53 protein-coding genes, 1 tRNA gene and 1 pseudogene (2 of these 55 running past the window's edge) are annotated in these 115,343 nt (G+C 39.3%); 12 read left to right on the top strand and 43 right to left on the bottom strand.

Going from position 1 to position 115,343, the window contains the following annotated elements; translation table 11 throughout:
- The 12 genes from fdhD to BTN98_RS13110 form a co-directional block, all read right to left on the bottom strand.
- On the bottom strand, positions 1-509 hold the 5' portion of the coding sequence (gene fdhD, locus BTN98_RS13165) for a formate dehydrogenase accessory sulfurtransferase FdhD (RefSeq protein WP_060997180.1). It extends 325 nt beyond the left edge of the window; the window shows 509 of its 834 coding nt (coding positions 1-509); the start codon lies at positions 507-509; its stop codon lies beyond the left edge, outside the window.
- Positions 510-552: 43 nt separating this feature from the next.
- Entirely contained in the window at positions 553-2,622 is a 2,070-nt protein-coding gene (locus BTN98_RS13160) for a sigma 54-interacting transcriptional regulator (RefSeq protein WP_060997181.1), read from the bottom strand.
- 321 nt (positions 2,623-2,943) lie between these two features.
- Positions 2,944-5,088 (bottom strand): formate dehydrogenase subunit alpha, encoded by a 2,145-nt coding sequence (gene fdhF / locus BTN98_RS13155; protein ID WP_082732112.1) that lies wholly within the window; start codon positions 5,086-5,088, stop codon positions 2,944-2,946.
- A gap of 56 nt (positions 5,089-5,144) precedes the next feature.
- Complete coding sequence (locus BTN98_RS13150; RefSeq protein WP_060997184.1) at positions 5,145-5,693, bottom strand: 4Fe-4S dicluster domain-containing protein; 549 nt, start codon at positions 5,691-5,693, stop codon at positions 5,145-5,147.
- 269 nt (positions 5,694-5,962) lie between these two features.
- Positions 5,963-6,457, bottom strand: coding sequence for a hydrogenase maturation peptidase HycI (gene hycI, locus BTN98_RS13145; RefSeq protein WP_060997278.1), 495 nt, complete (start codon positions 6,455-6,457; stop codon positions 5,963-5,965).
- 32 nt (positions 6,458-6,489) lie between these two features.
- Positions 6,490-6,939 (bottom strand): formate hydrogenlyase maturation HycH family protein, encoded by a 450-nt coding sequence (locus BTN98_RS13140; RefSeq protein ID WP_060997185.1) that lies wholly within the window; start codon positions 6,937-6,939, stop codon positions 6,490-6,492.
- A complete protein-coding gene (locus BTN98_RS13135) occupies positions 6,936-7,769 on the bottom strand; it encodes an NADH-quinone oxidoreductase subunit B family protein (RefSeq protein ID WP_060997186.1) in 834 nt (277 codons plus the stop codon). Before BTN98_RS13135 ends, BTN98_RS13140 begins: the two co-directional genes overlap by 4 nt.
- The gene (locus tag BTN98_RS13130; protein ID WP_060997187.1) at positions 7,766-8,314 is read right to left on the bottom strand and encodes a formate hydrogenlyase complex iron-sulfur subunit; all 549 of its coding nucleotides are present in this window, start codon (positions 8,312-8,314) and stop codon (positions 7,766-7,768) included. The genes BTN98_RS13135 and BTN98_RS13130 overlap by 4 nt, the downstream gene beginning before the upstream one ends.
- Positions 8,315-8,322: 8 nt before the next feature.
- Entirely contained in the window at positions 8,323-10,077 is a 1,755-nt protein-coding gene (locus BTN98_RS13125; RefSeq protein WP_060997188.1) for a hydrogenase large subunit, read from the bottom strand.
- 9 nt (positions 10,078-10,086) lie between these two features.
- On the bottom strand, positions 10,087-11,040 hold the full coding sequence (locus BTN98_RS13120) for a respiratory chain complex I subunit 1 family protein (RefSeq protein ID WP_060997189.1): 954 nt from the start codon (positions 11,038-11,040) through the stop codon (positions 10,087-10,089).
- Entirely contained in the window at positions 11,040-12,971 is a 1,932-nt protein-coding gene (locus BTN98_RS13115) for a proton-conducting transporter transmembrane domain-containing protein (RefSeq protein ID WP_060997190.1), read from the bottom strand. The genes BTN98_RS13120 and BTN98_RS13115 overlap by 1 nt, the downstream gene beginning before the upstream one ends.
- Entirely contained in the window at positions 12,968-13,582 is a 615-nt protein-coding gene (locus BTN98_RS13110) for a 4Fe-4S dicluster domain-containing protein (RefSeq protein ID WP_060997191.1), read from the bottom strand. The genes BTN98_RS13115 and BTN98_RS13110 overlap by 4 nt, the downstream gene beginning before the upstream one ends.
- 501 nt (positions 13,583-14,083) lie before the next feature.
- Here BTN98_RS13110 and BTN98_RS13105 point away from each other — a divergent pair.
- The gene (locus BTN98_RS13105; protein WP_065190142.1) at positions 14,084-15,142 is read left to right on the top strand and encodes a hypothetical protein; all 1,059 of its coding nucleotides are present in this window, start codon (positions 14,084-14,086) and stop codon (positions 15,140-15,142) included.
- Positions 15,143-15,195: 53 nt separating this feature from the next.
- On the opposite strand, the gene selB is transcribed toward BTN98_RS13105, so the two are convergent.
- The 4 genes from selB to BTN98_RS13090 all read right to left on the bottom strand — a co-directional run bounded on the left by selB (position 15,196) and on the right by BTN98_RS13090 (position 19,375).
- A complete protein-coding gene (gene selB, locus BTN98_RS13100; protein WP_060997193.1) occupies positions 15,196-17,043 on the bottom strand; it encodes a selenocysteine-specific translation elongation factor in 1,848 nt (615 codons plus the stop codon).
- Positions 17,043-18,452, bottom strand: a complete 1,410-nt coding sequence (gene selA, locus BTN98_RS13095) for an L-seryl-tRNA(Sec) selenium transferase (protein WP_060997194.1) — start codon at positions 18,450-18,452, stop codon at positions 17,043-17,045. Before selA ends, selB begins: the two co-directional genes overlap by 1 nt.
- Before the next feature lie 100 nt (positions 18,453-18,552).
- Positions 18,553-18,644, bottom strand: a tRNA-Sec gene (locus BTN98_RS20350).
- A gap of 134 nt (positions 18,645-18,778) precedes the next feature.
- Positions 18,779-19,375, bottom strand: a complete 597-nt coding sequence (locus BTN98_RS13090) for a hypothetical protein (RefSeq protein WP_060997195.1) — start codon at positions 19,373-19,375, stop codon at positions 18,779-18,781.
- 62 nt (positions 19,376-19,437) lie between these two features.
- Here BTN98_RS13090 and BTN98_RS20650 point away from each other — a divergent pair, with 62 nt between their 5' ends.
- Positions 19,438-20,097, top strand: coding sequence for a tetratricopeptide repeat protein (locus BTN98_RS20650; protein ID WP_240616122.1), 660 nt, complete (start codon positions 19,438-19,440; stop codon positions 20,095-20,097).
- A gap of 119 nt (positions 20,098-20,216) precedes the next feature.
- Complete coding sequence (locus BTN98_RS20645; protein ID WP_240616121.1) at positions 20,217-20,549, top strand: tetratricopeptide repeat protein; 333 nt, start codon at positions 20,217-20,219, stop codon at positions 20,547-20,549.
- A gap of 136 nt (positions 20,550-20,685) precedes the next feature.
- Here BTN98_RS20645 and BTN98_RS13080 read toward each other — a convergent pair whose 3' ends face one another.
- From BTN98_RS13080 to BTN98_RS13025, 12 genes are all read right to left on the bottom strand, one after another.
- On the bottom strand, positions 20,686-23,454 hold the full coding sequence (locus BTN98_RS13080) for a COG1361 family protein (protein WP_060997197.1): 2,769 nt from the start codon (positions 23,452-23,454) through the stop codon (positions 20,686-20,688).
- A 16-nt stretch (positions 23,455-23,470) separates the two neighbouring features.
- Entirely contained in the window at positions 23,471-23,995 is a 525-nt protein-coding gene (locus BTN98_RS13075) for an OmpA family protein (RefSeq protein WP_231730632.1), read from the bottom strand.
- A gap of 28 nt (positions 23,996-24,023) precedes the next feature.
- On the bottom strand, positions 24,024-30,629 hold the full coding sequence (locus BTN98_RS13070) for a DUF11 domain-containing protein (protein ID WP_060997199.1): 6,606 nt from the start codon (positions 30,627-30,629) through the stop codon (positions 24,024-24,026).
- Between the two features lie 118 nt (positions 30,630-30,747).
- Positions 30,748-34,017 carry a DUF11 domain-containing protein gene (locus tag BTN98_RS13065; protein WP_065190140.1) on the bottom strand — a complete coding sequence of 1,090 codons (3,270 nt, stop codon included), beginning with the start codon at positions 34,015-34,017 and terminating at the stop codon, positions 30,748-30,750.
- Positions 34,018-34,106: 89 nt separating this feature from the next.
- Entirely contained in the window at positions 34,107-34,589 is a 483-nt protein-coding gene (locus BTN98_RS13060) for a DUF11 domain-containing protein (RefSeq protein WP_060997280.1), read from the bottom strand.
- Positions 34,590-35,154: 565 nt separating this feature from the next.
- The gene (locus tag BTN98_RS13055; RefSeq protein ID WP_060997200.1) at positions 35,155-43,296 is read right to left on the bottom strand and encodes a GEVED domain-containing protein; all 8,142 of its coding nucleotides are present in this window, start codon (positions 43,294-43,296) and stop codon (positions 35,155-35,157) included.
- 151 nt (positions 43,297-43,447) lie between these two features.
- Positions 43,448-43,813, bottom strand: a complete 366-nt coding sequence (locus tag BTN98_RS13050) for a hypothetical protein (RefSeq protein ID WP_146107019.1) — start codon at positions 43,811-43,813, stop codon at positions 43,448-43,450.
- A 147-nt stretch (positions 43,814-43,960) separates the two neighbouring features.
- On the bottom strand, positions 43,961-60,979 hold the full coding sequence (locus BTN98_RS13045) for a GEVED domain-containing protein (protein ID WP_105030022.1): 17,019 nt from the start codon (positions 60,977-60,979) through the stop codon (positions 43,961-43,963).
- A 349-nt stretch (positions 60,980-61,328) separates the two neighbouring features.
- The gene (locus BTN98_RS13040) at positions 61,329-78,233 is read right to left on the bottom strand and encodes a GEVED domain-containing protein (protein WP_065190139.1); all 16,905 of its coding nucleotides are present in this window, start codon (positions 78,231-78,233) and stop codon (positions 61,329-61,331) included.
- Positions 78,234-78,247: 14 nt separating this feature from the next.
- Positions 78,248-82,981 (bottom strand): GEVED domain-containing protein, encoded by a 4,734-nt coding sequence (locus tag BTN98_RS13035; protein WP_105030021.1) that lies wholly within the window; start codon positions 82,979-82,981, stop codon positions 78,248-78,250.
- Between the two features lie 245 nt (positions 82,982-83,226).
- Positions 83,227-83,883: a helix-turn-helix transcriptional regulator gene (locus tag BTN98_RS13030; RefSeq protein WP_060997204.1), complete on the bottom strand. Its 657-nt coding sequence runs from the start codon at positions 83,881-83,883 to the stop codon at positions 83,227-83,229.
- Between the two features lie 238 nt (positions 83,884-84,121).
- On the bottom strand, positions 84,122-84,322 hold the full coding sequence (locus tag BTN98_RS13025; protein ID WP_060997205.1) for a hypothetical protein: 201 nt from the start codon (positions 84,320-84,322) through the stop codon (positions 84,122-84,124).
- 624 nt (positions 84,323-84,946) lie between these two features.
- Between BTN98_RS13025 and pdxY the strand changes: the two genes are divergently transcribed.
- Positions 84,947-85,804 (top strand): pyridoxal kinase PdxY, encoded by an 858-nt coding sequence (pdxY, locus tag BTN98_RS13020; protein ID WP_060997206.1) that lies wholly within the window; start codon positions 84,947-84,949, stop codon positions 85,802-85,804.
- A 77-nt stretch (positions 85,805-85,881) separates the two neighbouring features.
- Here the strand turns inward: pdxY and BTN98_RS13015 are convergent, their stop codons facing one another.
- From BTN98_RS13015 to BTN98_RS12995, 5 genes are all read right to left on the bottom strand, one after another.
- Positions 85,882-86,661, bottom strand: a complete 780-nt coding sequence (locus BTN98_RS13015; RefSeq protein ID WP_060997207.1) for an ABC transporter permease — start codon at positions 86,659-86,661, stop codon at positions 85,882-85,884.
- Positions 86,662-86,665: 4 nt separating this feature from the next.
- On the bottom strand, positions 86,666-87,283 hold the full coding sequence (locus BTN98_RS13010) for an ABC transporter ATP-binding protein (RefSeq protein ID WP_105030020.1): 618 nt from the start codon (positions 87,281-87,283) through the stop codon (positions 86,666-86,668).
- Between the two features lie 239 nt (positions 87,284-87,522).
- Entirely contained in the window at positions 87,523-87,732 is a 210-nt protein-coding gene (gene cspE / locus BTN98_RS13005; protein ID WP_060997208.1) for a transcription antiterminator/RNA stability regulator CspE, read from the bottom strand.
- Positions 87,733-88,204: 472 nt separating this feature from the next.
- A complete protein-coding gene (locus BTN98_RS13000) occupies positions 88,205-90,193 on the bottom strand; it encodes a bifunctional metallophosphatase/5'-nucleotidase (protein WP_060997209.1) in 1,989 nt (662 codons plus the stop codon).
- A gap of 181 nt (positions 90,194-90,374) precedes the next feature.
- A complete protein-coding gene (locus tag BTN98_RS12995; protein ID WP_060997210.1) occupies positions 90,375-92,216 on the bottom strand; it encodes a hybrid-cluster NAD(P)-dependent oxidoreductase in 1,842 nt (613 codons plus the stop codon).
- Between the two features lie 186 nt (positions 92,217-92,402).
- Between BTN98_RS12995 and BTN98_RS12990 the strand changes: the two genes are divergently transcribed.
- Positions 92,403-92,975, top strand: coding sequence for a cytochrome b/b6 domain-containing protein (locus BTN98_RS12990; RefSeq protein ID WP_060997211.1), 573 nt, complete (start codon positions 92,403-92,405; stop codon positions 92,973-92,975).
- Between the two features lie 57 nt (positions 92,976-93,032).
- On the opposite strand, the gene BTN98_RS12985 is transcribed toward BTN98_RS12990, so the two are convergent.
- From BTN98_RS12985 to katG, 4 genes are all read right to left on the bottom strand, one after another.
- Positions 93,033-93,800: a TerC family protein gene (locus BTN98_RS12985; protein WP_060997212.1), complete on the bottom strand. Its 768-nt coding sequence runs from the start codon at positions 93,798-93,800 to the stop codon at positions 93,033-93,035.
- Positions 93,801-94,026: 226 nt separating this feature from the next.
- Positions 94,027-94,380 carry a hypothetical protein gene (locus BTN98_RS12980; protein ID WP_060997213.1) on the bottom strand — a complete coding sequence of 118 codons (354 nt, stop codon included), beginning with the start codon at positions 94,378-94,380 and terminating at the stop codon, positions 94,027-94,029.
- A 247-nt stretch (positions 94,381-94,627) separates the two neighbouring features.
- The gene (locus BTN98_RS12975; RefSeq protein WP_060997214.1) at positions 94,628-94,870 is read right to left on the bottom strand and encodes a hypothetical protein; all 243 of its coding nucleotides are present in this window, start codon (positions 94,868-94,870) and stop codon (positions 94,628-94,630) included.
- A gap of 287 nt (positions 94,871-95,157) precedes the next feature.
- A complete protein-coding gene (gene katG / locus BTN98_RS12970; RefSeq protein WP_060997215.1) occupies positions 95,158-97,341 on the bottom strand; it encodes a catalase/peroxidase HPI in 2,184 nt (727 codons plus the stop codon).
- 420 nt (positions 97,342-97,761) lie between these two features.
- Here katG and mltC point away from each other — a divergent pair, with 420 nt between their 5' ends.
- Positions 97,762-98,883, top strand: coding sequence for a membrane-bound lytic murein transglycosylase MltC (gene mltC / locus BTN98_RS12965; protein ID WP_060997216.1), 1,122 nt, complete (start codon positions 97,762-97,764; stop codon positions 98,881-98,883).
- A gap of 299 nt (positions 98,884-99,182) precedes the next feature.
- Here mltC and BTN98_RS20345 read toward each other — a convergent pair whose 3' ends face one another.
- Together BTN98_RS20345 and BTN98_RS12960 are read right to left on the bottom strand one after the other, a co-directional pair.
- On the bottom strand, positions 99,183-99,353 hold the full coding sequence (locus tag BTN98_RS20345; protein WP_156451828.1) for a hypothetical protein: 171 nt from the start codon (positions 99,351-99,353) through the stop codon (positions 99,183-99,185).
- Positions 99,354-99,407: 54 nt separating this feature from the next.
- Positions 99,408-100,035: pseudogene (locus tag BTN98_RS12960) on the bottom strand (N-acetylmuramic acid 6-phosphate etherase).
- Positions 100,036-100,176: 141 nt separating this feature from the next.
- Between BTN98_RS12960 and BTN98_RS12955 the strand changes: the two are divergent.
- The 5 genes from BTN98_RS12955 (at position 100,177) to BTN98_RS12935 (ending at position 109,797) form a co-directional block, all read left to right on the top strand.
- Complete coding sequence (locus tag BTN98_RS12955; RefSeq protein WP_167390205.1) at positions 100,177-100,956, top strand: SIS domain-containing protein; 780 nt, start codon at positions 100,177-100,179, stop codon at positions 100,954-100,956.
- Positions 100,957-101,233: 277 nt separating this feature from the next.
- Entirely contained in the window at positions 101,234-105,151 is a 3,918-nt protein-coding gene (locus tag BTN98_RS12950; protein ID WP_060997218.1) for an AsmA family protein, read from the top strand.
- A gap of 163 nt (positions 105,152-105,314) precedes the next feature.
- The gene (gene norR, locus BTN98_RS12945; RefSeq protein ID WP_060997219.1) at positions 105,315-106,838 is read left to right on the top strand and encodes a nitric oxide reductase transcriptional regulator NorR; all 1,524 of its coding nucleotides are present in this window, start codon (positions 105,315-105,317) and stop codon (positions 106,836-106,838) included.
- Between the two features lie 179 nt (positions 106,839-107,017).
- A complete protein-coding gene (gene hcp, locus BTN98_RS12940; RefSeq protein WP_060997220.1) occupies positions 107,018-108,679 on the top strand; it encodes a hydroxylamine reductase in 1,662 nt (553 codons plus the stop codon).
- 86 nt (positions 108,680-108,765) lie between these two features.
- Entirely contained in the window at positions 108,766-109,797 is a 1,032-nt protein-coding gene (locus BTN98_RS12935) for an FAD-binding oxidoreductase (RefSeq protein WP_060997221.1), read from the top strand.
- Between the two features lie 115 nt (positions 109,798-109,912).
- Here the strand turns inward: BTN98_RS12935 and BTN98_RS12930 are convergent, their stop codons facing one another.
- Positions 109,913-110,284, bottom strand: coding sequence for a hypothetical protein (locus BTN98_RS12930; RefSeq protein WP_060997282.1), 372 nt, complete (start codon positions 110,282-110,284; stop codon positions 109,913-109,915).
- A 508-nt stretch (positions 110,285-110,792) separates the two neighbouring features.
- Here BTN98_RS12930 and cspE (BTN98_RS12920) point away from each other — a divergent pair.
- Positions 110,793-111,005 carry a transcription antiterminator/RNA stability regulator CspE gene (gene cspE, locus BTN98_RS12920; RefSeq protein ID WP_005372751.1) on the top strand — a complete coding sequence of 71 codons (213 nt, stop codon included), beginning with the start codon at positions 110,793-110,795 and terminating at the stop codon, positions 111,003-111,005.
- 142 nt (positions 111,006-111,147) lie between these two features.
- Here cspE (BTN98_RS12920) and BTN98_RS12915 read toward each other — a convergent pair whose 3' ends face one another.
- The 3 genes from BTN98_RS12915 to BTN98_RS12905 form a co-directional block, all read right to left on the bottom strand.
- On the bottom strand, positions 111,148-113,523 hold the full coding sequence (locus tag BTN98_RS12915; RefSeq protein WP_060997223.1) for a Lon protease family protein: 2,376 nt from the start codon (positions 113,521-113,523) through the stop codon (positions 111,148-111,150).
- A 220-nt stretch (positions 113,524-113,743) separates the two neighbouring features.
- The gene (locus BTN98_RS12910) at positions 113,744-114,625 is read right to left on the bottom strand and encodes a 6-carboxytetrahydropterin synthase (RefSeq protein WP_060997224.1); all 882 of its coding nucleotides are present in this window, start codon (positions 114,623-114,625) and stop codon (positions 113,744-113,746) included.
- A gap of 170 nt (positions 114,626-114,795) precedes the next feature.
- Positions 114,796-115,343, bottom strand: the 3' portion of a protein-coding gene (locus BTN98_RS12905) for an outer membrane protein (protein ID WP_060997225.1). It continues 127 nt past the right edge of the window; the window shows 548 of its 675 coding nt (coding positions 128-675); its start codon lies off the right edge, out of view; the stop codon is at positions 114,796-114,798.

The following is a 115,343-nucleotide window of genomic DNA, read 5'->3' as shown; positions in this document are numbered from 1 at the left end:
GCAGATCCAGTTAATTGATTTAACTGCTGTTTACGCAATAATTGTTGCAAAACAGGATCAAGAAAACCTAAATCAAACTCCACTGATGATGGAACTGGATTAAGCGCTCGACATACCGTTTCTAATTTTTCTTCGCCACAAATGCCACAACCTGTCAGTCCTGCAAGTGAACGACGCTTTTGTTGTAAACGTGCCACACAACGATTAGCAATGGTGACATTAATATTGATACCGTCACAGGTTGGTATCATATCGATATCATGAATATCACGATGATGGTCAATGATCCCTTCAGATAACGAAAAACCAATTGCAAACTGTTCTAAATCATTGGGAGTACACATCATTACTGTGTAAGCAACACCATTAAAAGCTATGGCAACCGGTGTTTCTTCAATGATGTAATCAAGCTCATTACAATCAGTTTTGCCTTTACGGTAACGTACGATAGGACGTTCACTCGCATTACAAAACATTGATTCCGGTAACGCTTCGAAGGTGTTCAACATCTTTTTCCTTTATTCATCTATGATGATGTTTTATTTATGATATTCAGTTAATTAATCGAAAATCTTGGCTATTCAAACCCATTTTTTGCATGCGCGATAACAAGGTGGTTCGCTTTAACCCTAACTGATTAGCAGCACCATTAGGGCCAGCAATAACGCCACCACAGCGAATTAACGCATCCACTATCATTTGTTTATCTACCATCGGCGAAGGCGATTTAACTGTCGCGGGTAATAGCGTATCTTGTTCCACAACTTCAACAGATTTACTAGCCAATATAGATGACGACGAAACCAATTCATGTGTAGGTACATTAAGTACATGGCCTCGAGTTAAAATAACTGAACGCTCAATCACGTTACGCAATTCACGTACATTACCCGGCCATGAGAATTGCTGCATAATATGCATATCTTCTGCGGCAATTGAGGTAATGTTTTTACCCATTTTTTTCGCAAGTTCGCGGGTAAAATGTTTTACTAATAAAGGAATATCTTCTGCTCGTTCTCGCAACGGCGGTATTTCAATCGGGAAAACATTCAAACGGTAATATAAATCATTACGGAATTGCTTCTGCTGTACCATTTGCAGCAGGTTGACATTAGTCGCCACCACAATACGTACATCGACACTGATAAGCTGATTTTTACCTACTCGCTCAATTTCATTTTCTTGCAACGCACGTAATAATTTAGGCTGTAACTCCAATGGCATATCACCAATTTCATCAAGAAATAATGTACCTTTATGTGCCTGCTCAAACCGACCAACACGTTGAGTAACCGCTCCTGTAAATGCGCCACGTTCATGGCCAAACAATTCACTTTCAAACAACCCACTTGGAATTGCAGCACAGTTCATCTTTACCATATCGGTTTTACTGCGGTGACTCATTTTATGAATGGCGCGTGCAATCAACTCTTTACCTGTGCCTGATTCACCTAAAATCAATACCGTACTATCGCAACTGGCAACTAAAGCAACCTGCTCTAGCACTTTATTCATCACTTCACTTTGACTAATAATGTCATCAAAAATAGCGTGCTCATCATAGCTATCTTCGATACTAATAAACTTAGTTTGAGAGCGATGTGGAATCGCAGATTGATGCACTTTAATACTGTGCATTGCTAATGCAACTCGTGCTGATATTTGTTTAAATAATTCAATCTCACTTGGCTCAAATTGGCTTTCTACCGCTTTGACATAACAAATATAACCAATGGTTACACCGCGAAATATCATTGGTATAACACAAGCACTTTTTGCCCACGATGAAAAATAAGGACTATTATCATCCCCTCTTAAAGTATAAATATCAGCCGCAGTTAAAATAACCGCTTTATTATTTTCAACCGCATTTTTAATCATGCTGTCATCAGTAAAAAAATGACATTGATAATCAATTTCACCTTCAATATCACCACCAGAATATTGATTATAGTGGCCATCTTGAGATTGAATGATTGATAATTCATTCATTCCAAATCGTTGATATAAAAAGTGTAATAGCGAGCCAATCAGTTCTTTTTTTGAACTTTGATTAATAACAGCATTAGTAATATCAACTAAAAATTGATAATCCTTATGCTCATTACTTAATTGTTGAGTTAACGATGAAGCAATTTGATGCTCAAGAATATGTTCGATCATTGCAGCAACCATATTATTGAACAACTTAAATTGTTTTTCTACATCATCATAACTCGGTAAACGAAGATTAATATATTCAATTGCTCCTAACTGCTGATTTGCTATTAGTAGCGGTATTCTACAATAAGTTTGAATATTAGTGTATGCCGGATGGATAGATAATTGAGGAAATGTTCGATAAAGTTCTTCGCCATTAATATAATGACTATATTCACATGATACAACATGATGAATACTTATATTATCCTCTGAATAATCATAGCGTTGGAAATTTTTATTCGCGTCTTGATAATATAATATTGATTGAGCATTTATATCATCTTTTAAAATAATATTAACACGATCGGCATCGATGAATAACAAACTTTCATTATTTAGAAAATTTATTACACCTGATATATCATTAATAGACAATAATGCCTTAGAAAAGATCATTAAATCGCTTTCAAAATTTTCCATCTTGACATTAACTCTTGCTGATAATATGACTTAAATCGTGAATAATAACTCAATCATTTGTTATACAATTCTCAAGTATTTTAATAACTAAGCATTGATCCATATCAATCAATAATTACTAACAATAGCATCACTAAAATAAAAGTAATAATATTATTAACTTATTGAGCTAAAAATTAAATAAGTGCGATTATTTTTACAAAAAAAACAAATAAGGCACCAAGATAAAAAATAATCAATACTTTATCTTGGAAACCTTATTTTCATTTATGAGTTATAAACTACAAATAAAACGTAATCTGTCTTATTTAAATAATTTAATTACGCATTTGCAACATGGTTTTTCAAACGTGCTTTCAAATTACTGTACTCAGTTTGTACATAATTTTCAGCCCACGGCTGATCATCAATATTTTCTACTTTAACTGCACAATATTTAAATTCAGGCGTACTTGAAATAGGATCCACATGTTCAATGGTTAATTCGTTACAAGCACCAATCCACCACTGGTATGTCATGTAAACCACACCTTTATTCACACGATCATTATAATTAGCGCGTGAGATAATTTTACCACGGCGAGATGATACCCAAACTAATTGTTGATCATCGATCCCCAATGCTTTGGCATCATTTGGATGCATCTGCACATAACCCGGTTCATCAGCCAATGTTTGCAACGCAGCACAGTTACCTGTCATTGAACGACAAGAATAGTGACCTACCTCGCGCACCGTTGATAACACTAACGGATACTCAGCATCTGGCTGCTCTAGTGGCGGACGCCAATCAGCACCAATGAAGATCCCTTTACCTGAAGGTGTTGTAAACTTATTACCTTCAAATAGGTACGATGTACCTGGGTGATCTTCTGTTGGACAAGGCCATTGTACCGATTTTAGATCAGCCATTTTTTCATACGTCACACCTGCATAATCAGGACATAACGCACGCAACTCATCCCAAATTTCTTGAGTATTGTTATACGACATAGGGTAACCCATGTACGTTGCTAACAAACTAAAGATTTCCCAGTCAGGCTTCACATTACCGGTTGGAATCACTGCTTTATAGAAGCGTTGGAAACCACGATCGGCACTACTGTATACACCTTCATGTTCGCCCCAACTGGTTGCAGGGAAGATAACATCCGCAAATTCAGCAGTTTGAGTCATAAAGATATCTTGAACGATAACCAGATCCATCTTGCGCATAGTTGCACGCATTGCAGCTAGATCGGCTTCAGTTTGCGCTGGATCTTCACCAAAGATGTAAAACGCTTTACAAATACCTTCATCAGCTTTGTGGCCAACTTCAGTTAAGCGGTAACCCGGCTTACCTGAAAGCTCTACACCCCATGCTTTTTCAAACTTTTCGCGATTAGCATCAACATCGACATTCTGATAACCAGGGAACTGATGAGGCAACATACCCATATCACAGGTACCTTGAACGTTGTTTTGACCACGAACCGGACCACAACCAACACCAGGACGACCAAAGTTACCGGTTAACAATGCTAAGCCAGCTAAACCACGAACCACATCAACCGCTTGACCATACTGAGTAACACCCATACCCCATAGAATCATCGCTTCAGGTGCAGCCGCGTATGTACGAGCCGCCATGCGAATATCCGCAGCGCTAAGACCTGTGATTTCTTCTACAGACTCTGGAGTATAACGTAAAGCAATTTCACGGAACTCTGCAAAACCTTCAGTATTATTTTCAACAAAAGATTTGTCGTATAAATTTTCTTCGATAATCACATTCGCTAACGCATTAACGAGTGCCATGTTCGAACCGTTCTTTAACGCTAGCCATTGATCAGCAACACGCGCTGATTCGATCTTACGTGGGTCACATACAATAATCTTAGCGCCATTTGCACGGGCTTTAAGAATATGTCTTGCTACAACAGGGTGAGAATCAGCCGCATTGTAACCGAATATGAGTAAGCATTTAGTAAGTTGAATTTCGGGAATAGCGTTACTCATTGCGCCATTACCTACTGTTGTCTCCAGACCGGAGACTGATGGTGCGTGTCACACCCTAGCACAGTGGTCAACATTGTTGGTTCCGATCACCGCCCTTGCGAATTTTTGCATCACATAGTTGGCTTCGTTACCCGGACCGCGGGCTGAACCTGTTGTCATTATCGCATCTGGACCATATTGCTTTTTAATTGCCATTAGCTTATCGCCAGCAAATTGAATAGCTTCATCCCAAGACACGGCTTCTAATGCTGATTCACGAGTACGGCGAATCATTGGTTGCTTTAGGCGTGGTGTTAATAAGTTGGTATCGTTGAGGAAATCCCAACCATAGTAGCCTTTCAAACAAAGTTGGCCTTCATTAGTACGACCCATTGCTGGCTCTGCTGCCACCACTTTGTTATTTTCGACAACCAACTTTAGTTTGCACCCAGTACCACAGTAGGGACAAACAACAATTGATTTTTTCATACTAACCTTTTGGCTATAATTGTTATTAATGTGTATTTAAACGAGGGCTTAGCGCCTTAGCGCACAATCGCTACAGCAGCATTGAGCGCAGCTGCTTCACGTTTTTGTTTGCTTGTTTCTTGTAATGTTTCAGGTTCAATAATCTGAATAGCGCTAGTAGGACAAACTTCTACACACGCAGGACCTGCTTCACGATGAGAACACAAGTCACATTTCAATGCTTGAGATTTAGGCACCATGCGCTTAAATAGCGATGCACCTTTTGATTCTTCAACCATCTTTGTCACGACATTCATTGCACCATAAGGGCAAGCAATGACACAGGTTTTACACCCGATACAACGTGACTGAATCACTTTTACATAGCCATCTTCTAAAACGATAGCGTTATTAGGACAAACCTGCGCGCAGGGTGCATCATCACATTGACGGCACATTACGGGTGTTGTTACATGCGCATTTTTCACCAATGTCAAACGTGGTGAAAAATCCTTTGGTGCAACACCTGTTAATTTTCCATCCGCTTGATGTGAGACAACACATGCGATTTCACAAGTTCGACACCCAATACACAGATTTGGATCTGCAAAAACAAACCGGTTCATGGTCTATACCTTGTTGATATCGATACATCGCAACATAGTCTTATGCTACGATACCTTTTAAGCATTAATTATACCAAAAATAAAGATTTGATAAATTTATTTTTAAATTGCTGAAATTAAATCAAAAAAAAGGAAGTACATGCAGTGCTGTACTTCCTTTTTTAGTAATGTCGATAACCACATTAACCTCGCCACTTGATTCGACATTATTCGTCAGTGACTATCGACACCCTTCGACACTGTTTATTTATCGACAGTACCAACCGGCATTAACAATGCTCAAAACCACCCGACCCTTGCCACTCAGGCAAACGTTGATAAATAGTTTCAACGGCGGTTTGCACCATTTCAGTTAGTGGAAATGAAAATGCCACAATCGCTGGTTGAATGCCGACAAAAATCACCTCTGGTACAAAGGTTTTTAGATCATCAATTAAGAAATTTAATGGCAAACTGTGAGTAGAAACCACATACATATCAACAATGGTTTCTGGATCTATGATCCTAACTTCTCCAGCTTGTTCACCAATATCAGCCGCATCGACCACAATCACACGTTGCGGTTGTGATTTTCGAATCAGATGCAGACAATCTTCAGGCATTGAACCGCCTTCAAGCACGCTCCAATTCTCAATCGGGTTGGCTTTGATCATTTTCGCCAATAATGGACCTGCGCCATCATCACCCATCATGCTATTACCCACGGTAAGCACAATATTGCTAACGGACAGATCAACATCATCATTAGAGACACTTTTGCCCATCACGGTTGACAGATTCACTTCCTGCAGCATAGTTAGCGTATTCCTCGAATCATCATGTACATGGTTGGCTCACGATGAATATCACCTAGCGCTGCAATAAAATCGCGGGTTAATTGCTGTGAGCGCGCATTTTGGGTCGAGGTATCAATTCGATCAAAGGCTAACGCCAGCATATTAAGATGTTCTGGATAAATAGTAATTTCGCCAAACACAAAATAGCCCTTCATTTTATTGAACGCTTCACCGTCTTGTGGCAACGCGCTGATCCATGTCAGGTATTCATCACCTTCGCATTCAATCACAGCTTTTAAGCAATCAACTACACCTAAGTGATGGCCAATTGCCAAACTGTAATACATGATTTGTTTAGCTTCTTCAGGCACATCATAACTTTCATCAACAAACTTACGTCCTAAAGTATAAAAATAGACGCGGCCTTGAAAATGTCGAGATTGTGTTAATTCCGCTAAAACATCACTCATTGCTGGCAGCCTCCACATGATGGCGAACCTTGACCAGAACAAGCTTCTGAACCAGTTAATGCTGCCATGGTTTTTGATAGCAAGATATTAACGATTTCAGTTAAACGTGGATCATCTTTGGTCGCAAGATAGTCACTTATTTTTTGATCAACGTTATCAGCACTACAGGTTGCAAGTACATTCAATACATCATCTGCAATACGTTGTCCTTGTACATAACCCGCAAGTAAGCGTGCTTGACGTTCAATCATCACCTTAATATCCAATGGAATTTCGGTATGTTTTAAACTCGCCTTTTGCACTTCAGGTTGATGTACCTTGGCTTTCAATTTTTGATCAAGTAGTCCTAATGCCACTGCAAATCCAAAAATGGTTGCAGCAGGTGTTGGCGGACATCCCGGAATATAAACATCAACCGGAACAATTTTATCTGTACCCCCCCAAACACAGTAAAGATCGTGGAAAATACCACCATCACAACCACATGCACCGTATGAAATCACAATCTTAGGATCTGGTGCTGCTTCATAAGCCCGTAATGCTGGAGCACGCATTGCACGTGTTACCGAACCGGTATAAAGTAAAATATCGGCATGTCGTGGCGAAGCAACAACTTTGATACCAAAACGTTCGGTATCAAAAATAGGCGTCGTTGCGGCAAAAATCTCAATCTCACATGCGTTACAACCACCGCAGTCCACACGATATACATAGGCTGAACGACGAATTTCCTTGATTAGCGCGTCTTTTAGTTTTTGACTATTGGGTGGCAATTCAACCGGTACGGTCTGAGTATGAGCTGTGCCAACTAATTGTTTAATACCTTTCACTTTTGCTCCTCAAGGTAACGTAGGTGACTGACATTTTCGCTGTCTAGCATGTTGTTGCTACGACGACATTCAGGGCAAGTTTCAAGCTGTTTACGACGTTCTTGTAATTGTTCACCGCTAACGCCGCTTTGCGCTAAGGTATCAATCACATATTCAAGCAGTTTACCTGCAACAAAAGGACGCTCACATTGACGACAATTCGCCAAGGTAAAAACCGCTTCATCATACAGATCAGCTTTACTGGTCACTGCTAGCTCAAAATTCTGAGTCAGTTTAATTGCATGAGTTGGGCATACTTCTTCGCAACGGCCACAAAAAATACAGCGCGCGGTTGAAAGCTCCCAGCGACGAGTGCCTGACTTAGTATCAGTTTCCATGATCAATGCATTGGCAGGACAAGCACGAGTGCAAGCTCCGCAAGATAAACATTGATCTGCATCGAGTTCAGGTTTACCACGAAAATCCTCATTAACTTCCATCGGAGCAAAAGGATACTTAGTAGTAACATTACCAGTTTTAAGTACTGTTTTTAATAACTTAAACACATGTCCTCCTAAAGCTTAAATGGCGAGTTCTTGCGGTCAATGCTGTACTGCTCAATCGCTTTATAAGGAATAGTTTTACTGCGCTGTTTTTTAGTATCAACAATCGTTACGCGGTCAGTACATGAGTAACATGGATCTAAACTACCGATAATTAATGGTGCATCTGCTACTGTGTTGCCGCGTAACATGTAACGTAGTGTTGGCCAGTTGGCGTATGTTGCTGCACGACAACGCCAGCGGAACAGTTTCTGGTTATCGCCAGTCATACTCCAGTGAACGTTTTCACCACGTGGCGCTTCAGTAAAGCCCAGCGCAAATTTATTTGGCTTGTAATCGAAACCTTCAGTGAGAATTGCACCCGGTGGTAGGTGATCCAAACCGTATTCAATCACATTTAATGATTCAAATACTTCACGAATACGTACCATCACTCGTGAGAATACATCACCATTTTCCATTACTTGAATATCAATCGGCACACTACCGTATGACTCTAACGATTGACCATGCACAGTACGTACATCGCGATTAAAACCACTAGCACGAATCATTGGACCAACAGGACTGTAATCACGTGCAATCTGCTTTGATAACACACCTACGTTTTCTGTACGACTGCCAATGTTAGGTGTAGCAAGCAATACATCCACCAGCTCTGAGAATTTCTGACGAACTTCTTTCACCATCGCAATACCTTGTACGCGCTGCTGTTTTAGAAAATCGCGGCGCACGCCACCAATTAAGTTCATGCCGTACGTTTTACGTGCACCAGTAAGCAATTCAGCAAGTTCCATGGTTTTTTCACGAACGCGGAAAAATTGCATAAAACCAGAGTCAAAACCAACAAAGTGGCTTGATAGACCGATGTTAAGCATATGGCTATGTAAGCGTTCAACTTCAAGTAATACGGTACGGATCATCTTAGCGCGGAATGGCACATCCACTGATAGCGCATTTTCGATGGTATTGCTGTAACCAACACTATGAGTAAAACCACAAATACCACAGACACGGTCAGTTAGCTGTGCCACTTCATGATAACCCATGCGTGTTTCAGCTAATTTTTCCATACCGCGGTGAACATAGAACATACGGTAGTCGGCATCAACAATGTCTTCACCATCGACGAACAAACGGAAGTGACCCGGTTCATCAGAAGTAATATGCAAAGGACCTACAGGTACAATACGGTTGCTATCATCGCCCAGTTGATTATCAAACTGATAGGTTTCAGTTTCTGTTGTCGGTTGTGGACGCTGACGGTAATCCATCGCATCTTTACGTAATGGGTGTAGATTTTCAGGCCAATCATCAGGTAATACTAAACGACGTTCATCAGGCAAACCTACCGGACGTAAACCGTACATATCACGGATTTCACGCTCGCCCCATACCGCGGCAGGAATGGTTGGCGTAATAGAGATAAACTCTTGGCTATTAGCATCAACCAATACTTTTACCGTTACCCAGCTTTTCACTTCACCTTCCATAGAAAGCGCATGATAAACCGCAAAGTGACCATTAAGACTACGCTCATCATTACCAAAAGTAACCGTTAACCAGCCACCTTGATCGTAATAAAGCCACTTCATCACTTCAACCAATGAGGTCATTTTAACCGTGATAGTAACTTGGTTTTCTGTCTGCCATTCTTCATCAATAATCGCGGATGGAAAGAAATGATTCACACCATCGACATAGTTTTTACCAATACGACCCGCTTGTGGCTGCGAGTGAAATTGTTGAGATGTATTGTTTGTCATATCTATTACTTACCAACCAAAAATTAAAAATATCAGTGCCAATACAGCCACTAAAAACGCAGGGGAAATTACGCGATTAACCTGAGTAAAACGTACACGTGCCATGGTGTTTTCAACCAAGCCAGCAACTAAGAACACCACAAACAATTTAATCAACAGAATAATGGTAGCTGAAAATAAACCGCCAAAACTCAAGCTACTTGCTTTGCCCCAAGGGATGAAAATCGCTAGGAATAGCTGCGCAACAACAAGTTGTTTTAAACCTAAACCCAATTTCACCATTGCCAATGCAGAACCAGAATATTCTGTCACAGGGCCTTCTTGTAACTCTTGTTCTGCTTCTGCACTATCGAACGGTAGTTTGCCCATTTCGATAAACAACGCAAATGCACACACAATACCAGCAAGAATAATAGTTAGTGGATGCTGCCAATAATTATTGGCTAACGCATGACTGATATAGCCTAAATCGGTCGTACCAACACTCAGTGCAACCACAACAATAGCTAGGATTAATATTGGCTCAACTAAAATACCAAGTGTTAACTCACGGCTACTACCCATACCTGCAAACATACTGTTTGAATCAATACCTGATAACGAAAAGAAGAAACGGAAAATCGCTAACAGATAAATATCGGTAATAATGTCACCTGAAATAGGAAATGGTGACACTTGAGTAACCGTTGGTAATGCCATACCAATTAATAGCATTGTTACCACTAACACCCATGGCATGATCCAGAAAATAAAACCAGAGTTTGCTGGAGCAACCGATTGACGACGTAATAATTTGGCAATATCACGGTAGTCTTGTAATACACCCGGACCTTGGCGCGAATGAATTTTGGCACGAATAACGCGAGAGAAACCGGTCGCAAGCGGCGCTAACATCAACATTAATATGGCTTGAAAAATCGCTAATACGATCCAACCCGCTGTTGGCATTTCAAGTGGGGACATTAGAGACTAACTCCTGAAATGAGAGGAACGAATAACACCACAACCACTACGGCAATAATGCAGAATCGACACACTTTACGGCCATCTAGTGTCGGCGTTTCACCACCATTACTTAGATAAGGCAATACAAAGCGTTCAGTAAATGATTGCTGACGGTTGTTATAAATAAACCCAAACATATGGCGCATCGGACGGGTAATACCCGCCGCTGATACCGTCATTTTTTGCTCATATTGATAACCACACGCCCAAGGATCACCTTGATGACGACGCTCAAGACGACGTTGACGGAAAGCATAAAGCAACGCTGCTGGAACTAATGTTAATAGTGCCAATACAATCGCAATTACTGGTGTTGAAAGAATTGCTTGATCAGCAACCGCAGGATAAACCGTTAAACCATGTGCAACCGTTATTGGCGCCATGTTTAACATTGAAGATGCAATGGATGAGAAATAAGGTGCAATCCACGGCGCACATACACCAAGTACAACACACAATACAGCCAGTGATGTTGTCGCTGTAATCATCGCAGGACCCACTTCGCGAGTATTTGCAGCACGCTCTGTTTTAGGCGCACCAGTAAAACAAATACCGTACACTTTCACAAAACACATACAAGCTAAAGCACCGGTAAAGGCTAGCATTACCATACCAAACGGACCAAATAGCATGTTAGCAACCGAGCCTACTTTACCCATGCTAAATAATGACTGATAAATAAACCACTCAGACACAAAGCCATTTAATGGTGGTAAGGCACAAATTGCCAATGTACCAATTAAAAACGCAGCCGCTGTTTTTGGCATTGTTTTTGCTAGGCCACCCATGTCATCCATTTCTTTAGTATGCATGCGGAACACAATTGAACCAGAGCCTAAACATAATAGGCCTTTGAACACCGCGTGATTTAATAAGTGGTATAAGCCACCCAATAGACCAAGTAGAGCTAACACTGGATGATGTGACGCAATACCAATCATACTCACACCGACACCAATTAAAATAATGCCAATATTTTCAATCGTATGGTAAGCCAATAGTCGTTTGATATCGTGTTCTGCCAACGCATACATTACGCCAAGCACAGAAGATACCGCGCCAAAGATTAATACCAAGAAACCCCACCACAATTGAGTTGCGCCAAGGAATAAAATCGCAAATTTCAAAATACCGTAGATGCCAATCTTAACCATCACACAAGAAATTAAGGTTGAACAATATGACGGAGCAATTGGATACGCTTTCGGTAACCAGCCATGTAAACCAATACCAGCAGCTTTAATACCAAAACCCACTAAAGCCAATAAGAACACCAATGATGCTGTTGCCCCTGTAACAGGATTTTGCATAATAGCGCTGAATTGATAACTGTCGGCATGGGAAGCTACGATCATAAATGCCACCACAACCAATAAGCTCGCGGCATGATCAGCAATAAAATATTGCAAGCCAGCTTTTTTACTTTTAACGCTACCATCACTAATAACGATCAGCCAAGAAGCCAGTGAAATGATCTCCATAAAAATAATAAAGACCATTACATTGGCTGACACCACAAGGGCTGTCATCGCTGCAGCAAAAATATTGAAAAGCACATTAACTTTCCAACCGCCTTTGCCATAGTATTCTTCAAGATAATTAATTGAATAAACAGATGCTGCCATGGTGACCACAGAAATAACCACCACCATCAATGCTGATAACATATCCATGCTGAACCAATGGCTCATTGCAGCAGTAGCATCGGCAGTATCGTAACCTGATACGATGGTGCTAATACCTGCAATAATGCCAAACAGGCCACCAAAGGCACTGATCACACCAGCAAGGCGTAAACTTTCTTGCTCATGCTTACGCCCTTGATACGATAGAATCGCAGCCACGGCATAACTTATTAAAGCAAAACAAACTAAAACTAATGGACTCATCGTGTTACTGCTCCACCTTTGGCTGATGCTGAACTATCCGCCGCACATTCACGTTTAATATCGCGTGCTTTAGCAATATTTGCTTCGTCAATTAGCACGATCGCTTGTGTTGGACACACTTCAGCACAGGCTGGTCCTTGTTCACGGAAACCACACAAATCACATTTAACCGCAATGCTCTTTACTCCAGGCTCCCAAGCAAGAATATCTTGACCAAATGTGCTGGGGATTGAAGTTGAAGGGTTACTTGAACGAATGGTTGAAGGGATATAAGTATCGTAACTATTTGCCATCGCAATAGGTCGACTACCATCAAAAGCGATTGCACCAAAAGGACAAGCAACAGCACATAACGTACAACCGACGCATAATGTTTCATTAAGCATCACACGATCTTGTTGCTTAGTGATCGCTTGCACTGGACATACAGTTGCACAAGGTGCATCTTCACAATGACGACACATCACAGGCGCAGTGGCGTCATCAAGTTTAACCACGGTTAGGCGGGGATGGCTTTGCAGTCCTTGTTGTTTATGTACTGTCGAACAAGCTGCCATGCAGGTGCCACAACCAATACACTTCTCAGGATCTGCAATTACAAAGCTTTTCATTGTCTACCTAGTCAATCGCAAAAAAACCTATTAAAGCAATAATTATGCCAAATAGGGATAATTTAACTTACCCTAATTATTTCAGTAATTTAACAAAGGTTTCATGACGCTAATTTACTTTTGTTGTAGCTATATACTCAATTAAATGTCGTCACAGATTATGTCGACACTCGACATCGACACATATCGACACTAAAGGTATTTCACTGTCATCTTTATTTTGGCAGTCAAACAAACCACATGTATAAATTATTATAATTAATAATATAATAAAATTATATTGATATAGCAGTAAAATAGGAGCATTAATTAACTTTTATATATATTTTACATGATAAATATAATCAATATTAATAAGGTGGCGCTTTAAAAACAAAGGCATTATTATACTTCTAAATAATAACTTAAAATGTCACTATAATGATAAACAACTACTTCAAAAAATTATCTTTGCTTATTTGTGGTTTATTCATCTCATCTTTTAATTATGCGACTGAATCAATGTCAAGTAATTACTATCAAGATACTAATGGTAACTTCATTGGTTATACTCACGATCCAGAAGATTATATTCACGAATATAACTCTATTGCTTCTTTATTCAGAGGCGAGTGGAATGGTTTAATGGATGTTAATGGCAACTTGAAATATGCTAATTACCCAGAATATGCCTCTATTTTGACAAAAAACACTTATTATAAAAATACAGATTGTTCTGGTACTGGTTATTTTTCTTTTATTACAACGGACTCTGTTGCTATCGATCCATTTAACACTCAGGTAATAAAAAACAGTCACAACAAATATATCAAATATACTGTACAAACACTTGCTACTTATTCATCAGACTCTCATCCTGCTGATATGCAGTCTTATTCAATACTAAATGCAAATGGCGAATTAGTATGTACAAAAACACCACGCGCAACTATTAAGCAACAAATAGCAGAAATTGAGCATAGAATAAATAACCATGCTGAGTATGAAAACGATGCTGATGAGCTAGAGTTCTTACAGTCGCAATTACATCATACCGAGCCTAGAGCCGTTGCAGCAGTTCTAGATACAGGCACTGATATTACCAATAAATACAATTGGATGGGATTTAGGAACCACCTTAATGGCAGCGTGTCAGGGTTTGTAAAAGGGATTAATTATGAAGCTGGTATCAAATTTGTCGAGAATATATCACCACCAACACCGCCTGAGGAACTAAGATATGTACGTACATCACATGATATTAATATTCGCGTTCAGTCTAATGGCTCAATTGGCTCTGTTAGTATCACTCAAGGTCCTGATATTAAAATTAGCCAACTGTTTGCCGTGAAAAAGTCACTCGGTATTTATGAAGTTAATATACCTGAACCATTTTTACCAAAAAATAAAGCCGTTAAGCATTTACAATTGCAATGCTCAATGAATGTTGGTGCTTCAAGCGTGATACCGAATGCAAACATTGGTTGTTATAAAATATCTAATCAAAATAAAATTCGTGTTACTACAACGTTAAATGAAAAATATCACAGTTCTGATTTCAGTTTAAGTATTAAATATTAATTAACAATACTTAAAGCGGAGTGGATATATATCCACTCCGCTTTTTTATGCAGCTACTCTTTTTGCCATGATCTTAAAATGATACGTTCATCATTATCACGCTTAACCCAACCGTCTTTTTCCATTCGGTTAGCTAATGGAATAGAATACTTACGACTTAACCCTGTACGATCTTTTATATCTGTCATAGTAATACGATCATGAGGTTGATGTTCAGCGATAACAGCTTTCACTAAATCTAAATAGATCCCCATATCAAAATAGATATTTTCATCAAGTGCAGTAATATATTTCTGATGACTTAGTTGTCGTAACCATTTTTTGCCACCAACAACTTTTACCTTATTCAGCTCTAAACCTGCTTTTCCGAACTGACGAATTTGATGCAGAATATTCAGCGCATCTTGCGGTAAATCATCTTCATTATCACCTTGGCCAATACACCATTTACCATAGCTTAAATGAACCTTATCTTGTTGCTTCAAACGCTGCATGATCAATTCAATCACTGCATCATTGATTCGTAATCGGCTACAGAGCTCTGCTGAAGCCATCGCAATACCTGCACCTAATAATGTTTCAATTTGGTGTGACATATCCGCTAACCATTGGCTATCAAAACAAAATGGCGCGATGTATGTTTGTTGTTGACAAGCTTTAAAATCTGCATCTGCACATTCAAAATAACCTTGTAAAACAAGTAACATTTGTCGTTGGGATTGTGGTTGTAATTGCTGTGGTAAATTATTTAGCACATCGTATAGACGGCGTTTTTGATACCCAAAAATATAATCGGTCCACACCACTTCTGCGCCATGCTGTAAGCCACTGCCGCCTTTTTGGATCATGGCTAATCGTTGACCAAATAATAACGGAATTGGCTTTTCAAACACTAATCGCGCTAACTCAGTATTAGGAATATAGCTTAAACGTGCAGTTCCGTGCCACGTTCCCATCGCAACTTCGACTTGGCGTTGTTTTTTAACTTTTAACTTTGTTGCCGTTTTGGTTAGCCGTACAATACATTGATCGCGTAAGGTAATCTGCTGATTGATACCCGTGATCAATTGCCCTCTGCCGATATCTTTACGACCCACACCTTTAATGTTCACTGCGACACGGCATGTTGCTGAAACAGAAGTTAATTGCTGGTGATACGCCTGAATAGATCGCACCGTACCTATAAGATTTGATGGATGACACCGTACTTTATCGCCAATAGCCAATTGTCCTTGCGCTAACGTACCTGTAAGCACTGTACCAATTCCATTAACAACAAATACCCGATCAATATACATTAGAGGATCTGTCGCAGACTCAAGCACTGCAATATCATCACTGTTTGCTGGCACGATAACTTTATGACGTGCAATGTTTACCTGTACGGTATCAATTAAAAGTTGGCGCAGGGCTTCAATGTTATCTTTCTTTAATGCAGAAACAGTCACAATTTCAGGTAACAAACCACTACGTTCCATGACTTGTTCTAACACTTGATCTTCTATTTCAGCTAATTGCTCAGCACTGACTTTATCGCGCTTATTGATACAAACGACAATATCTTCAATTCCCATTGCATGCGCCACATCTAAATGTGAAGTCGTCATTGGCATCCAGCCTTCATCGGCAGCTACCACTAATAACAACACATTTAAGTGCCACACACCCGCAACCATATTTCGCAAATAACGTTCATGGCCTGGAACATCAACCACCCCAATGGTATTGCCATGATCATCTTGAAAATGGGCAAAACCTAAATCTTGGGTCATGCCTAATTGCTGCTCATGAGGACGAGCAGTGATCATGCCTGTTAATGCTTCAATTAATGCTGTTTTACCATGGTCGACATGCCCAGCAAGGCCAACCACTGCTTGATATTGTGTTGGAGTTACTGCCATTATTTAACCTCAGTATTTGTATAAGATTGAATATAATCGTCAAGTTGAGCAATAAAGACCGCATGATCGCTGTCTAATAAAGTCGCGACATTTAATAGCAACTGGTTACTATTAACATAACCAATAATTGGGATCGGTAACTCACGTAGCGCATCTAAATGTAGCTGTGCGTTACCGGGTAAGGTAAGTTTTAAACCATAACAAGGATAAGTTTCACTAGGAATAGCACCACCACCAACTTGCATCATTAGCGGTACAGCTTGTGCATAGGCCTTCCAACGTAGTGCCCATTGTTGTGCTAACGCTTGACTAACCTTGGCACGATCTAACGCCTGTTGTGCGACACCAACAGCCGCTGGATCACGATTTAGCTTCTGAACCAATAATTGCTCAAGCAGCGATAAAACAATCCGTCCAGGGCGGAAAGTTCGCATCATCGGGTTTTTAGCCAGTTGCTGACAAAGTTTTGGACACCCAGCAATAATACCCGCTTGTGGGCCACCGATAATTTTATCACCAGAGAAGCAGACTAGATCAACACCCATTTGCAAATAACGCGGTAATGACACTTCACTTTGCGCATATTGTTCAGAGGATAAACCAGAGCCTTGATCGATCACTAATGACACGTGTTCAGGTAAGCGTTCAGCCACATCCTGAATATCGGGAGATTCGGTGAATCCCTGCATAGAAAAGTTAGACTGATGTACCATTAATACCATCGCGGTATTGTCTGTAATGGCATTAATATAGTCATCACTGGTGGTGATATTGGTGGTGCCAACTTCAACTAACTTACACCCAGAAAGGGCTAGAATATCAGGGATACGAAAACCGCCACCAATTTGGATTTGCTCACCGCGAGATACGATTACTTCTTTACCCGCCGCTAAAGCGTGTAGCACTAAGTAAACTGATGCCGCATTATTGTTCACCACCACACAATCTTCAGCCCCAATCCAACTCTGAATCAAAGTAGGTAATAAACCATTACGATCACCACGTTTACCATCACTCAATTTCAATTCAAGATTGTTATAACCTGTATTAACCGCTTTAACGCTATCCCAAATCTGTTCATCAATTGGTGAACGACCAAGATTGGTGTGCACAGCAATCCCTGTAGCATTTATTACTCGCTGCTGACGACGGCGTTGCAATTGACGGCAACTATCAAGTACTAATGTCATCACATCAAGATCATTAACACCTTGAGTTTTAAAATTAGGATGTTGACGAATAGAGGTAAATAACTGACGCAAAATATTTGTTACAACAGGTCGACTTAATAAACGCACATAATCAGCTAAATCTGAATGTTGCAGTAATTGTTCAATTTGAGGTAAGCGATAATTAACAGTGGATATTGATGATGAGGAAAGACTATCTGAGGGTGCAATAGTATTCACGGTAAGTTCCTTGGCTGAATTGCAGACAACAGCACTCACACTATGAACTCAAGAAGAGATAGTTAATGAGTGTCAGGGAACCATTTAAACGCGCGAAAAATGGCGGAAGAGGCAGGAATTGAACCTACCAGAGCTTATACAGCTCACATCGGTTTTGAAGACCGAGAAGGCCACCAGACCTCATCTCATTCCGAAATTCCTGTGCATGATAGTGTAACAGCCATTATCATTATTTGATTTATATCAATTTGTATAACAAATAATGACATACCTAGAGGGAATTATTTTAAATGGGTAATATTTGACCATTAAAATGCACAATAGTGTTATCGTACCACCCCATTATCTTGTAGATTTTCAATCAAAATATCAGTTAACTCAGCAATAATGTCATTCATATTGGTTGGATCAACAGATTCTGATGATGTTGACCAAATCGGTTTATGGCTTTTGGTATCAAATAAGGTAAATTCTACGTTTACAAACTCATACGATACTGTGTAGCTATCATCATAAATATAGCTATAAGAATTATTATAATAGTTATGGAATGAAACGCTGTTGCCATAACCATAATTATTACCTGGATAACGAATATTTTTATCTTCAATATTGACTAACTGGGCGACAAATACAGTTTGGGTGTTATTAGCTTTTATATATCCTGCGATATCATTTTTAGATGGTAATTTATTTGGAAATAGCTGTGAACTTGAAATAGCATTAACACCGTTTTTTCTAAAGTCATTCACCATATCATCTTCAAATATACGTCGCACACGTAAATTATCTGACATGGCTACAACTAATGTACTTTTGATCGGAATTTGAGTGTAAGTTTTATCTACCCATGAGGATGTTAAATTACTTGAAGCACACGATGTGATTAATAAACAAAATAATGAAATAAATAGTAAACGCATAATACATCCCTTTAAGTTATGTTCTAAAATTAACAATAGTACAGGGATAGGAGAAATCAATAATGAAGAGGCTTATACTATCAAGTTTAATAATATTAACAAGTTGCTCAACAGAAAAAAATGAGCTACCAGTTGAAATAAAATCTAATAATAAAATATCATCTTTATCTTACGATAATAATAAACCCCCAACTCTTTCACCATTATCAAAATCTATATTAATAATTGAAAATGAATCGACATCAAATGAAGAACGTCAACAACAGATAGATAAAATTGCTGCACTTTCAAATAATTCAGATGCGTTGTTTTATTTAGCTGCATTATATGAAGAAGGAAAACTCGTCCCACTTTCAGAGGTAAAAGCACGTAAGTTGTATCAACAAGCCGCAACAATGGATCATCCTCTTGCACGTTACTATTATGCGTTAATGCTAATTGATGGCCGTGGTGGCAATGTAATGCATGATGAGGCTGAATCATATTTGCTAATGAACCATAATAAAGGTCATATACCATCCTCTTACTCTTTAGGATATTTATATTTTATTCAAAAAAAACATCAGGATGTTATAAAAACTCTTGAGAAAAACAGCGAACAACATAATGAATACTCAGCATATTTATTAGCTATTTCTTACCTTGAGTTAAATATAAAACTGCAGCAGCAATTGATTTATTACACATTTCGGCAGAAAAAGATCACCAATTTTCACATTTAATTCTAGGCGATATATATCGTAAAGGTCTTTATAAAGCTCCCATAAACACACAAAAAAGTTATGCTCACCTTCAAGCTGCAGCAAAACAAGACAATCCTAAGGCGTTATATGAACTAGCGATGTTGGGGATTGAGAATTTAGACCTTATTAACAATGATATTGATATAGTAATAACTCAACTTAAATCTGCGGATAAAAATGGCTATCCTGAAGCAAGTTTTGAACTAGCTAAAATATATGATCAAGGAAATCTAATAAAACAAGATTTCACACAAGCCATTTACTGGTATAAAAAATCAGCATCACATGGTAATAATCGTGCAATGTATAATCTTGCTAGTATTTATATCAATGGTGATGGGGTTGATAGTTCAATTGAAAAAGCAGAATATTGGTTAATAGAATCAGCAAAAAATGGTAATGATAGAGCTCAAGACATTCTAAAAAAATAACAAATTAAAAAACCACTTTATAATAAAGTGGTTTTTAATTTTTGATTATATTCATATAAACCCAACCATAATTTAAATAAAAAAAACTTGCTTAGAAGAAAACTAAGCAAGTGTTGTCGTTACAAGTCAACGATAATTAGTTATCTATTTTAATACCAAATTCCATTGTTTCACTTTCCCCTGGTGAAATATTATTAATCGTACCGACAATTGATCCTGTCGAACCATCAATATATGCATTTGCACCAATTGTTCCTTTTGATATAGTAGGAACTCTATTATTAAAGACATTAAACGTCGTATAAGCAGGTGTTGCATCATTTAATTTCACATTTTTTGCATCTTCAATACCAATATTTTCGGCTGTTAAGCGGTAGATTACACATTTCCCCGGTGGAACAGCAAATGTTGAGGTAACATACACTGCTGTATCTGACTCACCATTACAATTTAAATCCGGTGTTTGTTCTTTGGTTATTTTCATGTTGGTATTAGCAATGGTCGTTATATCTATAACTTGTGCAGTACCGCAACTCACTGTTGCTGCCAATGTAGTGATATTTTTACTTCCTTGACTAATATTGCCTGGCGTAAATACCTTCACAAACAGCACTTTGGTTTCATTCCCTGCTAGCGTTGCAATTTCAGTTATCGCGGTATCAGCAGCACTAAAGACATCATCACCATTATCTTCATACACGACAGCGGTGAAGTCAGGATTAGAATTTGAAACCACGAGGGCAATATTTGAATATGCATCATTACTATTATTTAAAATATTATGTTTATAGATAATGACTCCCCCTGAATGAGTTACACCTTCAGAATCGGCTTCAAACACAATACACATACTACTATTATCAACATTAACAGCATCATGTTTAGTATCAACAGCACCTGTTGCTGCAGATACCACCCTAAAGTAAAGAGATTGCAATGCGGTAGGAGCGGTTTCAGGTACCGTTACATCGGCATAAATCATTACAGCATTATCAGGCGCTAAGACTGGAATGTTAGTTATGACGTTTTCAGTACTATCTTTAAAGGTCACACTCCATCCTGCAGGTAGCGTATCCTCAGCAAAATCACTGTCACTGTATTTCAACAAATAACCATCTGCCGTACCTGATGTATTGGTGACATACAGTGTAAATCGAGTAATTGCCCCTGGTGCTGCAAGATTTGTCGTAACTGCTGATGACTCAGGTCCTACACCAAAACCACAATTATCATCGGCAGCATCACAGCTATCTTCTTGGGTTGTTGCTGTCTCAGCACGAAAATTATTGGTTAAGTCTACTGTGCTAGCAATGATTGCGCCTAACTTATCAATAACCATATTCGATTTAGCAGTGTTGTTTGATGATGTCGCTGTTTTTTCCACTTGATATGGACCGCCCGTACTTGATGCTGGCAATGTCGCAACAAGTACCACTTTATAGCCACAGGTACCGTTACTATCCGTAACATGATATGACTGACAGCTTTGACCTAATGCTGGAATAATACCGGTATCTGGCTTACCGTCATTATCTGTATCTAATAGAGGAGTTATGCCATCACTTTTATAGAAAAAGAAACTAGTACCAGAAGGAAACGTTGAGTTATCTAAGGTAATATTAAAAATATCTTCGGCATTACCTTGATTCCAAATATAGTTGGTAAAACTCACTCGCTCGCCTTGTGTTGCGGTCGCAACTTCAACGATTTCATGATTAGTATCATCACTACCGTCACAGTTGATATCATTACTACCAACATCACAGCCACCATTATTAGCGATAACTGCGTAGTTTGCTGTAATTAAAAATGGAACACGGTTAGTATTATTTTTATTTTTCTCACTCGTTTCGACTGTGCCGCTATTGTTTTCATCAAACCCAAACACACCAGAGTTGTATAACGTTTCAGTCGCCAGGCCAGCATCAATGTTAACTTCAAAACTTACCGTTGCCGACTCATCACTAGCTAATCCATCCATTGTGAATACAATTTCATCATTATTAGCACATGAAGAATCTGGTGCAATACAGGTTGTAAAAGAAAGATTGTGATCGCCTGAGACTTCAGAGCCTCCAGTCGTAACACCTGATGCAGTAATAATGGTACCCGACACACTCCATGCCACCTTACCATCAAAACGCATCCCCTCAGGCAGTTCATCAGTAAGAATCACACCGTTGGTTTGAAGTGGATCCATATTGGTTAAACCCACATTCGTATAAGTAAACGTTACCGTGTAAGGACCACTTGGCGACGCACCTTCACTGGCACTTATTGACTTAGTCATTTCGATAATCGGTAAATTTGTCACTGTCAGTGTATCAGTATTAGTTTCAGTGCCAACGGCATTGTTTGCAACCGTAATTCCATCAACTGTCACCGCCTGACTCGTTGCGGTTACTGTTAGGCTGTTTGATGCATTTATTGCTGCAGCGGCATCGATATCAGCTACGATAACAAAATCAAAGCTTTCACCTGCTGCTAATGGCCCAATAATGTCTCCAGATGCTATAGCCGTAGAACCAGCGTCAGCAACACCATCATTATTAGCATCTGGGTATACCTCTGCGCCAGTAATAACATTTGACGGCAGAACATAATCAAGTTTAAAGCTATCAGTACTATTACCAGTATTTGTTAATACATGATTAAAGGTTACTGTACGCCCTGGCGCACCTAATTTCGATTGATCATTAATTAACGTCAACGCCGCTACAGGTTGGACTAATGTTTCAACTAAATTCGAGGTTGTGCTTCGTAAAATATCAGCACTATCACGATACGTTGCCCCTGCTTGGTTTTTAATTACCGTTCCTGATTCAGTCAAAGCAAACGTAAAAAAACTTGCACTGGCTATAATCAGTAAACTTAGTTTAATAACTAACCTGTAGAAGACGTTCATATGAAGCTCCCTTGCACTATTGCGCACTTAAATGATCAATAGCAGCTTTATACTGCAAACCAACAGGATTAAAATCTGAGTCTAATAAAATAAGTTGCACTCGACGATTAACTAGATTTCTTTGTTTATTATTACTAACAACAAATTGCTCTCTCGCGCCACTGCTTAATGTCACAATACGTGATGCCGCTATTCCCTGCTGCTTGAAATAATCAGTAACATTTGTGGCTCGTTTACTGGCTAACGTATTGTTGTAAGCATTTTGCCCAGCAGAATCAGCAGATCCAATAACAGCGAGATTTAAACTTGGATTGTTTTGCAGTATTGATACTGCTGACATTAACTTTTGCTGCTGATCACTCGTTGCGTGTGATTTATCAAATTCAAAATTAATCACCGTTGGCCAAGGCTCTGTCGCATCAACCAATATTTCCATTGGTGGTGTATCAGCGCCACAATCTAGCTTTCCATACTCTGTATAAATAGCCCGATCACTGACGCAACCACTTAGCAATAAGCTATTAAGAAATAAGAGTGTCATTGCACATTTCATCATCTATTTCCTGCCTCTAATCGCTCAACCAATCAAACATGTCTTCATCAAGTTTGAACATTAGGTCGAAGTAAAAACCTTGTAAGTTATAACCTTGAGGATCTAAATCATCATCATCGAATCCAATAACGTTATAGCCAATACCTGCACGTAAATTTTTCATTATTAGATAATTAACACCGGCACCTGCAGAGTAACGACGGCTGTTAAACCAATCAGTGCCTAAGATTCCAGCATGTAAATCAACATCCCAGCGACGATTAATGTAATAAATCACGCGGCCATCGATAATCGTTGAAACAGTGTCATAGTCTTGTTGGTATTCAGTGAAGTCTTCCCACTTCATTCCTACACGTCCTGATACTGTCCACTTTGGTGAAAGTTGATAGTTTTGATGTGTCGACAAAATATGTGCATCTCGAGAGATTTCACTATGCTCAGTTTTCCACTCATATGCTGCTAACATGTGGTAGCGGTTATTTAAACGAGGGCGATAAGCAACACCTAAACTCATATGATTGCTCCATGTGTTTGCGCCTTGATCTTTATCCATATAACGATATTCATCACGGACTAAACCACTCCAATCTTGGCTTAAACGCGTTACCCATGCCCCTAATAAACCGTAGTAGTCTTCGTTATCACCATGACGGTATTCAACTCGACCAGTGGTTTTATAGTTAGGATTACGAATATCAGCTAATCCAAGAGAGACTGCTACACCTGAGGCGGAGTCCCCTTTTAGAACTTCTACATATTCAACTGAAGGGTCAATACTAATGCCAGGTACCACTTCAAAACGACCGCGATAACCATTTGCTAGCTCAAGACTTCTACCATCAGAAGCTCCCCGTTGGCGGAACTCACTATAAGTACTACCACCATTTAGCCAATCAACATCAATACCTGCGGTAAACATATTCGTCGAGCCGCTACCTAAATTACTGATTCCAGAAAGTGAATCAATATATTCATATTGAGTGTAAATACTGGCTTGCTTATGAATATTCCAATCAGCTTTAATATTGAAACGACGCTTACTGTTATGACCAAAACTTTGTTCATATTCAGTATCAAAACGTGCTGGGCGGCTAAATAAGCTGAAGCTACGACCAAGGCCGATAATTGCGGTTGTGTACTCTTCTGAATTATTATCAACTTTATTATGGATATAACGAGAACCAATACGTGTCATCCACTGGCTACCTAAGATTTTAGTATCTATTGTGGCGCTTATTGATTGCTGCATTTCATCATAAACTAAAGATTCAGAGTGATTAGCTTCAATATTTAAATTAGCAATACCAGTAAGTTTATGGCGATGGCGTAGACGTACCTCTTGACGGGCAGGTGTTACACCGCCAGTAGTATTAGTAAAGCCTTCTTGCGCATAGACATATTCAAGTTCAGTTGCAGCACGCGCAGTCCAATCTCGTTTGAGTAAAAACTTAACAGCAGAGCCTTTCTTAATTTTCTTACCTGTATTATTGGTGGTGTCAGTCACTGTTGTTGCACTAGCATTACCTTCATGATTCATTGTCGCAACTGAAGCCACTAACTTCGTTTTGCTATCAAAATCATAATTAACCCATAAACTACCAATGTTGTAGCCCTCAACATCGTGGCTGTTATGTTCATAGCTTGCGCCAGCGGCTAAATAAGGTGTAAACAAATATGATAGTCGTGTACCCGCTATCGTATATTTATCACCATTACCATCGACATCATAAGCAACACGCACTTTAATTGGATTCAACTCAGGATCATAAGATGGAATAACACGGTTAAAACGCATATCACCAGTAAAATAATCAATCGTATAATCAACATAACGGATCAATGGTTGTTGATTAATGATTAAGCCAGGGCTATTACGATCATAAGTTAATAACGTTACAATATCAGTGTGTCGAACAATACGGTCATCACCAATATTATAAAACATCGCGGTACCATTGCCGTCAAACTCTGTGACTTTATGCAAATCTTCAGGACGAGCACCGTATAATTGCGCCGTTAATCTACCATCGTTATACATACCACTTACGCCATTAAGTATCTGGCTAGTACGACCAATATCAGCATTATCAGAGCCATCTGCAGTGCTGTAATCACCCCACATAATATAATGACGGTCTTTTTCTAATTTGGCATAAATCTTACTGGTACTTCTTGCATCATAACCTTTAATACTTGCATCACCAGGTAATGGATAATAGCTATCAGGCGAGATTTCACGTAAGAACTCTTCGTCAGACTTATCACTGTCATAGCTTAAAGTAAGGTGCATTCCACCTTTGATATTACCTTTAATGAATATAGCCGCCCGCTCATCATCAGTGTAATGACCATCTCTGTAATTATCCGCTTGCTGCGAAGGCTCTTCTCCACTTACTGAACCATAACGGCCAGTATAATTTAAGATACCAGTTACAAATAATGGACGATCAGCGGCTACTTGATACAGCTTCATTTCATCAGAGAAATCTTCAACACTGGCTCTAACAGTAATTTCTCCCGTTGTTTCTGTACTACGTAAATAGACCGTCTTTTCACCATTAATAACACGAACCTGATGGCCTGACTCTTGCTCTTGAATATCAGGGTCTAACCAAATATCACCCTTATTTGTATCTAAAGTAACAAAGTAAGTACCACGTGAAAGCTTGTCATTTTCATCATAAAGACGAATTATAATTGGCATCACAGAACGGCCACCATCAGCGCGTAATACATCACCATCAGCCATTAGATTTATATGCTTAGCTGATTGTGGCTGTGAGAAGTTTTTACTTAATATTACACGTTCATTCCCAAATGGGTCTGCCGCTTTCACTTCAATGAGATTCTCGGCAAGAGGTAAACCAACACCATACCAACCCATTATTTGTGCGTTCTCTCTCTTATTTACAATCCGCTCACCAAGTTGTGTATTACTCACTTTATCGCCATTTACATATAATGCAGGCTCTACATCACCGCGAACAACAACAATGAAACGGCCATCATAACTATAATCATTCTTTGGCCAATACCATGTACCTTTTTCAGCTTCTGCTCGAGTGATATTTTTAGCTTCTTTTTCTGGTAACGGTATATCATCACCAATATTATTATCGATATTAAATTTAGCCTGGTGTGGAATATTGTTATAAGACGTTTCAACAATAGTTGTATCTATATTACTGCTAGCTAAAGCTTGTTTTAAGCTATTTAATTTAGATTGCTGATCACTAAAACCAAATCTAATTGAATAAGTATCATTAATAAGCGGATATAAATAAGCTTCGGTCTTAATATTTTCAGGGAAAATATTAATAACAGATTCTAGATCTTGCTTTCTACCTTGGCGTGACTCTAATGCATAACCTTTAAAGACAGTTAAGACCGAATTACTATCAGTTACATCGTTACCCATATTGCCATTAATAGATGGACCACTAACAATACCTGACTCTAGTTCACTCTGCTTCATAACTTTTGGCTGAGTATCATATTGTAAGCCTTTAAAGTTATCCGCAGTTTCAAGTAACCATTCACCATTGACATTATTATTACGATCTTGAAGCTCTTGATATACTTCCGTTTGATTTTGCGTTGGGCATGGAGCACTAAAGTCTGCTCGATGCATTTCGCCGCGCAACATATCAACAAAACGGGAGTAACCATCACCAGCATTACGCGTATCTATTGGTTGTAATTCAATCCCCACAGGTAATGTTTGCTTATCAACCCGCAACACATGATTACCGGGTTTTACACCAAACATTGAATATTGACCATTTTCATCAGTAATAACGTAATCACCTGTTTCAAGGTAAATTTTTACGCCACCGATAGGCCAATGTTGATTTTTACGTAATTGATTGCATTGCGCGTCCACATAAACTTTACCAAATAAAATACCACGCTCAGACATCACACCAGTTTGTGTTATCCGCACCTGATATTTATCGGTATTAGACACTAGTTGATTAGCACTGCTACCGCCAAATGTACGAGCTTGAGCATAAACAGAGTTAATACCGTCAGAATCCAGTGCACCAGCCGTTAACTGTAAGACATAAGTCAGTGTGTAAGTACCATTTTGCGGTGCTTGCGTTGAACCAGATAACGTACCTATATCAAAGCGGTAGGTATATTTGTCGATCCGCATTGGATCTGCAAAAGGTTGATCATTAAGACGTGTGCTTCCTGGCATATATTTAAATCCATAAGGCATGCTATCAAACACCTGCGCATTAAAGATTTCTGAATCCGGCAAATTATTTTTAACTATAACGGTGTATTTAATATAACTACCGATCTCTGCTGTTTCTTTATCTGCTGTTTTTTGTACTGATAAGCGGCGATCTAAATTATTAGGATCAATAGGTATATCAAATAGATTAATTGTTTTTTGTGGTGTTAGTTCAAATGTACCTGAGTCGACAACATCTTTATTACCAAATGGACCATAAGACTCAGGAGATACCTTAAACAAATTAAATGCATCTAAATCAGTATATTCCGACGGCCATTGGTGTGTTGTTGGCGGCGTCACCGTAATATAATATTTATCAAGATCATTGATCTCTAATTTAGGATAGAAAACACGTCCGTCAGCATCAGAGATCACTTGAGCTTCTGGTGTTAAACCATCGGTATTAGGTAGTCGCGTTTTAGCGTCTGGTGCAACACCTTCTACTGTTTTATAAAAGGTAACGGTTGCGTCAGCGACGCCTTTAAAATTGGTCGCATCAAATACGGTAAATTGAGGGCTAATATAAGCAATATCACTTAGTAATAAACGACCATTTACACTGTCATAAACATCGGCATATATTTCACCGCCGGACATAACTTCAAGTTCACACTCAGGATAAGTATCTTCACCATTAAGTCCATGTGCACTTAAATTAATAACGCCATCAATTAAAGATAATAGCGAGGTATTATCGACATGATTTGTTTCCCATGTTGTTACAAGGCCTTCTAAACAGTGTTCTAAATTATTACTTGATGAAGCCTCTTCTGGTGAAATAGGATGCACAGGTATAATACTTCTGAAGTGACCGGTATTCGTTCCTGTTTCAGCAAAAACCAAATGAAATTTATCTTGAGCATTTGAACTTAATAAAACAGGATAGTCAGAGGAACTTGGTCCGATAATATCAATCGCACCAGGATATTGATTAGCTTGAGGCAGAAAAACATCAATATATATACTGTCACTTTTAGAGCTAAAGTTATCAGTTTCGGTATGGTAGTAAAAATCAGTATTAACAAAATGTGATGTCTCATGATGTATTATATCTATATCATTATTTACCACATCTACTTGTAATTCTTGGAAATTCAGTAAGTCATTTGAATCCGTTTTAGTCTTATCATTAATACCAGATAGCGTATTACAAATTTCATCACTGTAAGAAATATTAATGTCTGTGGCTGATAAATTAACTTGGGCTTGAGAATATATTTCAAATGCTGGAGCACCCGCGATATCATTCACTTCAGCATAATATCTAAAATAGCCAGATGTATTTGGGCGTAAATAAGTTGGCTTTACTAGAAAGCCTATTTTCGCTACATTTCCAGAACCATCCCAAGTTGCATAATCAAACCAATCAATATCATGATTTGTCGCATTACTCTTAAAGCTATTATTAATACCAACTAATACAATACCACCATCAAACTTTGTTTCAGGAGAGGAAATAGTGATTGGCGCATAATCTCGAGCAGGTTCACCATTAATAATTTTATCTTGTTGTAGTGTAATATTTCCTGGTAACTCTGATGTAATTAATACACCAGTATAACTTACTTTTTTATAATCAGGTGATGTCATTGAGCCTGTATTAATTGTAAAACTATAAGGTTGCTCAGCTGCTTGAGGTTGGACTAAACCAATACTGGTATAATCAATACGATATTCAACATTATCAAATGACTCTAATTTTTGTTCACAAATAGCAGAAGAACTCGCCGTTAAATTAACCACAGGGCCTGTTGTAACAATAATACTCATTTCACTTGTTTTAACAACATCAGGATCAGTAACAGATGTGACAACCGTTTCAATATCATAAATTGTATTATTAAGATCATTAGATGGAATAGAAACGACGTAAACAAGATTAATCTTTTCACCCTGATTTAATTTAGGTGTTATATAGTTACCGTTATTATCTTTTTGTAATTCAATTTCACCTGCATCATAAATACCATTTCCATTAGTATCAATATATACATTAATATCATCTGAATTTGGTGAAGTAACATCACCATTATCGCCAGTTAAGTTATTAACATTAATAATATACGAATCAGTAGTATTACCTGTATTAGTAATTATATTAGACACATTGACTACAGCACCGGCAGCAGTATATTTTTCAACTTTACCACCGCTTGTATCTGGCGTGAGTTCAAAATCATGAACATTTTCCACTCTGATATATGAAATATTAGAGAGTATTTTTATGGTCTCACCGCTTTCAGAATCAAAGTAGGTCATAATGGCTTGATTCATTATTTTGGTGCCAGCATCAGTTATTGCTAATGTCGCTGAACTTAAACTAATTAAAATGAAAACGACCAAATACTTCATTTTATTTATGTAATTTAAGAGGGCCATAAGCGCTCTCCACAGGCTAGAAAATTCAAAGAAATGGATATAAAGGCTTATTGAGATCATTTATTAAATAAGCTCAATAAGCCTCCCTAAATTAATAGGGAGGCATGATTAGGAGCTATTAATCTACTTCTACAACAAAGTGGCCAACAACACGGTCACCAGGTTCTAAATCATTAATAGTGAAAGTTACTGTGTCACCAGAAAGATTAGAGGCAACATCAGCACCTGTAGTACTGTCTGGATTACAAAGTGGACCAAGATCATCAGTCTTCAACGCATAGTCAGCATCTGTCGCAAATTTCACAACGCCAGTATCTACTGAATTACGACATTGAACTAACTCACCACCATTTGAGAATTGCGTATATTCAGTACGCTTATCTGTAATAACAGTGTTTAGTGCTGTTGAACTACCTTCGTTAATTGCAACGAGTTTCCACACCACACAATCTCCTGGAGCTACGCGAGTTGTATGTTGTTTCTGGAAGTTCTTCGGTATATCAGACTGACCACTATCATCACAACCAACATCTATATCAGTAAACTTGTACAGACGTACTTGACCTTGAACGACTTCAGAATTATCTAAGCCAGTCGCATTCACTGATGAATCTGTTGTTGATACGGCATTAATAGTCGTGATATTTGTTGTACCAGAAGTTGCAGTACCTGGAGCAAATACAGTTATAAATAGCTCAACAGTTTCACCTGGTTCAATTGTTAAGCTAGGAACAGTATCACTACCATCTGTTGCGTCACATGTCACTTCAATCTCAGTTGTTAAGCCAGTACTAGCCTGCAGCACAGTAATAGGCGATGTAACTGGATCATCACAAAGATTACCTATCTCTGTATCAGGCCGACCATTACCAGTAGTATCAATCATAACAGTGTTGTTAAAGCCAGCACTATTATTGCTTGAAGAAAGATCAACCGTTTCCGTGGTATTACCATTATTACTTAAAGTGTGCTCATAACCGACGCTACCGCCAGGCTCAACTTGCTCACTTAAAGATGCAGGTGAAATATCAATACTTGCAGCGCTATCAATATCAAATGCTTCAACCTTACGGTCAGTTGCACCTGAACTTGCCGACTCTACAACCATCGAAATAATGTAATCTAAATCACTATCGCCATTAGCATCAATCACACTAGGCTGTTGGCTATCAGCCAACGCTAATGTAGGATCTAATGGAATAGTAATTTCAGCAGTCACCCATAATACACCACCACCAGGAATTAATGGTGTTGCGGTAATAACTGCACCAGTTGCTGGAATATCTACAGCTCCACTGTGGTCAGTATCAATACCGTTATTCTTAAATACTACAGTCCAACCTTGCGGTAGTGTCGGTAACCAACCTGCACCATCATAACTACCTTCAGCACGTAGTATAAATGAATCTGAACTACCACCTTCATTTGCAATATATAATGGAACCATTACAGTTGTGCCTAAAGGTTCATTAAAGGTTGTTGCAACATCAGCACTTGTAAATCCATCATTAACATCAAACGCATCAAGGTTATTACCTGGTGTTACGTCTGTAATTGGACTGTTAGCAATATCAACAGTAGGCCCTGTGATCGTTGCTAAACGCTCAATTTTGCTACCTGACTTAGACTTATCATTAAATGATGTTGCTGTAGTTGTCGCATCAAATGGAGCGGTATAATCAGCAGCATCTGCTGGTAATTTAGCAACTACGCGAATCAATACTTCGTTACAATTCACAGTAATACCATCTACCGTTGCTGGCGTAGAATTGTCACACGTTGCGGGTTGAACTGGACCTGTATCAGCACCATTATGACCATTAGTATCTAAAAGTTGACCTGTACCATCAGCATTCCAGTATTGGAAACCTGTTAATGGTGGGAAACTTGTATTTACTGTTGCTAAATCAAAACTATCAACTATATTACCGTTGTTGATAACTTTGTTATAGAAGAATACATCACTACCAGACGATGCACCGCCCACAGTTTGAATACCGTTGCCTGAACCATCAGTATCACCACCACCAGATGTACCAGTTTCAGGACCTGTATCAGTGATAGCTACACCTGTAGTTGAAGTGGTCGGCGTCGTTGTTGGGTTAGTTGTATCTGGACCCGCTTTCGTAGGATCAGGGTTTCCACACTCTCCATCATCTGTGAAATCACCGTCACCATTTAAATCAGCACAGCTATAAGCAATGTTACCAATATTAGTATCACCTGAAATAACATCTGGAGAATATGCTACATAAAAGGTCATCGTCATGTTGTTACCAACATCCATAAACTTATCAATCGCATAGACACCAGCTACAGTTGAATCAGATGTGTTGCCATTACTATTTAGGTCAAGACCTGGACCAATATCAGCCTCATTAGAGTCGGTTGCGCCATCTTGGTCTAAATCAACACCATGACTACCTTCATTAACTAAGTTAGCAACACTAGTAATTAAGGTATCATTACTTGATGTTTGTAAGGTGCTGGTTGGATCATATAGCGCACCCGAACTTGCTGTAACTAAAGTGGTTCCCTCTGGAATACCATCAAATATCACAACATCTTTAGCTGCTGTATTACCGTTGTTTTTAACCGTTACTGTATAACGAATTAAGCTGACGGGTAAGTCATTGCTAGTGTCACCATCGACATCAACACCAAGAGACTGCTCTGTTCCAAGATTTTCAAGATGATCAGCTGATTTGGTCATATTAAGCACAGCATCATTCGTCACTGTAATTAAGTCACCATTGGTATCATTAGTACCATCGTTATTACCAACAGGATCCGATACTGAACCATCAACTGCACCGCCAGTGCCTTCATGAGCTTCAGCCTCTATCTGAACACCAATTGTTTCACCAATCGCTGTTGTTGGAGCAATACTCGCTGCTACAATGAGCTGCATAGACTCACCACCATTAAGGGTGATCGTATCGCCAAGAGCAATCGGAGGCTTGCCAGGATCAGGCTCACCATCACCAATAGTATCGTAATATAATTTAACCGATGTAGCATCTTGTGTATCTGGTCCTCGAGTATCACCTGTTGGTAAATTTTGACCAAAGGTTAAGGTATAAGTATCGATACCATTACCTGTATTGGTTAATACGTGAGGAAGATAAACAGTTTGACCTGGCGCACCAGGTACATCGAGGTCCTTTTCAATTGTTGCACTGTATATTTGTTTAACGGTAACTATGGCTTCATTTGATGTTGCAATATAACTGTTCCCTGAAGTATCTTCATAGGTTACTGTTGCTAAGTTTTTTATATCAGTTCCGGCGGCAGTAGCTGCAAGGGCTTGGCTAGATATTGAACCTGCACCTACCGTTATGAGTCCCGCCGCAACCCACATACTAATAGGCTTTAAATGCGTCTTCATAAAGTGGTTACCTTTTAAGGTCATTAATGTAATTACTAAGATGTGTTGCAAACCCTTGCTAAAGCTCGGGGTGAATCATTTACTAATCGTTATTTAACTTCTATACGATAAGCAAAAACTTGTTTTTCCTTAGCATTAATTGGGACTAGTGGCATCCAACGAACAGCGGTATATTTTTCAGGTGGAATAATAATTTCTACTTTTTTTCCATCTTTCATAATTTCGCGTTTCACTGGCTCTGATTCGAATGTTTTTCCTCCATCAATACTAACGACAAAATTTGATTTAATTTTTGTATTACTTGTATCGGCAACATAAAAAGTGTTTTCAGGAATAGGTCCTGTAATAACTAGGCCATTTAAAGGCTTTTCAGAATTATTTGTATACGTTAATTTATATTCAATTTTGTCTTTCGGATAAACTTTCTCAGCTTTAACTAACTCCTCTTTACCTTTTTTATTTATTTCAACAACATAAGCATCCATTTTACTTGTAAGTAAATCTTTATCTTCCGCATAAACAGAAAAAGACATTATCAAACAGGTTATTACCATTAATAATAAGTTTTTCATATTACACCTCATCTATTGTGATCCGTGAAATATAACTAATGCTAGAAGTATGCCAATCGTATAATTTATTTAAAACATAAAAAATCATCAGGTTAAAAAAACAGCAGTTGCACAATGCAAAATAAAATAACTTCCTTTCTTTTTTGCAAATCTATAAAAAAATAGACTTTAGATATTTAAATAAATTACAAATAAGAACAACTTTTAAGAAAATTTTCAAATACAACACATATTCTTAAAGTTAACAATTTAATTATTTTGGGTTTGAACACAACAATTTAAAAATAGCTTAATTTATTATTTAAATGTCACAATGGTAAGAAAAAATATCTTATCTTCATTAGAAAACAAGCTATTTCATTATGTTACTTAATATACCGAATATTGAAGTTTAAAAAACAAGTACCAACTCAGATATTTATTGATAAGGTAATTTGCAAATATAATTCCATTTTGCAATTTATAATTCTATTTTGCATGTTCTATTTAAAGTTTATAAGATGAAATTTAATTAAAGTAAGCTGCAGCTTTACAAACTATAGTCTGACCTCTAATAAGCATCAATCTATTCAATTGTTACTTGATAATAGATTAAACCGTTTTCAGATGGTTGTAATTCGCCTGTAAACTCAACCTTTATTTGGCCTTTATAACCACTACCGTTATTGCCATGAAGTGTTACTATATTGCAGTTAAGACCTGCGGGATAAGTATAATTATTACAATCAAGGGGGTGCTCTAGTGCTGTATATGCTGGCGTATCATCATAAATATTGACATCAGAAATTGATCCGGTCCCTACATTTTCAAAATGGATATCATAACGCAAAACATCATTCGGTTTAGCCGTATTTTGAATCGTAGCACCACTACCTTGAGTGATATTATTCACTGTCTTCGTCAGCTTCAATTCACCCGCGCCAACAAATGTTACTTTTACAGTATCAATATCAGTAACAATGCGTGTAATACCATGTCCAATCCCTGACGCATCTTCAAATAACATGGTTGCTGTTACAGCGTAGTTTACAGAGGCATTTAAGCCTGCATCACTTGGAATGAAAACTTTACTCAATAAACATAGCTTTGTATTACCAATAACGTTTATTGGCGTAGTAACAGCATTATCACCAGTATCAATATCCCCATTACAGTTATGATCACGATACAGGGTTATCGACCAATTGTTATTGGCTGGTGTAATGATGATATTGTCAATATTCAGATTAATACTACCTGAGGTAAATGTTGTTAATTGGTGGCGTAACAATACCGATTTATTGGGTTCAACTTCAGTGAAATTATCTGCTTCTAATGTTGGCGGTTTTACTTTACCGAAATTAAGATATTCAACGTTATCTCCAGCATTCGCTGTTACTGTAATTTGATTGTCGGTAACGCTGCTACTGCTAGCTTGTGGTATTGAAGCGAGATCACTTTCACTGATATCTATCCAACTCGCTTGACCAACAACCTTAATGATTACAGGCTGTGTAGCAACTTCTACTGGCAGTAATATTTCATAGCTACCATCACCGCGGCTGCGTACTGTTGATAAAATATCACCAGGATTATAACCCGCTATCACCCCTCCTTGATAAAAAGCTTGTACAGTAAATTGGCCTAGTCCTGTTTCTAATCCTGATTTCACACCATCATGTGCAGTAGCACTTCCTGATGCATTATCTTCAAAAATAAAGCCTTTAATAACAATCTGATTGATCAATTCAAAAGGGTAATCTTCCACTTCACCATTAGGTGCTAACATACCTAGTTGTGCATCATCAGGTGCGTTACATTGATTTGCTTGTTCACATAATCGAAAACGTATGGTGGTATTACCGTTATAGCCCTGAGTATAAGCAGCAGGAAGGAGGAACTGCACTGAGTTAATACCATCAATAACATCGAGTTCATTAACAATTTGCTCGCCGGTATCTCGATAGCTACCATTACCGTTCATATCAACCCACACATTTAGTTTCAGTGAGCCTGAGCCTTGATTCGTCACGGTAACATCAACGTTAACGATACTATTTACCACAATACTGGCTGGCATATTGACACCATCTTCGTCATCAATATCATGAATATCATCACCACGAGCATCAGCACTATTGAACTGCGTTAACTCAGGATCAAACAACAACCCTAAACGATAGTCTGCCTCACCATCGCTATCATCATCATAGAATTGATGTGTAACATTACCGTCAATGTCTGCGGTTGAATCACCATAATCAGCACTCACAAAACAACCTGCACCATCTAAGGTTTCATTGTACGCACTGTCCATAGCTGCAATAGCAACAATATCACCAGTGACTGTATTTATTCGATACATAGCAGACCCTGTATGCTCTGCTATACCATTACGATCTATATCATGCGAACCATTTTTGGTAACCGCATAAGCAAAAATACTGTCATCCATTATCAAAGCACCAATAGCACCACCTGCGATAGGCGCACTGGCACCATGCCAATTGAGGGTAACGCTATTAATGGTTCCCAGTGTTGGATTCAATTGATATAACTGCCCATTTAAAAGATCAGCATTGTAGAGGTTGCCATCTCTATCAAAAGCCATGTCGCCCCCCATTGGGGTTAAGGCACTTTGCAGCGAAACAATTGTAAATGTTTGATCTTTTAAATGTACCTTTATAAAACTTTGCCATTGCTGATGATGTAAATAAAGGTAGTTACCCGTAGGGTCAATCGCACCACGGGTAGCACTCTGGATATTAACGCCATTAACAACATTAGCAAGTGGTTGATTCTTATTAAATACAATCGAACTTGATGGAATTAGTTCTAGTGTTTGATTAACGGCCGAAACAATACGTCCTAAATTAACCACTTCACTACCACTTTGGTCGGTGACAACTAAATGCGCATCACCATTCATCGAATTGCTATCGGTAACAACCCCATAAATTAAATAGCTTTCAGGATGCATACCAAGACCATTGAAGTGATCAAAATTGATCAAGCTTGTAATCGTAACCGGTTGCTGCAATGACGTGGTTAATAGTGGTGCAGTATCTGGTTGCAAGCTTTCAAGTCCATAATTACTATTCGCGCCACTTGATAAGGTAAAATTGTTACAACTGTTGGTAACTAAAGAGACTGCTGTTGTCCACACTTGATAATCTTCAACTTCACCATTACTCGCACTACTTCCCTGTACGACATCATTATACTGATCACATTGCCCCACAGCGGCACAATAACGCACCCGTAATATGGTTGAACCGTTATATGATCCCATTGCAGTCGCATCTAATGTCAACACTATCGAGTTATCTCCGGCCGTAACAGCATAATTCGTTAGCAATTGTTCACTGCTATCAAAACTGCCTCCGTGTTGATAATCTAACCAAATATTAACCACACCGGGCTGAGTCGCCGAGAGTGTTATAGTGTTTGTACCTGCCTGTAACTGAGCTGGAATAATTACCCCATCTTCGTCTGCTAATGTATATAAGTTGTCATCACGGGCATTCGTACTGGAATGAGCATCAAATTCACTATCCCATAAACTCCCTAAAGAATAATCATTAATGCCATTACTATTATTATCCGAAAATTGATGACTTACAGCGCCATAGCTAGTATCAGCATCGCCATAATCTTTTGCAGTTTCAATACAACCTGCGGCATCAGAATAAGCGACATTCGAACCTGATATAGGGCCTAAATGTAATGCTTTTTTAGACAATATATTGAGTTGATATAATGCAGAGCCCACACTATCAAGACTGCCATTTAAATCACTGTCATAATTGCCATCGATCATTAAATATATAAAGCTATCTTCCCCCATCACCATACCGTAACTTGTCGCTGCTGGTACCGTGGTATTAAAATCAATCGCCGTTGTTGCTATTGCACCACTGGTTGGATTAATAATATAAAGCGTTCTTGCGGCGAGTTCTGTCGCATAAATATTCCCAGTCTCAGCACTAAATACCCAATCAGAGTCAAAAGGTAACGAGAAGCCACCACCCGTTGTCATGCCAATATCTGGTAGTAATAAATTAACTGCATCAACAGTAAAGGTGTTTAAATTGACGATTAATATTTGAGCACTGTTAATATGCCCTAAATATAAATACTCTCCACTATGATTTATCGTACCTAATTGACCAACTAATGAAGGAGATGCAGTAATAGGAGAGCCTGCAAGAACTGCAGTCATCGCACCTGTAGATACATTTACTATATCGAACCTATTACTTGCAAGCGGAGCACCGACATCCACAATATTGCCTGATTTATCAAACATCGCGATATGGAGCGTATTGCTATTATCAATGAAACTACCATAGAACACCCCTCCGACACGATCCAAAGCAATACCATTGAGATTATCAAATCCTGTTTGATTACTGATAATATTCGATAAACTGTAAGGTTCACTGGTTATATTCAATCCAGCAAAATCAAAACTGGTTGCGCTGCTACCACTGGATTGATAGGTACCGTCACATGTTGTACTTGGGAAAACACCTTCAATCACTTTCGCTAAGTGATCTTCTACTTCACCATTACTTGCAGGCCCTGAAATAACATCACATTGCGCCGTTGCATCATCAGTACATAATCGCAATCGTAAATAAGTGTCTCCAGTAACAACGCCCGCAAGCCCATTCCAATTTAAAGTCACATTCGCTTGTGTTGTCGTTGCACTAACAGCAATACTGGCTCGCTCTGATAGCTCAAATCCATTAAGCTGATTAAAGTCAACCCAAGCATATAGAGTGGCAGCTTTTCCTGAATTATTAGTGATAGGAACCGTTAAACTACCGCTGCCATTATTTACAAACACACGGACTTGGTTATCAAAACCATCTTCATCATCAGGCGTAGTACCCACACTATCATCACCATAAGCATCTATTTGTGGCATACCATCCACATCATTATCAGGTTTATTATCACCAATCCATAAATTGTTATTGCGAGTAACATGATAAGGTCCACTTGAACTATTAAGGGTTTGATAAGTATCAGGTGCATCACCAAAATCAAGGCCTAATGGCGCATAACGACAACGAGCACCATCATTACTCGACATCGTAAATCCTAAGTTTGACACTATCGTTGCGGTATAATTTGCTGCGGCGCCATTGCCTATTGGAATTTGTAGTACTGGTGCTAAAATATTATCTTGAGTGTATTTACCGTTATTAACAGCATACATATTACCGGCTTGATCAAAATAAATAGCACCATAAGCTGAAGTAAAGTGGTTATCATTATAATTTCTCGTCACACCAGCAGAAATAACGTTATTGATATTTTTACTATTATCACGATTATTTGTTGCTGGATCAAAAATCGCAATCGTACCATTACTCCGTAGTCCGTATAACTTGCCGTCAAGTGGGTTGATCGCAAAATCAGCTGTCCCAAATGAAGAAATACTTGGTCGGCCAACTTCTTGTAAATAGGTTTCACTGGCAGGGTTCACATCCACTTTTAAAATATAGCCCGTGTTACCACTAGTCATATAAAGAATGCCGTCATCAGAAATAGTGACATTATTAAATGCAATATTAATATTGCTTCCGGTTAGAGTAATTGGTAGTAAATGAACATTATAATTGCCATCAATTAAACCAATTAACTTGGCATCTGTTTGCGTGATATCACCAATAATATGATTATATTGCATCATATAACCAACTTGCAGGGCGCCATTTTTATAAGTACTGGTAATATTTGCAGCAAGCTCTTCGGTATCACCAGTAAATAAATCAACCGCAAATAAATCCGCGGGGGTTCGTAGTGATAAATAACCATCAGCATCACACGATGCAAACCCTGGCGCACTTATATCTGCAAAATTATTCCCAGAATCGTCACTGGTTATCGTATCTAGATCAATAATATTACTTGAACTTGATGTGTAACCGTCAGGATCAGTAATAGTATTGTTTACCAATAAACCATCACTATTGACAGCACCAACTTCTGGTGGACAAATCAACGGTGCTGGTGTGGTCTCATTCGCCGTTTCATAGAGTTTATATTGATGATTGGTTAATGCGGCTAGCGCATAGTCACCATTTGTATCAGTGGTCGTTGATTGACAGGTATTGGTGGTGACATCATATAAAGTAACCACAACATTACTAATGCCTAACTCGCCAGCATCAAGATTCCCATTGTAGTAACTCATGCCATCGGTAACCGCATTGTTACTATCTGCAAACACCTTACCACTGACTTTAAAACCAACAATTACAGCATAATCTTCAACTTCACCATCAATAGCAAAGCCTCCTGAATCTGTAGCTGTCAATGTTTGAGTTGTTATACGTAAACGTGCAAAAGTGGTTGCAGGCACAGAAGCGGCAGTAAAACCAGAAAACGATAACGTCGCAGAACCGTTAGTTGTTGCATCAGTATCATTACATTGCGCTTGAGCAAACTCATTATTACTCGCGTCAAAACTGCCATTGTGATTAAAGTCGACCCACGCATAAACCGTCGCCCCTAAGTCTACATTACCATCATGATCATTACACACCACATCAACTTGATAATCCGTACTATCAATAAAGAAACCTGGCATGCCTGTCACAGCATCTTCATCATTACCTGCACTAATACCAGAAGTATCTACATTATCATCATCAGTAGCAGTATTTGGATCATCTTCGATACCATCAGAAAAACCATCACTATCGGCATCAGCAACAGTTGAGCCTAAGTAGAGGCTATAGCGATAACTACCCAACCCATGTTCAGCGCCATTATTAGCACTTAACGTATGATAACCATCCGGTGCATCACCAAAATCTGACGCTTGGCTAAAGGTAATTTTATGATCCTCAACTTCCCCGCCAACAACGATACCAGTTGAGGCTTCATCCCATGAGGTTGATCCAAGATCTTGTGGTAAAGACTGATTACTAATCCGTAAGCGTAAATAACTCGTGCCTTCTTGCACCTGCGTAACATCGATCCAACGTAAAATAGCGGCACCTGTTGAAGATTCATCAATATCAGTACATTCTCGATAAGCATATTCAGAACGCTCAAACTGCTGGTTACCATTAAAATCAATCCAACCATGAACCGTTGCAGCTAAATCATTACCAGCCACAAAATCATTACAAGGCACATTTAAAGTAAACGTCGATTTAGACGAATCAAGCACTAAATTATCAACAGCATCTTCATCACTCAGTAACAGCAACATCGAATTATCATTAATATCATCTAGATCTGCCTCAGCACTTTGGTATATTCCGGGATCAATATCAGGCTCAATATCGCCTAAGAAAATACCAGTCACTATTCCGATTTCATGAACTGGGCCATTACTCTCTAATAATGTATGAAAGGTATTATTTGTTCCATCATCAGGAGCATCACCATAATCAGTCGCGGTAACACAGCCAACGTTTATACCATCAATTAAATTACCTTGACCATCTGAAACCCATTGTACGGGCAACCAAGCAATGCGAGTGATATATTGATTTGCAGGTACGGTATACAATCCTACATATTGAATAAAACCAACATCCGTCGTGCTTTTTTCATCGGTTAATTGCAGTTGCTGTAAATTATCTGGTGCGCCTATTCGCATTTCAGCTTGCTGATTACCGCCGCCCCCCGCCACTTTTCTTGGCGACCAATAAAAATCCCATGCTAATGTTTGCCCTGGTGTCGTAACGATATCTTGATAGTACATTTGCGGAATATACGTATTAAGTTCAGCCATATGACCACCAGCCGGTGTTGTAGCATTACCTGGGCCATAGTTAGTACGCGATTGAACGAGGTTGCCCGTTAGGCTCCAGTCATAACTGGTAAATGCATCGGCCGCTTGTGGTCCAATAGACCATCCGGGCACATCTTCTTCACGAAAATATTCATTAGTAAGGCCATGGCTTGGAGTACCGACTGGAATATCAAAATCGCCATTTTGAACCACACCTACATTACACCCAGTAATAGAAAGTGAAGGAGCGGCAATATTAACTAAATAATCTTCAACCTCACCATCATTGGCAAGCCCTGTGGCTGTAGTTATTTCTGCTGCATCAGAGGCATAACGCACTCGCATGTAACTTTCACCGTGAACACTTGAACTCGGTATACTTAATGTTATGCTGTTATCACCTTGCACAACAGCCACTGATTGAACTAATTCACTGCTACCATTGACGATATCAGACCAGTCACCATCTTGATTAAGATCGAACCAAATACTGATAAAACCAGGTGCGGAAGCCGTAATAATCAATTCATTATCAACAGTAACGTCGGTACCATTAACATAATAATTTGTTTGAATAATTGCATGATTACTCGCACTAATTATCGCATCATTGATATTAAATTGAACACCATCATCAAACACATCACTATCAGCACCAATACTAGGCACTGCTTCTGTATTTTGAGCGATATGATTACTACAATCAGCCGGAATGGATGTCCCTAAACACACCCCCGTCACCACTGTATGTCTAGCACCATTGACTGCACCAAATACAGGATAAGAGGCAGCTGAGTAGCCATTGTTTAAATCTATACCTTCAGGTGCATCACCATAATCATAACTACCGTTAGCGTTTGCATTAGCAGCTAAAAGCAATCCATGAACTAATGTCAGCACACCACATAGGGAGAGATTTACGAAGATATTTTTTATTTTAGATAAAGAGTTTTTTAATTTAGACATTATCATTCCCCCTACAATATTTATACGCCCATTCATGCTTTTCGTATTATGGAAAGCAAAATAAGCCTTATTTAATAATTGATGAGTTAAATATGTTAACCAAATAATCCTAATTTTCTCAGTTATAATTCGTTATCAAACTTAAACGAATTTACACCTGACAAGCCGAGTTATTGCTGCTGACAGCAATAACATTGAAATGAGGGATTAAGGTATATTGATGGCAATTGAGAATATGACTGGATATTAAGAGATGATGTGTTGTCTGGAGTGCGCCATCATAGTCAAACTGAACATTTGAACTAATGGGAACGATATAGCTATCACTGATCATGTGCCAGTGATTATATTTAATCTCGTCTTTGATGCCATCAGCGTATGATACTGTTACATCGGAATTTAGAATAGTTACAAACTGATTAACATTTAGAAAGTCAGTTGCCGCTACACGAAAAGGCACAATCGTAACTAATAATGCTGTTATCGCCAATATCACTTTTTTTATACTAACACACATGAGCATATGTCCCTTTTTATTAACATAAAGGGACATATGCAGCATGTATGCCAAATATAATAGGCACTCAATCAACTATTTAGACAAATATTGGTTGATTGAGTGAAATGCGTTACGCAAACCTGCGTTGCAAAATAATAATATTTATTACTCGATAATTATTTGATATTTAACAGTACCACTTTCTCCTGGTTGTAATTCATTGGTCAGCGTCCACTTCACTTCACCTTGATAACCAAGACCATTGGTACCGTCAGGTGTTGATACCGCACAAGCTAATGATGCTGGTACACCGCTACAATCAACAGCAGTATTCAATGAACTAAAGGCTGGCGTAGTATCAAAGACTGTGATTTCTTTAATTGGTCCACTACCCACATTGCTATAAGTAATTACATACTCCAAGACATCACCCGGCTTACCGGTGTTACTAACACTTGCAGCAGAACCTTGAGTTATATTTTGTACTGTTTTCTCAAGTTTTAGCTCCCCTGCCCCTGTATATGTGGCGCGAACAGTGTCGCTATCAACCACTAAACGTGTGACGCCATGCCCTGTACCAGTTGAATCCTCAAACACCATATTCGCTTCAATTTCGTAATTATACTGGGCATTAAGAGAAGCATCAGCTGGCACAAATACCTTACTAATTAAGCAAATAGCGGTATTACCAGTGACAGATACTGGTGCAGTTATACTTGCATCAGCCCCATCAACGTTGCCATTACAGTTATCATCGAGATAAAGCACAGAGCTCCAACCATCATTTGCGGGTTCAACATTCACATTAATAATAGAGAAGTCGACAGTACCAGATGTCGCAGCTGTAAACTTATGCTCAAACATAACAGGCTTACCCGGTTCAGCTTCAGTGAAGTTATCAGGCTCCATACGTGGTTCTTTCACTTTACCAAAGTTCAGTTCAGTAATATTATCGCCAGCGTTAGCATTAACCGTCATTTCACTATCAATAACATTACTGCTTGTCACTTGTGGTACTGCTGATACATCAGACTCACTAATATTAATCCAATTAGCTTGTTTAATCACATTAAGCAATAAGTTCTTATTCGCAAAATCAACGCCGATTTCAAATTGATATGAACCATCGCCCGATGTAATTTCTGTTGCAATCACATCACCACTATTAACACCAGCAACTCCTGCATCATTGAATGTTACATTAACGGTAAAGTTACCAAGACCAATCTCATCGCCATCGATAACACCATCATGAGCTGCGGTTGCACCACCAACACCATTATCTTCAAAAACGAACCCACTAAGAAGAATACGGTTCAATAATTCAAACCAATGGTCTTCTACTTCACCATCAGTCGCAGCTCCATCAGGCGAATTACAACTACTTGCGGTTGAACATAAACGAATTCTCATTACTGTATTGCCGTTAAAGCCTGCAGCGCTGGTCGCATCAAGCGTAATAGGAATACTGTTATTACCAGTAGTTACGGCTTGATCATTAACCAGTTGCTCATTAGCATCATTGAAGTCCTCGTTATTATTGAGGTCAACCCAGATACTAATAAAGCCATTACCTACAACACTAATCGGAAGGTTCGTTGGTGTTTCGACTACGATTTGAGCTGGAATATTAAGATCTTCATCATCTTGGCCATGAACATCATCACCCGAAGCATCCACACTACTCCACTGGCTGAACTCAGGATCCCAACGGCTACCAAGCATTAAATCAGCACTACCATCAAGAGCGGCATCAAAGTATGCGTGGCTTGCAATACCGTAGTTTGCATCTGCATCACCATAGTCAACAGCATCATAACAACCTGCTGCATCATTACCTTGGAGTGATTCTGCATCTGTTGCTGTCACAAATTCAATTTCAGCTAATGGTAAGTTAATACGGTAAATAACCGAACGCTTATCAAGGTCAATCGCACCACTTTGGTTGGTATCATGATTACCGCCATTGGTGATAGCATAAAGACTTAATGCATTATCAATAATCAACCCACCAGCTTGAAGCTTATTGTTAACATCTAACGTTGGCTCGCTGCCGAAGTAAACTAAATCTTGCTGCACAATCGCACCAGAAGTTAAATCAACGCTATAGAGATTACCACCAACTAGATCAACCATGTAACCTAAGCCTGTTTGTGGACTAATCGCTAAATCAGCCCCGACTTCAATTGCACCGCCTGTTAACGAACCACCCATTGCCGCAATATCAATATTCACCACAGTAAAGGTTTGACTATTAAGGTCAATTTTCACTAATGAGTCCCATGTTGTACGCCATACAACTAGAGTGTTACCGTCTATTGTGACGTCACCCATTGTTGGTGAGCTTAATACGGTTGCAGTTGAGCTATAACCTGAATGACGCAAGCTATCTCCTTCAACAAAGTCAAAGCTTTCTCCATCAGTTAACCGACGTATCGTGGCATTACCTGCGGCAGTAATTGGTCCTAAATCAATAAAGCTAGTACCTGTTTTATCTGTCACAAATAAGTGATGGATGCGATCTGTTTGTGACATATCGGTAAAGGTACCGTAAATAAGGCCACTCGTTCGATTAAAGCCAATCGCGTTAATATTGTTAATATTTGGCTGATTAGTAATAACAATAGGACTCACAATATCAGTGAAAGAAATTGGATTACTGGTCACATCAATCGCATTAAAATTATAATCCGTCGCAGCAATAGGTTTCTGAGTTTGAACAATCAAGTCACAGGTACTATTGCCGACTAAGTCAGATATCAGAATACGATAATCCTCAACTTCACCATCTAGCGACATACCTGTTGGTGAAGCACAATCATTACCACTACATAAACGTACGCGTAAGTAGCTATAACCGACTGTTGCGTCACTTGGAATTGGAATGGTAAAGGTGTTACTACCAATCGCAGCACTTGGTTCAATGACAATTTTCTCATTAGCATCATCCCAATCACCATCAAGATTGAAATCTAACCATGCATGAAGTTGTTGACCCGTTGTTGTACGAGCAGCATCTTCAAGTACCATGATTTCAAGTTCAAAATCCTCACCTTTCGTGGCTGATAACAATGCATTAATACCGTCTTCATCATCGAAGTTATTGTTATCATCTGCTAGTGCACCAATGTCTTGTAAATCACCGAGATCGGCATCCCACTTAGCACCTAGACGAAGATCTATATCTCCATTGTCATCGGTATCCGCTTGAACATGCATCGCCCCATCATTTTCATAAATTGTGGTGTAGTTATTAGGGCTGGTGCCTACTGTGGTATCAGGCGCATCACCTAAATCTGAACCCAATACATTTGGCGCATGAGTGAAACAACCTTTTTGCAGGTTATAACCATCTCCTGTACTACCTGTAAATCCGAACCGAACCATTGTCGTTCCAATGTCAGCACGAATATCTCGCGTAAATTGGCCAATAACGATACCGTCCATATAGTAAATAAAGGTATTAGTACTAGGATCCCACTCAAACTGAGCAATATGATAACGACCATCTTCAAGCTCACCACCATTCACTGAAGTGGCAGAAATAAGAGTATTCGCAGCGCTTGGTGTATAAACATCACCGTTTAAATACACACCTGTATGATCGATATATTGCCCACCTACCGCATCATCCGTTGCACCGATATAGGTATTATCAAAAGTATCAAACTCAAACACAATGGACGGTGATACAGGCGTTGCACCAGAGAAATCACTGACACCCAAACCACCACCAAATGCACCAAATGCATTTAAATCACGTGAATCGGCAGAGAGAACAAATGTCATACCATCAGCCCCTGACTCAATACCATTTGGACAACCCGTATTACAAGTACGATCGCCAAGATAAACAGCAAGCTCCGCATAAAGTGGTTGGTTTAAATCAATGAAACCATAACTCCATAAATAACCTCGTTGGTTAACTTGGCTTTCAGTAACAATGTACTCACCATTTGCTGATTGATAAGCATCGCCACCTTCAAATACTACCGGTGCATCACACGTACCAGGCTGAATGATATTTGAAATAATAGGTGTTACTACATCAGTATCATCCTCATCATTACCAAAGCCGTTATTAGGGATTGAATCAATATCAATAATATCGGTAGTAATAATTTCAGCATCAATGCTTAACGCTGACATATCTTGTGGTGCAAGACGAATAATCGCGTAGTCATTAAACCCAAGTCCAATCGTGCCTAAATCAAGTTCACCTGTTAGCGGATCATAGGTGGTAATTTCGGTTACACCATCACCAGCATAGGCTTTAACAAAACTGTATCCTGCCGGTATTGGTAGGGTTACTTTAGTATTTGCAGCAACCGTTGTTCCCTTATTCTCAACACTTATAACAACGTTAAATGGAATACCAATGGTTACGTTAACACTTGGCTCTAGGGTGAGGGAGAGCTCAAGATCACCGACAGGCATTAAGCTAATAGCATGATCTTCGACCTCACCATCTTCAACACTGCCTGTTGGCGTATTACAGCTAAAGCTACTTGAACAAGTACGTAATCGAACAAAGCTATTTATCGGTTGCACATCAGCCGGTACAGTAAAGTCGAGTTGTACATCACCATCAGCAGTGAATACAGCTGTCGCGTATTCGTCGGCATCAAATGAACCATCACCATCAAAGTCAATCCAACCATGAAGATTATCATTACCCGATGTCACGACAGGAACCGTCAGTGATACCACGTCATCTTCGACAAGGAAGCCATTGATTTGTGGCTGGGTAAAACCGTCTTCATCATCAGGAACAAGGCCATTGGCATCATCACCATCAGCAGTCGCCGTTGGTTGACCATCATTTTCATTATCAGGTCCGATTGCGCCGATAAATGGCAATCCAGTGTCTGTTTGGTGACGAGGTCCCATATCAGCAAGCTCTGTCGCGTAACCTAATGTTGTTGGTGCATCACCATAATCAGTTGGTACTGGCGCATAACGACAACGCGCGCCATCATTGCCTGATGCGGCTACCCCATTTCCACTCTTAATTGCTTGAATTAAATCAACGGCAGGTGCACTTAAGTTAGATAAGTCAAAGCGCCATAAGCTGCCATCAGCATTCACTGAGGCATATGCAAAGCCTAAATTATCAAAATAGAAGGCACCCACAGCACCACTGGATGGAACTATATTCGTTTGACCGACATTTGTTGCTGATGCGGTATAGGTAGAATTTGATCTATCTGCTACAAAATCAATACGATAAAGCTTCTTATCAGAGTCAACACCCCAACCAATATTAGTGTTCAATGGATGAATGGCAAAATCACCAAGGGCAACATTCAGTGGTGCCGAGCGGCCTAAGTATTGTCCATATGTCGCCGAGTTAACATTAACATCAATAAAGTACATTCGACGACCCGTTGCAGCATCAGAGATAACGACCAAAATATCGTCGTCTGTCACATCACCCGAAGCAAACGAAATACCGTTCATTTCTGGTATATTAAATCGCATTACTTCTTGATTTAGAAGGTTAATCGCAACCACATCCGAATTGGTTGAGCCACTATTTTTATAAACACCCCAAATTAAGTTTTGCGCGATACTATAACCAATTGCGTTATAGGTTTTCGACGACGCAGTACCTAATTCCACTTCAATAGCTGTCACCAAATTAACTTGATACAACTCAGATGGCGTATTCTTCGCTAAATAAGCATTAGTATCACAGGTTGGGTATTCATCCGTGTATTGCTTATCTGCAAAGTCATGATTTACGCTAGCGGTCAGTATACCAACTTCATGAACATTAGGATTAACCGAAATATAGTTTGGCGGATCGCTAATATCACGACCAATTGATATACCGGTTGCAGGATCGATAGTACCTGAGCTCGGTGGCCCAGCACTACAATCAAGCGGTGGTGTAATACCATCAGTCTCATACAAGGCATAGTCTTTATTTAACTCACCAGTAAAGGTGTAATAACCAATATCATCATTATCAATATTACCATCACTATTAGCGTCGGTAGTGCCATCACTGGTTAGCACTGACGTACATATACCATCTGTTTTATTGTAAAGCGTGACATAAACGCCACCCATGCCAAGTTCATCACCGTCTTTTACGGTATTAATAGATGTGCCTGTTGAACCACCGTTATCGTTAAAGACATAACCTGTAATAGTTAATGCATCTAACATCACCAGCGCATAATCTTCAACTTCACCATCAGCAATATTGACACTCGTTGCACGGCTATCATTGCCTAGTGCATCATTAGTACCTGCTGCAGGCATTGACGTAAATACACGAATACGAGCAGCAGCCACACCCATGACCACACCAGCAGGTACCGTAAAGTTAAGATCAACGGTTGAGGTTGAAGTCGCTGTTGTTTGCTGCAATTCACTGGTTGCAAACACACCATCTTGGTTCCAATCAATCCAACCATAGACATGTGCCGTACCGCTATTTACTGTTACATCCACAGGTAGCGTATAACTATTATTGCCTAAACGCAGACCATGATGTAATACGTTCGCACCGTCTTCATCATCACTACCGGTAATATCATCACCGCTAGCAAATAGTGCCAAATTACTATTCACCGTAATAGCTGCATCCCCACCCATATCGGCATGGTTTTGACAGTAATAGTACAAGTTATCTGCCGTACTACCATCAACCACAACATCGATATAACCTGTATTTTCAGTCACTCCCGTTGTATAAGCACTGCCGCTATTCCAGGTGCCGTCAGCTATAGTTGAGAATTTCAATACATGTGAGGCAGGTACCGCACTGACATCAAAGCGATAAGTACCAGCAGCAAGAGATAAATCAGGGGCTTCAATACCATCAAAAAAGAAACGATTACCACTACCACTGCTTGCTGGCGCGGTGGTTACTTTAATGGTTGCTTGATGTGTTGCAGTATCAGCACCGCTACCAAAAGCACCATCATCGCCATCTGGTGCCAGTAGACCTAGATATACGGTTGAGCCTGTTGATGGAATCACATGAGTAGGGCCGTTAATCGTGCTGTAATTACCTTGACTATCAGAACTCGTATTTGCATCAGGTGCATCACCGTAATCAATACTAGATACGATACATTCTTCAATCAATGCACCAATAACACCGATAACTGACGCTGAGCTACGATCATTGTAATAAGCAACACGATGAATCGGTACGCCACTCGTATCTGCGGTAGTTAATATAATTGGCGGATTAATATTACTGTTATTGTGCGTATTTGCTTCGGTGATTTCTTTAATGCCAATTTGATTATTGTTAATATCAAAAGCCACTAACGTCAGCCGGGTTTGACCATCTCCAGCTTGATCAGGCACAATACCCACCGCATTCGCAGTACGCTTACTGCCATCGGTATTGACTAAATCAATTGAAAGTACCCGATCACCGACCCAGAAAATACCTGGTTGGCCACCATCAGTATTAATTAATGCATTTTCACGGAATGGATAGTTACTTGAGTTATGTGATTCATAAATTTCAACACCAAATGAACGATAGACCTCTTTCGCCGGACGACCAGCAGATTGAGATTCGGCAGGGCTAACGTAATCACTAAAGCCTGTCGATAAGGTAGTAACACAATCAGCAATCGTTACTTGATGATCTTCAACTTCACCATTAGATACCGTACCTGCACTACGTTCATCCCACGCAGTACCGTTATTATCTGCAGGTAGCGCATCAGTTGTTATACGTAGACGCATAAAGCGATCACCGGCTTGCAGGTTACTCAAGCCATTCCATGTTAGAACTGCATTACCATTATTAACAGCATCACTATCTGAACAAGCTGCTTCTGCATATTCCGTAGTCTCAAACATGAAGTTATTATTAAAATCAATCCAACCAAAGACTGTTGCCCCTTTATCTTGAGAGCCGGTATGATCATTACAAGGTACATCAAGAGTAAATGATGTATTTGTATCTAAAATTGTCGTACTACTATTAAAGGCATCTTCATCATCTACGGACGAGGAACCACCAGAACTATCATTAATATCATCAAGATCTGCATTTGCACTTTGATAAGATCCGACTTCCATGTCTGGTCTTATTGATCCTAGATAGATAAAATCATCACTTAAATCTTCATCTTCTTGCGACGTACTATCAGGAATACCGTTATAAATAATTTCTTCAACATTATTTAAATTAATAAAACGGTTATCTGGCCATGTAACCCGCCATGCATTAGTTCCTTGTGAAACCACTGTATAATAAGAAGCTGGTTTACCAAGAATCAGTCGGTCGTGCCCATCACCACCAGAATAACCTAAGCCATTTTGTGACATATTATTTTTAATCACTAATACATCATTTTGACTACCACCATTATGGTTAACATTCGCTGGATAATCCCAATACACCCAACGATTACCGTTTACAGATGGTGACAGCATGTCTAACAATTCATCATCTGTAAATGGTGGTGTTGCATCACCACTTGTATCTGCTGCTGATGTCGTCAATTTATGCCGCGCGCCCCCACTCGCTGCTAATGTATGGAATGTAGCATCAGAACCATCATCAAATGCATCACCAAAATCACTATCTGCTGTTGGTGAACTAATAATATTAATCTGATGATCCTCTACCTCACCCAAACCTCGACTTGATAATGAACGAGCATCAGCAACACCTAGCGAAGTCCCACTAGCTGTAAGTTCTTCTGCACTAATACGTATCCGCATATATAGAGTAGTATCCGCATTAAATCCTGAATGACTATCCCAGATAATATCGAACAGGTCGCCATTAGTATTATTTGCAACTAATATTGCGCCATTAGTATCACCATTTGTTAAATGCTCACTCTCTTCAAATAACCCATTTTGGTTCCAGTCAACCCATGCATAAAGATAAGCATCAGCACCCGTTGTATTGGTTACTTTGAGTGATTTCTGGAAGAAAGTTTCACCATAACCATGCGTCAGAGCACTTAAGCTATCTTCGTCATTATTTGTTCCATTAATATCATCGCCATCTGCTGTCGCTGTTGGCTGACCATCACTATCAACATCGGTAGCATTAGTTCCAATAAACAGATCTGTTGAGACAATATGAGCAGGACCATTGTTAGCCACAAGAGTATGATAATTTCCAGTACCATTATTACTTGAACCATCATCAGGCGCATCACCGAAATCAAGATCGCCAGCAACCACAATGAAGTTTGCAGAGAACTCTGATGTTTGACCCGGTACAGCACCAGTTCCTGCTGCATGATCAGAGAAGCTAATCGCACCAATCGTATCACCAACAGATAAGCCACTAACGTTAATTGTGCCGCTGAAAGTACCATTAGTTTGTTGCGTTAGACTACCAAGATAAGTAACACCCTCACCGTAGGTTAAGCCTGTTATTTCATTACCAATATTAAGCATGAAACTCCAACCACCAACTGGGCTTGCTGTTGTTGAAGAAGTACTGGTATCGGTTGCATCACCACTGACGATATAAAATTGGATTTCAAAGCTATTTTCGCTAACAAATGCACCATTACAATGCTGACCTTCAACGGTTAAGCTATTACCACTCAATTCTGCTTTTTCAATTAATGGTAACGCTGGCCCCGTAACTGTAGGTGAACCATGATAGGTTGATAAATAACAACGTCGGCTATCTCCCTGATGAGGGTTGGTATCTATACCATCCTCTTCACCAATATCGATAGCAATACCACCGTTATTACCAAATTGGTTTTTGCTTATTTTAATACCACGACCTAAACCTGGCGCATAATCGATACCATTAACACCCGCAGCGCCATTTATAACCTTATTATATTCGGCAACAATACTTGACCCATAACCTAAACTAATACCTGAGTGAGGGTACCATTCTGATACATGGGCATTATCATAAGCCGTATTTGATTTATCAAAGAACCCTTGGGTATTGGTAACCGTATTTTGTAAAATATCAAGATAAGACGCACCAGATGCATTATCGATACCTGCAAATTTAGCATTATCAATATAGTTACCTTTGATGGTGGTGGCGTTCGTACCGCGATCAAGCACGATACCAGAACCATCAACGTCAATAATATAATTATCAGAAATAACAAACTTATCACGAGGATCTAGTGGGCCAGTGATATACCAAATAATAATGGCAGTATCCCAAGTATTAGCAAAGTAGTTACTGTCTATTTCACCAGAGCCGTCGTAATCAATTTCACCACTCCAATTATTACCATTATTAATGATCACGCCACGGTATAATTGATTTGCAGGTTCTACACCAGTAGGTAGAACGCCAATAACATTATTATTAAAGTCAAAGTTTTGGATTGCATCTCGAGCGAAGAACGCTGGGCCAGATACAGTGCCATCACTATCATCTGAATATACGCCCATATTCTGTACCGTAATATTATGTGCATTTGAAGTAGTTTCTATTGCAGCACAGCCACTCCAACTAATAGATTCAGCGTTTACTTGAGCGTAAAAACTACGGCCACAGCTGTTATTACGAAGGTGGTTAATAGCAAGATCTGGTGTCTCAACTTGAGAAATTGTTCTCGTGTTCCAGTCTGCGCCCACAGATGTCACTGGACCTAATAACGATGGATCTTCATTCCTATCTGCGTTACCGTCCTTGTAATCATAGGCTTTACCGTCAATCGTGGTATTACTGTCTGTTAATGCAGTAAAAGATGTCGTATCCGTCGTTGATGTTTCCCACCACGTTGCGCGGTTAGGCGAAACAGCTGGCACAAAACGCATAACATTTGGACCACTGTAAGCATTCGCATTTTGTAAGAACTGTTCATAAGAACCGATGCCACTACTTTCTGTATTGACAACAACATTAAAGCTAAACCCAAAACTTAAATTCCCAAGTGCTTGTATTTGCGAATTAAGTAAGAAACCAGTAACGTGTTCTCGCGTTCCAGCATCAGTTTTATCATCTGCAGCCGTTGCTGATTTACCCCCGTAGCAGGCATCGTTAAAATGAGTAGTATCAGAAGATAATATACTACCGCCGCTACCATCAGCACAGTATGATTGTATTCCCCATGTTTGAGGTATCTGGAATTGAGATGCCATACCAAATGTCTGCTCTGCAACTAGTCCAGTACTACCATTGCTTGAGACAGTTGGTGCATCAGGGGCAACCCAATAAACACCCGTTCCGAGACCTGTAAATTCATAATCACCATTTGCGTCTGTTGTCACTGTACTGACCAACGTATCGCCACTATTTGGCAAGTTATCGCCATCATCAAAGTATATCGTTACTATCACATTTGATAGACCACGTTGATCACCCGTATTATCATTAAAGACCACATCACCATCATAAAAAATACCATCACCGGTTATGTCTTCAAAAATAGTACCATTAACTGAAATTGTACCAGTAGGAGGTGCACTTGAAGGGGCGTAATCTCGATAATCAAGATCAAGTTGAAGCGGCACTACTGCGCCATCAACTGCATCATTATCAGTATCACCAAAGATAGTTTTTAGATGGGTAACAGTATTAGCAGTAACTTCATCAGTAGGCGACCATTGACCAGGTGAAGAACCATTAATGGCTAAGTCATTATTAGCATCAAAGATATCTAATAAACCATCACCATCAGTGTCGGTTGTGCTGGTAATTGAATCGGGGTGATTTGGGCCATTTTCGGCGACATCTGAAGTGCCATCTGCATCTGAATCTAAATCAATATAATCCGGAATAGTATCGCTATCTGTTACTGCACTTTGGTCAGTGTTAACAGGAGTGAGGCCTAATCCTCCGGTACTATTTGTTGTAAGATAAGCCGTGTTTAAGCCATCATTAGCTATGTATTGTGCAAAGCTATTTACATTAGGAAGAATGTAATCATCAGACGTTTGTGCTTCGATATTATCTGGAATACCATCGTCATCTGCATCAATATCTCGATGATGCCCTTCTTGAGTAATATCTAAATCTTTGGTTAATAATTCAACACCACAGATGGCAAAATCATTACCTTGGCCACTGTTATTACTTCCACTGGCAACAAAATTATTACGTACCGCAATCGTTGTTAGAGTCTCATCCGATGATGGTGTGTAATCAAAAGTATAATAATGTTCACCGCCAACGATAGTCTCATTAGGGTTAATGATCTGGTTATTAATAACGCCTTGTGTTTTTGTCATTGTGCTTTGCGACATTAACACGCGTAAACGGTAGGTAACGCCTGCTAGCAGAGTTGTAGAAGGCATATATTCAGATTTAACACGATAAAATTCGTCATTAAAGGACATTGAATTCAAACCTTCCCCTGCACAACGCCCCACTGTATCAAACTCATTACACAAAGTTAAAAACGCATAATAACGGCCACTAGAACAACTACCACCATATCCTTGCCACGTATTATTCACTTGGTTACCGGTATTACTACCCATACCATTCTGACCTGCACAGGCTAGTGCGTTACCCGATGGGTTACTATCACTAACACCACCAACATGAGATGGCGCATAATAGAAACCATCGCCTGTATGTTTTACTAATGGACATTCATTCGGATCATTTAGGTTGGCTGCATCAAAATAATCACGGTAGAGGTAATTAGGATCAAAACCCAACTCATCAACATCTAGAATACCATCATTATCATCATCAATATCAATGGAATCAGGTACGCCATCACGGTCAAAATCTGATTCAGTTGAACCGCCTCCCGTTCCTCCACTTGCGACCACACGAATAGAGTAGTCTTCTATTTCACCTTGGGTTAATTGCACACCAAGTGCACGAGGATCTTCATCACTGCTACTAGCCCCCGATAATGTGAGTTTTTCTTCAGACAGACGCAGACGAATACCATAATGCTGATTTACTAATGGCCAACTCGTAATATTATCCCAAGTGACACTGTAATTTGTCGCTGAACCACCATTATCTGGAATAACTATCGCACCATCATCAGCAATACTGCCAACTGAAGTTAGCTCACCAACATCTAATTGGCCATTATGATCGGCATCTAGCCATGCATATAGATAAGCATCTGCGCCTGTATTATTTGATACAGGAATATCAAAGGTCACTAAATTATCTGTTTCATTCACTGTCACTTGCGGCGCTGGTAATGCATCTTCATCATCACGTATTGCTGTTGGTGTACCAGTGTTATCATCCTTATTCGCATATGACGATGTATAAGTGGTGTTATATGTTGATGTATTGTAAGGATCAGGATCAGTAGGGTTAGTACCAATAAATAAATCGGCACTTGGGAAATGAGCAGGTCCGTTATCACGTATATGTGTACGATGATCAACCGTTGACGTTGTTGATGATGTTCCATCCACTGTATCTCGCAAATCTCCCATATCAAAACGACCAAAATACACGCGATGATCTTCAACTGCACCTATTTGTTCTACAACACCTAATGAACGAGGATCTTCATCCGTACCCATTGCGCCTTGTAAATCAATTTGCGTTGCCGACAAGCGAATTCGCATAAAGTAATACCCGTTATCAAAATCACTTGGCACAGTGATACGGGTATCCATAATTTCATTCCAAGTGGCATAGAATAATGCCTCACCGACGGTTCCTGAATTCGAAGCAGCTAAACCTTCATCTACTTCAAAAATACCGTTTTTATTCCAATCAACCCATGCATAAAAAAATGCATCTTGACCAGTCTCATTTGTTAATGGGTTAAAACGTATCCAATGAGCACCGTTAGCATTACCAACATTAATCATCTTATTTGGATAATAACCAGACAACGCACCTTCATCATCTGTGTCTGTATTATCATCACCGTCAGCGAGTAAAGTAATTAAAGCATCTGATTCAATATCTGTTGGATTTGGACCCATATATAACTGTGTCGAAGGCAAATGACGCGGACCATTACTTACCGCTAATGTTTTATAACTTTCTTCGCCATCTAAGCCATCTGGCGCATCACCAAAGTCATAGACTGGTTGTTGACTTGGCTCATCACCATCTCTGAAATCTAAATCTTGAGATAAGGGCTCAAAACCATTTACATCACCATCAACATCACCAAACGAATTCACCCGTTGAGCAATAGACGCAGTTGTTAATTCATCATCGGGATGCCATGCACTTGCGCCACTGCTGTCTGTCGCATCAAATATATCCCATAAACCATCACCATCAGTATCGGTATTAGCACCACTGCCAGGGTGAATATTATCAGGGCCATTTTCGGCGATATCTAATACACCATCACCATCAGAATCGGTATCAATATAATCAGGGGTTGTATCAACACGAATAGCAATACTTGACGTAGCATCAGTATTAACTGGGATCAATCCTGGGCCACCATTATTAGTATTAATATAACTACTATTAACGCCATCATTGGTATTATACGTTGCTGCATCATCATTTGATGGAAATATATAACCTTCTGTGGTTTGCGCTTCAATATTATCTGGAATACCATCATCATCAGCATCTATATCTAAGCAATTAGTGATTGAAACTGCAGTTTGCGATTGAAATAACACATTATCAATTGAGAAGTCATTACCTGAACTTTCTATCGTACGATTATAGATACCCCAATCAATAGATGTTTTATTGCCACTATTCCATGTAAAAGTAAAAGTTTTATATTCCGCTGTTGTTATAGATGCTGAACGATCTGGAATATATTGCGCGACAGAGACACCATCGACATAAAAATGAATTTCAGGTTCAACATTCGGCACAGTATTAGATGGATGGCCCTGAAGGTTATTAGTATTAATTTTTACATCAACACTAAATACATAATTAGTATTGGGTTGTACCGGAAGTTTATTTACAGGCTTATAGATATAACCCGCTTGTTTAGGATCATTAGCTTCACACACATCAGTAGATGGCACACTACCACCTTGATAATCATGCGTACCAAAAATTAGATAGACATTACCATTACCATCATCCCAAAGAGTGGTTGTTTCAGAACAACCAGATCCTGCAAGGTAACTACCCACTTGTTGACCCTGTGAGTTTGTTGGTGTTGTACCGCCACCTAAAAATGGCACCACTAAAGCTGGCTCTAAAGTATATTGACCCGTAGATTCAAATCCTGTCGCTTCTACTGTCGTTGTATCAATAGCGGCTTGTAGGCTTGGAATTTCATTAAAGGCATCTGCAAAACGCTCAAAGTTCTCGTTATGGACAATACTACAACCTTCATCAATATCTAAAATACCATCGTTGTCATCATCTAAATCACGGCTGTCTGGTACACCATCTTTATCAAAATCACCACTTGCCACACCTGGTGGCGATATTGGTGCTATATATTTCTCAATCGTAACTTGATGATCTTCAATCTCACCATTACTTGCAGCTGCGGCAAAATTACTGCTACTGTACGAGCGACAACCAAACTCAGAAACACCGGCACTTGGCATACCTTGTGATACATCAAGCTCTTTAACACCACCTTCCATAGTGTATCGAATACAGCCATCACCTGCATCGTGTGCAGCATGAAACTGACGACCAGGATCATTTAAATTGGTATAAGTGGTTTGTGTTCCAGTTGCCCAGTTATAAGAAATGGCATTATCTAAACCAGCAAAATAGGTTACCATTTGACCTGAGCTATTAAGTGCTGCGACTTCTTGGAAGTAAACACCATTAGTATTAAAATTAATACCGTTCAATAACCCATTATTAATTTGTCCTGTGGTTATATCAACACAAATAACCGGATCGATAGAAGCATCACCACCACATACAGCAACAGGGTTTGATGATGAGTCATACGAGACGAAGAAATTATCTCTTTCTGCATCATCTTCTTGTATTAACAGTAGAATAGGTTGTTGGTTATTAAAATCACTACACATCTCATTATTTGTTGTATCCCAACACATAACAAAACGCTGACCAGCATTACGTGAATATGCAAAATAAACACGATCACCAATCACTTCAGTTCTAGTATCTGCACCTGTAACACCAAGCCCAACAACACCTGTAATATCAATAGGATAACCAGAACAATCGGCCATCATGGTTGTGACACACTCAATTTTTGTTGAGTCATCCATCACATACATTTTATTACCGACAAGCCCTGGCATTGAACGGCAAGTATGGTCTGTACTACCACAATTATTGGCATTATCGGTTTTGCCATTACCAAATGCACCCATGAATGAAACAAAACCACACGAATTATCGGTATCCATATTCCAGCACGACATCCCATACTCTGTCGGAATATAGATTTTATTATTTACAGCAATATGATTACCTTGATGAGGTGTTCTGGTATTTGAATAAGCCCCTGTATCTAAATGTTTGCCATTTGGATTACCAGCGCCATTATCATAACCGGGACACAGTGCACCCGTTATGATGTCATAACAAAAAACCGCTGGCTCATGTGCATTTCGATGATGTGCTATTGCATAAACACGAGTTTCATCGCTGTTAGTGAATAACCCATAACTATCATGACCAATATGACCAAGCCCTGTTAGTGAACTACCACTGACTAAGTCATCTGTTGTGAGGCGAAAACGAGCAAACGTTAGCCCATCTTGTATTTCAGATAAATCATTCCATACCAAAGTAACATTACTGCCATTTGTACCACTAGGTACGGTAACACTTGCAAATTCATTCGTTTCAAATTGTTGATTTTGGTTTAAATCAATCCAGCCATATAAGTTTGCAGTCACACCCGATAAATTAGTTACTTTAACGTCGGTAGAATACGTAGTGTCACCGTCTTCATACGATACAATATGTGATGTAAAAGACTCCTCGTCATCACCATTAGCATCATCTCCAGTTGCATCACTATTTGGCTGACCGTCACTTTCAATATCAGGCGCGACATCACCGATAAATAGATTACTACTTGCGACATGATTAGGGCCACCACTTGATATTATTGTTTTGTAATCATCAGGTGCATCACCAAAATCTTTCGTTGCTAATACCTCTGAACTAAATAAAGATACAATAGAAATAAATCCTAAAGAGATAAATGATTTAAATATTTTTCTACATGAGTGTATTTTTTTACCTACACAATAAAATAGATCTATCCCTATTTTCTTCAATACTGATAATAATCTTATTCCTTGTATAGAAATAAGATAAATAAGTCGGCCTGCCAAACTCATTTTTGATAATATGTCCAAACATTTTGAGTAAAGAGAACTCAACATAATGAGATTCCTTAATAAAGTAATTATCAGTACAAAGAGAAACAGTAAAATATAGACGCTATCGTTATAAAATTAACAAAAATAAAATTCACTATAAAACGCGTCGACTGAAATCATATTAATATCTGTATATTTTTATTTAGCAGGTTTCATGCCACAAATAATATACAATTTTGACTTGGTATTTTAACAACATAAAAAAATCACAATTAAGTTGTGATTAAATTGCATTGCAAAACAAATATAATATTTAGGATGTAGCGAATTACAAAATATTAAATAGATAAGCCACCATTTAATTAATCTTATTTATAATAATTAAATGGTGGCTTTATTATATTTGAGGATTTTACTCAATAATAACACGGTAAATTACTTCACCGGTTTGATTAGGTTGCAAATTCCCCGTCAATTGCCACTGAATATCACCAACATATCCCGTATTATTTATGATCGGTAATAATAGCTGACACATTAACCCAGCAGGCATTACTGCGTTAGTGCAATCAACAGCTTCAGCTAGTTGTGTATATGCTGCGGTGGCATCGTAAATATTAATGTCCGTTACCACTCCAGTGCCAACATTAATAAATTCAATCGTATACTCGAGGATATCACCAGGTTTAGCCTGATTAGATGCTGAAGCCGCTGTTGCTTGAGATATATTTGCCACCGTTTTATTCAGTTTTAATTCTCCAGCGCCACTGAAGCTTACTCGCACAGTGTCACTATCAACAACTTGGCGCGTAATACCATGGCCTGTACTTGCCATATCAGCAAACACCATATCAGCGTAAATATCATAGTTATAATTTGCATTAAGTGGGGCATCGACAGGTGTAAGGACTTTACTCAGTAAACAAATATCGGTATTACCTGACACAGCAATAGATACAGATATTTGGCTATCGCTACCATCAATATTACCATTACAATTTACATCTTGGTACAACACTGCCGCCCATGCTGTATTTGGTGGAGTACCCATTGGATTAGCAATCGTCAAGGTTACATCCCCAGAGGTAGCACTAGTAAATTTATGCTTAAATAACGCCAAGTTACCCGGTTCAAGCTCAGTATAATTATCCGGCTCCATCCGCGGTTCTTGCACTTTGCCGAAATTCAGTCCTGTAAGATAATCACCCGCAGAAGCATTAATCAACATCTGACTGTCAATAACGCTGCTATTAGTAACTTGTGACACCGTAGTAACATCAGCCTCACTAATATCAATCCAACGCGCTTGTTTGACAACATTTAGCACAAGATCTTCATTCGCTAACAAGACAGGGATAACAACCAGATAAGATCCATCACCAGAGGTTTGTGTCGTAGCAATAATATCGCCGACAGCATAACTATGAATACCAGCACCGTTGTAAATCGCATTAACGGTGACATTACCTATTCCCTGCTCTTGGCCATCGATAACACCATCATGTGCCGCCGTTGCTGCACCAATACCATTATCTTCAAACACTAGCCCTCTCAATATAATCTGATTGATAAGTTCAAATTGATAATCTTCTACTTCTCCATCAACAGCTTCACCGATAGCAGTATTACAACTTGAGGCCGTACTACATAATCGGAAACGTGCAACTGTATCACCGTTATATCCAGCCGTTAATCCTGCATCAAGATTGAGATCAATATTAAAGCTAGTAGCATTAACAATATGATCTTCAACAATAAGCTCTCCAGGATCATTAAAGTTACCATTACCATTTAAATCGATAAATATATTTAGGAAACCACTGGCTTGTGGTACTGAAATCGCAACAGGTGTCAAGGTCGCAACCGTGATACTCGTCGGCATGATGACTCCATCTTCATCATTTAAGCCTTGTAAATTATCCCCTGTGGCATCAAGAGAAAACACACTGACAAGCTCAGTATCCCATTGATTACCTAGCGTTAAGTCTTGATCGCCATCGTTACCCGTATCTGAGTAATTATGATAAGCAACACCATAACTGCTCTCTGCGTCACCATAATCTCGGCTGCTATAACAACCTGCAGCATCTTGACCTGATAGACTAGTTGCCGTCATAGCTGATATATACAACAAATCACCAGTAATAACATTGAGTTGATATATCGCCGCTTTATTGATCACGTCATGAGTATTGTCACCTGTGGTGTCATGATTACCACCATCAGTAAAGGCATAGAGCATTATGCCGTTATCCATTACGGTACCTCCTGCGACGGCGGCCCCCGTATTAGTCACTGGCATTAAGCCATTAAACTGTATGATTTTCTCTGTCACATCACCGGTTAATGGGTTGATTTTTAAATATTTATTATTTGAAAAATCAATACTGTAAATAAAGTTATCATGCTCACTAAATGAGAAGTCATCCCCTAGCGTCACTGCAGCAGAAAGAGATATTGTTGTAAATGTTTGAGTACTGAGTTCAATGCGTACCAATACGTTCCACTGTGGCTGCATCACATACAAATACTGACCATCAATCGATACATCACCAAGTGTAATAGCCTCTAGATTTACACCACCACCAGTGCGTGATAATGTCTGGTTATCACTAAACGACGCACTGCCATTTGCTGCATGCGTCACAGTTTGCGAATTATTAGCGCGTACTTCACCTAGTGGCACAAAATCAGTGCCATCACGATCGGTGACAAATAAGATAACATTTTCATCAGCAGTTGATGTGTCGTAGAACACACCATAAAACAAGCCATTTTGACGATTAAAGCCAATACCATTTATATTTTCAGCATCAGGATAACCAGCTACAGCTATTGGGGTAACTAATGTGCTTAATTGCGCAGGACTCGTCGATGGGTCTAGCTCTGTATAGTCAATGCCATTACTGGTATTTTCATGAGTATCAATGACAATATTACAACTGGTATCACCATTTAGATTTGAAACAAAAACCCGATGATCTTCAACTTCACCGTCAGCAGCAGGCCCTGTTGGATCTGGGTAACCATCATTATTGGAGTCTAAAGCGACATTGGTTGTTGAATTAAAGTCAGAACTGATACGAAGCCGATAGCCTGTCACACTATTGCTAATATTAGCGCCCGTCGTACCAACATTATTCCAAGTTAAGGTCACGGTTGAACTACCGCTCGGGGCTATTATCCAAGCACTTTCATCATTTTCAAAGGTGTCATTATTATCAAAGTCTACCCAACCAGAAACATAAGCGTCATTACCGGTGGTATTTGTAATCGGGATAACTTGAGTAACTGTTGTATTAGAAACATCTAAGGTCACTAAACTCGATAGAACATCCTCATCATCCATTGCCAAACCATTATCATCATCTCCAACAAAATCAATATTTGGTTGACCATCATTTTCATTATCAGGCGCAACAGCACCTAAATATAGCCCCACAGTATCGGTTAAATGACGCGGGCCATTTGTCATTAGGGTTGTCGTATAACCTGTTATTTCTGGCGCATCACCAAAATCTAATGGCATAGGTGCAAATCGACAACGCGCACCATCATTTTGGCCGGTCGATGCATTCATTTGAGTAAAATCGACCGCGGTATAATTACCCGCCGTTAATGAAGGATCTGAAAGATCAATACGAATAATACGGCCAGGATTAGGATTTTGAGCCGCATACATAAAGCCTTGGTCATCAAAGTAAATCGCCCCCCATCCTATTGCAGTTGTTCCAACAGTACCCACGTTACCGAGATTGGTTCGAGCCCCTGTTAGTGGATCAAACTTCACCAAACTCCCCGTCGGTGTTAACGTATAGAGCATGTTATCAATTGGATTGATTGACATATCTGCCATCGTTGGCGCAGATATTGATAATTCATCAATTTGACGCAGGTAATTAACACTATTTGGATTAACATCAATACGATACATTGATGTACCACTGTTATTCATCAGCAATAACACCCCATTATCGTCAATATCACCACTGTTATAGTTATTTAATGCCATGCTACTATCGGTTATTGGTAGAACAAATGCTGTACCACTACCATCAACCATTAATACGGTATCTTTATTCTTAATATTGTCGCCAATAAGCGTATTAGTAATAAAGTTATACCCTGTTCCTCCAAATACGCCTGTTGCTGTTGGTAACACATCATCATACAAGGGTGTTACTTGGCCTAACGCTAAATTAATACTGGTGATATCTGTTGGTGAATTACGTAATAAATAGCCATCACTACTACAGGTCGGATAAGCCATAATCGCAAAGTCAGCAAAGTTAACATCCGTCGTATCCGCGAATATGGTCAGCGCCTGCATATTAGAAGAGCTTGAATGCATGTTTGCTGGATCACCTATTGTGGCGCCAACATATTCACCGAGAATGGTGTCTAATACACCGGCCGTTGGTGGACACGTTGGCGTAACGAGATCCGTTTCAAGTGCAGCCTCATAAATATGATAATTACCCCCAGGTATAACCATATTGTATTCACCGGTAGTTGCATCTGCTGTTGCCACATAACACTGATTAGTTGCTAAATTATGCGCAATAACAGGAATAGCAACGCCTAATCCTGCTTCCGTGGGATCTTTAATTCCATTGAGTGTCGGTGCAGTACTGCTGTCGTCAAATACAAACCCAGATAAATTAAAGCTACATAAAGCAGGTGCGGTTGGTAATGACGCGGCCATAGTTACACCACCATCACCGCCTTCATCACCACACAATAGCTGGCCGCTACAACTTTCATTACCACCACTGATATCAACGGTTGCGCCACTGCTATTAAAAATAACCCCACCACCACCGCCGCCAGCTGATTGACCATGGCCACCAGAAGATCCAACCCCATTACCACCGATAGCATTGACAGTAAGCCCAGTTAACGCCGCCCCATCTTGGTTATAAATAACCACTGTACCACCGGCACCACCGCCCCCCGGAGAATCTCCGCCAGCTGCTGCAGATTGATTACCATTAGCATTAATCGTCCCGCTGCCCGTAATTGTTGTGGCATTGATATAAACAATACCGCCACCATCAGCACCGTCACGACCAGCTGAATTGTTTTGCTGTCCGGCACCACCACCGCCACCAAACAGTAATCGAGTATCATCAACTAGACCCAAACCCGTTCCTGGCTCCCCAGGATAATAAATTACTGAGTTTCCATAATGACCACCTCGACCACCTGGGCCAACATTTGCGCCGCCGCCACCACCAGAGTTGAAATTACCACCGCCACCAGCATTTGCTGCCGCACCAATACCATAATCGCCATTAGGATAACCATTACCTCCAAGTGCAACAGGTGTACCAGCTATACCTTCACCTTTACCGCCATCGATATTTGATGCCGACAATACATAATTAAGACCGGTTGCAATGCCATTACTGGTATTTAATTTACCACCTCTAAAGCCTTTACCATTCACATCAATCGGATTGCCATTGAGATCTAAACTGCCATTAACAAACAGTGAAACAATACCACCGCTACTACCATCCCAATCTTCTGCGGTAAGGGTGCCTGTAAGACGTACATCTTCGTACATTGGCACTCGCACAACCTGATAACTGCTTTGGCTATCAACCACAAAACTATTGGTAAGATTTTCACTGATCACTAATGTTGGCGCGTTATAGCTAACAACAGTTGCTAATTCATATTGGCCACTATTACCGTAATTGATCCAACCACTACCATAGCCACCCACTTGACCACTACCATAACTATCGGTATTTGACGTATCTAGAGTCGTATTCTGAATTTGAATGATCATAATACGATCACCCGGATTTAGCATTTTAGTGGTATCTCCCGTCGCGGCACCTAACTCAATAGTGTTTGTTCCTGTCAAGGCTGAAGCGGTAGCAGGGTAATAGGTATTGACCACACCTGTAATATCAATTGGTGTACCCGTTTCACCTTCTATATTGGCAGTATTGATACATTGGCTAGCAATAACAGCAGGGGAAATTGGCTGGATCGGTCCTTTAAGAATTGGAATTTGATGATCTTCAACCTCACCATTGATAGCAGTACCGTTATAATCTGCCATGGTGAGAGTTTCAGACGTAATACGTAAACGAAGATAAGTTTGAGTGGCTGTTGTGCTGGTATTAATCGCAGTAAAGACTAAAGTTGCGCTGCCCTCTGTTACTGCATCAGCATCCACACAAGGAGCTTGACTAAACTCACCACTATCAGCAAAATCACCATCGGCATTGAAATCTCCCCATGCATATACATTTGCCCCAATATCAACGCTACCAGTGTGATCATTACAACTGACAAGTTGAGTAAATGAGGTTGCGCCTTGGGATAAGAAGCCCACAGTGGCAATCGCATCCTCATCAGCATTATCGGTAACATCATCATCGGTGGCATCAAAGTTATCATCAATACCATCGCCAAAACCATCATCATCAGTATCTGCTAACATCGTACCTAAACGCAAAGTAGTGTTACCCATTCGGTGACGTGCGCCATTAGCTGTAAATAAAGTGTCATAACCTAGGGTTTGTGGAGCATCACCATAGTCATAACCAACATCCAATAGAATACGATGATCTTCAACCTCACCATCATTCGCTACTCCATGAGGAGTTGAACATTGAGTGGTGGTTGAACAAATACGGATTCGAGCATAACTACCGCCATCTAATACATCCGTCGGCGTTATGAAGCTCAATATAATATCGGTATCATCATCCGCCGCCGTTATTGCAACTGGCGTAGCGGCTTCAGTGCTTAAATCAAACTGACCATCACGATCAAAATCGACCCATGCATAAACGGTGGCATCAACATCAGTATTAACGTGAACAGTCAGTGTTTCATTACTACCTGGCATAGCCATTAAAGTAGTAGCACTAACGATACTGTCTTCATCATCAACACCCGCTACATCATCATCTTGTGCAAGGCCATTATCATCAACCCCATCAACAAAACCATTGGCTTCAACATCGGTGGCGTTAGTGCCAAGGAAAATCGACGCAGTTGGAATATGCATCGGTCCCACACCTTCGCCATCAGCGTCGGAGCGATCGGTACCATAAGTATCAGGTGCATCACCAAGATCAAATGTTCCCATTACCACTAAATGATCTTCAACTTCACCATCGCTTGCAATACCTCCTGTTGATGTCGCAGAAATAGCATCGGTGGTAATTCGAACTCGAGCATAGGTCACACCAGCTGTTAAGCCTGTTAATCCGGTCCAATTAAAGCTGTATTGCCCTTCACTTACACCATCAGCAACAGTGGTTACTTGAGCTTCATCAGAATCAAATTGACCACTTTTATCAAAATCAACCCATACAACTAAATTTGCAATTTCACCGGTGTTATTAGTTGCTTCAACCGTTAAGCTGTAGTCGCTCGCATTGATATTGATTGGCGAAATAACATTAATACCATCTTCATCATCTGGTGACGCTTGATTATCATCGCTATTAGCAAGCACAGAAGGCATACCATCAGATTCAAAATCACTGGCTTGATCACCAACAAATAGCACCCCAACATCAAAGTGGAATGGACCTCCACTACCCGCTAACGTGCTATAACTGTCAGGCGCATCACCGTAATCAACATTATCAGAAACAATCAGCGCATAATCTTCAACTTCACCATTATTCGCTTCTCCTATTGGCGCACTACAATCAGTGGTCGCATTACACACTCTAAAGCGCATATAAACCGTATCGCTATTCGTTAATGTAGCGGGCACTGACCATGTCAATTTCTTGATTTCATTCACATCACCGTCAGTAACAACAGCGCTTTGTCGTTCTGATTCTTCCAAATTCCCATCAAGGTTCCAATCAGCCCAACCATAAACGATACCGTCAGTACCTGTTGTATTGGTGGTACTAACCCGCACTAAATATTGAGTCGCGGTACTTGATAATGGCAATATTTCAATACCATCATCACTGTCACCATTAGCTGCAATCGTTGCGAAAGCATCGGTCTCTTCATCAGGTGGTGTGCCTAAATAAATAGGCTGACTAATATCATGGCGTGGGCCATCAAATTGATAAGCAGTAATATAATCTGCGACTCCAACACCTGCGCTACTATCGGGTAAATCGCCAAAATCAAGTTCTTGGCTCGAACAACTACCGTTCACATTAGCAGGATCTGCTAACCAGTCATTACGTGCCGCTAAGGCCGTTGTATCTTCATAATAATCATGAACAAAATTCATTAACTCTTGGTAAGCAGATACATTATGAGGGAGATAACTCGGAGTAAAATAGAATTGACGTTCACCAGAACCAATCCAAGGTCCAATATGCGATCGTGGATACGCATAGCCTCCGATTGATGTGGGTGCATAAGGAATGAGCCATGCCATTGCATCGACATTATTACAAGAGCCAGCCACATCAGGTAAGGTATAAATCACACTACGATGATCAATACCTGTAATGGTTGATAATGAACCTGTTGTTTGAACTGTTAATTGGTTAGATAGCCCACCTGGACCAATTGAAGAATGGAAACGAGGTAATAACGTTGGTCCAACATAACCGGCAAATGCAGTCGCACTGGTGCCTGGGTAACCCACTTGTTGCCCCATATAAGTATTAATTTTAGTCGATGTGGCATCAGCAAATGTATCACCTTCAACAATAGAGAGTAATACGCCGCCCTGATTGCGGTACGCTAATAATGCATCAATTTCTGCCATAGAATCAGTACTAATCCCACCTGCACGATCAGATTGATAAAGAACAAATTGATAATCAGGTAACGTGAAGTCAGTGACAATATTATCGTTTGGAATCAGAATATCGTAACTCACATAACCTACGCCGTAGTTATTCTCCATTAAGGCGACGGTATTATTGCCCGTCGTTGGCAATGTATATTGAACACTTCCAGAACCTTGCTGGATCAGCATATGGAATGTCACTTTATGGAAATAATCTTCAACTTCACCATCTGTTGCTGCGCCATATGAGCGCTCATCAATTAGGGTTGCACTATCATCCGTAAGCGTATCGGTTGTTAAGCGTAATCTGATATATGTATCACCAATATCACCACCATTGCCAGAAGATAGATTGTTCCAAATTAACGATACAGTTTGATTAGTGGTGCCGTTAGCAACAGCCACACTAGTATATTCATCAGGCTGGAATTCTTGATCACGATCATGATCAACCCACGCATGTAGGGTTGCTTCAGCCCCTGTGGTATTGGTCACAGGAGTATCAAATGTCCATGTGGTCATTGATGGTGAAAGTACTGGGAGATTCGGCAATGTTTCATCTGCCGTCTGATTATTATCATCGTTTAGTGCATCAGTGCTTGGTTGACCATTAACATCAGGATCGGACATGAGATTACCAATATATAGCGCCGATGACGGCACATGATTAGCACCATCATTAGCAGCAACAGTATGGTAAATATCAGGTGCATCGCCCCAGTCTTGACCAGTAAGTAGTGTAATTCTAAAGTCTTCAACTTCACCTGCAGATGCCATTCCACCAACACTGGCATTCGTGAAACCATCACTGGTTGGCATTAACCGTGCACGACCAAAATAATACCCTGCCGTTGGTGAAATACCATTCCATATCGGTGTTTGTACTTGATAACTACTACTTGCAGAAACGGTAACTGCTTGCGCTTCTGTACTTTCAAATTCTCCACTGCGATCCCAGTCAATCCAAACGATTAAATCAGCATCAGCACCCGTATTATTAAGTACATTGGCATCTAAGGTATAAGAAGTTGAAGCTGTTGTTATTGCGGATAACGTCAACCCATCTTCATCATTGTTTACTGTTAGATCATCTAAAGTAGCATCATCACTAGCTTGCGCATCTTCACCATCAGTCGCTGTTGTACCAATACGCAAAATGGTACTGGTTGGATGTAATGGGCCATCATCTGCAAAACGAACATCGTAACTGCTTGGTGCATCACCACCATCGTAATAAACGTCATTGCTCAACAGATAATGATCTTCTACTTCACCATTTGATACCCCACTATAAGAGCGTGGGTCTTCATTGGTGCTTATTACTGTATCAGCTAATAAATCAGAACTAATGCGCACCCGTAAATAACGATTAAGATTGGCAGCTAAACCAGGGGTTGATAACCAATTAAGAGCAACAGCTTGATTCGTTGTTCCTGTTGGCACAACCACAGCACCACCAGCGGCGGTTCCGTTTCCGACAAATTCATCACGATCAAAACGACCATTGCCATCAAAATCAATCCAAGCATAGATATAGCTATCACTGCCAGTATTATTGGTCACCATTGCGTTAGCACTATAACGTCCTTGGCGAGTGGTAAGTGGCGGTAATACCATTCCATCTTCGTCATAATTTAACGTGGTATCATCACCGCTTGCTTGCAAGGCAATGGTTGCAAGCGCGTCAGACTCGGCATCAGGTAAACTGCCTAAGAACAAATTACTGTCAATACCATGGAAAGGACCATTGTCTGATTGGGTAGTACGATAATTATTCACCCCCACATTTATCGCTTCATCGGGTGCATCGCCATAATCAAATTCACCGATATAAACCATGTAGTCTTCAACTTCACCATCCAGTGCTTGTCCAGCCCAATCAGCGGCTGTTAATTCTGTTTGGCTACTTAATCTAATCCGCAGTGCCATAGCACCATTGGTTAAACCGCTAAGTCCTGTCCAACGTAATTGTGCCGTTTTATTACCATTAAAATAAGGAATATTGTTCGGACTAAAACTAACGGGGGTAGTGACATCATAATCAATAGTTGAAACAACCTCTGCTGCACTAAATTCACCATCTTGATCACTGTCTAACCATGCAATAAGCGTGGCTGGTTGCCCTGCTAAGCGAGAATTTCTAAGGGTGACTGTTACCGTGTAATCTGATGCTGATGTCGCAATATTCGCTAACGGCTGTGGCAGACCATTTTCATCATCACTGCCATTTAAATCATCACTTGATGCACTACTACTTGGTATACCATCACTGTCAGCATCTATGGTGCCTGTGCCTAAATAGACTGTACTTTTATGGCCTAAACCATGGTAAGCACCATTGTTCGCGGTTGTTGTTTTGTAACCATCAGGCGCATCGCCATAATCTTGATCGCCAATATAAATACGGTGATCTTCAACTTCACCATCACTAGCACCAAACAGCGAACGTGTATCTTCAGCAGCGCCGGTATTTAAATTTTCAAGAGTATCAGTGGTTAATCTAAACCTAACCACAGCAAAGCCTGCGGCAATACCAGGGAAACTGTTCCAATCTAGATTTACATCACCATTAGTGCCATCAGAAACGGTAATTTGTGCAACTTCATCAGATCCAAATTGACCATCACGATCCCAATCAATCCAACCATATAAATACGCGTCTTTACCTGTATTATTAGTGACGTTAACTGTTGCGGTGTAACTGATTGGCACGGGTGAGTTATCAAGTCCGCGTAATGTCACGCCATCTTCGTCATCATTGACAGTGTTATCATCACCATCAGCATAAGTATTGTCACTACTTGGATTAGCATTGGTTTCACTATCAGGTACTGACATTCCCATATAAAGATCATTGTTGATCACATGGTATGGGCCATTGTCTTCACGCCGAGATCGGTAGTCTCCCGCCCCTGCAGCTGTATTGGCAGTACTATCTTCAGCATCACCAAAATCTAGCTCACCAATATAGATAACATGATCTTCTACTTCCCCATTTTCAGCAGGTCCACCCCAATCATTGGCGGTAAGCACTGAATTAGTTAAACGCAATCGCATATAAGTGCGACCAGTATTTAAGCCAGAGAAACCACTCCATGTTAATTCTGTGGTGGGTATTGCTTGAGTACTAGTATTAGTGCCAGACGAAATCGTACTTAATTCAGCAAATTCATTCGCACCATCAAAACGGCCATCTTGGTTTAAATCAATCCAGCCATACAAATTGGCATCTTGACCAGTCGCATTATTGATCGGCACACCTAATGTATAACTGCTACTCGCTGCAGAAAGAATTGGGAACGGTGTGAGATCATCGGCATTTTCATCATCTTTACCGTCGTTATCATCACCCGAAGCAGTCGATATTGATTGGCCGTCTTGATCATGAGTATCATCATGGGTTGCATCACGAATATAAAGGGAGGCGTGGTTTTGAACATGGTAAGGACCACCACTGCTATATAACGTATGATAAGTATTTGGTGCATCACCACCATCGTAGGTATCAACACGTACATAATGATCTTCAACTTCACCATCGCTAGCTCCACCCAAAGAGCGAGGATCTTCATTAACCGTATTAATTTGAGTATCTGCTAATATATCTGTGGTAAAACGTACTCGAATATAAACATCGGTATTGGTCGCAATGCCAGGAAAACTGGTCCAATTTAAATTGGTCACAATATTGGTGCTACCGCTATTAATATCTGTCGGTAGGCCAGTATTACCACCATAAAACTCATCACGATCAAAACGACCATTACGATCAAAATCTATCCACGCGTAAAGATAAGCCGTTTTTCCAGTGTTATTTGTTAATGTAACAGGTAAAGAATACTCGGTATTGGTGTTATTTAATGGCATCACAAAGACACCATCTTCATCTGCGCCTGTTATGTCATCACCGAGTGCAAATGCTGTTGTTGGATCGTTTGCATCAGCTTCTGTATCTACGGTTGTACCAAGGAAAATCATATTGGTTACACCGTGGTAAGCACCATTATCACTTAATGTGGTTCGGTAATTATTAGCCGCAACCCCAACCGCAGTATCTTTTGCATCACCAAAATCAAATTGGCCGACATACACAATATAATCTTCAACCTCACCACCTTGTGCAATGCCACCCCAATCATTTGCTGTTAACGAACTATTAGCAACACGAATTCGCAGTCCCATAGTACCTTGCTGTAAGCCACTAATATTATTCCATTTTAGGGTCACTTTATTGGTTAGATTATTATTGCCTGTTGGGAAATTATCTTGATTAAATATGGCATTAGTAAACGGTATTCCGGTCGTAGCGACATTTAATTCATCAACAACCTCATTAGCAGTAAAAAAACCATCTTGATTATGATCTAACCATGCAACTAATGTCGCCATAGACCCAGAGGCATTAGTAATAGCCACATCAACACTGTATTCTGTAATTGACGTTGCTACCGTCGCTAGCGGTTGTTCAATACCATTTTCATCATCATTGCCACTATTGTCATCCCCCATTGCCGCCGTATCAACGTAAGCTTGATCATCATCATCAATATTATTAACCCCCATATAAAGGTTGCTGACATAATAGTGTGCCGGACCGCCACTCGTCGGCAAGGTTAAATAGGTATCCGGAAGATCGCCTAAGTCGGTATTTTCCGCAGTAATAAAGAAATCTTCGACCTCACCATCTTTCGCGGCACCTAATGAGCGCTCATCAATAGTCGCTGATGCATCACCATCAATAAGCACTTCTGAAGTAACGCGCAAACGCACCCCATAAGTATATGCATCAACTAATGCGGTATCGGTGATAAAACTGACGTTATAGGTTTCTTTTCCTGAATTAGGTGCAATAGTAATCATGCCATTGGTCATAGCTTGCACCGCACCACTACTATTAACCGCAGCTTGTGCTATTTCATCATTCTCAAAACTACCGTCACGATCCCAATCAATCCACGCATATAAATACCCCACTTGATCAGTATTATTGGTCACTGAAATCAGCGTATTAAATTGATCGCCAGCATCAAGATCAGGTAATGGAATATCAGCTAATGCATTTTCATCATCAATAGTATCAGCATCATCTCCATCAGCTGTTGACGTTTGCGGAGTGGGTCCATCAACATCAGGCGCAACATCACCAAGATACAATTCACTCAGGGCCGCAACATTATGATAAGGGCCACCATAAGTCAGATTAGTTTGGTAATTATTAGCCGCAGTGCCTGTTGAAGTATCAGGTAAATCACCAAGATCTTGACCACCGATTTGAATCATAAAGTCTTCAACTTCACCATCAGAGGCACCACCACCAACATCTGTTTCTGTGATTGGATCAGTGGTTAAACGGAAGCGAATAAAACTGTTACCAACAGATAGGTTTTGCATCTGATTTGAATCAAATGCATAGGTATAAGCCCCATTTTGCCCTGTTGGAATAACATCAACTCGCCCTTCTATTTCATCAAAAACATCATTACGGTTACTGTCTATCCAACCGGCTAAATAGGCATCGTTTCCGGTTGTATTCCTTACGGTTAATTCTAATTGATGACTGGCGCCATTTACCGGAATTGATGTTAATGGTTGGGTAGTTGCATTTTCATCATTACTGCCATTATTATCGTCCCCTAAGGCATCACTCGATGAAAAGATACTGCTATCGCCATCAATAGTGGCATTACCTAAATGTAAGTTTGATGCATTAGTAATAATATGATGTGGGCCACCTAATAAAGGATCAACAAGATAGCTAGCAGGTGCATCGCCTTGATCTTGTAGGCCAAAGAAAATGCTGTGATCTTCAATCTCACCTCCAGCCTCACCACCTAATGATGATATATCACTAATTTGAGTCACAAGACGGTTGGTTAAGCGCAAGCGAATAAACGATGTGGTGTTATTTGAAATTGAGGGCACTGATGTCCATTCCAATTCAACCGGTGTATTGGTTGCACCCGTTGAAACCACAACTAACTGGCCTTCACTATCTTCAAATCTACCGTTGCGGTTAAAATCGATCCAAGCGGCCAATGTTGCATCACTACCAGTAGTATTGGTTACTGGCACAGTGGCTTTATAGGTTGTCATCGTATTAAATAACGGCGGCAAAATAATCGGACCTTCGTCATCAATAGCATCATCGTCATCAGCTATGGCTGTTGCATTTTGTAAAGTGCCGTCATCAGTATCAGGGGCAGTATTACCAATATATAATCCAGCAATAGTAAGATGATAAGGACCAAAGAATTCATAACGAGTCTGGTAGTTATTTGCAGCCATTGCTGATGATGTATCTGGCGCATCACCAAAATCAGGATCACCCACATAGATAAAGTGATCTTCTACTTCACCATTTTCCGCAAAGCCTCCCCATTGAGCCGCGGTCAGTTTTTCTGAGGTTAAACGTAAACGCAACCCCATACTGCCTATTTTCTGCCCACTAATATTATTCCAAGTTAAGGTTGTTGTCGGTGAAGTTTGCCCTGAAGTGTTAGTACCATTAACAATATCTTCTGATGCCACAAACTCATTAGCGTCATCAAAATCACCATCTTGATTGAGATCTAACCATCCATAAAGATGGGCATTAACGCCTGTACCATTATATAAAGGTACTGCTAATGTGTAGCTTGTATCTGTTAAGGTCAAAATTGGGAACGGTGTTAACTCATCACCATTTTCATCATCACTACCATCATTATCATCACCATTAGCTGCTGCGGTTGGCTGACCATTTTGATCATGAACATCATCATGAGTTGCACTACGAATATAAAGTTGAATATTCGTATGATAGTGTGCCGGACCACCGTTGTTATAACTGGTATGGAATGATTCAGGTAAATCACCACCATCATAAGTATCTATTCGTAAATAATGATCTTCTACTTCACCGTCACTCACACCACCATAAGAACGAGGATCCTCAGCCGTTCCCGTTACAGCATCACTTAATAAATCGGTTGTTAGACGCACTCGAACATAAACATCAGTGTTCGTCGCCATCCCCGGAAATTGAGTCCAATTAATATTTTCAACCCAATTAGTAACACCACTACTGACGGTAATTGGCACACCAGCAGCGCCACCTGCAAACTCATCACGATCAAAATGACCATTGCGGTCAAAATCAATCCATGCATATAAATAAGCGTCATTACCAGTATTATTTGTCACAGTGGAACGAATGCTGTAACTCGTCTGCGATGTGTGTAGAGGCATAATATAAACGCCATCTTCATCATCACCATTAGCATCGTTATCGTCACCTAATGCTTTAATTGCAGGTACGTTGGCATCATTTTCAGTATCAGGTCCGGCGGCACCGAGGTAGAGTTGACTCGATAATCCATGGTAAGCACCGTTATCATTAAAATTAGTACGGTAATTATTAGCACTGACGCCATTAGCTGTATCTGGTGCATCACCAAAATCAAAGTCACCAATAAATATTTGATGATCTTCTACTTCACCATTGAGAGCCATTCCCCCCCAATCATCTTTGGTTAAAATATCATTGGTAATACGCAATCGAACATAAGTGCTGCCTTGCGCTTGTCCTGAAAAATTATCCCATGTCAGAGTAGTAGTGGGTGTTGCTTGATTTGAAGTATTAGTACTATTGGCAATGGATTCAAGTGCAGCAAACTCACCGTCATCATCAAAGCGACCATTTTTATTAAAATCAATCCAACCGTACAAATTGGCATTCACACCCGTGCCATTATAAAGCGGAACACCTAATGTATATGTGGTGTCAGTGAGGCCTAGTAATGGAATTCGAGTTAAATCATCACTGTTCTCATCGTCACTACCATCAATATCATCACCATCAGCAGCATTGTTAGGCTGACCATCTAAATCATGAATATCGTCATGAGTCGCGTTGCGAATATAAAGGTTTGTATTGGTATGATAATGCGAAGGACCATTACTGGTATATAACGTATGGTAGGTATCAGGTGCATCACCACCATCATAGGTATCAACCCGCAAATAATAATCTTCAACTTCACCATCAGTAGCGCTGCCATATGAACGCGGATCTTCTTGTGTGCCTGTAGCTGTATCTGGCAAATTATCGGTTGTTAAGCGCAACCGAATATAAACATCAGTATTAATCGCAATGCCAGGCAAACTATTCCAATTAATCGACACTGCACCATTGACTGTTCCAGCAGCCACAGTAATCGGAACCCCCGTTGCACCACCTGCAAACTCATCGCGATCAAAGCCTGTAGTACGATCAAAATCGATCCATGCATAAATATAAGCATCACTACTGGTGGAGTTTGTTACTGTAATGGGAAGAGTATAGCTAGTCGCACTATTATGCATCGGAATTAATAATGCGCCATCTTCATCATCACCGTTAGCATCAATATCATCGCCATCAGCGCGATTTATTGGATTATTAGCATCTTGCTCAGCATCTACACCTGCGCCAAAAAACAGCTGATTATCTATTCCATGACGGGGGCCATCATCACGCAACAATGTACGCTGATTATTGGCTCCGACACCATTAACAGTATCTGGCGCATCACCAAAATCATAACTTCCGACCACAATATAATGATCTTCTACTTCGCCATCTGGCCCCCCCCCCCCAACCCAATATTCGATAAACCGGCAGTGGTATAGCGCAAACGCAGTGCAGCACGTCCTTCTGTTTGTCCGCTTATATTTGAAAAAGTTAACGTTATCGGCGACGATATTGTAGTGCCATGAGGCACCGTTACAACCGTATATTCTTCAGCTTCAAATTGATTATTTTGATTCCAATCTAACCAACCATAAAGATAAGCATCAGTACTGGTATTATTACGCACAGGCACATAAACAGAATAGGTTGCTGCCGTGAGAGGTAAAATAGGGGTTGGGGAACTAAAGGCATTTTCATCAGAGCTATCGGTGACATCATCAGCATCGGCATCAGTACTTGGCTGACCGTCGCCTTCAGTATCAATTGTGGCACTACCAATATAAATATTGGTTTTATTACTTAAGCCATGATAAGGACCACCACTTAAGCCCAATGTTGCGAAGGTGTCATTCAGATCACCAAAATCTTGATCAGCCACTTGCAACGCATAATCTTCCACCTCACCGCCATTAGCGTAACCATACGAGCGAGGATCCTCAACTGCGCCGCTGACACTGTCAGTCAATGGGCTTGATGTTAGGCGAGTTCGTAAATACACAGTTGAATTATTCGTTGGCAAACTGATGCTTGCCCATACTAATGCGGTCGCAACTGCGGTACTGCCATCAGCAATAATTAACGCACCACCAGGGCCACTACCGTTTGAAATGAACTCATCTCGATCAAATTCACCATCTCGGTTAGTATCTAACCAAGCATATAAATAGCTCGAACTTCCGGTATTATTCGTCACCACTGCTTGCGCATTATACGCACTGGCACCGCTGGTTAATGGCAATAACAATAAGCTATCTTCATCATCACTGACATCAATATTATCACCTGTTGCCGTAATATTTTGTAAGCCATCGATTTCAGTATCAGACGCTGTTGTTCCTAAAAATAAGTTACTATCAATTGAGTGACGCGGACCATCATCTGCTAAGGTGGTTCGATAATTACCAGCACCAATGCCTACACCGGTATCTGGCGCATCACCAAAATCAGCACTGATAATAATTTCACCATAATCCTCTACTTCACCATCAATACTTGGTCCCGTTGGCTGATTACAATCACCAGTGGAACAAATTCTAAAGCGGGCATAGGTTTTACCTAAGATTGCAGCAGCGGGCGTACTAATGGTATAGGTTTGACTGCCAACAGTCGCACTGGTATCAGTAATTATTTGTTCGTTACTGTCTAGCCAATCCCCATCTTGGTTCCAATCAATCCAGCCATAAACATGAAAGGTTGACCCAGAATAACTGCTGTGTTTGCCGACCGTCACCACGATGTCGCGATCACGATTTAACACATAAAACCCTGCGGCCGTTACTCCATCTTCATCAGCAACATCAACTAAATTATCACCATCTGCAGCAATATTTGGTTGACCGTCAATATCAGTATCAACAAACGCGCCCAAGAAGAAATCTGCATGGGTACCATTGCCACTGGTGGTGACGATATGACTAGCACCGCCTACCGTTCGACGGGTTGTATAGTCTCCTTTTGCTGTCAGTGAAGTGATGTCTGGTGCATCACCCCAGTCTTTATTATCAATATCCACCACCATATTAGCGCTAAATTCTGATGTATCTTGTAAATAAGTACCAGAGGATAACGTGGTGCGTTGGGCAATAACTGTAATTTGATCACCAACTGAAATGCCATTTACCGTTAATGTCTTATCAAATCCTGCCCCCGACATTGCAGTGAGGCTTCCTAAATAAACCGCCCCTTCACCAGCAGATACACCATCACCACCAATATCTCCACTTCCTGCGTTGGCTTTATAGACTTCTAATGTGTATTCCCCGGTAGCACAAACATCACCAATCACGCGTAAATCATTATTATCAATAAAGGCATAATAGAGAACAGGACGAGCGAGGTTATTATTTGCCCCCGTTCCGGTATCATTAATACAATTATCATTATTAAGTGAGACACCACTGCCTGTGGTTGAATTGTGTAAATCAATACTGTTATCAACATTATTGTTAAAACTATTTTTGGTAATTAAAAAACCTTCAACATTCGTATTACCATCAATGGCAATGCCTGAATCACCATTATTATTTAAAATATTACATTCAATTATTGATAACTTACCGCTATGAATATCAATGCCATCTTCAGCATTATTAATAATCGTATTACTAGTAAAGTTTTGAAGTAAATCTAGATTTGATGTATTAGCTTGATATATACCGTCGCCCGTCGCATTTTCTATTTGATTACCATTAATAGTTAAATAAGCTGGCGCTCCATATCGAATATTAATAACATGATAAGGGGTCGAAGTTGTCGATGTCGTACCTAACAATAAATTGTGTTGTAATTGCCAATTAATAGCTGCTGTTTGGCTATTTAATGAATTTAAACTTATATTATTGTGCGCCGTTTTAATAGCATTATTACGTATAATCCCGCTATTTCCATGCAGGGCACTATTTCCTGAATTGGCTATCGTGATACCTGCACATCCTGATGATGTCCCACAGGTTTCTTGACCTATTACCGCATCATTACCCGCGGGATCGATACCGATTAAATTATATTCAATAAGCGTGTCGGTAATACCAGCGCTATAAACATTGATCCCTTGCGAACCACCGGTTAATGACAAATTTCTTATTGTAGTATTATCGGCATTAATAATAATAATTTCAGCACTGTATGCACTCGCATTAGTCGGTAAGTCTATTTGTAATTCAGGCTTAGCCAACGCAGCAATATTTTCGACATTACAAAGATGACTACTACCGACGGTTTGCGATGCGGCATAATCACCACTATTGGTATTAAGTACCGTTACGCCATCAGTATAGCTGTAAACCTGACCATCTAATGTGGTGTTAGCGCCATTAGTGCCAGTGATGGTGGTTAATGAAGATGTAGGAGAGATAACCCACCAATCAGCACTAGCATTTGTATCATTTGCAGCAACAGCTGGAACAAATCGCATATTATTTGCCCCGGCAATTGCGTTCGCATTAATAATAAATTGCTCTAGCGCGCCTTGCCCTGTTATTTCTGTGTTCGTAACAACATTATAAGAAAAACCGAAATCAAGCTGGGTAACTGAATTGGAATTAGCAGAAAATACAATCCGTGAAATATGTTCGCGCACAGATAGATCTGCACTACTACTGGTATTGGCACGATCGCCATCCCAACCTCCATAACACGCACCAGTTACAGCAATCGGAGTTGTATCAGCAACGCCATCCGCATTTGCATCACAATACCCAGTAACAAAAGTACCATTAACATTATCAGTTAACGCTGTAGTATAGGTTTGCTCTGCTAATGCGGAACTAGAGATGGGAGGATTAGGAGAAACAAAGTAGGTCACCCCTGGAATTTCAACAAAGGCATAATAGCCATCGGCATCTGTGGTCGAGGTTAAGGTTGGAGCGCCATCAGCAGCATTGGGGATCATATCGCCATCATCAGTGTACAAGTATACACTAACACCGCTAACGCCCACTTTATCCGCTAAATCACTGTCTCCATTTACATCATCATAGATATAACCTGTGATATCAACACAGCCTACACAAAACTTATAATCTTCAACCTCACCAGCAGCAGATGATGCACCAAATGAACGTGTATCTTCAGCGCTGCCTGTTGCTGTAGTGGTTAATTGTGTTTCACTAATACGTACACGAGAATAATAGTAGCCATTAGCTGTTAGTTCAGCGAGAGAATTCCAAGTCAGTATTTGAGGTGTATCTTGTGAACCATCAACAATAATAAATTCATTACCGCTTCCAGTGCCACTAGTAAATAGTTCATCGACATCAAACGTACCGCTATTGTCAAAATCAATCCATGCATATAAATACGCATCAGCACCCGAAGAATTAGTTACGTTCGCTGTAATTGAATAATTTGTATCGGTATATTTTAAATTTGGAAATGTGACTCCGTTTTCGTCATCAGCGGCAATACCGTAATAACTACTACCGGCATTAAGATCATCGGCTGTGGCGTCAACATTCTGCAGCCCTGTGCCATCATCATCAGGTAAAGTTGCACCAAGATAAACCTCATAAGAGGATCTTAATGCTCGATGGGAAGGGCCATTATCAGCTTGGCGAGTCCGGTAGTTACCCGGCCCGGTGCCATTTGATGTATCAGGCGCGTCACCATAGTCTTGAAAATAAGGGATGTAATATACATCCATGGTGCCCCATGCTTCCCCCATTCCACTTACAAGAATATTGGCATTTACCGTAAACTGCTGTGGTAGTGGACCGATATCGGTGTTAGGACGATTAAAAGAGGTGCGACCAAGTTCACAAGGACGACCACCCGTGCCTCCTTCGACCTGAAAATGACGGCCATTAAACCAAAAATCAGCACGATCATCGGCAGCCATTTCTCTGACTATTGCGTGACTAACTTGCACATCACCAAGATTATATGTTGATGATGCACTCGCTACATGACAAGTACCACCAATATAGTTATTACCTCGCCGCCCAGCAAACACACGAAAGCACGCATACTGGCCACTACTAGCACATGATTCAAACTGACCTTGAGAAAAGCCACTATTACTCACAACATATGGTTGTTCTGCTGCTGTAGAAAAACTTAAGCAGAAAACAAAAATAATAGAGAATGCTTTAATAATTTTATAATAAAGACGCATAAATATTAGCAACCTTACATGGCTTTATTTAATAAACAATCTCAACGCAATAGAGACTATTTACCATTAATGCCCATATAGATGCATTTATCACGCCAAGAAATAAAACATTAACCTAACAATATGAATTATTTAAAGTAAGAATTGAAATCTATGCTTAATACTTTTAATGACAATGATATTTATCTAATATTAAGATGCATATTGCATATCCAATCATGGTAAAAAACATAGATTATTTATAGTTACCGCACATCATGAGTGCGAATTTCTCGTAAATAACGGTAAATAGTATGAATAGAAATATCTAACCCTTTCGCTGCAATCTGAGCACTGTCTTTAAGATCAAAAACCCCTAAATCATGTAAGCGCGTTACAATTTCTCGACTTTTCTTTGATGGTGGAATTGCACTATCAGTAATGACTTGCTCACGCACAGTTTCAATTGAACTATGCATCATTTCATCATTATTTCGAGCAAATGTTTCCGCAGTAACACCGTGATCACAATAACTGTCAATATTTGGCATCAAGCTATGAATCATGGATTGAAAAGGTGCATCTAAATTAAAATTAACACAAAGTAATCCAATTGCTTGCTGCTGTTTATTACGGATCACTGTTGTTAATGAACGTAACATCTTACCATTAGGCGACTTGGTTATATAAGCTTTAGATACATCCTGACCTTCATTTAATTTTACTAATGCAATATTGGTAATGGGGGCACCGACTTCACGTCCCGTAATATGCCCATTAGCAATTTTCATAATTGACGGATTGCGTGAATCCAAACAATGTAGCAATACTTCAGTATGCTCTCCCCACATCGCCGCAATACCATCAACAATATTTTCCATGGCGTGAAGAATGTCATAATCACTCTCTGTCAACTCATGCATTTTTTCTACCTTCTTTAAACTCAAGACTACTTAATGAGTTTTATTATATTAGCAATATTTAAGCAGACATAATATCAATCATTACAGTATCAGTATGTTTCATTCCTATATATTAGTTTTACTGTCTATAAGTACTATGCAGAATAATATAGATAAAAAAATCCCAGCCTAAGCCGGGATTTTTATTTAATCATGGATAAATAACAGCACTCGCCACTATTTAACTCATCAATTAAATTTAGATAAAGCGAATTTTAACTGCTTTAAGCTTATTGCTTGAATCATCTAACGTAAATTCAACCATACTACCTGATGATGGCTGTGAACGACTGCAAACTTGAGATGCGTCAAAACGAATATCGCCACCAAGGTCGCTAGTAATTAAACCAATTTTTTCAATTGGGTTGAAGCTACGAATAATACCTGTTTGTGAAGTCATAGTTTATATTTCCTTTACGCCCAAATATTGCTTTTGTAGTCAGCATATATATTTGAGGCTATCAATTTGAGTTTAAATAGTTTTATACCAATCGATTAATTCACCTTGATATAGAGCTTTACTCATTGACCTACTACTTCTTAACTATAAGATCACCCTTCTTATAGCTTTGCACTGCTACAACGTTTGCAACATAAACGAATAACAATGATTAGAAATGACATTGTGGTTTTATTTAAAACACATTAGGTCTGAGCAACAGACGGAGCGAACATTAACGCCAAATTTTGATACTGTAAATATTTTTTTTATAAAAATTGATGAAAAATTGTGGATAACCACTGAACAAACTCACAACAACATGTTTTAAAACAAAAAAAATTAAAATCAAAAAATCAAAACAAACACGTTAACCGTTCAAAAAACACACAAAAAAGCCAATAAAACATATTACAATTACATTAGTTATGGTATTTATTTCGCAGTGATAAGAAATTGTACTTGTGGTCGAACAATAAATAGTCTGCATTTTTGCAAGGAATAATTACGATATAAAATGATTAGGTTTCTGATCTCAGCGCATGTAAAGTATACCTATATATACGATAGTTATAAGGAACCTCGATGAAAGGTATTCTATCAATACAGTCACATGTTGTTTACGGTCACGCTGGTAATAGTTCTGCAGTATTCCCTCTTCAGCGTATGGGATTTGAAGTATGGCCACTACACACCGTACAATTTTCCAACCACACTCAATATAAGCAAGGATGGACAGGTAAAGCCTTTCCAGCAACAGACTTAATTGATCTTGTCAAAGGCATCAACAACATTGATCAGCTTAAAAACTGTGAAGCAGTCCTTACCGGATACCAAGGTAGTGCTGATCAATGTTTAGCTATTATTGATACGGTTAAAACAGTTAAACAACAAAATCCAAATGCGATCTATATTTGTGATCCTGTAATGGGTGATCCTGAAAAAGGTTGTATCGTCGCTGATGGTATTTCTGAATACCTTATCAACGATGTCATGCCACTGGCGGATGTTATTGTTCCAAACCAATTTGAACTTAGTCAATTTGTTGGTATGACAATTAATACATTAGATGATGCGGTTAAAGCCTGTCAGCATGCATTAACATTAGGCCCCAAAATGGTACTAGTGAAACATCTCCATAGTTTGTCAGCTGATAAATTCTCAATGATGCTAGCAACCAAAGATGGCTGTTACTTAGCTCAACGTCCACATTTAGCATTTGATAATCAACCTGTTGGTGTAGGTGATCTTATTTCATCACTCTTTACTGGTGGTTTACTGAAAGGTTGGACAGCAGAACAAGCGTTTGAACATGCTCATAATGCTTGTTATGCGGTATTGAAAGAAACCCACCGTCGCGGTGAGTGGGAACTGCAAACCATTGCAGCCCAAGATGAAATTATTACACCGACTGAAATCTTTCCGATCACGGAAATTAAATAATACTGCCCTTCTAATCGCCAATAAAAAGCAGCCTCGCGCTGCTTTTTTGTTTTATTTTACTCATTTTCTCAAAAAAATCACAACACATTACCATAGACATCAAATGAACGCCGATTAACAATCGTTAATGTGGTTGCCACCGACAGCACACCTGATACAAAAATTGCTACCATAATCACTAACTGATATTTAACCGCCACCAGTGGCATTGCTCCACCTAAAATCTGACCTGTCATCATACCGGGTAAACTAACAATACCTAATGTCGCCATTGATGCTAACTGTGGCGCAAGTGCTGCTTTAAACGCCGTACGAATAAAAGGTTGAGCAGGATGTGGTGCTCCTAGCGTTAAATAATATTGATACTCATGATGACTTTCCTTGAGCAGACTGCTCCAACGCGACAGCGCCAATACATTTGCCGTTAAGCTATTGCCCAACAACATCCCTGCAACAGGGATCATATATTGTGCTTGCCACCACGGTGAAACTTGAATAACACCAGCTAAAACTGCAGGTAATGCCACTGATAACGCGACAAATTGTCCACAAATAACCGCTGGCAATACACGTTTTAAGTTAACTTCAGATCGTTTACAAATGGTATAACTGGCAAACAGAGCCATCACCGTTAACCAAACCACATTAAGGCTAATACTCTGCCAACCAAATAAGGTATGTAAATAAATACCGACCACAGAAAGTTGTAATGTCATTCGCAGTACAGATGTGATCATTGTACGACTCAAGCCGAGCTGCCAACGCTGAAATAACACTAATGGAATCAATAATAATAAGTAAAACCCAGCCATTGCTGACCAATGTAAATCGATAGAATGAGTGATCGTTGTGGTCATGGGTCTATTCCTGCTCTATATCCATGTTATAAACTTTATCTGCTGTCGCAAGCCACAGAGGATCATGGGATACCGAAATGCAGATGACGTTTAATGAAGCTATTAACTCAATGATGGTATTACGTGCAGCAGGATCTAACGCTGAAGTTGGTTCATCCATTAACCACACAGGCCGTTGCATCAGCACTGCGCGGGCAATTGCTAAGCGCTGCTTTTCACCTCCAGACAAGATTGCGACCTGCTTATCAAGAGCTGTCTTTAATCCTGCTTGTAATAATGCTTGCTCACACTCTTGGTTCGATGGTTTCGTTATTACAGATGACATCGCTTTAAGATCCCAAGCTAATACTAATACCTCTAACACAGTTTCAGCTCCCATCACTGCTTGCTGAGGTAAATAACATATTTGTTGACGCCAAAAAGACAGCTGTACAGCATCAATAACTTGCTGTTGATAACTAAAATGCCCATGCTGAGGTGGTTTAAGGCCAGCTATCACTTGTAATAAGCTACTCTTGCCACATCCAGATGCTCCTGATAAGGCTAAGTGTTGTCCTGATGATAAAGAAATAGTGAGTGGATTTAACTGAGAATGCTCAAAGCCTGAGCGTAATTCAAACATACATAAGCATATTAATTTTGAGATAGTGTTGGACGGTAAACTCATCATGAGATAACACAATAGTCATTAAAAAGAGTGCTATAAGTGTATAAAAAACCGTGAATTACACAAACAGTTTGATTTGATAATCTTTATTAGTATGATCAATAAAGCGGCTGGAAAATAGTAACAACCTAAAATTTAAATAAAAAAATACCGACATTATGTCGGTATTTTACAAACTTTAACGACAAAGCAAATTAGATAGCTTCAACGTTTGCAGCTTGAGGACCTTTCTGGCCTTGTTCTACTTCAAAAGACACTTTTTGGCCTTCAGCAAGAGTTTTGAAACCTTCGCCAGTGATAGCACGGAAGTGAACGAATACGTCAGCGCCGCCGTTGTCTTGAGTGATGAAACCGAAACCTTTCTCTTCGTTAAACCACTTAACGATACCAGTTGATTTAGACATGACTGTCTCCAATATTGTATTAAATAATTCGCAAAATTGCGTAATATAGCCAGAAAAAGAATTATTTATGTTATAGCTTATGAGTGGAAAGCTTCATGACACTGGTAAAGCGTTACAGAGAAGGTTTTCTAAAACATAATGTTACATATAAATAGGTCTGAATTACAGGCCGATGTCTATACTAATGAAATTGGTTCGATTGTATAGCCTTTTTTTTAATATTTAACGGTCTAAAAATAATAATTTTTTTTATTACTTATCATTCAAGACATTACACTTGAAAAAATGGCATCTATAACTATTTTAATTTAGAGCAACACACTGAAATTGTTCATTTTTTATCAACTTATACCGTATATCAATCCCATATATTACGTTCAATAAAATATGAATAGATCTTCATTTTTTAGACGATAAATAGCAATGAGCAACATAATTAATATGTTACTCATTATATTTGATTCGAACGTTATTATTTATTGGTAATACGATCGAATGTTACAACAGAATAGGTCAATGGCACTAATTGCGGACGATCCTGCTCGATATAATCAATAAATGCTTGAGCATCGGTATTACAAACCGTATTAGCCGCTTTACAATTTGGCGCTGCACCTTGGTAGTTCACTTGGTATTTATCGCCTACTTTCTCAATATTGTTAACTTTAAACCCAGTAAGCTTACCATCAATATAAGCAAGATCTACCCGCCCAGAATGCTTCTTCTGTGCTTGATATAATGGCGTCCAGCCATCATTTCCCGTTGCGTTATAATTATTAATTGCAACATTGTAAATTTTATTATCTTGAAGTGGTGTCCACACAGGGTGCTGCTCAGTACCAGTCATTACCTCTACATTGCTAAGCTTACCTGCTTTATGCGCCACTGTTTCTGTAAACTTATAACGAATATGGCCACCATACGGGAATTTACCTGCATGAGAACCTTCAGGAAGCGTCGCTGTAACCGTTTGTTCTAATAGTTGCTTAATCACTGAACCTTTAACTGGAACAACTGACATAAAATTAGAAAACGGTAATAGCTCTAAAGATACGTTACCTTCACGGTATTGCCCAGCTTCAATATTAGTACGAATACCACCAGCACCGATCAAAGAGAAATCCACTTTCATGCCAGTGACTTTTTGTACTTGAGGCTCATTTGCCCAATAATATTGTCCTTCAGCAATTAATGGCGCAACATCTGAACCATGGTTATCACTACCGCGATCGCCAGGACGACGTTCATGTTTAATTTCTTGAGGTACTTGAGCAATGGTCTTTCCATATGCTTTATCAACAGCAGGTTTATATTTACTATCAATACGCTGACGTAATAAAACATCTTCATCAGCTATGGTGATTTTCTCATGATTATCTATAAATTTTTCTACACGTGTCGTTTCTACCGGACTAAATTTATCTTTTTTACTTCGATCTGCATGATGATAAAATTCATCATTACTTAGCAATGTATTATGACCTACGCATTGGGTCACATCGCCTTTAGCATCAAAGCTTACATTTACTCGACCAATCGCTTGTGCATACTCTCCAGCTTGAACAACACAAGTTTCAGATTTACCGTCAGGGTTCTTAACCATCTGAGCATATATGCCATTATTGTTTAACCCTAAATCAGTAAAGTCACCTAATAATGTATGTGAATGTCCACCAACAATTAAATCAATGCCATTCACTTTCGATGCAACATCTAAATCAACTGCGTTACCGATATGGGTTAATGCAATAATATTATCAATCCCTTTGCTTTGTAGCATATCGACTGTCGCTTGCGCTGTTTTCACCATATCATTAAATTTAACATCACCCGTATTAGGCGCAATATTTTGCATGTTACCAAGTGCTAAACCAAATACCGCAACAATGTTTTTATCTTTTGGTAAGTGATTAATATCTTTGATAATAGTTTTGTTATTACCATCAAAAGCAAATACTTGGTAAGGACGTAAATTAGTTTGATTTTTCAGATCGGCATCTTGGCTAGTGTCAATATTAGCTGCTAACACAGGGAAATTAATACTACTAATAAAAGCATTAAGTTTTTTATTATTTAAATCAAATTCATGATTACCCAATGCCATTGCATCTAAGCCCATTTTACTGAGTATATCCGCATTCATTGCACCATGGTTTAACTTAAAATATGCACTGCCTTGCCATGCATCGCCACCATGTAGAAACAGTAAACTTTGATTTTCTTGCTTAGCTTCGTCTTTATATTCCTTTGCCATCGTTTGTAGGCGAGGATAGCCACCAAATTCATTATAAACACGTGTACCATCAGCTTTAAAGCTTGATTTCACTGGGTCAAAATTAGAGTGGGTATCATTAATATGAGCAACCGTCAGTGAGAATGGTTGGTGCTGAACCGCAGGTGGTGTTGCACACCCTGAAAGCGCTAAAGCGATAGATAATGCGATGAGTGGCTTATTAAACATACGTGATCCTTACTTTATTGTAATCGTTTGCGCCGCAAGCATACTCCACATCAAATACCTTTTCAGTAGCATGTATCAAAATATTGTTCTTTTAAATGACTTATTTGTTTCGAATTAATGCAAAAACGGCTTCTTTAATAAGAAGCCGTTTAAATCAACATTTTTATTATTGATAAAAAACTTACTGGGTGATTTTTAGATCGGTTTTAGGTATACAACAACATGCCAACACTTTACCTTGCAGCCTTTCTTGCGGTAATAATGCGGGAACATCAGGCTGCTCAACTTGCCCAGAGGCTAATGTCACTTTACATACGCCACAAAAACCAGCTCGACAACTGTAATTAAGGCTAATACCCGCCGTCTCGGCCTGCTCTAATAATGTTTTCTGGTTATTACCACTAAAAATATGCCCATTAATATTAAGCTTTAGGGTTTGTTTTGGGGATAATGTTCCATGTAAAGGACCAAAGGCTTCTTGATGGTAACGTGCAGGGGAGACTCCCATCTTTAGTAATAGTTTTTTAGCCGCCACCATAAAAGCGTCTGGGCCACAAACAAACACTTGCCGCTTATCTAAATCACTGATCATTGCTAAATGACTGATACTTAAACGGCCAGATTCACCTTGCCAATCTCGTCGTGGTTGGCTAAGTACAATCCGCAAATCAAGCGATGGATGCATATTTTCAAGTTGATGTAATTCTTGTAACGAAGGAATATCCGCTTCGGTGCTACATTGATGATAAAACACAACATCACGAACATTATCGTTATCAGATAAATATCTCAGCATAGAGAGCATCGGGGTAATACCACTCCCGGCTGACAGTAATAATAATTTATCCGTATGAATACCGAGGTGAAAATCGCCATTAGGTTTGTCAGCGACCAATACACCCCCAACTTGAAAATATTGGTGTAACCAGTTAGAGACGCGGCCATCATCAATACGTTTAACTGAAATAGCATAGCGCCCAGGCCGAGAAGGACTAGATGAGAGCGTATACCTGCGTGATATAAACTCACCATTAATTTCAAGTTGTAACGGCAAATGTTGACCGGGTAAATAAGTCGGCAATGAAGATTGCTGGTGTGATTCCAACCAAAACGTCGTGAAATCAGCGGCAATCTCTTCTCGTTCAATGCAAGTAAGTTGCAATTTCGTGGCTATATTATCGGCATACACTGGCTTCGGTTGTGTTTCAAGTATTTCGATTTCATCGCCAGTACGAATAATACCCTCATTAATCGCCACTAAATTTTGGCCAAAAAACACTTCACCCTGTGCATCTGCACGAAACGTTGCCATGGTTTTTAATGGCTCTTTAAGTAAACTAAATTCGCCCGTTAGAGGGTCAACCGTCGTTAAAATACAACGTGAGCACGGTTTGACAGCTTCAAATTCTACCTCACCAATACGGATCCGCTTCCAGCCATCTTCTGCAAAAGCCTCAGTATTAGACACCACTAAATTAGTTCGAAATTGTGCCATTGTGTGCTGCTCACTGCTACGTTCATTTAACGCTGCTAATGATGCTTCACTGATAATCAATAGCGGATAACCGTCAGCAAAACTAACGTTATGTCCAATTTTAGGTCGTACCCGCTGAGATTGTTGACCACAAAAAAGTAACTGTACTGAATGACCAATAATGTCACTGAACCATTGGTTGGCTATTACCGTGGTTGTATAAGCATTAAAATTGTCATTCCAGACCGTGGCTACTGCATCTTTCATATCAAAATCAGCATACTGTAAAACAAGATCGGCTTTATTTGGATATTGCAGCACTAACCCTGTCATGGTCAATGTTGCACTGATCTTAACCATTTGAGGATATTTACGTGCAGTGATCATCGCACCATCATCACTGGCCACCATAAAACGCCGATCAAACGCCAGCCCTTGTTTTTCAACCCAGGCTTGAGATTGAGTTAACGCCGCAATCGATTTCACGGGATAAACATGTATATGTGATAATGTTGGTATTGTTGAGGATTGGCTCACGGTGATCTCCATACACAGAAACATTCCTAATAAATTCGAACCAATTATTTAACATTTATTGTCAAATAAACAGCCAATAGTTTATTTATGAATAATTATTTTGCTTAGTAGTGGCAAATAATTACATATAGAAAACGATTAGTTATGCTAGATTTATAACATTTATTATTCATACCCTAATTCTCTTTTGGAGACGATATGCCCCTTTTACGATCCTTTTGGCGCTACATTGTTCATTACTTTCCTAATGTAGGGTTACGCCACCTACACACAACCCTTGCAGGATTAATTATTCTGCAAATATTAAACAGTAATCTAGTTCACATGACTCATACTGGTGCAGTAAAAGCTGGCATATTTAATACACTATTTTTATGGGTGCATATTGTTTTAGGATCGTTAACAGTACTTGCTACGATTGGCATGATAATTTTCATGTTAACCAAACAATCTTTTAAACAATTCTTTCCCTATCTTTTTGGTGAAAATGCTATTTTAAAAGACGATCTAAAGCAGATTTTAAAAGGCAAGTTACCAGAACCTCGTGAACAAGGTCTCGGTAATGTTATTCAAGGATTAGGTATTGGTGCATTAATCTTAATTGAAGCTGCTGCATTAATCTGGCTTGTGCTGTGGCTCAATCACTCCCCTTATGCCAACGATGCACGTGAAATTCATAAATCACTAACAGGGCTTATTGAGGCTTATTTGATTGGTCATGGTGGCATGGCATTATTGCATTTCTTTATTGAACGTAAGCGCTTTCAATAGTCACTATAAAAAGAACAAAAAAAGCAGAGCTCAAGGCTCTGCTTTTTTATTTGAGGCTTACTTTGCTTTAACTGCCCAACCGCCACATCGTTGCGGATAGACTCGTCTAATAACCTTCTTATTCTGTTTTTTAAGTAGAATATGACAAGTTTCAATAATTAAACCAAAGGCCATTGCAAAATACACATATCCTTTGTTCAAGTGAATCGCAAAACCTTCTGCCATCAACATACCGCCTAACATCACTAAGAACAGTAGTGCTAATGTTTTCAAACCAGGATAACGCATCACATAATCGTTAATTTTCTCAGCACATAGAACCATAATGACCGCTGACGCTAGAATAGCCGCAACCATCAAAGGCACTTCGTTGGTTAAACCAACCGCAGTGATCACTGAGTCCATTGAGAATACCGCATCGACTGCGACAATCTGCAATAATACTAATGCAATACCGGCTCTTACTGTACTTGCTTGTTGCTGATGAGCATGGCTAAAACACATCCATAATTCTTTTAAGCTTTTAGCTAATAAGAATGCACCACCACCGATCATGATTAAATCACGTCCAGAAAAATCATAACTCAACACATTAATTAATGGTTGTGTTAACGACATTACCCAACTAATAGAGAACACTAATCCGATACGCGCAGCGACAGCGAGTGCAATACCAAGATTACGGGCCATTTTACGTTGGTGTACTGGTAAACGTTCACAAAGTACAGAAATGAATACAATATTATCGACGCCTAATACCACTTCAAGTGCAAATAGGGTCGCAAATATCATTAATGCTTCAGGCTGAAGAAATAACTCTAGCATTGAACAAACTCCACAGAAATGGAGTTAGGAATTAAAGAACAACTCGAGGGGTCGTCCATATGTGTTTTGATACCTCAATAAAGAATGAGGGTGTATTTGAGCAGTAAACACAGAAAATGAAAACACAACAAATGTAACCAAATGTAATGGATTTTGATTGATTCATACTAAGAATATATATCAACCGATATCTTACCAAAGAGCTAGTACACACACCCTTTGAACTCTATAACCAACTTTTCTGATAACTGTATAGATGAGTACGATTTAACCATACACCCCCGATAAACAAATTGACTCCATTTACCTTGCTGCTTATCAAAATAATAAATTGAAGCGGAGAGCTCACAGCAATACCACCAACGATACCACCTTTGAAATATATCTGATTTTGATACATTTTCCGCTCATAGCCAAACCCACACGCACAAATACGACCTGAGTGCTCAATGACAACAGCACAACGAAACTCAGAGTTAATAGCAACATGACATCCAACATTAAATACTGACGACAAAAATAACTCTAGATCATCTTTGTACTTATTAATTGCATCTATAACTATGACTGATAATTTCAAGGCTACCTCCATTCACATCACGCCGCATAACACGTTTATTACTATGCAGATTTGTCTTAAATAGCTCCACCAAAAAACAAATTATTCCACCTTAAACAAACTCTTCTACTACAAAAATTGCAGCTTATTATTTATATTCTCCGTTAAAACAATACTATTGATATATTTCACAATCGACAGCACCCACAATCCTGACGGTTATTGCGGTATTTTCATCTAATACAGCGCATAAACCAGCAAATACTGCCTAGTCGTTGCTGCCATTCAGTAACTGCAACCAGCGTGATATTACTGCATAAGCACACACATCAATGCAAAATACAGATGCTAATTGTTTGATTTTATTTACTATCCAACCTCGACGATGATGATGGTTTTTGCCGTTATACGGATCGTCGCCACACAAATATGCACGCCGTACGCAGCGGTTAATCACATGATAAAAAGGCGTGATTTGAGGCTCGATCAATTTTCGTCTTGAGATTGTCATTAATTTCACCATAAGCAACTTGAAGCTTAATTGTAGAGCTCATGGTTGATGTGCAAGGATATGGCTGTCCTCTGTTTTTCCTTCCTGTTTTTGTTTCTGTTTTTTACGGGTAAGTTGGGTATTCACTGTCGAGAATGACAGAATAAATTGAATATTCACAATAGAAAATAGTGGGAGTATTTACCTTCAATATTGAAAATAACAAAATAACGCCCAAAAAAAGAGGCGCTGATAATCAGCACCTCTCATTTAATATTATCAAGTAGTGATACTACCGAGTTATAACCTTATTTTTTAAGGTCAAAACGGTCAACGTTCATTACTTTAACCCACGCATTGATAAAGTCATTGATGAACTTATCTTCAGCATCGGCACATGCATATACTTCAGCAATTGCACGTAGTTGAGAGTTAGAACCAAATACTAGGTCAACACGTGTTGCCATCCACTTCTGCTCGCCTGTCTTACGATCAGTACCAGCAAAGATATCTTGGTCAACAGAGGTTGGTTTCCATACTGTTGCCATATCAAGTAGGTTTACAAAGAAATCATTAGTTAATGTTTCTTTACGGTCAGTAAATACACCAAACTCGCTCGCTTGATAGTTAGTATCAAGAACACGCATACCACCGATTAGCACTGTCATTTCAGGTGCTGTTAGCGTTAGTAACTGTGCACGGTCAAGCAATAGCTCTTCCATTGCAACGGTGTATTTAGCTTTTTCAAAGTTACGGAAACCATCAGCGATAGGTTCTAGGACTGAGAATGAAGCAACGTCAGTTTGTGCTTGAGTTGCATCAGCACGACCAGCTGCAAACGGTACAGATACATCACGGCCAGCTTTTCTCGCTGCCATTTCAATACCAACACCACCAGCAAGTACGATTAAGTCAGCAAGAGAAATCTCTTTGGCAAAGTTTGCCTTAATAGTTTCAAGTACTGTTAATACTTTATCAAGTTGAGCAGGCTCGTTCACTTCCCAATCTTTTTGAGGCGCTAGACGAACACGTCCACCGTTAGCACCACCACGCATATCAGAACCACGGAATGTTGATGCTGATGCCCACGCTGTTGATACAAGCTCACGTACTGATAAACCAGAATCTTCGATTGCTGTTTTTAGTGTTGCGATATCGGCATCGTTAACAACATCATATTCAACTGCAGGGATCAGATCTTGCCAGATAAATTCTTGAGTTGGAATTTCAGAACCTAAGTAACGTGCACGAGGTCCCATATCACGGTGAGTCAGTTTAAACCAAGCGCGTGCAAATACTGCTGCAAACTCTTCTGGGTTTTCATAGAAACGACGTGAAATTTCAGCATAAACAGGATCAACACGTAATGAGATATCCGTTGTTAGCATTGTACCGCGGTGCATACCTTCACCAAACGCATCTGGGTATTCATCACGACCGTCTTTAGCGATCCATTGGTGCGCACCTGCAGGGCTCTTTTCTAGTTCCCACTCATGGCTAAATAAGCTGTGGAAGAAACCATTACCCCATTGTGTCGGTGTTGTAGTCCAAGTTACTTCTAAGCCACTTGAAATAGTATCAGCAGCATTACCACAACCGTAGCTTGATGCCCAGCCGAAGCCTTGTTGTTCGATACCCGCAGCTTCTGGTTCTGCACCAACTTGAGCTGCATCGCCAGCACCGTGGGTTTTACCAAATGTATGGCCACCAGCAATAAGTGCTACAGTTTCTTCGTCATCCATTGCCATACGTGCAAATGTTTCACGAATATCATGTGCAGCTAATAGTGGATCAGGGTTACCATCTGGACCTTCTGGGTTTACATAAATTAGACCCATTTGAACAGCTGCTAATGGATTTTCTAGATCACGTTGTGCGTCATCTTTCTCGTAACGAGTATCATCAGCTAACCATGTTTTTTCTTTACCCCAGTAAACATCTAGCTCAGGTTCCCAGATATCAACACGACCACCAGCAAAACCAATTGTTTCAAAGCCCATTGATTCTAGAGCAACGTTACCTGTAAGGATAATTAAGTCAGCCCAAGAGATTTTGTTACCGTACTTTTGCTTGATAGGCCAAATTAAACGACGTGCTTTATCAAGGTTAACGTTATCAGGCCAGCTGTTTAATGGCGCAAAACGTTGGTTACCAGTACTTGCACCACCGCGACCATCAGAAGTACGGTAAGTACCTGCACTGTGCCAAGCCATACGAACAAAGAAAGGACCGTAATGACCAAAGTCTGCTGGCCACCAATCTTGTGAATCCGTCATTAAGTTGCGAAGATCTTGCTTAACGGCTTCTAAGTTTAATGTTTTAAATGCCGCTGCGTAGTCAAAATCAGCACCCATTGGGTTTGATTCACTACTGTGTTGATGCAATAAACCTAATTTAAGTTGATTTGGCCACCAATCATTAGGAGAAGTACCATTACCTGGATTAATCGATGGATTAACAGTTTGTGTATGATTAAAAGGGCACTTTGACATTATTATTATCCTAATTGTTCGTATGATTATTGATAATCACTAAATAGCATATTGTTTATAAACATAGTCTAATCAAAAAATATCGTAACGTTCTTTTGATGGATAAATTTAAAATCTAATGACTTAAATTTATACACCGTTACTACTTAGGCTCATTTATTCGTTGGATATAATTTATAGCACTAAAATAAATAAAGACAATATTAGTTCTCTATTACTTCAATAGGTAATACTTATCAAATAGGAAATATTAACAGATAAAAAAAACTCATCGTAACCATTAAAAAAATGCACTCACAAAATCAAAGCGCTTCTGTAAACTAACCCTTTATTTAATCAATAATATTTTCGGGATAAATATACCAAAATGTCATTGATATTTTCACTGCTCATCATGGATCATAATACTTAGGGATAATAATGAAAAAAGCTTGGCTTGCAGTCACTAGTTGTTTATTAACCGTATCATGTTCATCGCCATCGACGCCTGATTGTATTTATAATTGTACGCCATCAACGAGTGTTGGAAATAACAATCTAAATGGTAATAATAATCATGCCACCTTTACTGAAGCACAACGTCTCGCATTATTTAAATACCTTGAGAATCAAGTCAAAAAACAGTGGGGAGATGATGATTATTTACAAGCCGGAAAGCATCGCTATGTGAAATATTTTGATGGTTACCGAACTCGTGCTCATATTGATTTTGATAATGGTAAGATCTATGTGTCTACCGTTGCTAATTATGCGCCACAAGCAACACTAAAAAAAGCGATTGAAGAAACCCTATTAATGCCAGCAGATCCATCTCAAGTTGACCTATTTAGTGATAAGTCAATTCCGCTAAAAGGTAAGCCTTTTTTATTAGGCCAAGTTAAAGATCATCAAAATCAAAATATTCAATGGCCTTGGCGTGCAGGTAAATATGCTGATTATTTAATTGCAAATAAGCTTAAAACAAAAAAACTTCAACATGGTACTGCGTATTATGTTGAAATTAATATGGTCAATGATCATCTTGAACAACGTGAATATCAATATGCCGATCTGATTCGAAAAGCAGCTAAACGTTATGATATTAATGAAGATTTAATTTACGCTATCGTAAAAACAGAAAGTAGTTTTAATCCATATGCAGTCAGTCATGCTGGTGCTTACGGCTTAATGCAAGTTATTCCTAAAACTGCAGGTGCTGATGTTTTTAATTTAGTCAAAAATAAACCCGGTATTCCAACTAAAGAATATTTATTTGATCCCGCAAATAATATTGATACTGGTACTGCTTATTTCTATATTTTAAAAAACCGCTATCTCAAAGAAGTTAAGCACCCAACGACCAAGCACTACACCATGATTTCAGCCTATAATGGCGGGACTGGCGGTGTATTGGCAACATTTGATACTGATAGAAAACAAGCAATGAACGATCTCAATCAATTGCAACCAAATCAGGTATATTGGGCATTAACCAATAAACATCCCAAAGCGGAAGCTCGTCGTTATTTAGAAAAAGTACTTAATTTTCAAAAAGAATTTTAAGCTATGTAATATATAAGTTAATTAAGCTGCTTAACCGAATAACTCTACATTATAGGAGTTATTCTTTATATAGCAGCTTTAAATATTTCTATATGTAATATTAGCCTATTACTCAAATATAAATTTAATCAAAATAAATAAAGACTCATTAAACATAGGTTAAGTTTATATTAAAAATAAAATATTAGTGATATAGAATATATTTATATTATTTAAAAACATTGACCTTAATCTTATTTTAATATGACATTGCTATAACAATAAACCTATCGTCTCTGCATACTGTGTTGTACAACTCTTTATGGACAATCTTTTGGAGCATGTATGCTTTTTCTATTAGTATTATTTATTTCATCTGCGCTTGCATTAATAATTTCACTGCGTTTGTGTCGATTTAATGCTAGTCCTAACCAACCATCACTAATATGCAACTCCCATAAAAAATATAATAATAATATTTTGTAACTCATAAAACACACACCATTTGGTGTGTGTATTTTTAATAATATTAACAATAATATGAGTTAACCATTTTTAGCAATTGCCGAGCGAATATAACCATTATTTTGCTGCAAAAGTGCTGTAGCTGTGACGACATCAACCCCGGTTAATATCATTACAATCGCTGTTTTACAATGACCATTTGAGGCTGTTAATGCAATTTTTGCTTGTTCACGTTCACAATCTGTTGCCTGCATCACAATCTGTTTTTGACGTTCAACCACTGGCGGCAATACCTACGAGAACATCACGCTCTGAAAAATTAATCGCTTTTAAATCTTCAACACCCATTTCTGCATTATCTTCGGCATTTTCAACCGCTTTTAAAATGGCCTGATGACCACCAGCAATTAAACCGACTACCTGCTCAGGCGCACTACCATAGGTAGGCGGACACTCACTTGCATCAAGAATGCCTAACCGTCCAGACGTACCCGCGCCCATATAAATTAACCGACCGCCATTTTGAAAAGCCGCAGCAATAGCATCAACCGTTTGTGTGATTGCTGGCAAGGTGTGCTCTACTGCTAGTGCTACTTTTTTATCTTCATCATTAATAACTTTCAGTATCTCAATAGTGGATAATGTATCTATTTCTTGGCTAGCATAATTGCGACTTTCGGTAACTAATTGTGTTAAATCTATTTTCATGATGAGTCTCTAAAATAAAACCATGAGTGGTAGCATGATGCTTTGTTATTTTTGTTATGATAGCGGCATCCCTCTCTCTCTAGATAAAGCCTATGACGATTATTGCTAAGATTGATAACATCAAATCGCAACTATCACCTAGTGCGCAAAAAAATTGCCGCTTTAATATTACAACAACCAACGATAGTTGTGTCATTGTCGTCTCTTCAACTGGCACAGCAAGCGAACGTTGGTCAATCAAGTATTGTTAAATTTACCCAAAAATTAGGGTTTTCTGGCTTTCCTGCTTTTAAAAATGCCATAAAAGAAGAATTAACCCGCCAACAAGCAATAGGTAATGATCCTCAACAATTACAAAACCAAATTAACGCGAGTGATACCTTAGTAACTATTGCTCAAAAATTGGCCCATCAAAAAACAGATGCCATCATTGAAACCACCAATGCCATTGATGAGCAAAATCTTAAAAATATCGTCGCATTATTTATCAATGCTGACCGTATTCAACTGGTCGGTTTTGGTCACTCTGCTGTAGTGGCGAAAGATTTCAGTGCTAAGCTACTCACACTTGGCATGATGGCGATTTCAGAACAAGACTGCTATAGCCAAATTGAGATTGCCAACACACTGGGAACTGCCGATATTCAATGTCATCTTTGTTATGACGGCAATCATCAGCATGCATTGCTCGCCGCAAATAATGCAAAAAATAAAGGAGCGACGATAATTGCGTTAACTTCAGCTCATGCCAGTCCATTACGACAACTGGCACAGTTTAAGCTTGATACACTTGCAATAGAAACATCAAACCAGGCCCAATCTCCACCACACAATTATTCACAGGCTTCACATGCAGCACAACAAACTCTAACTGATCTATTATTTATGGCATTGACACAACACCCTCAGCATCAGGCGTAATAATAATACCAAGAGCGCTTGTCTATCATTAGCAACATCAGCCGCTAATGCCTAAAGTATGACGGAATATTTCACTAAAAAACGCTAACAATGCATTTTTAGCAATCAAAATACGAAAAATGAATGGAACCACAGACATTGCGGAATGTCACACTGTATAATAGTTTGCTTAAAATACTGTTCCAGCGCTAACAATAAATACAGTAAAACGTCATTGTTTTACTCATAATCACTGCTGGATTAATTTTTCATGACACGGATAGAAACTGAATAAGTAATGACACAAGATACCTCCCAATCCACACCGACTGTCCACAAAAAAAAGCTCCTTAAGAAAGTAGCGCTATGGACACTCGTTGCACTGTTAACACCAATCGTCACTCTCTCGGGTGTGCTTGCCTATGGCGTTAGACTTGATCTAAGTACTCATCGAAATGAAATTAACCAATGGCTAACTAAAGCTCTTGATCGTAAAACGGATATTAAAGGTAATATGGCATTAACGCTGTCTTTTAGCCCTGAAATAGAGCTAAGTGATGTCACAATTGCTAACCTTAAATCAATGCCGTGGCAACCAATGCTAACTTCAGGCGAGATTGCGGCCAAAATTTCGGTATTACCTTTATTACAAAATACCCTCAAAATTGATTATCTTAATCTTAAAGATATTTCTTTAAACCTACTTCGTGATCAACAAGGGCATGAAAATTGGGAGTTTAATAAACAACCCACATCAGAAAAATCGACGTCATCAACGGACTTTAAACTGGTATTGAGTAATAACATCAATGCCGACAAAGTTAGCGTCAACTATGAAGATCAAACCAAAAATACCTATTACAACGGTTACCTCGATCACCTTTCACTGACTAAGCCTGATAAATGGTTATTAGTCGCTAAAGGTGATGCTATGGGAAGTGAATATAACCTTTCGCTAACAGGTGATCTGCAAAAATTAATAAATCATCAGCATGGTCAATTATTTGCTAAAGGCAGTTTTGCTGGAGCACAATTAGATGTTGATGCTAACATCTCACCGTTTAATAGCGGTGATGATTCAACTGCAAATATCAGTTTAAATTGGAAAGATACCAGCCAAATTGCCAGCTTGTTAGATCTTGATCTCTACCATGTTGCCCCCTTATCGATCACGACAGCCGTTAGCGCATCAAACACTGGTTTTGCCTTTAAAGATATTCAAGTTCGCAGCCCTATTACCTCAGCCAATGGCAATATCAACGTTAGTTTTTCGCAAAACGCGCAGCAACTAAATATCATTGATGGAAAGTTAAATATTCCCGAGATCGACCTGCGTCCATGGTTACAACCGCAGCCACAAATGCTGGGTGCTACTATGTATGCCGCTGAACCACAACAATCGCCACTACAAAAAGCCTTAGAACAATGGTTAGTAAAAACTCGTACTCATTTCGCATTGACGATTGGCGAGATTAAAGGGCTAGGCACTCCCGTTAACACTATCTCACTTAATATTGATGGTGAAAAAGGCAAATTATCAGCCCCCATGGCTGCAAATATTGCTAATGTTGCCTTTAAAGGTAACGCCAGTATTGATGCTACCGAATGGACATCAAACGTTGACGTCACTTTAGGTGCTAAAGATTCACAATTAGGTGAAATGGCAGGCTGGATTTCAGGCCTACCTAACGCAACTGGCCATCTTAAAAGCGCGCAATTACAATTGACGACCGAAGGCACAAAATTACAACAATGGTTAGATAACAGCCAACTAGGGCTTACCATTGATGATGCTAATGTCGACTGGGGTGCTAAAGCTTCATTTGCAATTAATAAAGCTAAATTGCAGGCCGGCATGGAGCAACCTTTCAGCTCTAATGTTAGCGGTAAGATAATGAACATTCCTGTTACTGTCACTGCTAAGGCGGGTACATTATCAGACATTATTAATCATCGCGATTGGACCCCATCACTGCACTTCTCAAGTCCTGTGATTGATATAAAAGCCCAAGGTAAGTTAGTGCATACCGACTGGCAACAAGGAAGTTGGTTTGATATCAACGTCCACAGTAACGACGCAGGAAAACTGAGTCCATGGTTAGGTACTCGCGCCTCAATGCACGGCAAAATTAATTTCAAGGGCAAACTGACCAATACTGGCGAATGGCTTGATCTTGATATTCCTAATGTTACTTTACTTAACAGTCAGGGAAAACTTAATTTACAGTGGCGACCACAACAAGGCCATCAGTTTTTAAAACTTAATAGCCAATTTAACACCCTTGATTTTACTCAGTTAAGTCAATTTGTTGATAAAGCCGCTTTGCCTAAAGTTGAGCAAACCGTCCCTACCCAAGGTGTTAACCTCGATGTACCAATTTTAAGTAATAAAGTCGTTATTGCCGATGCTGATGTTAATTTGCACATCAATAAAATGCTGTGGGCACAACAACAAATTGATGATATGGCATTGAAAGGCAAAGTGCGTAACGGCAAACTAAGCACATCACCATTTAGTGCGAGTTATGCGGGGAGTGTTTATCATGGTGATATTGCATTTAACATTAATAATCTGCTGATTAAATCACAATTACATTTAGCCGTTGATAAACCTAATATTGGCCGCATTTTGCAGCAATTTGATATTGTTAATAATCTCGGCATGAGTTTAGATAGTGCTAAACTTGCAGTATCATTATCAGGTCGCACCCTATTAGAGTTAATGGAACAGGCAAAAATTGATGCTCAGCTTAATGGAGGTAAATTAAAACTTGCTGATAGCTACACCGGAAAAGCCTTTAATATTACGCTTAATCAAGGTCATTTCGTTACTGGCCCAAATACAGCAACTCATCTTACCCTTGATGGACGAGCAGCCAATAAACCGGTGGCGATTAACCTTGACTCAGTATCATTAAAACAAGCCAATGATGGTCGTAAATCGATTCCCATCAAACTTCAAGCAACTGTCGGTGAGATTGCCGTTAATGCTCAGTCACAAGTTGTATTACCGCTTGATCCCAAAAGACTTAACCTTACCTTTGAAGCGACGACACCAAACTTAAATCGCTTTGATGACTTTACCGGAATCAAATTACCACCTTATGGACCTGTTAAGGTTGCAGCATCATTATCAATGGATCGCATCGGTTACCATCTGCGTAACATGATAATCAATGTCGGTAGTAGTACCCTTAAAGGTCATGGCGATTTTTTACCGCCATTAAAAGGTGATGGTCGCAATCGTCCTGATGTAAAACTAGTTTTAAATGCACCGTTTATTCAGATCAATGATTTCAAACTTAAAAACTGGCAAGCATGGCTACCAGCAGACAAAAAATCAAAACCTGTTATTGTCTCCAAGCAGCAACCTGTCGATGTAATTAGCCCACAAGGGTTAAATTTACTCAATGCCGATTTTAAACTTAATGTCGGCAATGTCCGTTCAGGTAAAGATTGGTTAGGAGCGGGTAAATTAGATTGGACCTTGCGTAATGGCCTGCTAACACTGAAACCATTGCATATTCAGTTACCTGGTGGGGATATCAATATTGATGGTTCTGTTGCCGCTAAAGGGGATAAGTTTGCGATTAAACTTAATGGCTTAGTTAAAAACTTTGACTATGGCATTATTGCGCGTCGTATCGATCCTAAAACCGATATGCACGGTAAGATTAGCGCTAAATTTGATTTAAGCAGTGTTGCTAATAGACCAGAGAGCTTAATGAACAACGCTAATGGTTTTATTGGCTTTGCAGCATGGCCTAAAGCTTATCAAGCCAATCTTATTGATCTGTGGGCGGTAAGTTTAGCTGATGCGGTATTACCCTCATTTACCACCAAAGATCATTCAGTGCTCAATTGTATCGCTGGTGGGTTTAATATTCATAATGGCAACATGAAACAACGTGATTTATTACTAGATACTTCCCGTATTCAAGTTCATGGCGCATTTGATGCTAGCTATAAGAAACGTGATTTCAATTTGTATTTATCACCGCAATCTAAAAAAGCCCAAATTTTCAGCTTGCAAACTCCAGTTGAAGTTCACGGTACGTTTGAGAAATTTAATCTTGAAATACCGCTATCAGCCATTTTGAAAACCTCGGTTCGGTTTACCACCAGCCCAGTTGTTGCACCACTGCAATGGTTATTTGAAAAACCGATCGCTGCCAATGGCAGTGCTGAGTGTCAACGAATATGGCAAGCACAATAACTGCTTCATTGATTAGGCAGTTACCCTTCTAATAAAAAGATGGATCTCAGATCCATCTTTTTTATCATTTATTGTTTTTAAATAAAGAATCACCCTTCAAGCTATGATGTGATAAAGACATCAATATTGCTGACATAGAATAACTCATACTTGCTAGGTTGTTATGAATTCAAAACTCAATAATGTATTACTAAATATCGCCCTTAATCTTAGTGCTAACCTTGCCAGTGATCAGCACTACCAACATTTAATTGATGGTATAGACCAAGTCTTTCCCTGCGATGCCAGTGCTTTATTTGTATTAGATAAACAAGGGCTATTAATTCCCGTCGCGGTTAAAGGCTTATCAACGGCGGTGCTCGGACGTCGTTTTTTCCCTCAAGCTCACCCTCGTTTAGAAGCGATTATGGCAACCAAAGAGCCGTTACGATTTAATGCTGATTGTCCATTACCCGATCCTTTTAACGGTATGTTATTAAATGAAGCTCAAGTCATTGATATTCATGATTGCCTAGGTTGTAGCTTATACGTCGAGGGGCAACTTGTTGGCGTCCTGACACTTGACTCACTGACTGTTGGCGCATTTGATAATATAGAAACCGTGGCCATTGAAACCTTTGCCGCGCTTGCCGCAGCAACATTACGCAATATCGCCCAATTTAATGCCCTAAAAGATCAACATAAAAAACAAAAATCACTGACTGATACCCTGATCCAACAAGCACGCTCACAGCAAGGTGAAATGATTGGTATTAGTCAAGTAATGCAACGATTGCGCACTAATATTGCCACTGTTGCAACATCTGACTATGCGGTATTAATCAGCGGTGAAACAGGTACTGGTAAAGAATTAGTTGCCCATGCGCTGCATGCTCAATCTTCGCGGGCTGACACACCAATGATTTATGTTAATTGCGCAGCATTACCTGAAGGATTAGCCGAAAGTGAGCTGTTTGGTCATGTAAAAGGCGCATTCACTGGCGCAAACAGCCATCGAGCAGGTAAATTTGAGTTAGCCGATGGAGGAACACTCTTTTTAGATGAAATTGGCGAATTACCGCTACTTTTACAAGCAAAATTATTACGCGTGATCCAGCAAGGTGAATTGCAACGTGTCGGCAGTGATCAACATTTACATGTTAATGTTCGCATTATCGCAGCAACCAACCGTCAATTAGAGGCCGAAGTCGAACTTGGTCATTTTCGTGCTGATTTATATCACCGCCTTAATGTCTTCCCTATCTTTGTACCGTCATTACGTGAACGCCATGACGATATTCCTGTGCTTGCGGGTTATTTACTAGAAAAAGTCCGCCATCAATTTAATATTCCTAATTTACATATTCATCCCAAAGTATTAAACATGCTTGAATCCAAATCGTGGCCGGGAAATATTCGTGAATTAGAACATACACTTACACGTGCAGCATTACGGGCAATTCAAGAGGAACAAACAACAATAACAGCCCAATATTTTGATCTCCCTCTCGACAGCGATGTTAAAAACACAACACAATTTTTCCCTGAACAATCACAGCCAATGCGCCAATTAGTCGAAGAGTACCAAAAACAGCTAATTGAACACATTCTTGAAAAAACAAACAAAAATTGGTCAAAATCGGCTGAGTTCCTGCAAATGGATCGTGGGAATCTTTATCGTATGGGAAAAAAATTGGGGATCAAATAGTATCAACACCGAACCAATGATGTTATTTAGACATCAATGACGATGTATTTATAACAACACACCTAAATACAAAACAAAATAAACATAGTAAAAACAATAACATAAAAACTGGCATAGTTAATGCTAAGTAGTGATTAGATCATATTTATAATTAAATAATCAAACGCTGGAGCTTTTTCATGTTTTGTATTCAATGTGAACAGACAATAGAAACACCGATCAAAAAGGGCTGTTCTTACGCCGCAGGTATGTGTGGTAAAACGGCTGAAATTTCAGATCTACAAGATGTGTTAGTTTATACCTTACAGGGAGTATCATACTGGGCAGATCTTGCACAAACGTTTGATATTGTTGATGACGAAATTAACCATTGGGCGCCGCGTGCATTCTTTTCAACGTTAACCAATGTTAATTTTGATCGTGATCGCATTCTAGCACTAACAAATATTGCGGCGAGTTATAAGGCACGTTTAACACAAGCCGTAACAGCAGCAATGACTCTTGCACAACAGCCATTACCTACCCTACCAGCAGTGGCTGAATTTGAATTACCAGATAATATTGACGCTATCTTAGCATTAGCACCACAGGTTGCTGTTAACCGCGGTTATGAAACGATCAGTGAAGATGTGATTGGCTTACGCTTATTATGCTTATATGGTTTAAAAGGCGCTGCAGCTTATATGGAGCATGCGCGAGTATTAGAGCAAACAGATAATGCTATTTATACACAATACCATCACATCATGGGTTGGTTAGGCACAGATCCAACTGATCTTAATGCATTACTTGAATGTTCAATGGAAATTGGCCTAATGAACTACAAAGTAATGGAAATGCTTGATTTAGGCGAAACCAATACCTTTGGTCATCCCGTACCGAGCCAAGTTAACGTTAAGCCAATTCAGGGCAAATGTATTTTAGTATCAGGACATGACTTGCATGATCTTGAAAAAATTCTACAACAAACTGAAGGTAAGGGTATTAATGTTTACACCAATGGTGAAATGTTACCAGCTCACAGCTACCCAGAACTAAAAAAATATCCTCACTTAGTGGGTAACTATGGTAGTGCTTGGCAGAATCAACAACTTGAATTTGCGAATTTCCCTGGCGCAATCGTAATGACATCAAACTGTCTAATTAACCCAAATGTAGGTCAATATGCAGATCGTATATTTACACGTAGCATTGTAGCATGGCCTGGTGTCACGCACATTGACGGTGATGATTTTGCTCAAGTTATTGATTGTGCATTAGCATTAGATGGCTTTAAGCACACAGAAATCGAACATATGATCACTATCGGTTTTGGTCGTAATGCATTAATGGCAGCCGCACCTGCCGTTATCGATCAAGTTAAACAAGGTAATATCGGCCACTTCTTCCTTGTTGGTGGTTGTGATGGTGATAAAGCAGAACGCAGTTACTATACTGATTTTGCAGCACAAGTCCCTCAAGACTCAGTAATTTTAACGCTTGCTTGTGGTAAATATCGCTTTAATAAAAATAACTTTGGCGATATTAATGGCATTCCTCGTTTACTCGATGTAGGCCAATGTAATGATGCTTATTCTGCTATTCAATTAGCACTCGCGTTAGCGAAAGAGTTTGATTGTGGTATCAATGAGTTACCACTAACATTAGTATTATCTTGGTTTGAACAAAAAGCGATTGTGATCTTATTGACCTTATTTGCATTGGGTGTCAAAGGTATCTACACAGGTCCAACAGCGCCTGCATTTTTAACTGATAATCTATTGGCAATTATTGCTGAAAAATTCGATATGCGTCCAATCTCAACCCCTGAGGAAGATCTTAAAACTATCTTAGGCGCGTAATCTCAAGCACATAATATTATTGCCTCTGCTATTTACTTAAATAGCAGAGGCTTTATTTATTCATCTCGTTTTTTATAGGTATGATAATGTTAGAAAAATGGCACAATCACCAACCCGAAACATTTATTTGTATCAATAAGTGGCAACAAACACCAGACACTGTAACCATCGAATTACAGCCACAGGTTAATACTGAATCTATTGATTTCAAACCAGGGCAATTTGTTAGTTTAGGTATTCGTATCGATAACAAATTACTCTTTCGTGCCTATTCCATTAGTTCAATACCACACCGTTCTACACTGCAATTAACCATTAAGCGGGTCGATGGTGGCAAGGTTTCAACCTACCTAGTAAACACACTAACGATTGGCGATAACGTACAATTATTAAAACCAACGGGTGAGTTTAATTGTATTGATCACCCACCTGAAAACCAAAGTGTACTGTTGATCAGTGCTGGTTGTGGTATCACACCTGTCTATTCGATGGCTAAATATTGGCTTGAGCATAACGCAAACATTGATATTTGCTTTATTCATGTCGCGAAAAGCCCTTCACAAACACTATTTTTTGAGCAATTAGTACAATTAGATCGTGAGCACAGTAATTTTAACTTACAGTTATTATTAAAAGATAACGCTGATACTGAATTCCATCAAGGACGTTTAAATCAGCAGTGGCTTGAACAATTAACACCAAATCTCCATCAGCGAACTGTTTATTTATGCGGTCCGGAAGGTTTTATGGAAGATGTAAGCCATTATTTACAAAAACTTAATTTTAATATGGCACAATTCTTTCAGGAAAGTTTTACGCCAACGATAGCGCCTATAGCAGAAGAAGTAACGAAGACAGTGAATGTTGATATTCCAGCTTTTAGCCAAACATTAACGGTTAATCATGGGGACAATTTAGCAACAACACTTGAGAATGCTAATTTGCCAATTCTTGTTGCTTGTCGTAGTGGTGTTTGTGGTTCATGTCGCTGTAAAGTAACACCCAACAGCGTTAGCTCAACCAGTGATATGACATTAACAGCTGAGGATATCGAACAAGGTTATGTTCTTGCTTGTTCATCAACGATTATGAACAATACGGAAGTAAGCTTTCAGTAAACTGCTAAGTTCTAAATAAAAACCCGCATCTAAACAGACTATTTATTAATCATGCTCGTGATTAATTATCATAGAACGTAAATACAGGTTTTTTATTGTCTCTAATATAATGCGATTAGATCTCTTTCATTGCTGAAACAACAGATGGATCATTAATCAAGTTAAATAATAAACTCTTAGCAGCTGTTCTCTGCGCATCAGACAATACTTTCTTAGGGTTTTCTCTTGATTGAATCAGGATATTTGTGATGAATTTACTGTTTGTACCTGATAATTCATAGACAAATCGAAGCGTATCAAGCAACTCATTTTGCGGCAAACTGTAAACAGCCATCTCGCAACTAAGACCATCCATTGCAAGAAAATTATTTACGACAGCTTTACGCTCTGCCTTAAATATTTCTTTCGCTTTAAACCCGTCAATAAGTGCCTGTACTCTATCAGCGATAGCAACAGGTACTTCCATTGTTTTAGTTTCATGAGTCATTATTGCTTCCCCTGTATTCATTCATATCTGATATTAATATTTATTTATATAATTCATAAGCATGAACGATAATTTTATCACCAATTTAGCTTAATACTCTAACCACAAAAGCTAAACTACTTTACTACTCTAGCATATTAATGTCGTTAAATATGCAAGATAATAGCAACAATAGCCACATAACAACATTTAATAAAAATAAAAATAAACCATTAATTATCAAAGCATTAATAAAACAAAAAATACAAAAAGCTAAGTTTAAACCACTATTTTTCAAAAAAAACACAAAAATAGGTGTACATCAGCACCACAGCTGTTATTATCCATCTCGCTCTGTTGTTTAAGAGTTATTAAATGCAACACCAAGTAACAGTTAAACTAAAGCTACATTGACGGTTTCGTTTTGTATCTCTGTGTTTCCCTTGTATTGGCAGTAACATTAATAATTTAACCACGTAGCACATCGCATTTTAGCGGTTAATTAATCTCAACTAATAAGGGACATCTCATGTCTAACAAAACAACTGGTCTAGTAAAATGGTTTAACGAAGAGAAAGGTTTTGGTTTCATTACTCAAGACAACGGCGGTGCTGACGTATTCGTTCACTTCCGTGCTATCGCTTCTGAAGGTTTCAAAACTCTTGCTGAAGGCCAAAAAGTGTCTTTTGAAGTAGAGCAAGGCCAAAAAGGTCTTCAAGCTGCAAACGTTGTAGCTCTATAATTTATCTTCATTGATAAATAAAAATGCTGGCTAAGGCCGGCATTTTTTATATCCGTCATTTGGTAAAAAGAAAGAAAAGCCAACTATTTTTTATATCGTCGGCTTTAGTATTCAGCATTCAAATAGCATTATGGGTGTATAACTATCGGCGCAAGGCATTGAGCTTACTTTGCACGACACCAAACACCGTATTCGATGGATAAAACCCCTGCTCAGCTTCCACACCTACCGCATTACCAGTAAATATTTCAATTGCTTGTGAAACATGGTTTATCGCCCAAATGGTAAATTCACCTTTTTCAACAGCTTCAACAATATCTTTACGTAACATTAAATTATGCACATTAGATTCAGGAATAATGACCCCTTGTCCTGATGTACGTCCTTTAATACCACAGACATCAAAAAAACCTTCAATTTTCTGATTTACACCACCAATTGGCTGCGCTTCACCAAACTGATTCATTGAACCGGTGATCGCAATATCTTGTCGTAATGGTAAACCAGAAAATGCGGAAATAATCGCACATACTTCCGCCATCGATGCGCTATCACCATCAACGCCACCGTATGATTGCTCAAAAGTAAGGTGGGTTGTTAACGGAATTTTTGCTGTTTTTCCAAACACAGAGGCTAAATATGCTGAGAGGATCATCACCCCTTTTGAGTGAATATTACCGCCTAACTCAGCACTGCGTTCAATATCAAATACTTCACCACTACCATAAGCCGTTGTTGCGGTGATTCGACTTGGCGCGCCAAACTGGTAATCAGAGGTTGCGATCACCGACAATGCATTTACTTGTCCAACAGCCTGTGAATCAACATCAAGCAGTGTGGTGCCTGTGACGAAACTTTGCATAACATGATCTTTTAAACGACTTACTCGAAGTTCTTGATTTAACATTGCTTGTTCAACATGACTACTGCGGATCATGGTCGCATTAGAAGCACGCGCTACATAGTTAGTTTCACGTAATAAATTAGCAATATCTGCCGAATGTAGCGATAACTTATTTTGATCATCAGCTTGGCGAGAGCTGTATTCAATGATACGAGCAATAGCTTTACGATCACAATGCAGCATATCGTTATCATGCACAATACTGGCAATAAAGCGTGCATAATGCTCTTCTGAGGTATCATTACGCGGCATATCATCTTCAAAATCAGCTGTTACACGAAACAGTTCTTTAAACTCTGGATCGTAGTGTTGTAATAACTGATAGGTTTGATAATCACCAAACAGAATGATTTTTACATTGAGAGGAATGGCTTCTGGCTCTAATGAAATTGTGCCAGAAAGTGTCACCTCTCGCTCAAGAGAGCTTAAATTGAGCTTTTGTGCTCGCAATGCACGTTTGAGACCATCCCAAACATACGGACGCTCAAGCACTTTTACTGCATCCATCATCAACACACCACCGTTAGCACGATGGAGACTACCAGCACGAATTAAAGAAAAGTCAGTAAACACGGTACCTTTGTAGGTCGCGTTTTCTATATAACCAAAAATCGAATGGTAACTTGGACTTTCTTCAACTTCGATCGGAAATTTACATTCATCACTTTGATGTACTAACACATTAACTTGATAACGACGCGGCATCTTTTTATCTAATGATGCATAAGCGAGTGCTACTTGCTCTTCATTTTCTTCAAGAAAAATATCAATATGATCTAAAATATCAGCATACATATCAGCTAAATATGCTTTTACATCCGCCACCTTTTTATATTTTACTTGCAGATCTTTAATACAATGGCCAACAACTTCTTGAGCAATATTTTCATCAAGTTTTTGTTGCTTCTCTGAATATTGTTCTTCCCATTCTGTAAGCTTACGTACAATACCACGCAACTCAGCTTCCAGTGCATTAATGGTATTTTCAAAAGCGAGCTGTTCATCTGCTGACAAGGCTGCAAAACTAGCTTCTGTGTGTGGCTCTTTTCCATTCATTGCTACTAACTGATAATCACCTTGATTGGTGATTGAAACGCTAATACCCCGTCCTTCGGCACTTTGTGTAAGAGACTTTAATGTTGCTTCTTGCTTTGACGCTAATTCCGCTTTTAATTTTTCAGCACGCGAGTAATAAAGCTCATTATCAAACGCTAATGGAAACGCTTTTACTAACCGTTTCATTAAGTTTTCAATGTCTTTTTTAAAGCTACAGCCTTCGCCTGCGGGTAGCTTTAATACTTTAGGGCTGCGTGTATCACCAAAATTAGACACGTAGCACCAATCATACAAGGTATGACTATTGCCATTAGGCTCATGTCGATTTAAATAACGCATCACCATGGTGCGTTTACCTAAGCCATTACGACCAATGGCATAAATATTGTAGCCTTTTTCTTTTATCGACATCGCAAACTCAACTGCATGTTGAGCGCGTTCCTGTCCTACAATTTCATCTAATGGTGTAAGGTACTTGGTTGACTTACACGCATCACTCAATCCGTTTAGGGCTGCAATACGATACAGCTTGTCACTGGTTAGAGGCGCTAAAGGCATAATCGATCCCTCTTGTTTATGACACTTATTCTAAGTTTACGCACAAATAACTGACTATTAGGTGAGAGAAACTATATTTAGTGCGAAAGATCTCACTATTACACTGATTTTGCTTTAATTTTAACCAAAAAAAAGCCCAATCCAATATTTGTATTACTACAAATACCACATTGAGCTTATTTTTTATGCTTTATATCAATTACATGGTCAAAATAGACCTTTAGCCTATACTTGCCATCGCACCTTTACCTACACCCTCGTAGGCAAAAACATCAAGTCGATCTATGGCAACTAATTGCGGTTTAAGCTGTTCTGCAATATAGCAAGCTAACAACTCAACCGTGGTATCAGTGGCTAATATTTCAGTCACTGACTTTGCGATTGCTAATTCAAATTCACCTTGTGGCGCGGTATAGCGAAAGCCATAATGTGTTTCATCATTGATGTTTGCCGCAGCCGCACTTAAATTTAACTCACTAACACTGATAACATCTTCTTGTGAGCCTAAGTAAATATCTTGCCAACGTTGTGCCCATTGTTGTTCCAATTCAGCATTACGTTGACCATTAACTACTAACTCAACTGGTGAACGGTGTCCATGCGCAATGCGCTGACAATTACCATCATGCTTTTTCAAGCCATGGCTGTAATGATAAAACGCACCGTCAATATTTTCGTGACGTAAGGTAATTTCTAGTCCTTGTACATTACTTGGTAAATTGCCAAGTAACACTTGCTGTACATGCTCTGTTACGGTCTCAATAGTGATCGCTTCAGCATCAACAAAACAAAATGCCTGTTCTGGACTATGTAAGTAAATCGCATGCTGCTCGCTGACTAAATCAACCGTCATGTAATCCGCTTTAGTGGTTGCTGTTTGAATGGCAGTTGATGCAGTAGGAATCAATAAGCGGTGATCAACATATTGATCAACGAGTTGTTTAATTTGCTTTTTTACACGGCTGAAATCAAGCACCATACTCATTTCATTCAACTCACCCGACATCACCACATCAAGAATCCAACTCTCACCCACCATTCCCCGTTGTGGGCACAAGTAAGATGCGTCAATTACAGTGAGATCTCTAACAAATAGCTTCAAGGTGAAGTCCTTTATTGATAATGGTTGTCGTTTACTAGGGGGATGCATTATACGCGGCTAAACGGGTGAGTAAACCTTCTGTTTACTCACCATTTAATAAAATGGCCTCAATCATTATTAAATCAAATTTAATATTCATCAAAACCACACCTACAAATAAAAAAAGCGCATTAAAAACGGTAATTTAATGATGCATACCCTGTTGAAACACTTTTAATTTGCGAGATGATTTTATTTGATGACCAGGGTTTAATATCTTCGCCTTGTGTTGCAGTATGACGCACACCAACTTCAGCAGATATGTTATTTGAGATCCGCCATGCAACACCGGCCTGAATACCAAGCACTTCACCTGACTGACTATGTGAGCCATACTGTTGGCCTTTACTATCAGCGATCATATAACCTAAATGGGCACCAATGAATGGATTAATACTTTTATCTGCGCGGAAAATATAATCAGCATTTAATAAATGCAATGTCATATCTGTTTCAATAGCTTTAATATCATTAAAATTAGATTCAGCTGTCATTTTTTGCCAGCTGTAATAAAGCCGTCCTGCACCACCAGCCGTATAATAACCAATATTTGCACCGACAAAACCTGCACTATCAGGCGAAGATAAACTATCGTTGCTGCTATTATTGATATTTGCAGTCATACTAATATTAGTTTTCCCTCCCGTAACACCTATAAAATAATGACCACTATCATCAA

Origin of the sequence: Photobacterium aquimaris (genome assembly GCF_002954455.1) — a bacterium.
Classification (GTDB): domain Bacteria; phylum Pseudomonadota; class Gammaproteobacteria; order Enterobacterales; family Vibrionaceae; genus Photobacterium; species Photobacterium aquimaris.
This window is presented reverse-complemented; position numbering and strand designations above follow the sequence as displayed.

What these genes read in the sequence shown, in the direction of transcription:
- BTN98_RS13160 (WP_060997181.1), bottom strand. Translation starts at nt 2,622, where the DNA reads ATGGAAAATTTTGAAAGCGATTTAATGATCTTTTCTAAGGCATTATTG.
- BTN98_RS13150 (WP_060997184.1), bottom strand. Translation starts at nt 5,693, where the DNA reads ATGAACCGGTTTGTTTTTGCAGATCCAAATCTGTGTATTGGGTGTCGA.
- hycI (WP_060997278.1), bottom strand. Translation starts at nt 6,457, where the DNA reads ATGGGCAAAAGTGTCTCTAATGATGATGTTGATCTGTCCGTTAGCAAT.
- BTN98_RS13140 (WP_060997185.1), bottom strand. Translation starts at nt 6,939, where the DNA reads ATGAGTGATGTTTTAGCGGAATTAACACAATCTCGACATTTTCAAGGC.
- BTN98_RS13125 (WP_060997188.1), bottom strand. Translation starts at nt 10,077, where the DNA reads ATGACAAACAATACATCTCAACAATTTCACTCGCAGCCACAAGCGGGT.
- BTN98_RS13120 (WP_060997189.1), bottom strand. Translation starts at nt 11,040, where the DNA reads ATGTCCCCACTTGAAATGCCAACAGCGGGTTGGATCGTATTAGCGATT.
- BTN98_RS13115 (WP_060997190.1), bottom strand. Translation starts at nt 12,971, where the DNA reads ATGAGTCCATTAGTTTTAGTTTGTTTTGCTTTAATAAGTTATGCCGTG.
- BTN98_RS13110 (WP_060997191.1), bottom strand. Translation starts at nt 13,582, where the DNA reads ATGAAAAGCTTTGTAATTGCAGATCCTGAGAAGTGTATTGGTTGTGGC.
- BTN98_RS13105 (WP_065190142.1), top strand. Translation starts at nt 14,084, where the DNA reads ATGTCAAGTAATTACTATCAAGATACTAATGGTAACTTCATTGGTTAT.
- selB (WP_060997193.1), bottom strand. Translation starts at nt 17,043, where the DNA reads ATGGCAGTAACTCCAACACAATATCAAGCAGTGGTTGGCCTTGCTGGG.
- BTN98_RS13090 (WP_060997195.1), bottom strand. Translation starts at nt 19,375, where the DNA reads ATGCGTTTACTATTTATTTCATTATTTTGTTTATTAATCACATCGTGT.
- BTN98_RS20650 (WP_240616122.1), top strand. Translation starts at nt 19,438, where the DNA reads ATGAAGAGGCTTATACTATCAAGTTTAATAATATTAACAAGTTGCTCA.
- BTN98_RS20645 (WP_240616121.1), top strand. Translation starts at nt 20,217, where the DNA reads ATGTTGGGGATTGAGAATTTAGACCTTATTAACAATGATATTGATATA.
- BTN98_RS13080 (WP_060997197.1), bottom strand. Translation starts at nt 23,454, where the DNA reads ATGAACGTCTTCTACAGGTTAGTTATTAAACTAAGTTTACTGATTATA.
- BTN98_RS13075 (WP_231730632.1), bottom strand. Translation starts at nt 23,995, where the DNA reads ATGACACTCTTATTTCTTAATAGCTTATTGCTAAGTGGTTGCGTCAGT.
- BTN98_RS13070 (WP_060997199.1), bottom strand. Translation starts at nt 30,629, where the DNA reads ATGGCCCTCTTAAATTACATAAATAAAATGAAGTATTTGGTCGTTTTC.
- BTN98_RS13065 (WP_065190140.1), bottom strand. Translation starts at nt 34,017, where the DNA reads ATGAAGACGCATTTAAAGCCTATTAGTATGTGGGTTGCGGCGGGACTC.
- BTN98_RS13060 (WP_060997280.1), bottom strand. Translation starts at nt 34,589, where the DNA reads ATGAAAAACTTATTATTAATGGTAATAACCTGTTTGATAATGTCTTTT.
- BTN98_RS13055 (WP_060997200.1), bottom strand. Translation starts at nt 43,296, where the DNA reads ATGTCTAAATTAAAAAACTCTTTATCTAAAATAAAAAATATCTTCGTA.
- BTN98_RS13050 (WP_146107019.1), bottom strand. Translation starts at nt 43,813, where the DNA reads ATGTGTGTTAGTATAAAAAAAGTGATATTGGCGATAACAGCATTATTA.
- BTN98_RS13045 (WP_105030022.1), bottom strand. Translation starts at nt 60,979, where the DNA reads ATGTTGAGTTCTCTTTACTCAAAATGTTTGGACATATTATCAAAAATG.
- BTN98_RS13035 (WP_105030021.1), bottom strand. Translation starts at nt 82,981, where the DNA reads ATGCGTCTTTATTATAAAATTATTAAAGCATTCTCTATTATTTTTGTT.
- BTN98_RS13030 (WP_060997204.1), bottom strand. Translation starts at nt 83,883, where the DNA reads ATGCATGAGTTGACAGAGAGTGATTATGACATTCTTCACGCCATGGAA.
- BTN98_RS13025 (WP_060997205.1), bottom strand. Translation starts at nt 84,322, where the DNA reads ATGACTTCACAAACAGGTATTATTCGTAGCTTCAACCCAATTGAAAAA.
- pdxY (WP_060997206.1), top strand. Translation starts at nt 84,947, where the DNA reads ATGAAAGGTATTCTATCAATACAGTCACATGTTGTTTACGGTCACGCT.
- BTN98_RS13015 (WP_060997207.1), bottom strand. Translation starts at nt 86,661, where the DNA reads ATGACCACAACGATCACTCATTCTATCGATTTACATTGGTCAGCAATG.
- BTN98_RS13010 (WP_105030020.1), bottom strand. Translation starts at nt 87,283, where the DNA reads ATGTTTGAATTACGCTCAGGCTTTGAGCATTCTCAGTTAAATCCACTC.
- cspE (WP_060997208.1), bottom strand. Translation starts at nt 87,732, where the DNA reads ATGTCTAAATCAACTGGTATCGTTAAGTGGTTTAACGAAGAGAAAGGT.
- BTN98_RS13000 (WP_060997209.1), bottom strand. Translation starts at nt 90,193, where the DNA reads ATGTTTAATAAGCCACTCATCGCATTATCTATCGCTTTAGCGCTTTCA.
- BTN98_RS12995 (WP_060997210.1), bottom strand. Translation starts at nt 92,216, where the DNA reads ATGGAGATCACCGTGAGCCAATCCTCAACAATACCAACATTATCACAT.
- BTN98_RS12990 (WP_060997211.1), top strand. Translation starts at nt 92,403, where the DNA reads ATGCCCCTTTTACGATCCTTTTGGCGCTACATTGTTCATTACTTTCCT.
- BTN98_RS12985 (WP_060997212.1), bottom strand. Translation starts at nt 93,800, where the DNA reads ATGCTAGAGTTATTTCTTCAGCCTGAAGCATTAATGATATTTGCGACC.
- BTN98_RS12975 (WP_060997214.1), bottom strand. Translation starts at nt 94,870, where the DNA reads ATGACAATCTCAAGACGAAAATTGATCGAGCCTCAAATCACGCCTTTT.
- katG (WP_060997215.1), bottom strand. Translation starts at nt 97,341, where the DNA reads ATGTCAAAGTGCCCTTTTAATCATACACAAACTGTTAATCCATCGATT.
- mltC (WP_060997216.1), top strand. Translation starts at nt 97,762, where the DNA reads ATGAAAAAAGCTTGGCTTGCAGTCACTAGTTGTTTATTAACCGTATCA.
- BTN98_RS20345 (WP_156451828.1), bottom strand. Translation starts at nt 99,353, where the DNA reads ATGAGTTACAAAATATTATTATTATATTTTTTATGGGAGTTGCATATT.
- BTN98_RS12950 (WP_060997218.1), top strand. Translation starts at nt 101,234, where the DNA reads ATGACACAAGATACCTCCCAATCCACACCGACTGTCCACAAAAAAAAG.
- norR (WP_060997219.1), top strand. Translation starts at nt 105,315, where the DNA reads ATGAATTCAAAACTCAATAATGTATTACTAAATATCGCCCTTAATCTT.
- hcp (WP_060997220.1), top strand. Translation starts at nt 107,018, where the DNA reads ATGTTTTGTATTCAATGTGAACAGACAATAGAAACACCGATCAAAAAG.
- BTN98_RS12935 (WP_060997221.1), top strand. Translation starts at nt 108,766, where the DNA reads ATGTTAGAAAAATGGCACAATCACCAACCCGAAACATTTATTTGTATC.
- BTN98_RS12930 (WP_060997282.1), bottom strand. Translation starts at nt 110,284, where the DNA reads ATGACTCATGAAACTAAAACAATGGAAGTACCTGTTGCTATCGCTGAT.
- cspE (WP_005372751.1), top strand. Translation starts at nt 110,793, where the DNA reads ATGTCTAACAAAACAACTGGTCTAGTAAAATGGTTTAACGAAGAGAAA.
- BTN98_RS12915 (WP_060997223.1), bottom strand. Translation starts at nt 113,523, where the DNA reads ATGCCTTTAGCGCCTCTAACCAGTGACAAGCTGTATCGTATTGCAGCC.